The organism is Thermophilibacter sp. ET337, from assembly GCF_024733715.1.
Classification (GTDB): domain Bacteria; phylum Actinomycetota; class Coriobacteriia; order Coriobacteriales; family Atopobiaceae; genus Thermophilibacter.
The window spans coordinates 223587-338929 of the sequence record NZ_JANRHO010000001.1; the positions used below are offsets into that span (position 1 = coordinate 223587).

At 69.3% G+C, this 115343-nt stretch carries 94 protein-coding genes and 5 tRNA genes (2 of these 99 cut by a window edge); 74 read left to right on the forward strand and 25 right to left on the reverse strand.

What is annotated here, in order from left to right:
• From NW198_RS01045 to NW198_RS01060, 4 genes are all read left to right on the forward strand, one after another.
• Positions 1–196, forward strand: the 3' end of a protein-coding gene (locus NW198_RS01045; protein WP_258339664.1) for an ABC transporter substrate-binding protein. Its footprint begins 1091 nt before the window's first position; 196 of the gene's 1287 nt are visible here — the last part of the coding sequence; its start codon lies beyond the left edge, outside the window; it ends in the stop codon at positions 194–196.
• A 12-nt stretch (positions 197–208) separates the two neighbouring features.
• On the forward strand, positions 209–1078 hold the full coding sequence (locus NW198_RS01050) for a carbohydrate ABC transporter permease (RefSeq protein ID WP_258339665.1): 870 nt from the start codon (positions 209–211) through the stop codon (positions 1076–1078).
• A complete protein-coding gene (locus tag NW198_RS01055; protein ID WP_087313439.1) occupies positions 1078–1935 on the forward strand; it encodes a carbohydrate ABC transporter permease in 858 nt (285 codons plus the stop codon). Before NW198_RS01050 ends, NW198_RS01055 begins: the two co-directional genes overlap by 1 nt.
• Before the next feature lie 145 nt (positions 1936–2080).
• The gene (locus tag NW198_RS01060; RefSeq protein ID WP_258339666.1) at positions 2081–4273 is read left to right on the forward strand and encodes an alpha-galactosidase; all 2193 of its coding nucleotides are present in this window, start codon (positions 2081–2083) and stop codon (positions 4271–4273) included.
• Between the two features lie 128 nt (positions 4274–4401).
• Here the strand turns inward: NW198_RS01060 and NW198_RS01065 are convergent, their stop codons facing one another.
• The 4 genes from NW198_RS01065 to NW198_RS01080 are packed head-to-tail and all read right to left on the reverse strand — an operon-like array spanning position 4402 to position 11077.
• Positions 4402–6093: a glycoside hydrolase family 13 protein gene (locus tag NW198_RS01065; RefSeq protein WP_258339667.1), complete on the reverse strand. Its 1692-nt coding sequence runs from the start codon at positions 6091–6093 to the stop codon at positions 4402–4404.
• Between the two features lie 60 nt (positions 6094–6153).
• Positions 6154–8418: a glycogen/starch/alpha-glucan phosphorylase gene (locus tag NW198_RS01070; RefSeq protein ID WP_258339668.1), complete on the reverse strand. Its 2265-nt coding sequence runs from the start codon at positions 8416–8418 to the stop codon at positions 6154–6156.
• Positions 8419–8449: 31 nt separating this feature from the next.
• The gene (malQ, locus tag NW198_RS01075; RefSeq protein ID WP_258339669.1) at positions 8450–10030 is read right to left on the reverse strand and encodes a 4-alpha-glucanotransferase; all 1581 of its coding nucleotides are present in this window, start codon (positions 10028–10030) and stop codon (positions 8450–8452) included.
• Positions 10031–10072: 42 nt separating this feature from the next.
• Entirely contained in the window at positions 10073–11077 is a 1005-nt protein-coding gene (locus NW198_RS01080; protein WP_258339670.1) for a LacI family DNA-binding transcriptional regulator, read from the reverse strand.
• Between the two features lie 533 nt (positions 11078–11610).
• On the opposite strand from NW198_RS01080, the gene NW198_RS01085 reads away from it, so the two are divergent.
• Together NW198_RS01085 and NW198_RS01090 are read left to right on the forward strand one after the other, a co-directional pair.
• The gene (locus tag NW198_RS01085) at positions 11611–12885 is read left to right on the forward strand and encodes an ammonium transporter (protein ID WP_258339672.1); all 1275 of its coding nucleotides are present in this window, start codon (positions 11611–11613) and stop codon (positions 12883–12885) included.
• Positions 12886–12920: 35 nt separating this feature from the next.
• Positions 12921–13259, forward strand: coding sequence for a P-II family nitrogen regulator (locus tag NW198_RS01090; RefSeq protein WP_087313426.1), 339 nt, complete (start codon positions 12921–12923; stop codon positions 13257–13259).
• A gap of 214 nt (positions 13260–13473) precedes the next feature.
• Here NW198_RS01090 and NW198_RS01095 read toward each other — a convergent pair whose 3' ends face one another.
• Both NW198_RS01095 and NW198_RS01100 read right to left on the reverse strand, forming a co-directional pair.
• Positions 13474–14115 carry a metallophosphoesterase family protein gene (locus tag NW198_RS01095; RefSeq protein WP_087313424.1) on the reverse strand — a complete coding sequence of 214 codons (642 nt, stop codon included), beginning with the start codon at positions 14113–14115 and terminating at the stop codon, positions 13474–13476.
• Positions 14116–14127: 12 nt separating this feature from the next.
• A complete protein-coding gene (locus NW198_RS01100) occupies positions 14128–16089 on the reverse strand; it encodes a BMP family ABC transporter substrate-binding protein (protein WP_087313422.1) in 1962 nt (653 codons plus the stop codon).
• Between the two features lie 367 nt (positions 16090–16456).
• Between NW198_RS01100 and gltB the strand changes: the two genes are divergently transcribed.
• Genes gltB through NW198_RS01115 form a run of 3 tightly spaced genes read left to right on the forward strand, consistent with a single transcriptional unit; the run spans position 16457 to position 22783 of the window.
• Positions 16457–21118, forward strand: coding sequence for a glutamate synthase large subunit (gene gltB / locus NW198_RS01105; protein WP_258339673.1), 4662 nt, complete (start codon positions 16457–16459; stop codon positions 21116–21118).
• 1 nt (position 21119) lies between these two features.
• Complete coding sequence (locus NW198_RS01110) at positions 21120–22586, forward strand: glutamate synthase subunit beta (RefSeq protein WP_258339674.1); 1467 nt, start codon at positions 21120–21122, stop codon at positions 22584–22586.
• 2 nt (positions 22587–22588) lie between these two features.
• Positions 22589–22783 (forward strand): hypothetical protein, encoded by a 195-nt coding sequence (locus NW198_RS01115; RefSeq protein WP_258339675.1) that lies wholly within the window; start codon positions 22589–22591, stop codon positions 22781–22783.
• Between the two features lie 31 nt (positions 22784–22814).
• On the opposite strand, the gene NW198_RS01120 is transcribed toward NW198_RS01115, so the two are convergent.
• Complete coding sequence (locus NW198_RS01120) at positions 22815–23747, reverse strand: zinc dependent phospholipase C family protein (protein WP_258339676.1); 933 nt, start codon at positions 23745–23747, stop codon at positions 22815–22817.
• Positions 23748–23948: 201 nt separating this feature from the next.
• Between NW198_RS01120 and NW198_RS01125 the strand changes: the two genes are divergently transcribed.
• The 3 genes from NW198_RS01125 (at position 23949) to NW198_RS01135 (ending at position 28000) form a co-directional block, all read left to right on the forward strand.
• Positions 23949–25088 carry an ABC transporter substrate-binding protein gene (locus NW198_RS01125; RefSeq protein ID WP_087313400.1) on the forward strand — a complete coding sequence of 380 codons (1140 nt, stop codon included), beginning with the start codon at positions 23949–23951 and terminating at the stop codon, positions 25086–25088.
• A 122-nt stretch (positions 25089–25210) separates the two neighbouring features.
• A complete protein-coding gene (locus NW198_RS01130) occupies positions 25211–26920 on the forward strand; it encodes an iron ABC transporter permease (RefSeq protein ID WP_258339677.1) in 1710 nt (569 codons plus the stop codon).
• Between the two features lie 3 nt (positions 26921–26923).
• Positions 26924–28000, forward strand: coding sequence for an ABC transporter ATP-binding protein (locus NW198_RS01135; RefSeq protein WP_258339678.1), 1077 nt, complete (start codon positions 26924–26926; stop codon positions 27998–28000).
• Between the two features lie 204 nt (positions 28001–28204).
• Here the strand turns inward: NW198_RS01135 and rnhA are convergent, their stop codons facing one another.
• On the reverse strand, positions 28205–28741 hold the full coding sequence (gene rnhA, locus NW198_RS01140) for a ribonuclease HI (protein ID WP_258339679.1): 537 nt from the start codon (positions 28739–28741) through the stop codon (positions 28205–28207).
• Positions 28741–31428 (reverse strand): DNA polymerase I, encoded by a 2688-nt coding sequence (gene polA, locus NW198_RS01145; RefSeq protein ID WP_258339680.1) that lies wholly within the window; start codon positions 31426–31428, stop codon positions 28741–28743. Before polA ends, rnhA begins: the two co-directional genes overlap by 1 nt.
• A 216-nt stretch (positions 31429–31644) precedes the next feature.
• Here polA and NW198_RS01150 point away from each other — a divergent pair, with 216 nt between their 5' ends.
• Positions 31645–33735 carry a glutamine synthetase III gene (locus NW198_RS01150; RefSeq protein ID WP_258339682.1) on the forward strand — a complete coding sequence of 697 codons (2091 nt, stop codon included), beginning with the start codon at positions 31645–31647 and terminating at the stop codon, positions 33733–33735.
• Between the two features lie 167 nt (positions 33736–33902).
• Here NW198_RS01150 and NW198_RS01155 read toward each other — a convergent pair whose 3' ends face one another.
• Positions 33903–34640 carry an HAD family hydrolase gene (locus NW198_RS01155; RefSeq protein WP_258339683.1) on the reverse strand — a complete coding sequence of 246 codons (738 nt, stop codon included), beginning with the start codon at positions 34638–34640 and terminating at the stop codon, positions 33903–33905.
• Positions 34641–34880: 240 nt separating this feature from the next.
• On the opposite strand from NW198_RS01155, the gene rpsA reads away from it, so the two are divergent.
• The 8 genes from rpsA (at position 34881) to NW198_RS01195 (ending at position 41832) form a co-directional block, all read left to right on the forward strand.
• Positions 34881–36092 (forward strand): 30S ribosomal protein S1, encoded by a 1212-nt coding sequence (gene rpsA / locus NW198_RS01160; RefSeq protein ID WP_087313387.1) that lies wholly within the window; start codon positions 34881–34883, stop codon positions 36090–36092.
• 174 nt (positions 36093–36266) lie between these two features.
• Positions 36267–37322: a M20/M25/M40 family metallo-hydrolase gene (locus tag NW198_RS01165; protein ID WP_258339684.1), complete on the forward strand. Its 1056-nt coding sequence runs from the start codon at positions 36267–36269 to the stop codon at positions 37320–37322.
• 98 nt (positions 37323–37420) lie between these two features.
• Positions 37421–37831: a hypothetical protein gene (locus NW198_RS01170; protein WP_258339686.1), complete on the forward strand. Its 411-nt coding sequence runs from the start codon at positions 37421–37423 to the stop codon at positions 37829–37831.
• A 99-nt stretch (positions 37832–37930) separates the two neighbouring features.
• Positions 37931–38986 carry an ABC transporter substrate-binding protein gene (locus NW198_RS01175; RefSeq protein WP_258339687.1) on the forward strand — a complete coding sequence of 352 codons (1056 nt, stop codon included), beginning with the start codon at positions 37931–37933 and terminating at the stop codon, positions 38984–38986.
• 3 nt (positions 38987–38989) lie between these two features.
• Entirely contained in the window at positions 38990–39781 is a 792-nt protein-coding gene (locus NW198_RS01180) for an ABC transporter permease (protein ID WP_258339688.1), read from the forward strand.
• On the forward strand, positions 39778–40401 hold the full coding sequence (locus tag NW198_RS01185) for an ATP-binding cassette domain-containing protein (protein ID WP_258339689.1): 624 nt from the start codon (positions 39778–39780) through the stop codon (positions 40399–40401). Before NW198_RS01180 ends, NW198_RS01185 begins: the two co-directional genes overlap by 4 nt.
• 167 nt (positions 40402–40568) lie before the next feature.
• Positions 40569–41243: a dephospho-CoA kinase gene (gene coaE / locus NW198_RS01190; RefSeq protein WP_258339690.1), complete on the forward strand. Its 675-nt coding sequence runs from the start codon at positions 40569–40571 to the stop codon at positions 41241–41243.
• Positions 41230–41832 carry a lytic transglycosylase domain-containing protein gene (locus NW198_RS01195; RefSeq protein ID WP_258339691.1) on the forward strand — a complete coding sequence of 201 codons (603 nt, stop codon included), beginning with the start codon at positions 41230–41232 and terminating at the stop codon, positions 41830–41832. The genes coaE and NW198_RS01195 overlap by 14 nt, the downstream gene beginning before the upstream one ends.
• Before the next feature lie 10 nt (positions 41833–41842).
• Here NW198_RS01195 and NW198_RS01200 read toward each other — a convergent pair whose 3' ends face one another.
• The 3 genes from NW198_RS01200 to NW198_RS01210 all read right to left on the reverse strand — a co-directional run bounded on the left by NW198_RS01200 (position 41843) and on the right by NW198_RS01210 (position 44786).
• Positions 41843–42109: a type II toxin-antitoxin system RelE/ParE family toxin gene (locus NW198_RS01200; RefSeq protein ID WP_258339693.1), complete on the reverse strand. Its 267-nt coding sequence runs from the start codon at positions 42107–42109 to the stop codon at positions 41843–41845.
• Positions 42106–42321: a type II toxin-antitoxin system RelB family antitoxin gene (gene relB / locus NW198_RS01205; protein ID WP_258339694.1), complete on the reverse strand. Its 216-nt coding sequence runs from the start codon at positions 42319–42321 to the stop codon at positions 42106–42108. The genes NW198_RS01200 and relB overlap by 4 nt, the downstream gene beginning before the upstream one ends.
• Before the next feature lie 107 nt (positions 42322–42428).
• Entirely contained in the window at positions 42429–44786 is a 2358-nt protein-coding gene (locus NW198_RS01210) for a tetratricopeptide repeat protein (protein ID WP_258339695.1), read from the reverse strand.
• Between the two features lie 131 nt (positions 44787–44917).
• On the opposite strand from NW198_RS01210, the gene uvrB reads away from it, so the two are divergent.
• The 3 genes from uvrB to NW198_RS01225 are packed head-to-tail and all read left to right on the forward strand — an operon-like array spanning position 44918 to position 48659.
• Positions 44918–47158 carry an excinuclease ABC subunit UvrB gene (gene uvrB / locus NW198_RS01215; RefSeq protein ID WP_258339696.1) on the forward strand — a complete coding sequence of 747 codons (2241 nt, stop codon included), beginning with the start codon at positions 44918–44920 and terminating at the stop codon, positions 47156–47158.
• Positions 47159–47167: 9 nt separating this feature from the next.
• Positions 47168–48373 (forward strand): DUF2974 domain-containing protein, encoded by a 1206-nt coding sequence (locus tag NW198_RS01220; RefSeq protein ID WP_258339697.1) that lies wholly within the window; start codon positions 47168–47170, stop codon positions 48371–48373.
• 1 nt (position 48374) lies between these two features.
• On the forward strand, positions 48375–48659 hold the full coding sequence (locus tag NW198_RS01225) for a PTS sugar transporter subunit IIB (RefSeq protein WP_087313363.1): 285 nt from the start codon (positions 48375–48377) through the stop codon (positions 48657–48659).
• Positions 48660–48830: 171 nt separating this feature from the next.
• On the opposite strand, the gene NW198_RS01230 is transcribed toward NW198_RS01225, so the two are convergent.
• The 3 genes from NW198_RS01230 to NW198_RS01240 are packed head-to-tail and all read right to left on the reverse strand — an operon-like array spanning position 48831 to position 52644.
• Positions 48831–50495, reverse strand: a complete 1665-nt coding sequence (locus NW198_RS01230) for an NAD(P)/FAD-dependent oxidoreductase (protein ID WP_258339698.1) — start codon at positions 50493–50495, stop codon at positions 48831–48833.
• A gap of 48 nt (positions 50496–50543) precedes the next feature.
• A complete protein-coding gene (locus tag NW198_RS01235; protein ID WP_258339699.1) occupies positions 50544–51767 on the reverse strand; it encodes an FAD-dependent oxidoreductase in 1224 nt (407 codons plus the stop codon).
• Between the two features lies 1 nt (position 51768).
• Positions 51769–52644, reverse strand: a complete 876-nt coding sequence (locus NW198_RS01240) for an Mrp/NBP35 family ATP-binding protein (RefSeq protein ID WP_258339700.1) — start codon at positions 52642–52644, stop codon at positions 51769–51771.
• 132 nt (positions 52645–52776) lie between these two features.
• On the opposite strand from NW198_RS01240, the gene NW198_RS01245 reads away from it, so the two are divergent.
• From NW198_RS01245 to ybaK, 4 genes are all read left to right on the forward strand, one after another.
• Entirely contained in the window at positions 52777–53235 is a 459-nt protein-coding gene (locus NW198_RS01245) for a YhcH/YjgK/YiaL family protein (protein WP_087313355.1), read from the forward strand.
• A complete protein-coding gene (locus tag NW198_RS01250) occupies positions 53228–54319 on the forward strand; it encodes an MBL fold metallo-hydrolase (protein ID WP_258339701.1) in 1092 nt (363 codons plus the stop codon). Before NW198_RS01245 ends, NW198_RS01250 begins: the two co-directional genes overlap by 8 nt.
• A 295-nt stretch (positions 54320–54614) precedes the next feature.
• On the forward strand, positions 54615–57488 hold the full coding sequence (gene uvrA / locus NW198_RS01255) for an excinuclease ABC subunit UvrA (protein ID WP_258339702.1): 2874 nt from the start codon (positions 54615–54617) through the stop codon (positions 57486–57488).
• Between the two features lie 4 nt (positions 57489–57492).
• Positions 57493–57990, forward strand: coding sequence for a Cys-tRNA(Pro) deacylase (gene ybaK, locus NW198_RS01260; RefSeq protein WP_087313348.1), 498 nt, complete (start codon positions 57493–57495; stop codon positions 57988–57990).
• Between the two features lie 41 nt (positions 57991–58031).
• Here the strand turns inward: ybaK and NW198_RS01265 are convergent, their stop codons facing one another.
• On the reverse strand, positions 58032–58298 hold the full coding sequence (locus NW198_RS01265; RefSeq protein WP_087313346.1) for a ribbon-helix-helix protein, CopG family: 267 nt from the start codon (positions 58296–58298) through the stop codon (positions 58032–58034).
• Positions 58295–58567 carry a hypothetical protein gene (locus NW198_RS01270; RefSeq protein WP_258339703.1) on the reverse strand — a complete coding sequence of 91 codons (273 nt, stop codon included), beginning with the start codon at positions 58565–58567 and terminating at the stop codon, positions 58295–58297. The genes NW198_RS01265 and NW198_RS01270 overlap by 4 nt, the downstream gene beginning before the upstream one ends.
• A 154-nt stretch (positions 58568–58721) precedes the next feature.
• On the opposite strand from NW198_RS01270, the gene murJ reads away from it, so the two are divergent.
• Positions 58722–60389 carry a murein biosynthesis integral membrane protein MurJ gene (gene murJ / locus NW198_RS01275; RefSeq protein ID WP_258339704.1) on the forward strand — a complete coding sequence of 556 codons (1668 nt, stop codon included), beginning with the start codon at positions 58722–58724 and terminating at the stop codon, positions 60387–60389.
• 59 nt (positions 60390–60448) lie between these two features.
• Here murJ and NW198_RS01280 read toward each other — a convergent pair whose 3' ends face one another.
• Positions 60449–60877: a hypothetical protein gene (locus tag NW198_RS01280; protein ID WP_258339706.1), complete on the reverse strand. Its 429-nt coding sequence runs from the start codon at positions 60875–60877 to the stop codon at positions 60449–60451.
• Positions 60878–61549: 672 nt separating this feature from the next.
• On the opposite strand from NW198_RS01280, the gene hisG reads away from it, so the two are divergent.
• The 8 genes from hisG to hisF all read left to right on the forward strand — a co-directional run bounded on the left by hisG (position 61550) and on the right by hisF (position 69875).
• Positions 61550–63220, forward strand: coding sequence for an ATP phosphoribosyltransferase (gene hisG, locus NW198_RS01285; protein ID WP_258339707.1), 1671 nt, complete (start codon positions 61550–61552; stop codon positions 63218–63220).
• Positions 63217–64614, forward strand: coding sequence for a histidinol dehydrogenase (gene hisD, locus NW198_RS01290; protein ID WP_258339708.1), 1398 nt, complete (start codon positions 63217–63219; stop codon positions 64612–64614). Before hisG ends, hisD begins: the two co-directional genes overlap by 4 nt.
• 1 nt (position 64615) lies before the next feature.
• Positions 64616–65707 (forward strand): histidinol-phosphate transaminase, encoded by a 1092-nt coding sequence (hisC, locus tag NW198_RS01295; protein WP_258339709.1) that lies wholly within the window; start codon positions 64616–64618, stop codon positions 65705–65707.
• Positions 65704–66291, forward strand: coding sequence for an imidazoleglycerol-phosphate dehydratase HisB (gene hisB, locus NW198_RS01300; RefSeq protein WP_258339710.1), 588 nt, complete (start codon positions 65704–65706; stop codon positions 66289–66291). The genes hisC and hisB overlap by 4 nt, the downstream gene beginning before the upstream one ends.
• Entirely contained in the window at positions 66291–66953 is a 663-nt protein-coding gene (gene hisH / locus NW198_RS01305) for an imidazole glycerol phosphate synthase subunit HisH (protein ID WP_258339711.1), read from the forward strand. Before hisB ends, hisH begins: the two co-directional genes overlap by 1 nt.
• The gene (locus NW198_RS01310) at positions 66950–67687 is read left to right on the forward strand and encodes a 1-(5-phosphoribosyl)-5-[(5-phosphoribosylamino)methylideneamino] imidazole-4-carboxamide isomerase (protein ID WP_258339712.1); all 738 of its coding nucleotides are present in this window, start codon (positions 66950–66952) and stop codon (positions 67685–67687) included. Before hisH ends, NW198_RS01310 begins: the two co-directional genes overlap by 4 nt.
• 2 nt (positions 67688–67689) lie before the next feature.
• Complete coding sequence (locus tag NW198_RS01315; RefSeq protein WP_258339713.1) at positions 67690–68877, forward strand: aldo/keto reductase; 1188 nt, start codon at positions 67690–67692, stop codon at positions 68875–68877.
• A gap of 230 nt (positions 68878–69107) precedes the next feature.
• A complete protein-coding gene (gene hisF / locus NW198_RS01320) occupies positions 69108–69875 on the forward strand; it encodes an imidazole glycerol phosphate synthase subunit HisF (RefSeq protein WP_258339714.1) in 768 nt (255 codons plus the stop codon).
• Between the two features lie 156 nt (positions 69876–70031).
• On the opposite strand, the gene NW198_RS01325 is transcribed toward hisF, so the two are convergent.
• A complete protein-coding gene (locus NW198_RS01325; RefSeq protein ID WP_258339715.1) occupies positions 70032–71603 on the reverse strand; it encodes an FAD-binding protein in 1572 nt (523 codons plus the stop codon).
• Between the two features lie 119 nt (positions 71604–71722).
• Between NW198_RS01325 and hisI the strand changes: the two genes are divergently transcribed.
• The 20 genes from hisI (at position 71723) to secG (ending at position 93161) form a co-directional block, all read left to right on the forward strand.
• The gene (gene hisI, locus NW198_RS01330) at positions 71723–72073 is read left to right on the forward strand and encodes a phosphoribosyl-AMP cyclohydrolase (RefSeq protein ID WP_258339834.1); all 351 of its coding nucleotides are present in this window, start codon (positions 71723–71725) and stop codon (positions 72071–72073) included.
• Between the two features lie 10 nt (positions 72074–72083).
• Positions 72084–72401 (forward strand): phosphoribosyl-ATP diphosphatase, encoded by a 318-nt coding sequence (gene hisE / locus NW198_RS01335; protein WP_087313327.1) that lies wholly within the window; start codon positions 72084–72086, stop codon positions 72399–72401.
• A 17-nt stretch (positions 72402–72418) separates the two neighbouring features.
• Positions 72419–73687, forward strand: a complete 1269-nt coding sequence (locus tag NW198_RS01340) for a hypothetical protein (RefSeq protein WP_258339716.1) — start codon at positions 72419–72421, stop codon at positions 73685–73687.
• Entirely contained in the window at positions 73684–75609 is a 1926-nt protein-coding gene (gene uvrC, locus NW198_RS01345) for an excinuclease ABC subunit UvrC (RefSeq protein ID WP_258339717.1), read from the forward strand. Before NW198_RS01340 ends, uvrC begins: the two co-directional genes overlap by 4 nt.
• A gap of 285 nt (positions 75610–75894) precedes the next feature.
• Positions 75895–77505, forward strand: coding sequence for an ABC transporter substrate-binding protein (locus tag NW198_RS01350; RefSeq protein ID WP_258339718.1), 1611 nt, complete (start codon positions 75895–75897; stop codon positions 77503–77505).
• 121 nt (positions 77506–77626) lie between these two features.
• Positions 77627–78592, forward strand: a complete 966-nt coding sequence (locus NW198_RS01355; protein ID WP_258339719.1) for an ABC transporter permease — start codon at positions 77627–77629, stop codon at positions 78590–78592.
• A 5-nt stretch (positions 78593–78597) separates the two neighbouring features.
• Complete coding sequence (locus tag NW198_RS01360) at positions 78598–80619, forward strand: dipeptide/oligopeptide/nickel ABC transporter permease/ATP-binding protein (protein WP_258339720.1); 2022 nt, start codon at positions 78598–78600, stop codon at positions 80617–80619.
• A complete protein-coding gene (locus NW198_RS01365) occupies positions 80620–81444 on the forward strand; it encodes an ABC transporter ATP-binding protein (protein ID WP_258339721.1) in 825 nt (274 codons plus the stop codon). It begins immediately after the preceding gene.
• A gap of 153 nt (positions 81445–81597) precedes the next feature.
• Positions 81598–82518: a dihydrodipicolinate synthase family protein gene (locus tag NW198_RS01370; protein WP_258339722.1), complete on the forward strand. Its 921-nt coding sequence runs from the start codon at positions 81598–81600 to the stop codon at positions 82516–82518.
• A 10-nt stretch (positions 82519–82528) separates the two neighbouring features.
• Complete coding sequence (locus NW198_RS01375) at positions 82529–83494, forward strand: ROK family protein (RefSeq protein ID WP_258339723.1); 966 nt, start codon at positions 82529–82531, stop codon at positions 83492–83494.
• Positions 83495–83621: 127 nt separating this feature from the next.
• Complete coding sequence (locus NW198_RS01380) at positions 83622–84308, forward strand: N-acetylmannosamine-6-phosphate 2-epimerase (RefSeq protein ID WP_258339724.1); 687 nt, start codon at positions 83622–83624, stop codon at positions 84306–84308.
• A gap of 549 nt (positions 84309–84857) precedes the next feature.
• Positions 84858–85940 (forward strand): Gfo/Idh/MocA family protein, encoded by a 1083-nt coding sequence (locus tag NW198_RS01385; RefSeq protein ID WP_258339725.1) that lies wholly within the window; start codon positions 84858–84860, stop codon positions 85938–85940.
• 5 nt (positions 85941–85945) lie between these two features.
• Positions 85946–86695, forward strand: coding sequence for a DeoR/GlpR family DNA-binding transcription regulator (locus NW198_RS01390; RefSeq protein WP_258339726.1), 750 nt, complete (start codon positions 85946–85948; stop codon positions 86693–86695).
• A complete protein-coding gene (pfkB, locus tag NW198_RS01395; protein WP_258339727.1) occupies positions 86692–87594 on the forward strand; it encodes a 1-phosphofructokinase in 903 nt (300 codons plus the stop codon). Before NW198_RS01390 ends, pfkB begins: the two co-directional genes overlap by 4 nt.
• A gap of 48 nt (positions 87595–87642) precedes the next feature.
• On the forward strand, positions 87643–88569 hold the full coding sequence (gene rapZ, locus NW198_RS01400; RefSeq protein WP_087313303.1) for an RNase adapter RapZ: 927 nt from the start codon (positions 87643–87645) through the stop codon (positions 88567–88569).
• Position 88570: 1 nt separating this feature from the next.
• The gene (whiA, locus tag NW198_RS01405; RefSeq protein ID WP_258339728.1) at positions 88571–89578 is read left to right on the forward strand and encodes a DNA-binding protein WhiA; all 1008 of its coding nucleotides are present in this window, start codon (positions 88571–88573) and stop codon (positions 89576–89578) included.
• 149 nt (positions 89579–89727) lie between these two features.
• A complete protein-coding gene (gene gap / locus NW198_RS01410) occupies positions 89728–90753 on the forward strand; it encodes a type I glyceraldehyde-3-phosphate dehydrogenase (protein WP_087313300.1) in 1026 nt (341 codons plus the stop codon).
• Positions 90754–90847: 94 nt separating this feature from the next.
• Positions 90848–92038 carry a phosphoglycerate kinase gene (locus tag NW198_RS01415; RefSeq protein ID WP_087313298.1) on the forward strand — a complete coding sequence of 397 codons (1191 nt, stop codon included), beginning with the start codon at positions 90848–90850 and terminating at the stop codon, positions 92036–92038.
• On the forward strand, positions 92031–92798 hold the full coding sequence (gene tpiA / locus NW198_RS01420; protein WP_258339729.1) for a triose-phosphate isomerase: 768 nt from the start codon (positions 92031–92033) through the stop codon (positions 92796–92798). Before NW198_RS01415 ends, tpiA begins: the two co-directional genes overlap by 8 nt.
• Positions 92799–92909: 111 nt before the next feature.
• Positions 92910–93161 carry a preprotein translocase subunit SecG gene (gene secG / locus NW198_RS01425; RefSeq protein WP_087313295.1) on the forward strand — a complete coding sequence of 84 codons (252 nt, stop codon included), beginning with the start codon at positions 92910–92912 and terminating at the stop codon, positions 93159–93161.
• Here the strand turns inward: secG and NW198_RS01430 are convergent.
• Positions 93158–94138 carry an IS481 family transposase gene (locus tag NW198_RS01430; RefSeq protein ID WP_258339730.1) on the reverse strand — a complete coding sequence of 327 codons (981 nt, stop codon included), beginning with the start codon at positions 94136–94138 and terminating at the stop codon, positions 93158–93160. The two genes, secG and NW198_RS01430, sit on opposite strands and share 4 nt — an antisense overlap.
• 254 nt (positions 94139–94392) lie before the next feature.
• On the opposite strand from NW198_RS01430, the gene NW198_RS01435 reads away from it, so the two are divergent.
• From NW198_RS01435 to NW198_RS01490, 12 genes are all read left to right on the forward strand, one after another.
• A tRNA-Leu gene (locus tag NW198_RS01435) sits at positions 94393–94483 on the forward strand.
• A gap of 57 nt (positions 94484–94540) precedes the next feature.
• On the forward strand, positions 94541–96835 hold the full coding sequence (locus tag NW198_RS01440; RefSeq protein WP_258339731.1) for a GAF domain-containing SpoIIE family protein phosphatase: 2295 nt from the start codon (positions 94541–94543) through the stop codon (positions 96833–96835).
• 48 nt (positions 96836–96883) lie between these two features.
• Complete coding sequence (locus NW198_RS01445; protein WP_258339732.1) at positions 96884–97654, forward strand: anti-sigma factor antagonist; 771 nt, start codon at positions 96884–96886, stop codon at positions 97652–97654.
• An 81-nt stretch (positions 97655–97735) separates the two neighbouring features.
• A tRNA-Gly gene (locus NW198_RS01450) sits at positions 97736–97811 on the forward strand.
• Positions 97812–97849: 38 nt separating this feature from the next.
• Positions 97850–97923, forward strand: a tRNA-Cys gene (locus tag NW198_RS01455).
• Between the two features lie 130 nt (positions 97924–98053).
• Positions 98054–98129 (forward strand) — tRNA-Gly (locus NW198_RS01460).
• Between the two features lie 87 nt (positions 98130–98216).
• Positions 98217–99188 carry a putative ABC transporter permease gene (locus NW198_RS01465; protein ID WP_258339733.1) on the forward strand — a complete coding sequence of 324 codons (972 nt, stop codon included), beginning with the start codon at positions 98217–98219 and terminating at the stop codon, positions 99186–99188.
• 2 nt (positions 99189–99190) lie between these two features.
• The gene (locus NW198_RS01470; RefSeq protein WP_258339734.1) at positions 99191–100474 is read left to right on the forward strand and encodes a cysteine desulfurase family protein; all 1284 of its coding nucleotides are present in this window, start codon (positions 99191–99193) and stop codon (positions 100472–100474) included.
• A complete protein-coding gene (gene mnmA, locus NW198_RS01475) occupies positions 100471–101550 on the forward strand; it encodes a tRNA 2-thiouridine(34) synthase MnmA (RefSeq protein WP_258339735.1) in 1080 nt (359 codons plus the stop codon). Before NW198_RS01470 ends, mnmA begins: the two co-directional genes overlap by 4 nt.
• Positions 101551–101604: 54 nt before the next feature.
• Complete coding sequence (locus NW198_RS01480; protein ID WP_258339736.1) at positions 101605–102084, forward strand: YbaK/EbsC family protein; 480 nt, start codon at positions 101605–101607, stop codon at positions 102082–102084.
• Positions 102085–102183: 99 nt separating this feature from the next.
• Entirely contained in the window at positions 102184–103581 is a 1398-nt protein-coding gene (locus NW198_RS01485; protein ID WP_258339737.1) for a lysylphosphatidylglycerol synthase transmembrane domain-containing protein, read from the forward strand.
• 114 nt (positions 103582–103695) lie between these two features.
• Positions 103696–103770, forward strand: a tRNA-Val gene (locus NW198_RS01490).
• Between the two features lie 89 nt (positions 103771–103859).
• Here NW198_RS01490 and NW198_RS01495 read toward each other — a convergent pair.
• The 3 genes from NW198_RS01495 to NW198_RS01505 are packed head-to-tail and all read right to left on the reverse strand — an operon-like array spanning position 103860 to position 110324.
• On the reverse strand, positions 103860–106019 hold the full coding sequence (locus NW198_RS01495) for an LTA synthase family protein (protein ID WP_258339738.1): 2160 nt from the start codon (positions 106017–106019) through the stop codon (positions 103860–103862).
• Positions 106020–106043: 24 nt separating this feature from the next.
• Complete coding sequence (locus tag NW198_RS01500; RefSeq protein WP_258339739.1) at positions 106044–108170, reverse strand: LTA synthase family protein; 2127 nt, start codon at positions 108168–108170, stop codon at positions 106044–106046.
• A gap of 30 nt (positions 108171–108200) precedes the next feature.
• Positions 108201–110324, reverse strand: a complete 2124-nt coding sequence (locus tag NW198_RS01505; protein ID WP_258339740.1) for an LTA synthase family protein — start codon at positions 110322–110324, stop codon at positions 108201–108203.
• A 208-nt stretch (positions 110325–110532) separates the two neighbouring features.
• On the opposite strand from NW198_RS01505, the gene NW198_RS01510 reads away from it, so the two are divergent.
• From NW198_RS01510 to NW198_RS01530, 5 genes are all read left to right on the forward strand, one after another.
• Positions 110533–111054 (forward strand): nitroreductase, encoded by a 522-nt coding sequence (locus tag NW198_RS01510; protein ID WP_087313279.1) that lies wholly within the window; start codon positions 110533–110535, stop codon positions 111052–111054.
• A gap of 115 nt (positions 111055–111169) precedes the next feature.
• The gene (locus NW198_RS01515) at positions 111170–112135 is read left to right on the forward strand and encodes a 3'-5' exonuclease (RefSeq protein ID WP_258339741.1); all 966 of its coding nucleotides are present in this window, start codon (positions 111170–111172) and stop codon (positions 112133–112135) included.
• Positions 112136–112158: 23 nt separating this feature from the next.
• Positions 112159–112533: a holo-ACP synthase gene (gene acpS, locus NW198_RS01520; RefSeq protein ID WP_087313275.1), complete on the forward strand. Its 375-nt coding sequence runs from the start codon at positions 112159–112161 to the stop codon at positions 112531–112533.
• Between the two features lie 191 nt (positions 112534–112724).
• Entirely contained in the window at positions 112725–113234 is a 510-nt protein-coding gene (locus tag NW198_RS01525) for a hypothetical protein (protein WP_087313273.1), read from the forward strand.
• A gap of 113 nt (positions 113235–113347) precedes the next feature.
• Positions 113348–114199: an MBL fold metallo-hydrolase gene (locus NW198_RS01530; protein ID WP_258339742.1), complete on the forward strand. Its 852-nt coding sequence runs from the start codon at positions 113348–113350 to the stop codon at positions 114197–114199.
• Positions 114200–114242: 43 nt separating this feature from the next.
• Here NW198_RS01530 and NW198_RS01535 read toward each other — a convergent pair whose 3' ends face one another.
• Positions 114243–115343, reverse strand: the 3' portion of a protein-coding gene (locus NW198_RS01535) for an MFS transporter (RefSeq protein ID WP_258339743.1). 174 nt of this gene lie beyond the right edge of the window; 1101 of the gene's 1275 nt are visible here — the last part of the coding sequence; the start codon falls outside the window, past its right edge; it ends in the stop codon at positions 114243–114245.

Consider the following 115343-nt stretch of genomic DNA (forward strand, 5'->3'; position numbering starts at 1 on the left):
CTTCCTGGACGAGGGCAAGGTCATCGACTACCCCGACCACTCCTACCCCTCGGGCATGGCGTGCGACGCCCAGCTCCAGGCCTTCCTTCTCGACAAGGACGTCGACGCGTTCCTCGCCAACTGGGACAACCTCTGGCAGCGCTACAACAAGACCGTCATCCGCAAGTACGCCGAGTACATGGCCAACCAGGGATAAGGAGGGAAGCACATGGCAAGCATCGCCGCATCAAAGGCGGGATCTGACAGGAACCGCACCTTCCTCGCAATCCTGATCCCGGTTCTGATCCTGTTCATCGCGTTCAACACCGTCCCGCTGCTCACGGGCTTCTTCTACAGCTTCACGGACTCCAAGGGCTACGGCGCCTTCGAGATCGTGGGCCTGCAGAACTACATCGACCTGTTCCAAGATGCGCGCGTGGGCAACTCGTACCTGTTCACGTTCAAGATCTCCGTCGTCTCGACGATCCTCGTCAACGTGATCTCGCTCATGCTGGCCATCGGCCTGTCGAGCAAGATCAAGTTCAAGAGCGCCCTGCGCGGCATCTACTTCGTGCCCCGCATCCTCGGCGGCCTCGTCGTCGGCTACGTGTTCTCCTACTTCTTCACCTACATCGTCCCGGCCATCACGGGCACGACCTCGATGCTCGCGAGCAAGGAGTGGGCGTGGGTGGCCATCGTCGTGGTCCTGGTGTGGCAGGCCTGCGCGCAGACCACGATCATCTACATCACCGGCCTCTCCTCGGTTCCCGAGGACGTCTACGAGGCGGGCGCCCTCGACGGCGCCACGGGCTGGGACAAGTTCCGCTACCTCACGTTCCCGCTCATCATGCCGTCCATCACCACGAACATGGTCCTCGTGATGAAGGACATGCTCATGACCTTCGACCAGATCGTGGCCATGACCTCCGGCGGCCCGGCGCAGTCCACCGAGTCCATCTCGTACCTCATCTACCAGAACGGCCTCAACAACAGCCAGTTTGGCTTCCAGTGCGCCAACGCCGTGATCTTCTTCATCGTCATCGCCGTGATCTCAATCGCCCAGACCAAGTTCCTGAACAGTAAGGAGGAGCAGCTCTAATGGCTAACAACACTGTTCCTGCCAAGGTCAAGGAGCGGGTCAACTGGCCCATCACCATCCTGCTCATCGTCGGCCTCATCACCATCATCTTCCCGCTCTACATGGCCGTGGTCATCGCCTTCAAGGACCCCTCCGAGATGACCAACGACATCGCGGGCATCCTGTCGCTGCCGTCCTCGTGGTCGCTCGACAACTTCATCGAGGCCATCCAGGTCACGGACTTCTTCAACTCGTTCATGAACTCGCTCATCATCACCGTGGCGGCCGTCGTGATCTCGGTCCTGGTCCACAGCCTCGCCGCCTATGCGATCGGGCGCAACATGGACCGCAAGAAGCTCTTCAAGGCGTCCTACTACTTCATCGTGGCCGGCATGTACGTGCCCTTCGCCATCCTGATGATGCCGCTCGTCAAGCAGACCGCCATCCTGCACCTGGACAACATGGTTGGCGTCATGGTCCTCTACGTCGTGTTCTACATGCCCATGAACATGATGCTCTACACCGGCTACCTGAGGAACATCCCCACCGCCCTCGAGGAGGCGGCCCGCGTCGACGGCGCCAGCACCTGGACCACCTACTGGAAGGTCATCTTCCCGCTCATGAAGCCCATGCACGCCACCGTCGCCGTCATCACCGGTCTGGCCGTGTGGAACGACGTCATGACCCCGCTGGTCATCATGGGCGGCTCCGGCGTCAACACCCTGCCGCTCGCGCAGATGAACTTCCAGACCGCCTTTGCCACGAACTACAACCTCGCCTTCGCCTCCTACCTGCTCGCCATGCTCCCGATGATCATCTTCTACATCGTGGCGCAGAAGCAGATCATCGGCGGCGTCACCAACGGTGCCGTGAAGTAGTTCCGAGCGCACCGCACGCCCACACGCTTTCCCCCTGGCGCCCGGAATCCATCCATTTTGTGGTGGGTTCCGGGCGTCCCCCCGCAGGTCACAGATGCGCTACACTCTGCCCGGCCATCACCGCGCAAAGAGAAATCGAGGAGCCATGTCACTGAAGTTCGACGCCTCTGCACGCACCTTCTCCATCCACACCGTGGGCTCCACCTATCAGATGAAGGTCGACGAACACGGCTACCTTCTTCACCTCTACTACGGCGCACGCGCCGAGGGCGACCTCTCCTACCTCGTCACCTACGCCGACCGCAGCGGCATGTGCGGCTGCCCGCACGACGTCGCGGACCGCACCTACTCGCTCGACGTCCTGCCCCAGGAGTACGCCTTCCAGGGCACCGGCGACATGCGAAGCCCCCTGCTCATGGTCCGTGGCGCCGACGGCACCTTCGGCTGCGACCTGCGCTACGTCTGCCACGAGATCCGCCCCGGCAAGTACGGCCTGCCGGGCCTTCCCGCCGCCTACGCAGATGGCGAGGCCGACGGCGCCGAGACCCTCTCGATCACCCTCGCGGACCAGCGCCTGGGCCTCGAGGTCGAGCTGCTCTACGGCGTGCTGCCCCAGATCGACGTCATCACGCGCGCGGCGGTGATCCGCAACAACGGCACGGGCCGCGTCACCGTGGAGAAGGCCCAGACCGCCTGCCTCGACTTCGTCTCCGGCGACTTCGACGTCATCACCTTCGACGGGCGCCACGCCATGGAGCGCCGTCCTTCTCGCCGCCCGGTGACCAACGGCTCCTTTAGCGTGGGCAGCCGCCGTGGCATGTCCTCCAACCAGTACAACCCCGTCATGATCCTCTGCGACCACGACGCCACCGAGACCGCGGGCCGCTGCTGGTCCATGAGCTTCGTCTACAGCGGCAGCTTCCTCGCCGAGGTCGAGCGCGACCAGTACGAGCAGACCCGCATGCAGATGGGCCTGGCCTCCGACCTCTTCTCCTACCCGCTCGAGCCGGGCGAGAAGATCGTGGCGCCGGAGGTCCTCATGACCTACTCCGGTGCGGGCCTCGAGAGAATCTCCCACAACCTGCATCGCTGCATCCGCCGTCACGTGTGCCGCGGGCCCTGGCGCGACAGCCCGCGCCCCGTGCTCATCAACTCCTGGGAGGCCTGCTACTTCGACTTCACGGGCGACAAGCTCGTGGAGCTCGCCAAGAAGGCGGCCGAGCTGGGCCTCGACATGCTCGTCATGGACGACGGCTGGTTCGGCGCGCGCAACGACGACCACCGCGGCCTGGGCGACTGGCACCCCAACATGGCCAAGCTCGGCGGCACCGTGGCGGACCTCGCGCGCCGCGTGAACGAGGTGGGCCTGGGGTTTGGCATCTGGGTCGAGCCCGAGATGGTCAACGAGGATTCCGACCTGTTCCGCGCGCACCCCGACTGGGCGCTCTCCGTCCCCGGCAAGGACCCGGTGCTCGGCCGCGACCAGCTGGTGCTCGACCTCTCGCGGCCCGAGGTGCGCGACAACCTCTTCGAGCAGCTCTGCGCCGTGCTCGACCAGGGCGGGATCGACTACGTCAAGTGGGACTACAACCGCTCGATCGTGGACGTGCACTCCCGCGCGGCGAGCGACCAGGGCAAGGTCCTCTACGACTACATGCTCGGCCTCTACGACCTGCTCGAGCGCATCGTGAGCCGCTACCCAGACCTGCTGATCGAGGGCTGCTCCGCCGGCGGCGGCCGCTTTGACGCCGGCATGCTCCACTACACGCCCCAGATCTGGACCTCGGACAACACCGACGCGCGCAACCGCATGGAGATCCAGTACGGCACCTCCTTCGGCTACCCCTGCTCCGCGGTGGGCGCCCACGTCTCCGCCTGCCCCAACGAGATCACGGGCCGCACCATCCCGCTCGGCGCGCGCGGCACCGTGGCCATGGCCGGCGGCGCCTTTGGCTACGAGCTCGACCTCATGGAGCTGAACGACCGCGCGTGCGAGATCATCCGCACGCAGGTCAAGACCTACCGCCAGATCGAGCACCTCGTGCGCGAGGGCCTGCTCTACCGCCTCTCCGACCCCAAGGACGCCGACGTGGCCTCCTGGGAGTTCGTCTCCGAGGACGGCCGCGAGGCGCTCGTGTGCGCCGTCGTGACGCGCGTTGACGGCTACGGCAAGGCCAACTACGTCGTGCCGCGCGGCCTCACGCCCGGCGCGCGCTACCGCATGGTGAGCAACGGGACCGTGTACTCCGCGGACGCCCTGATGGACATGGGCCTGCCGCTCACGGTGCCCGCCGGCCCGTACGAGAACTTCATGTACCGCCTCGAGCGGGTGGACTAGGCGCGCATACGCGTGTTGCCGCCCCGAGGTTTCTCTGCGAGAAGTGCGCTTCGCGGAACTTCTCTCCGAGAAACCTCGGGGCGGCGCGTCTTTGCCCGTTGTCGGGTGACCAGGTTCTGGTTGAGGGGTTAGCGGATTACCCAGGCGGTGGTGTCGGTGGGGAGCTTGCCGTCATTGAGTGGTGCGCTGGCGAGAAGGACCTCGCCGGCGGGGAGCTTCACGGGCTCTGGGCCAAAGTTGGTCACGCTCGTGAGGGCGCGGCCGTCGGCGGTGGGGCGGGTGTAGGCGATGACCTGGTCGTCGTAGCCGTCCGCCCACGAAAGCGACGTGTCGCCGGTGGCCGTGAGGAGCTCGGCGCGCGCGGAGAGGGCGCGGCGGTAGAACTTGAGCATGGAGTCCTTCTCGGTCTCCTCGATGTCTACCGCGTGCTGGGCGAACCACGCGGGCTGCGGCAGGTGCGCGGGCTTATGATCGGCCGGAGCGGAGAAGCCGAAGTCGCCGGTCTCGTCGACGGCCCTCCAGGGCAGCGGCACGCGGCAGCCGTCGCGGCCCTTGATGGCGTCGCCGTGGCTCGTCATGGTGGCCTCGGGGTCCTCGAGCGCGTCCCAGGGGATGTCGGCCACCTCAAAGAGGCCCAGCTCCTCGCCCTGGTAGAGGTAGACCGAGCCGGGCAGGCCCAGCTCCATGAGCAGCGCGGCGCGGGCGCGTCGGGTGCCGAGCTCGCGGTCCTCGTAGTAGGTCGTGCCGTCGCGGAGCAGCCAGTCGTTCACGAGCTGGTGGTGCGTCGCGGAGCGGACCTGCGGCAGGCCGTAGCGCGTGGGGTGGCGCGCCATGTCGTGGTTGGAGAGGACCCAGGTGGTGGTGGAGCCGGAGCGCTCGGCGGCGTCGAGGCCCTCCTCGATGGCGCGGCGCAGCTCGTCGGCGAACCACCCCGCCTTGGAGAGCTCGAAGTTGAAGACCTGGCCCAGCTCGTCGGTGGAGGCGTACATCCACTGGTGCTCCGGCACGACCCACGCCTCCGCCACGGCAAAGCGCGCGGGCTCGTACTCGTTGAAGACCTGGCGCCACTCGCGGTAGATCTCGTGGACCTCGGGGCGGTCCCACAGGGGGTTCTCGTCGCCGGGCTCGCCCTCGTCGAGGTTGTCGGGCCACTCGTCGAGCGGCCGGCTGTCGAGGTCCTTGGCCAGGGCGTGCGCCACGTCGATGCGGAAGCCGTCCGCGCCGCGGTCGCTCCAGAAGCGCAGGGTCTTCTTGAAGTCCTCGCGCACCTCGGGGTTCTTCCAGTTGAGGTCGGCCTGCTCCACGGCAAACAGGTGCAGGTACCACTCGCCGTCGCCCACCGGCTCCCAGCCGGGGCCGCCGAAGGTTGACTTCCAGCCGTTGGGGGGCAGCTCGCCGTTCTCGCCGCGGCCGGGGCGGAAGATGTAGCGGTCGCGCTCCGGGGAGCCGGGGCCGGCGGCGAGCGCGGCCTTGAACCACTCGTGCTCGGTGGAGGTGTGATTGGGGACGATGTCCACGATCACCTTGATGCCCGCGGCGTGTGCGGCGGCGGCCATCTCGTCGAAGTCCTCGAGCGTGCCCAGGCGCGGGTCGACGTTGCGATAGTCCGCCACGTCGTAGCCGCCGTCGACGAGCGGGGAGGGGTAGAACGGGGAGAGCCAGATCGCGTCGATGCCCAGGGCGCGCAGGTAGTCCATGTGGGCGGTGATGCCTCGGATGTCGCCGAGGCCGTCGCCGTTTGCGTCATAGAAGCTGCGCGGGTACACCTGGTACACCACCGCCTGCTTCCACCACTCCTCGTTACCGTTGATGAGCGTCATGCGTTCTCCTTTCCTGGTTCAAAGTGATCCAAAAGGGGACAGTCTCCTTTTGGATCATGTTTACGAGAGGTGCCAGATGTCGCGGTCGTACTCGCGGATGGTGCGGTCGGACGAGAAGAACCCGGACTTGGCCACGTTCACGAGGGTCTTCTCGCCCCACGCGGCGCGGTCCTCGTAGTCGGCGAGGCAGCGCTCCTTCACCGCAACGTAGTCGCGCGCGTCGAGCAGCGCCATGAAGTAGTCCTTGGCAATAAAGTCCCGGTAGACGCGGGTGATGCAGCCTGCGTCGCCGCGCGCGAGCAGCTCGGGCGAGCAGATGAAGTCGAGCACCTCCGCGAGCTCGCCGTCAGAGCCCCAGAGATCCCACGGCCGGTAGTCGCCGCGGTCGTAGAGGCCGATGACCTCGTCGGAGGAGCGGCCGAAGAGATAGATGTTCTCCCTGCCCACGAGCTCCGCGATCTCCACGTTGGCGCCGTCGAGGGTCCCCAGCGTCACCGCGCCGTTTGCCATGAACTTCATGTTGGAGGTGCCGCTCGCCTCCTTGGACGCGAGCGAGATCTGCTCGGAGACGTCAGCGGCGGGGATGAGGTGCTCGGCCGCCGTTACGTTGTAGTTCTCCACGAAGACGAGACGCAGCCACGGCGCGACCTCAGGGTCCTCCGCGATGAGACGACCAAGGGCCAGGAGCAGGGCGATCGTGTCCTTGGCCAGGGTGTATGCCGGCGCCGCCTTGGCGCCGAAGACCATGGTGAGCGGCCTGTTGGGAACGTTTCCACGCTTGATCTGAAGATACTTCCAGATGGCGTAGAGGGCGTTCATCTGCTGGCGCTTGTACTGGTGCATGCGCTTGACCTGGATGTCGAAGATCGAGTGCGGGTCCACCTCGATGTTCTTCTCGGCGCGCAGCCACGCCGCCAGGCGCCCCTTGTTGCCCTCCTTGACCCCCAGGAGCCGCTGGACGAAGCCGGCGTCACCGCTCAGGGCGAGAAGGTCCTCCAGCTTGGAGGCGTCGCGGACCCACCCGTCGCCGATGGCGTCGGTCACCAGGGCGGCCAGTGCCGGGTTGCAATCCATGAGCCAGCGGCGGAAGGTGATGCCGTTGGTCTTGTTTGAGAACTTATCGGGGTAGAGCTCGGCGAAGGGGCGCATCTCGGACTCCACGAGGATCTGCGTGTGGAGCGCGGCCACCCCGTTCACGGCGTGGCTGAAGTGCACGTCTATGGCGGCCATGTGCACGACGTCGTCACTGTCGATTACCGCGACGGCCGGGTCCTCGGAGCGCGTGCGGGCGAGCGCGTCGAGCTTGCGAATGACGGGCACGATGCCGGGCGCCACCTGCTCGATGTAGCCCATCGGCCAGGTCTCGAGCGCCTCGGCGAGGATGGTGTGGTTGGTGTAGCCGCAGGTGCGCTCCACGATGTCGGCGGCGTCCTCGAACGCGATGCCGCGCTCCACGAGCAGGCGCACCAGCTCGGGGATGACCATCGAGGGATGGGTGTCGTTGATGTGCACGGCAACGTGGCGGTCGAGCTCCTCGGGCGCGTATCCGCGACCCTCGAGCTCAGCGAGGGTGAGCTGCGCCCCGGCGGAGACCATGAAGTACTGCTGGTAGACGCGCAGGAGGCGGCCGGCCTCGTCGGAGTCGTCAGGGTAGAGGAAGCTCGTGAGGCCATGTTGGACGTCGCCCTTGTCAAAGGCGATGCCGCTCTCGGGGGCCGGCGAGGGCTCCTCCACGTCAAAGAGGTGCAGCCGGTTGACCACGCCGTTCTCGTAGCCCGGCACCTCGATGTCGTACATCCGTGCCGTGAGTGGGCCAAAGCCAAAGGGGACCGAGAAGGACGTGCCCGTGTCGATCAGCCAGGACTCGGGCTCGATCCAGGGGTTGGGCTCCTCGCGCTGAACGCCCTCGGAGAGGTCCTGCCGAAAGAGGCCGTAGTGGTAGTTGAGGCCCACGCCGTCGCCGGGCAGCCCGAGCGAGGCGATGGAGTCAAGGAAGCACGCGGCGAGCCTCCCGAGGCCGCCGTTGCCGAGCGAGGGCTCGGGCTCGCAGTCCTCCACGGCGGAAAGCGTGGTGCCGTGGGCGGAGAGGATACGCTCGACCTCATCTGCCAGGCCGAGGTTCACCAGGTTGGCGCGCAGAAGGCGCCCCACCAGGAACTCGGCGGAGAAGTAGTAGAGCTTGCGGTCGCCCGTAGCAGGGGGCATCCCCGTCTGGAGGTCGCGCACCGTGCGCAGCAGGGCGCAGAAGATCTGCGCGTTCGTGGCGTCGTCGAGCGTGGCGCCCATCTCAGCGAGTGCCCGGCCCAGGTTCTTCTCGATATCCATCGGTATTCTCCTTCCCGTTCTCGCGTCGTCTCTATATGTGGAAACGGAACTGTCCAGTTCTCATGATCCCGGCACCGCCGACGGGGGCGGCGTCCCTGCGCGCGTAGTCGTCGGGGACGACCTTGATCGGCGGCAGTCGGTGGTAGAGCTCCATCTGCCGGCGCACGCGGTCGGCGAGCTCGCGGCTCGCAAATCCCGGGCGCGCCCGCCAGACCCAGTTGCCCCCGAGCGTGGACGGCGTGTTGACGCGCGCGTCGCTGCCCAGTCCCAGCAGGTCCTGCATCTGCACCACGGCGGTGTCGGCGGGGCTCGCCCAGATGGCGCGCATCATGCCCCAGCCCTCGCCCTCGGCCGGGTCGAGGTGCAGGTACTCGCGGGCGAGGGCGACGTCACCCTCCGGCGCCGTCTCGAGCCAGCCGAGCGCGGTGTCGTTGTCGTGCGTGCCCACGTAGGCGATGCAGTTGGCGGGATATGAGAAGGGCAGGTACGCGGCGCCCGTGCCATCACGCGTGTCGAAGGCGAACTCGAGGACCTTCATTCCGGGAAAACCCGATTCCTCGAGCAGGCGGCGCACCGAGTCGGTGAGGTAGCCGAGGTCCTCCGCCACGATGTCGCAGCGGCCGAGCCGCTGCTCCAGCACGCGGAAGAGGTCGATGCCGGGGCCGTTGCGCCACCGACCGCCCGCCGCCGTCACGGCGCCCGCGGGGATGGCGAAGTAGGAGTCGAAGCCGCGGAAGTGGTCGATGCGCAGGACGTCGTAGAGCCGCAGCTGGAAGGCGACGCGCTGACACCACCACTCGTAGCCGTCCGCCTTCATGCGGTCCCAGGCAAAAAGCGGGTTGCCCCAGATCTGGCCGATATCGGAGAAGCCGTCGGGCGGCACGCCGGCGATCTCGCGGGGCCTGAGGTCGGCGTCGAGCTGGAACTGCTCAGGATGGCTCCAGACGTCCGCGCTGTCCAGAGCCACGTAGAAGGGGAGGTCGCCCATGATGCGCACGCCCGCGGCCCGCGCGTAGTCGTGCAGGCGCTCCCATTGCGAGAAGAACAGGCACTGGACGCCCTGCCAGAAGGCGACGTCCTCGGCGAGCTTCTCGTGCGCCCGGGAGAGCGCGTCGGCGCGGCACAGGCGCACCCCGTCCGGCCAGGTGTGCCAGGGCGTGCCGTGGTGGAGGTCCTTGAGGGCCATGAAGAGGGCATAGTCGTCGAGCCAGGTCGCCTCGCGCTCGCAGAAGCGGGCGAGTTCGTCCGGGCGCGTCTTCTGGAGGCGCTCCACGGCGCGGCGCAGCACGTCGAAGCGACCGCGGTAGAGGGCTCCGTAGTCGACGCGCTCGGGATCTGACCCCCAGTCCACGCCCGCGTACTCGCCGCGCTCGAGCAGGCCCTCGGCCGCGAGGTCGTCAAGGTCGATGAGGTAGGGGTTGCCGGCGTAGGTCGAGAAGGACTGGTAGGGCGAGTCCCCGTAGCCGGTGGGCACGATGGGGAGCACCTGCCAGATCGACACGCCGGCGCGTGCCAGGAAGTCGACGAACGCGCGCGCCTCGCCTCCGAGCGTGCCCACCCCCCAGGGGGAGGGGAGCGAGGTGATGGGCATGAGGATGCCCGAGGTTCTCATGCGTCCTCCTTTCGCGGCGGGACGTCCCGCCGCCATCGCGGGTCAGAGGGAGCGGACGCTCTCTCGCTCGACGAGCTCGAAGTCCACGAGCTCGTGGGTTGCCGGGGAGCCGTCGCGCAGGGCGCCCAGGAGGAGCTTTGCGGCACGCTCGGCGAGGCGTGCGGCGTCCTGGCGGATCGTCGTGATGCGGGGGACGGCGTACTGGGAGAAGGCGGTGTCGTCAAAGCCGACGAGCGAGACGTCGCCGGGCACGCTGAGCCCCCGGTCGACGATGGCGCGCAGCGCGCCGAAGGCGACGACGTCTCCGAGCGCGAAGACGGCGGTGAGGTCGCCCGTGCGCTCGAGGAGCCTGCGTGTGGCCTCGTAGCCGCCGATCTCGATGAAGTCACAGGGCTCGTAGTCGCGCTCGTAGTCGAGCTCGATGCCGTGCTCGCGCAGAGCCTGCTCGGCGCCGCGCAGGCGCAGCTCGCCGATCTGCCCGCTCGCACGGTTGCCGCCGACGATGCCGATGCGCCGGTGCCCGCGCTCCAGCAGGTGCCCCACGGCGCTTCTCGCTGCGGCGACGTTGTCGATGGTGACGCTCGAGAGGTTGGCAAAGCCGAGCTGGCTCGCGTCCGCGGTCACCAGGACGGCCGGAGTCTCGATCTCGTGGAAGGACGCGCGGAAGCTCTCGAGCTCGCCGCCGAGGAAGACCATCCCCTTGGGGTGGCGCGCCTGCTGGTAGTCGACGGCGGCGCGGACCTCGTCGACGTCTCCGTTGAGGTAGGTGACGACGAGCTCCTCGTCCTCGCGCGCGAGCGCGGCCTGCAGGGGCCCGAGGATGTCGTCGAACATGCGGTTTCCGACGCCCATCACAAAGACGGCCACGGGCGTCTGGGAGCGCATCTTGAGGTAGCGCGCGTTGGAGTTGGGCTCGTAGCCGAGCTCGGCCATGACGGCGAGGATGCGCTCGCGGGCGCGGTCGCTCACGTTGGGCTGGTCGTTGATGACGCGCGAGACCGTGCCCACGCCGTAGCCCGACTTCGCTGCGATGTCGCGGATGTCCATGGCCTCGTCCTTCTCGCCTTCATGGAAACGTTTCCAATTACTGTTGGCAGACTTATACCACGGCATGGGGCGCGCGGGGGCGAGAAGTACGAATTGCCGCCCGCCGCCACAATCCGACCGCTCGCCGCGTCTGTCAATTGGGGCTGTCAATTGGGGACGTGTTATTTTGTGCAGACGATTTGGGACAGGTTATGCGCACGAAATAACACGTCCCCAATTGACAGACGCACCCTGCCGTGAGGGTATGTACACCTTCCTGGCCCGGCCGTTCTTCTCGGCAACGCTCTGACCTGCGATTTTACAGCCCGCATTCGATGGTGAGGTGTACATACCCTCAAGGGCTGGTGTGCACACCCTGGCGACAAGCCCGTCTGTTGCCCGCGGGTTTCCGCCGCGTGGCGGCGCGTTGCGGGCCTGCGTCCAACGTTACGGTCCATGCGCCGGCTCGTTAACTCCCGTTCGCCGCCCGTCTCCAGCAACCTGAAGCCTGCCACCATCGCCCCGTCACGTCCGCACGACAGGGGGAGGGAACCATGTACGACAGCGGATCTACCGCCTTCATGCTCGTCTGCACCATGCTCGTACTGCTCATGACGCCGGGGCTCGCGTTTTTCTACGGCGGCCTGGCCCGGCGCAAGAACGTCGTCAACACGATGCTCATGTGCTTTGCCGTCATCGGCATCGTGGGGCTCACGTGGGTCGTCGCCGGCTGGTCGTTTGCCTACGGCGGCGACGGCTCGCTCTCGTGGTTTGGCGGCTTCGACCAGCTGGGGCTTGTCGGCCTGGTCTCCGGCATGCTGTCCGAGGCCGCGAGCGTGCCCGCCGACGCCGTCTATCCGAGCCTCGTCGACGTGTGCTTCCAGATGGCCTTCGCCATGATCACCGCCGCCATCGTCACCGGCTCGGTCGCCGGCCGCATGCGCTTTGGCGCGGTGCTCGCCTTCGTCGGCGCGTGGTCGCTCGTGGTGTACGCGCCGCTCGCGCACATGGTCTGGGGCGGCGAGGGGTCGCTGATCGGCGACGTCATCGGCGCGCTCGACTTTGCCGGTGGCGACGTGGTCCACATCAGCTCCGGCGTCACGGGTCTGATCTTGTGCGTCGCCCTCGGCGGCCGCAAGGGCTTTGGCCTCAAGAGCTATCGCCCGCACAACGTGCCCTTCGTCGCGCTGGGCGCGGGGCTTCTGTGGCTCGGCTGGTTTGGCTTCAACGGCGGATCGGAGTTCGCCGCCGACGAGGTGGCGGCCCTGGCCGTCCTCAACACGGTGGTCTCCAGCGCGGCCGGCTTGGCGTCCTGGCTCGTGGTGGAGCGCGTCGCCTCCGGCACGCCCTCGCTCGTGGGGGCCTGCACGGGCCTGGTCGCGGGCCTCGTCGTGGTGACGCCGGCGGCGGGCTTTGTGGAGCCGTGGGCCGCGGTGCTCATGGGCCTTCTCGTCTCGCCCGTCTGTTACCTCGCGATCTCCAGGCTCAAGGCGCGCTTTGGCTATGACGACGCGCTCGACGCGTTTGGCTGCCACGGCGTGGGCGGCCTGCTCGGCGGCGTGCTGACCGGTCTCTTCTGCGTTCCGGAGCTCTCCTGGACCGGCGTGGGAGGTCTGCTCTACACCGGCAGCCCCGACCTTCTCGTGAGCCAGGTGCTCGGCATCCTGGTTACGCTCGCGATCGTCGTGGTGCTTGACCTGCTGCTCGTCGCCGCGGTGCGCGCCGCGTTTGGCGGTCTGCGCGTGAGCGAGCGCGACGAGGCGCTGGGCCTGGACGTCTCGGCCCACGGCGAGAGCGCCTATCCGGCCTTCACCGGCCTCGACTCCTGATCGACCCGACCACGTCAACCGCCCGAGGAGGCACCATGAAAAAGATCACCGCGATCGTTCGGCCCGAGAAGCTCGAGGAGCTCAAGGACGCGCTCAACGAGAAGGGCGTCCACGGCATGACCGTCTACGAGTGCATGGGGTGCGGCAGCCAGCACGGCTGGACCGAGTACTACCGCGGAAAACCCGTCATGCTCAACATGATCCCCAAGGTCAAAATTGAGCTCGTCGTCAACAACGCGCAGGTTGACGGGTTGATCGACCTGCTCTGCGAGGTCGCGCGCACCGGCGAGGTGGGAGATGGCAAGATCTTCGTCTACCCCGTGGAGGAGTGCGTGCGCATTCGCACCGGCGAGCGCGGCGTCAAGGCCGTGTGACGGCGTCGGGCGGCCAGGGAGGGGCCGCCCTTCTCGCCCGCCTTCTCGCCTGGCTCCCGAGGGTATATACGCCCGCCCCCGAGGGTATGTACACCCAGCCGTCGAGTGCAGGCCGCAAAACCGCAGGTCAAAGCACTGCCGAGAAGAACGCGCCGCCTGGGTGGTGTACATACCCTCATGGCTGGGTGTACATACCCTCACGGGGCGCCTGCCGCTAGACGCTCTCCACGGGGAAGAGGCCGCCGTGGCCGCCGATGACGCCATCCGGGACGTCGAGCACGTAGGAGCCGCAGCAGTTGACGATCGTGGTGCCGCAGGGGTGCTCGCGGACGCGCTCGATGCGGCCGTACTCCATGTGGACGTGACCGTGCAGCAGGTAGCGCGGGCGCGTGCGCTCGAGCAGGGTCCCAAACGCCTCGAAGCCGCGGTGCGGCAGGTCGTCGAGGTCGCCGTAGCCGCGCGCCGGGGCGTGGGTCACCAGCAGGTCCACGCCCCCCGTCGCGCTGGCGAGAAGCGCCATCCGCGCCGCGCGCCGCGCCATCTCGGCCTCGGTGTAGCCGTGCACCTCGGGGTTGTAGCGGATCGAGCCGCCGAGCCCCATGACGCGCAGCCCGCCGACGTCGACCACGCGCCCGTCCACGGACACGCAGCCCTCGGGCGCGTGGGCGTCGTAGGCAGTGTCGTGGTTGCCCGGCACGTAGAGCAGCGGCACGTTGGCGAGCGTCACGATGTGCTCGAGGTAGACCGCCGGCAGGTCGCCGCAGGACACGACGAGGTCGACGCCGGCCACGCGCTCGGCGTCCCAGCGCTCGTAGAGCCAGCCCTCCTCCACGTCCGCGATGGCGAGGATCCTCATGCCCGCCGCCCCCTAGCGCGCCGTGTCCTTGAGCAGCACCGTCGAGGGGTCCACGGGGATCACGCCCGCGACCTCCACTTCGACGAGGCCGTCGCGGTCGAGCTCGCGCTGCTCGGGCAGCCGTCCCGCCACGTTCTCGTTGAGCCAGCGCATGCGAACGATCTGCTCGCTCGTGAGCCGTCCCGCCTCCGGGCCCTGCACCACGTCGCCGCCCTGCGCGCGGAGCTCCCCGGTGAAGGGGTGCACGCGCCCGGAGAGCACCGACTGGCGCAGCACGTCCACGAGCATGCGCTGGCCGCGCGGCAGCTCGTCTGCGAGCCGCACGTCGAGCACGCCGGCGGACATGCCCCACCAGTAGTTGAGCGACTGCCCCTGGATCTTCTCGCCCTCCTTCTTCCACGTGTCGTTTCTGATGGAGCGGACGAGCATCTCGTAGTAGCGGCCCCACTTCCACACCGGTTCGGCGAGGTGGGTCTCGGCGCCGTTCTCCTCCACGCGGTAGAGGCCCCAGGACTCCTTGGGCGCGAGCGGGTTGGCGTAGTCGCGCCCGGAGATGATGTGGACGCCCTCCTCGCGCAGCTCGCGGCGCCAGTCGTAGTCCTTGGCCGAGAACCACTTGAGGTAGACGGTCGCGTAGGGGTCCACCATCTGGGCGCCGATGGCGAAGGCGTTGATCTCCGCCACGGTCGAGAAGACCGGGGACTCCGCCACGTATCCCACCTTGTGGTGGCCCGCCAGGCTCGCGGCGAGCGCGCCGAGCAGGAACTTTGCCTCGTACATGCGCCCGTAGAAGCCGCGCACCGCGCTGTGCGAGAGGCTCACGGAGCAGTTGAGGTAGGCCGGGCCCGGGTGCTCGGCGGCGGCGCGCAGCGCCTGGCGCATCTGCGTGGGGGCGCAGGAGACGATGAGGTCCGCCTTGTGCTCGATCGCCTCCTCGACGGCCTGGTCGAAGGCGGCGTCGGAGCTGCGGTCGGTGAAGGCGTGGGTGGCGACGGTCCCGCCGAGGCGCTCCTCGAGCTTGATGCGCCCGCGCTCGTGCAGGCTGATCCAGCCCGAGGAGAGCGGGTTGCGGTCGTAGATGAATGCCACGCGGAAGGGCTTGGCGAGCACGGCCTTCTTGGCGAGGTTCTTGAGCTTGGGAAGCGGCGCAGTGCGGTCCGCGCTCGGGTCCTCGAGGTAGGCGCGGGCGCCCTCGCCCTGGGCCACCACGAACTCGTCCCAGATCTTGCTCACCTGGGCGTCGACGTCGCGCGGGGACAGGCCGCGCACATGCTCGAAGCCAAAGATGCTCACGTAGTAGGCGAGGGCGTCGCCCACCTGCAGGTCGAGCGCGTCGCCGCCGTGGGCGTGGAAGGAGGCGGCAAAGCCGTCGAAAAGCGCCCTCAGGTCGCGCACCACGTCATCGGGCCAGGGGGTCTCGAGGTCCTGGCCGAGCAGGGCCGCCAGGTGCGCGTAGAAGCCCTCCTCGGACGAGGTGATGCCGTAGATGGGGCACACGCGGTAGAAGCGCGTGAACTCGTGGTAGACGCGCAGGCCCTTCTCGTCGGAGGGCATGGGCGTCACGCGGGTGATGTTTGCCAGGATCGTGGGCATGCCCAGGTAGCGCGAGACCGAGACGCGCTTGTTGCCCTCCTGGACGTAGAAGCGCTGGAGGTACTCGTAGACCACGATCGGGTCGCGCAGGCCCTCGGCGCGCTGGGAGTCGATGAGGTCGCTCCACTTGGAGGCAAACTCCGAGCCCGGCTCGGCGATGGGGTAAAACCCGCTCGAGAACATGTTCTGGCGGCCGCGAGTCTTGGTCCCGGCGATCAGCGCGAGGTCGATCTCGGCGAGGCCCACGGGCACCTCGCCCTGATAGCCCTGGTTCTTGAGGATGTCGTCGAGGGCGGGCGGATAGGGGTAGCGGCCGTCCGAGACGTCTCGCTCGACCTGCTTGAGGCCGAGCTTGCGGGCCTTGGCGTAGTCCTCGAGCATGCGGGCTCCCTCCTGCGCGAGACCGTTCCCATACATGGTAGCGAATCGCGCGGGGAGACGGGACGCAACATGCCCGTGCGCAAGAAATCCGCTCGCCGGGCGAGAAGAACCGTCCGGTTGCCGCACGTCCCCGCGGCAGGTGCGGCTTCCGGACGCTTCTCGGGCCGGAAGCGACCGGACGCCGCACGTTCTTATCGGCCGCCGCGCTCTTCTCGCCCCAAGGTTTCTCGCCCGTTTCCGGTCCGCGTCCCGCGGATGGCAAACAAACGACGCGCGGGTGGCGAGCTCGTAGCGAGTTCGTCTCGGTTTTCTCCCCGGCCGCGGCGGCGCCCTAGACTCGCCATGGAAGCCAGAAGAGGGGAGCCCCATGAGCGAGAAGAACCACGAGCCCGGCCTCTATCGCCCGGAGTACGAGCACGACGCCTGCGGCATCGGCGCGATCGCGCACCTGCGCGGCGTCCGCAGCCACCAGACGCTCGACGACGCGCTCTCGGTTCTCGTGAACCTCGAGCACCGCGGCGGCACGGGCCTGGAGCGCAACACCGGCGACGGCGCGGGCGTGCTCTTTCAGGTTCCGCACCGCTTCTTCCGCAAGGAGGCGCAGAAGGAGGGCCAGCTCCTGCCCGACGAGGGGGACTACGGCGTGGCCATGCTCTTCCTCCCGCACGACGACCCGGAGGGCGTGGCCGCGGCGCGTCAGGTCTTTGAGCGCGGGTGCGCCGAGTGCGGCGTGCCGCTCATGTTCTGGCGCGCGGTGCCGGTGGACCCGCACGACCTGGGCTCCACGGCGCGCGCCTGCATGCCCACGATCTACCAGGCGTTCCTTCGCCGCCCCGAGGACGTCCCCCGCGGTCAGGACTTCGAGCGGCGCCTCTACGTGACCCGCCGCGCCATCGAGCGCGCCGCCGACGCAAGCCCCGCGCTCGCCGGCAAGATCTTCTACGTGTGCAGCATGTCCAGCCGCACGATCGTCTACAAGGGCATGCTCGTGGCCACCCAGATGCGCCGCTTCTACCTGGACCTGGGCGACGCCGCGGTCGAGACGGCGCTCGCCCTCGTGCACTCGCGCTACTCCACCAACACCACGCCCTCCTGGGAGCGCGCCCACCCCAACCGCTACCTCATCCACAACGGCGAGATCAACACCTTGCGCGGCAACGTGAGCTGGGTCCGCGCTCGCGAGCCCGAGCTCTACTCGCCGGTGCTGGGCGCCGACCTCGAGCGCGTGCTGCCCATCATCAACCGCGAGGGGTCGGACTCCGCGATCCTCGACAACGTTCTGGAGTTTCTCGTCATGAACGGGCGCGCGCTCGACCGCGCCGTGACGCTCATGATGCCGGAGCCCTGGGACAACAACCCCGCGCTCTCCGACCGCCGTCGCGCCTACGACGCCTACCAGTCCATGCTCATGGAACCCTGGGACGGGCCAGCGGCGATCGTCTTCACCGACGGGCGCACGGTGGGCGCCGCGCTCGACCGCAACGGCCTGCGCCCGGCGCGCTACTACGTGACGCGCGACGATCGCCTGATCCTTGCCTCCGAGGTGGGCACGATCGACATCGACCCCGTAAACGTCCTCTCCACGGGATGCCTCGGCCCGGGCGAGATGCTCGAGGTCGACCCCGTCCAGGGTCGCGTGATCGGCAACGACGAGATCCGCGACCGCCTGGCCGCCGAGAAGCCCTACCGCTCCTGGCTCGACCAGGAGACCGTTGACCTCGCCGATCTGCCCGCGCCTGCGCGGTTGACAATAGATCCTGACGCTATTGTCAACTCGGCTGCAGAACTCGCGGCGGACCTTGGCGAGGCCGGGCGCTCCGGTGACGAGCTCCCCCTCACGCAGCGCATGGCCCGTCTCGGCTGGCACTACGACGACGTCGACGAGGTCGTGCGCCCCATGGCCGAGAAGGCCTCGGTGCCGCTGGCCTCGATGGGCGTGGACGCGCCCCTCGCGTGCCTCTCGACCAAGGCGCGCTCGTTCTTCGACTACTTCAACCAGCTCTTCGCCCAGGTGACCAACCCGCCGATCGACGCGCTGCGCGAGAGCATGGTCACGAGCACCACGCTCTACCTCGGCAACCACGGCAACCTCCTCGAGGACTGTCGCGACGTCTGCCGTCTCGTGCGCCTGCCCGGCCCCATCCTCTCGGACGAGGACTTCGAGCGCGTGTGCGCCATCGACCTCGTGGGCTTTAAGGTCGCGCGCGTCCGCGCCGCCTACCCGCGCTCCGGCGGCGACGGCGCCCTCGAGCGCGCTCTCGACGAGCTTGCCGAGGAGGCCGAGAAGAGCGTGCGCTCCGGCGCCAACATCCTCATCGTCTCGGACCGCGCGAGAGACGGCGAGGTCAGCGTGCCGTCGCTGCTCGCGCTCGGGTGCGTGCACAACCACCTCATCCGCTGCGGCCTGCGCACCCGCGCCGACCTCGTGGTGGAGACCGGCGACGCGCTCAGCGCGCACGACTTCGCGTGCCTCGTGTCCTTCTCGGCCTCCGCGGTCCACCCCTACCTGGCCCACGACTGCGTCCGGGACCTCTGCGCCCGCGGCGAGCTCGCCCTGCCCGCGAAGGAGGCGCTCGCCAACTACGACCGCGCGGTCACGGCGGGCATCGTCTCGATCATGTCCAAGATGGGCATCTCCACGATGCAGGGCTACCACTCCGCGCAGATCTTTGAGGCCCTGGGCCTCTCCGAGGAGCTGGTCGAGAAGTACCTCACGTTTACGGCCACGCGCGTGGGCGGCCTCACGGTCGCCGACCTCCAGCGCGAGCTCGACGCGCGCTACGACGCCGCGGCGGCCCTGGAGGCAAGCCCCGCGCCCGAGCAGCTCCCTACGCTCGGCCTCACCAAGTGGCGCGCCCACGACGGCGAGGAGCACCTCATCGACCCCCAAGCCATCTACCTGTTGCAGCGTGCCTGCCGCGAGGGGGACTACGACCTCTTCAAGGAGTTCTCCGCGTGGGTGCACCGGTCCGGTCGCGCCGTCACCCTGCGCGACCTCATGGACTTCTCGCCCGCCGGGCAGCCCGTGCCGCTCGAGGAGGTCGAGCCCGTCGAGCAGATCGTGCGGCGCTTCAACACCGGGGCCATGAGCTACGGCTCCATATCCCGCGAGCAGCACGAGTGCCTGGCCATCGCGATGAACCGCCTGCACGGGCGCTCCAACACCGGCGAGGGCGGCGAGGACCCGGCGCGCGAGATGGCGCTCCCAAACGGCGACTCCGCCCGCTCGGCCATCAAGCAGGTGGCCTCGGGTCGCTTTGGCGTCACGAGCCGCTACCTGGTCTCGGCCGACGAGATCCAGATCAAGATGGCGCAGGGGGCCAAGCCCGGCGAGGGCGGCCACCTGCCCGGCCGCAAGGTCTACCCCTGGATCGCGGAGGTGCGCCAGTCCACGCCGGGCGTGGGGCTGATCTCGCCGCCGCCGCACCACGACATCTACTCGATCGAGGACCTTGCGGAGCTCATCTTTGACCTCAAGAACGCCAACCCCGAGGCGCGCGTCTCGGTGAAGCTCTGCGCGCTCGCCGGGGTGGGCACCATCGCCACGGGCGTCGCCAAGGGCGGGGCCGACAAGATCTTGATCTCCGGGCACAACGGCGGGACGGGGGCCGCCCCGCGCGACTCCATCTACCACGCCGGCATCCCCTTCGAGATCGGCCTGGCCGAGACCCAACAGACGCTGCTTCGAAACGGCCTGCGCTCGCGCGTGGTCCTGGAGACCGACGGCAAGCTCATGAGCGGGCGCGACGTGGCCATGGCGGCGCTTCTGGGCGCCGAGGAGTTTGGCTTCGCCACGATGCCGCTCATCGCCTGCGGCTGCCTGATGCAGCGCGACTGTCAGCGCGACACCTGCCCGGCGGGCATCGCCACCCAGGACTGCCGCCTGCGCGCTCGCTTCTCGGGCAGGCCCGAGCACGTGGTCAACTACATGACGTTCGTGGCAGAGGAGCTGCGCGAGATCATGGCCGGGCTCGGCTTTCGCACCGTGGACGAGATGGTGGGGCGCGCGGACTGCCTGCGCCAGGTCCCCGTGGAGGGCGAGAAGAACTGGAAGGCCAACCTCCTGGACCTCTCCGACCTCCTCGCCTGCGCGAGGCCCGAGTTCGGGCAGGGCATCCCCGGCGCCGCGAGCCCGCGCTTCCTGCCCGAGATGGCCGCCGACCTGAGGATCGGGCGCACGCTCGACGCCACGCTGCTCGTGCCCTACACCGCCTCGGCCCGCGAGCACCTCGAGCCGGTGCGCCTGCGCGCGGACATCGACAACGTCAACCGCTGCGTGGGCACGCTGCTGGGAAGCCGCGTGACGGCGGCGCACCCCGAGGGCCTGCCCGAGGGCTCGGTCACGGTGGACTGCGAGGGCTCGGCGGGCCAGAGCTTCGGGGCGTTTCTGCCCGCGGGCGTCACACTCAACGTCTCCGGCGACGCCAACGACTACTTTGGCAAGGGGCTCTCGGGAGGCGTGCTCTCGGTGCGGCCCCCCGAGAAGGCGACGTACAAGTTCGACGAGAACGTCATCGTGGGCAACGTGGCCTTCTACGGCGCCACGGGCGGCCGCGGCTTTGTGAACGGTCGCGCCGGCCAACGCTTCTGCGTGCGCAACTCCGGCGCGACGGTGGTCGTGGAGGGCGTGGGCGCGCACGGCTGCGAGTACATGACCGGCGGGCGTGTGGTGGTCCTCGGCGAGGTGGGCCCCAACTTCGCGGCCGGCATGTCGGGCGGGCTGGCCTTTGTCTACGACCGCCTGGGGACGCTCGCCGCGCGCTGCAACACGGAGCTCGTGGACCTTCTCGCCCCGTCCGCAGACGAGCTCGCCGCCGTGCGCACCCTCGTGGAGGAGCACGTGCGACGCACCCAGAGCCCGCGCGGCATCAAGATGCTCTACCAGTGGGCGGACGCGAGCGCGCGCTTCGTGAAGGTGGCGCCGCGCGACTACGAGCGCGTCCTGGCCTACGTGGCGCAGGCCGAGGCTGCCGGGCGCGACCGCGGCGAGGCGCTGACGTACGCGTTCGACAAGATGAGGGAGGCATAGTATGGGAAGGCCCGGGGCATATCTGAGCGTGGGGCGTCGCGCCCACGAGCTGCGACCGGTTTTAGAGCGCACCCGCGACTACGACGAGCTCTACGAGCAGCTCTCGCCTGAGCTGCAGCGGGAGCAGGCGAGCCGCTGCATGATGTGCGGCGTGGCCTTCTGCCAGGCCGGAACGGGCTTTGGCGGGGCGCGGCCGAGCGGGTGCCCGCTGCACAACCTCATCCCCGAATGGAACGACCTCGTCTGGCGGGGCCTCTGGCGCGAGGCGGCGGAGCGGCTCGCGCTCACCTCGCCGCTGCCCGAGTTCACGAGCCGCGTGTGCCCGGCGCTGTGCGAGGCTGCCTGCAACCTGGGCTGCCATGACGAGCCCGAGACCATCCACGACAACGAGCGGGCGATCTCGGACTGGGAGTGGGCCCACGGCGGTCCGCGACGGTTCGCCCCGGCGGCCGAGGGCGCGCCCCGCGTTGCCGTGGTGGGCTCGGGCCCGGCGGGGCTCGCGGCGGCCTGGGAGCTCGCCCGCCGCGGCGCGCACGTGAGCGTCGTGGAGCGCGCCGACCGCGCGGGGGGCCTGCTCACGTACGGCATCCCCAACATGAAGCTTCCCAAGGACGTGGTCGCCCGACGCGTGCGCCTCATGGAGGAGCTGGGCGTGGAGTTTGTTCTCGGCACGGACGCGGCCGAGAGGGACGTGGCGTCGGGGCTGCTGGCGGGCTTCGACGCCGTGGTCGTGGCCGTGGGGGCGCGCGTGCCGCGCGGCCTCTCCGCGGCCGGCTTTGAGGAGGGGCTCGCGGCGGGCGGGGTGGTCTTTGCCGTGGACTACCTCGAGGCGTCCACGCGCGCGCTGCTCGACGGCGGCGAGCCCGCCGTGAGCGCGGCGGGCCTGGACGTGGTGGTGATCGGCGGGGGAGACACGGGCAACGACTGCCTGGGCACCGCGGTGCGCCAGGGAGCGCGGTCCGTGGCGCAGCTCGAGTTCCTGCCGCGCCCGGCGGACCCGGGCGAGCCGGGCGCCGTGCGCTGGCCGGAGTGGCCCTCCACGCTCAAGACCGACTACGGCCAGGCAGAGGCCATCGCGCTCATGGGCGGGGAGTGCCGCTCCTGGGCGGTCGACACGCGCGAGGTCCTTCTCGGCGCGGACGGGGCGGTGCGGGGCCTTGCGGTGGCGGACCTCGACTGGTCCGACGGCAGGCCGGAGCCGGTCGCGGGGAGCGTGCGGGAGCTGCCGGCGCAGCTCGTGCTCGTGGCGTGCGGATTCACGGGCCCGGAGCGGGCGGTGCTGGAGGCGCTCGGCGTGGCTGCGGGCGCGCGCGGGCTTCCGGCGTGCGAGCCCGGGTCTCACCGCGCGGCGGGGACGGACGCCGTCTATGTGGCGGGCGACGCGCGCACGGGGTCGTCGCTCGTGGTGAGCGCGATCGCCGACGCGATGGCGTGCGCGGGCGAGGTCGCCGCCGGGCTGGGGCTCTAGCCATGTGCCGCGAGGGGGGCATCGTCTGGATGGTCAAGGGCGAGGAGCGACCCTTCGAGCCGCTTGAGGACGTGCGGCGCCCCTGGCTCGAGGAGTCGGTGAGCTGGGGCGCGCCGGAGGGCGCCGAGCGCGACAAGGGCGACAAGGGCGACGAGGACGACGAGAGCGACGAGGCCCCGACCCTCGTGTGGCTGTGAGCTCCGGGCGCGCCGAGCTCCCGCCGGCGGCCTATGCGTCCGCGCCCGGGCGCCCGGCGTAGTCCCTGCCCGCCACGAGGCGGCGCAGCTCGGCCTCGTCCCCGCGCACGAAGGCCTCGGCGAGCGCCGGGTAGGCGAGGCGCGCCTCGTCGAAGAGGTCGGCGAAGCTCTCGTGGCGCACGCGGCCGTCGAAGGGGTCGCGCCAGGGCCGGCAGTCGAGGTTGGCGGCGGGGCACTCGTTGTCGCGGAGCACGAGGTGGGCGCAGGCCCGAACGCGCGCACTGCCAAACAGGGCGCGCTCGGCGGCGCCGGCGAGGCGTGCCCCGAGGGAGCCCGCCGGGTCGATCAGACGATAGAGGCGCTCGTAGTCGCGCACGCAGGAGGCGTACTCGCGCGGTCCCAGCGTCACGTCAAAGACGGAGAGGGCAAGCTGGGAGAGCAGCGCGCCCCCCACCCGCTCGATGCGCTCGGTGCGCATGAGGTTGGCGGCGGCGGGGCGCTCCTCGACGGTGGCGTCGCGCTTCTCCCAGAGGATCCAGGTGTCGATGTCCGACTCGATCAGGGCGTGCACCGCGCCGGAGCGGGCCTCGAGGTCATGGTCGGCCGCGCAGAGCGCCCGCTGCTGCGAGACCACGAAGGGGTGCGCCGCGCGGTCGAGGGCGTAGTGGCCAAGAAGGCCCAGCGCGAAGGCGCGGCCGGCGCGCATGTCGGTCTGCGGCAGGTGCCCCACTCCGTCGCGCAGCGCCATGAAGGCGCGCGTGACGCTGCCGCCCTGGATCTTGCGGCCGAGCTCATGGCAGCGCGAGGCGTGAGAGGGGAGCGTCGAGAAGCGCGCGAAGAGCGGGTCGGGCCCCTGGTTGCCCAGCAGGAAGGCGAGCAGCTCCTCCTCGCCGGCGAGCAGCCCCTCCGGCAGGGACGGCGCGATGTCCTCGCCGAAGATATGGTGCGTGATGATCGCGGGCATGCTCGCTCCTTTCTCGCATCCGTCTAGAGTACCGCATCGCGGGCGTCGTGCGGCTCGGCGTCGGCTCGCTTAAACGCTGCCGTACCGTTAAGCGCCGCTCGGCGGAAAGCCCTGTGTAAGCAAACCGTAAGGTGGCTATAAAAAGTAACGGGTGTTACCCCTTCAGGCACATAAGGGAAGCATAAAGGGAAAGGACCAGCCATGACCAACATCTCGCGCAGGAACTTCCTGGCCGGCGCCGCCGGCGCCACCGTCCTCGGCCTCGCCGCCTGCAACGGCAGCGACGGCGGCGACCAGCCCGCCGAGGGCCAGGTCGCCGAGAACAGCGTCGGCGCCTCCGAGGACCTCATCAAGGCCGCCCAGGAGGAGGGCAAGCTCGTGGTCTACGGCTCCTGCGAGGAGGACTACCTCGCCGCCGCCTGCACCCACTTCGAGGAGGTCTTTGGCATCGACGTCCAGTACCAGCGCCTCTCCACGGGCGAGGTTCAGGCCAAGGTCGAGGAGGAGAACGGCAACCCCACCGGCGACGTCTGGTTCGGCGGCACCACCGACCCGTACAACGTCGTGACCGCCGAGGGCCTGCTCGAGCCCTACGAGGCTGCCAACGCGAGCCACATCACCGACCCCAAGTACCAGGACGCCGACGGGAACTGGTACGGCATCTACACCGGCCTTCTCGGCATCATGTACAACAAGGACGAGGTCGAGCGCCTCGGCGTCACCCCGCCGGCCGACTTCGCCGACCTCATCGACCCGCAGTACCAGGGCCTCATCTGGTCCTCCAACTACAACACGGCCGGCACCGCCAAGCTCATCATCAACACGATGATCCAGAAGTACGGCCACGACGAGGGCATCCAGTTCCTCGTCGACCTCGACAAGAACGTCCAGGTCTACACCAAGTCCGGCTCCGGTCCGTCCAAGAACATCGGCACCGGCGAGTGCACGATTGGCCTGGGCTTCCTGCACGACGGCATCTTCCAGATCGTTGACAACGGCTACGAGAACATCGAGCTCGTCGTTCCGTCCTCCGGCACCTCCTGCGAGGTCGGCGCCACGGCCATCTTCAAGGGAGCCAAGCACCCCAATGCCGCCAAGCTCTGGATCGAGTACGCCCTCTCGCCCGAGTGCGTCGAGCTCGCTGCCCAGAACGGCTCCTACCAGTTCCTGGTCATCGACAACGCCGAGCAGCCCGCGATTGCCACCGAGTTCGGCCTCGACCCGAACAACACGATGGACTACGACTTCGAGGACGCCAAGGCCAACACCGACACCTACGTCGCTGAGGTCATGGAGGCCCTCGGCGGTGGCGACGACCGCTTCGAGACCGAGGACGCATAAAGCCCCGGACCTGCTTTCTTATCGCCCGCCACGGCGGGACACGCGTGATCTGAGCCGCGCCGGGCGGATCTTCATCCGCCCGGCGCCCCTCCATGTAAGACGACCTATGAGAAGGGGTGGCTATGGCTAGAACCCAGAGCGCTGAGCTTGACCGCAAGAAGCTCCTGGCCGATCCCATCATGATCACCACGATCGTGGTGCTCATCGCGTTTCTGACGCTGTTCATCCTGTACCCGCTCGCGATCTTGCTGGTGGACAGCTTCATCACCGAGCGCGGGCCGAGTCTGGAGGTCTTCCAGCGCATCTTCGAGATGCACACCTTCACGACGGCCATCACCAACACGCTCGCCGTCGGCCTGCTCGTGAGCGTGGCGTCGGCGCTCGTGGGACTGCTCTTCGCCTACGTCGAGGTCTACGTGAAGCTGCGCACGCGCTTCCTCTCGGGCCTCTTCAAGGTGGTCTCGATGCTGCCGGTGGTCTCGCCGCCGTTTGTGCTCTCGCTCTCGGTGATCATGCTCTTTGGCAAGGCTGGCATCATCACTCGCTACCTGCTCGGTATCTACGACAACTCGGTCTACGGCTTCTGGGGCATCTTCGTGGTCCAGACGCTCACGTTCTTCCCCGTGTGCTACATGATGCTGCGCGGCCTGCTCAAGAACATCGACCCGTCGCTCGAGGAGGCGGCCCGCGACATGGGCGCCTCCCGCTGGAAGGTCTTCACGTCCGTCACGCTGCCGCTCGTGCTGCCGGGCCTGGGCAACGCGTTTCTCGTCACCTTCATCGAGTCGATCGCCGACTTTGCCAACCCCATGATCATCGGCGGCTCCTACGACACGCTGGCCACCACGATCTACCTGCAGATCACGGGCGCCTACGACAAGGAGGGCGCCGCCGCGATGGCCGTGGTGCTGCTGTGCATCACGCTGCTCATGTTCATCGTGCAGAAGTACGTGCTCGAGGCCAAGAGCACGGCCACGCTCACCGGCAAGGCCTCCCGCGCCCGCATGCTCATCACCGACCGCTCCGTGACGCTGCCGCTCACCATCCTGTGCGGCGCGGTGGCCCTCTTCGTCGTGATCATGTACATCTGCGTGCCGTTCGGCGCCCTGTTCAAGACCTGGGGCTACGACTTCTCGCTCACGCCCAAGTGGTTCATCCAGGTCTTCGAGCGCTACCACGGCCTCGAGGCGTTCCGCGACTCCTTCGTGCTGTCGCTCATAGCCGCGCCGCTCACGGCCCTGCTCTCGATGATCATCTCCTACCTCGTGGTCAAGCGGAACTTCCGCACCAAGGGCTTCATCGAGTTCGTCTCTATGCTCGCGATGGCCGTGCCCGGCACGGTCCTGGGCGTCGGCTTCATCCGCGGCTTCTCCGCGGGCGTCTTCCGCACCGGCTTTCTCCAGGGGCTCTACGGCTCGGCGGCCATCCTGGTCATCGTCTTCATCGTGCGCTCGCTGCCCACGGGCACGCGCTCGGGCATCTCGGCGCTGCGCCAGATCGACAAGTCCATCGAGGAGAGCGCCTACGACATGGGCGCGGACAGCTTCACGGTCTTCCGCACGGTGACGCTGCCGCTCATCAAGGACTCGTTCCTCTCTGGCCTCGTGACGGCGTTCGTCCGCTCCATCACGGCCATCTCCGCGATCATCCTGCTCGTGACCCCGCAGTTCTTCCTCATCACGGTGCAGATCAACGAGTTTGCCGAGAAGGGCTCCTACGGCATCGCGTGCGCGTTCGCCACGATCTTGATCGCCATCACCTACGGCTCGGTTCTGCTCATGAACCTCGCCATCAAGCACTTTGGCACCAGCAAGTACACCGAGGAGGCATAACGTATGGCCAAGGAGAAGAAGGGCGTGCGCCTGGAGCACGTCTCCAAGATCTACCAGGACCCCAAGACCAAGAAGGACTTCTACGCGGTCCACGACGCCAACATCGAGATCGCGCCCGGCGAGTTCGTGACGCTGCTCGGCCCCTCGGGCTGCGGCAAGACCACGATCCTGCGCATGATCGCCGGCTTCGAGAGCCCCGACGAGGGAGAGATCTACCTCGGCGGCGAGCCCATCAACGAGCTCACGCCCAACAAGCGCGACACCGCGATGGTCTTCCAGAGCTACGCGCTGCTGCCGCACTACAACATCTTTGACAACGTGGCCTACGGCCTCAAGCTCCGCAAGCTGCCCAAGGAGGAGATTGCCGAGAAGGTCCACGCGATCCTCAAGCTCGTGGGCCTCGAGGGCATGGAGGACCGCATGACCAACCAGCTCTCGGGCGGACAGCAGCAGCGCGTGGCGCTCGCCCGCGCGCTGGTCATCGAGCCGGGCGTGCTGCTCTTCGACGAGCCGCTCTCCAACCTCGACGCCAAGCTCCGCGTTGACATGCGTAACGAGATCCGCCGCATCCAGCAGGCTGCCGGCATCACGGCCATCTACGTCACGCACGACCAGTCCGAGGCCATGGCGCTCTCCGACAACATCATCATCATGAAGAAGGGCGTCATCGACCAGGTGGGCGACCCGCACACGGTCTACTACCACCCGGTGGACGAGTTCGTGGCCGACTTCATCGGCGAGTCCAACTTCCTGCGCGGCAAGCTCAGCGAGAAGGACGGCGAGTCCGGCGTGGCGATGATCGAGGGGCACCCGGTAGAGGTTGCGAGCGTGGGGCACCTCTCTCAGGGCAGCGACGCCGTGCTCGTGCTGCGTCCCGAGGCGGCCAAGCTCGCCGACGAGGGCGTGCTCCCGTGCAAGGTGACGCTCTCGCGCTTCATGGGCAACTACCAGAACTACCAGGTCATGGTCGGCGACACGCTGGTCAAGATCACCGACTTCAACCCCAAGAACCACAAGATCTACGAGGTCGGCGACGAGGCGTTCGTGGCGTTCACGCCTGAGGACGTGCACGTGCTCTAGCGCGCGTCCTTCTCGTCCGCTCGTGTCCTTGGAGTTTGGACTTTTGTACGGCCATCCCGCCCCGCTCGTTAGTCGAGAAGGGCGGGATGGCCTATCTAGCTGCCCATATATGAAACAAAACGATAGCGCGCGAGGAAGTGGCCGTACAAAAGTCGGAGTTCGGCTGGGCGGGGGGCGCAGGCGAGAAGGACCTTGGCCCGCACCTTAGCCCTCGAAGCCGACGTCCTCCTGTAGGTCATGCCCGTCCGCGGCGGCCGTGGCCAGGGCGTCGCAGCGCTCGTTCTCGGGATGCCCCGCGTGTCCCTTGACCCAGACCCACGTGACGTCGTGCGGCGCGGCGGCGGCGATCAGGCGCTGCCAGAGGTCGACGTTTTTCACGGGCTGCTTGCTCGCAGTCTTCCAGCCGCGCTTCTGCCACCCCGCGATCCAGCGCTGGTTGAAGGCGTTGCAGACGTACTGCGAGTCCGTCGTCATCGTGACCGCGCAGGGGCGGCGCAGCGCCTCGAGCGCGGCGATCGCGCCCATGAGCTCCATGCGGTTGTTGGTCGTGCGCCGGTAGCCGCCGGAGAGCTCGCGCTCGTGCGTGACGCCGTCCGGACCGGTGTAGCGCAGGACCGTCCCAAAGCCGCCCGGGCCCGGGTTGCCGCGCGAGGAGCCGTCCGACCACGCCTCAACCCGCGGGACAGAAACCTCCGGGGTAACTGTCCCGCGGGTCTCGCAGAACTCGTTCCAGCTCGCCACTACTTGGCCTCCGCCCAGTTGTGGCCGTAGGAGACCTCGGCCAGAAGCGGCACGCGCAGCGTGACCACGCCCTCCATGGTCTTGCGCACGAGCTCGCTCACGGCCTCGACCTCCGCCTCGGGGACCTCGAGGTCCAGCTCGTCGTGGATCTGCAGCACGAGCTTGGCCGCCAGGCCCTCCTCGTGCAGGCGATCGGCCACGCGAACCATCGCGATCTTGATGATGTCGGCGGCGGTGCCCTGCATCGGGTGGTTCATCGCCGTGCGCTCGCCAAAGGCGACGAGCTGGCGGTTCTTCTGCCTGAACTCCTTGATGTGGCGCTTGCGCCCGTAGAGCGTCTCGGCGTAGCCGAGCTCGTGGGCGCGGCGCACCGCGTCGTCGAGGAAGGCGCGCACGCCGGGGTAGGCCTCGAAGTAGCGGTCGATCATCTCCTGCGCCTCGGCGCGGCCGATCTTGAGCGAGCTCGCGAGGCCAAAGGCCTGCTGGCCGTAGACGATGCCAAAGTTCACGGCCTTGGCGCGGCTGCGCAGCTGCGGCGTGACCTCCTCCACGGGCACGCCAAAGACGCGCGCGGCGGTGGCGGCGTGGAAGTCCGCGCCCTCGCAGAAGGCCGCGATCAGGTGCTCGTCCCCGGAGAGGTGGGCGAGCAGGCGCAGCTCGATCTGGGAGTAGTCGCAGGCGAGAAAGACGGACCCCTCGGGCACGGTGAAGGCCTGGCGCACGCGGTGGCCCAGCTCCGAGCGGGTGGGGATGTTCTGCAGGTTGGGGTCGGAGCTCGAGAGGCGACCCGTAGCCGTCACCGTCTGGTTGAGGGTGGTGTGGATACGCCCGTCGCCGGCAACGAGCGCGGGCAGGGCGTCGAGATAGGTGCTCTTGATCTTGGCGCGCTCGCGGTACTCGAGGACCTCGGCCACGATCGCGTGGTGCGCGGCGAGGTCGCCCAGCACCTTGGCGTTGGTGGAGTAGAAGCCGCGCTTGGTGCGCTTGAGTCCGTAGGTGGGAAGCCCCAGCACGTCAAAGAGGACGTGGCTGAGCTGCTGCGGGGAGTCGATGTTGAAGCTCTCGCCCGCCTCGGCGTGGATCTTGTCGACCATGTCGTCGATCTCGGCGCCGAGCTCGGCGGACTGGGCGGCCAGGACCTCGGTGTCCACGCCAAGGCCCAGGCGCTCCATCTCGGCGAGCACCGGCAGCAGCGGCATCTCCATCTCGTCGAACAGGCACGCGGAGCCGTCCTTCTCAAGACGATCGCGCAGGACGGCGACCAGGCGCTGGGCGCCTGCCGCCTCGAGCGCCGCGGCGGGGAGCGCCTCGGTGGGCTCGGGCAGGCCGCCCTCGAGGTAGGCCTCGGCGAGCTCGGGCACCGCAAAGCCGCCGCGCTCGGAGTCGAGCAAGTAGGCGGCAACGCCCACGTCAAAGATGCGCGCGGGGTCCGCCTCGCGCGGGGCGAGCGCCTCGGGGCGGGAGGAGTCGGCGGGGGAGAGGACGTGCAGCAGCGCCTTGACGTCGCCCGCGGCCAGGTGCCCCTCTCGGAAGAGGCGTGCGAGCGCCGCGTCGGCCTCGTCGCCCTCGAGCCGGCAGATCTTGTCGTCCGTGGCGGCCCAGAGCACGTGGGAGAGGCCAAAGAGTGCGCCCTCTGCGCGGTCGTCGTCGAGCGCCGCGCCGATCCAGCCGCCGGCGGCGATGGCCTCGTCGAGCGCCGTCGCCGCCTCGTCGCCGACGAGCGGGGCGGGAAGCTCGATCGCGGGAGCCGCGGGCGCCCCGCTCTTCTCGCCCAGCACGGCGCGCGCGACGGCCACGGCGTCGTCTCCGGCGAGCCGCACGAGGCGCGAGGTCATACCCGTGAAGCCGAGCGCCGAGAAGGCGCGCGCGACCTCGGCGGGGTCGAAGGTGGGGAAGCGCGCGTCGGAGAGGTCCAGCTCTATGGGGGCGTCCGTGCGGATCGTGGCCACGCGGCGGCTCACGAGCGCGTCGTCGATGTGGGCGCGCAGGTTCTCGCCCATCTTGCCCTTGACCTCGTCGGCGTGGGCGATGACCTCGTCGAGGCTGCCGTACTCCACGATGAGCGCGGCCGCCTTCTTGGGGCCGATGCCGGGAACGCCGGGGATGTTGTCGGAGGTGTCGCCCTTGAGGCCGTAGAAGTCCGGCACGAGCTCGGGCGTGATGCCGTGATAGAGGTCCTCCACGGTGGCGGGGTCCATGATCTCGACGTCCGTGACGCCCTTCTTGGTGGAGACGATCTTCACGCGGTCGGTCGTGAGCTGGTACATGTCGCGGTCGCCGGTGAAGAGCAGCATCGTGTAGCCCGCCGCCTCGCCGCGGCGCGCCAGCGTTCCCAGGATGTCGTCGCCCTCCCAGCCCTCGAGCTCGGCCACGGGCACGTCGAGGGCGGCGAGCAGCTCCTTGACCATGGGGAACTGCTCGTGCAGGGCCGGGTCCATCGGCGGGCGCTGGGCCTTGTAGGAGGGAAGCATCTCCATGCGCACCCGCGGCTTGCCCTTGTCAAAGGCGCAGATCACGCCGTCGGGGCGGAAGGTGTCCACGAGCTTGATGAACATGTTGAAGAAGCCGAAGAGCGCGTTGGTGGAGCGGCCGTCCGGAGCGTTCATGGGCTGGCGGATCGCGTGGAACGCACGGTGCATGAGGGAGTTTCCGTCGATGACGGCGATGGTGCGCGTGGTCTCGTCCATGGGGTTCCTCTCGTCTGTGTGCTCGCCCCATTGTAGGCGAGAAGGACCTGCGGGGCGCGGGGCCGCCCGCGGCGCGAGGTCCTTCTCGCCACAAAACGGCTCCACGACGGCAACGCAAACGCACCGCGAGCTTCACGCGGAGGCAACGGACGTGAAATAATGGCCTCTTAGAGTATTCCGCCGTAAGCCACACGCCAACGACGAGAAGGGGCGCACATGGGCAAGGACAAGGTCTCGCAGGAGTACGGTAGCCTGCTGTTCACGGACGCCGTGATGCAGGAGCGGCTGCCCAAGCCTACGTACAAGGAGCTTCGCCAGGTCATCGACGACGGCGCGCCGCTCGACCTCGACATCGCCAACGAGGTCGCGCACGCGATGAAGGAGTGGGCGCTCGAGAAGGGCGCCACGCACTTCGCGCACTGGTTCCAGCCGCTCACGGGCATCACGTCCGAGAAGCACGACGGCTTCCTCACGCCGATCGACGACGGCACGGTGCTCATGTCCTTCTCGGGCAAGGAGCTCGTCCAGGGTGAGCCCGACGCCTCGAGCTTCCCGAGCGGCGGCCTGCGCGCCACCTTCGAGGCCCGCGGCTACACCGCCTGGGACCCCACGAGCCCGGCCTTCATCAAGGACGAGGTCCTCTGCATCCCCACGGCCTTCGTCTCCTACACCGGCGAGGCGCTCGACAAGAAGACGCCGCTGCTGCGCTCGCAGGTGGCGCTCGAGACGCAGGCAAAGCGCGTGCTCGCGCTCTTTGGCCGCGAGCCCAAGCGCGTCTTCACCACCATCGGCCCCGAGCAGGAGTACTTCCTCGTGCGCGAGGAGGACTACGAGAAGCGTCCCGACCTCATCTACTGCGGCCGCACCCTTTTTGGCTGCGAGCCGGTCAAGGGCCAGGAGCTCGAGGAGCACTACTTCGGCGCCATCCGCCCGACGGTCAACGAGTTCATGAAGGAGGTCGACGACGAGCTCTGGAAGCTTGGCATCCCCGTCAAGACCAAGCACAACGAGGTCGCGCCCGCCCAGCACGAGCTCGCGCCGATCTTCGAGCAGGGCTCCCTTGCCATCGACGACAACCTCCTCACGATGGAGAAGCTCAAGCTCATGGCCACCCACCACGGCCTGGCCTGCCTCGAGCACGAGAAGCCTTTCGAGTACGTGAACGGCTCCGGTAAGCACAACAACTGGTCCATCTGCGCCGACGGCAAGAACCTGCTGGAGCCGGGCGCGGTGCCCTCCGAGAACCTGCAGTTCCTCGTGTTCCTGGCCGCGCTCGTCGCCGCCGTCGACGAGCATGCCGACCTGCTGCGCGCCTCCGTGGCCTCCGCGGGCAACGACCACCGCCTCGGCGCCAACGAGGCGCCCCCGGCGATCATCTCGGTCTTCCTGGGCGACCAGCTCCACGCCATCGTCGAGGCCCTCATCAACAAGGAGGAGCCCGAGGTCCACGAGGCCGAGCGCATGGACCTGGGCGTGCCCGCCCTGCCCGACCTCCTGCGCGACTCCACGGACAGAAACCGCACCTCGCCCTTCGCCTTCACGGGCAACAAGTTCGAGTTCCGTATGTGCGGCAGCCAGCAGAACCTTGCCGACCCCAACGTGGTCCTCAACACCGCGGTGGCCGAGCAGTGCGACCGCTTTGCCACCAAGCTCGAGGGCAAGACGGGCGACGAGTTCACCAACCTCGCCCTGCGCTGGGTGCGCCACACCCTGCGCGACCACCAGCGCGTGCTCTTCGAGGGCAACGGCTACTCCGAGGAGTGGGAGGCCGAGGCCGCCCGGCGCGGCCTGCCCAACCTCAAGACCACGCCGGACGCGCTGCCGTGCATGGTCAAGCCCGAGAATGTGGCGTTCTACGGCAAGTACAACGTTCTCAACGAGGCCGAGATCCACGCGCGCTATGTCTCCAAGGCCGAGCAGTACGCCAAGCTCCTCAACATCGAGGCCAACACCATGGTCTACATGGCTACCAACCTCTACCTGCCAGCGCTCTCCGAGTTCTCGGGCGACCTGGCCTCCACGGTGGCGACCAAGGCCGAGATCGGCATCGAGAGCCCGGTGGAGAAGGAGCTCGTGCGCACGCTGACCGACGGCATCTCGGCCATCCACGAGGCGGCCATCGACCTCGAGGCCAACAACGCCGCCGCGCACGCGGTCGAGGACCCGCAGGAGCAGTGCGACGCGTATCGCGACACGGTCCTGCCCTCGATGGAGCACCTGCGTGCCTGCGTCGACGCGATGGAGAAGGTCTGCGGCGCCGAGTACTGGCCCGTTCCCACCTATAACGAGATGCTGTTCTGGGTATAGCGTCCGCGCGCGACCCCGTGTGAGACACGTGCGGCTTCCGGACGATTCTTAAGCTGAGAACGTCCGGGGGCCGCACGTTTCCGTGGGAGGTGCGGATTCCGGACGCCTTGGCGAGAAGAACCGTCCGGGGGCCGCACGTTCTTATCGGCTGGCGCGTTCTTCTCGCCCTACGCGTCCTGCTCGTTGAGGCGCGCCACGACCTGGGGAAGCTCTCGGGCGAAGCGCTCCATCGGCCCGCGCCACACGGCGCCCCGCGGCCGCCCGTGGCCCACGTAGGCGGTGCGCAGGCCGCAGTCGGGCCGGACGATGTCGCGACGGGCGTCGTTGCCCACCATCAGGCACTCCTCGAGGCGCACGCCCAGCTGGTTGGCGAACTCCTGGTAGTAGCGGACGCTCGGCTTGCAGCGCGTGGAGTTGGAGTAGGTCGAGATGAGCGCGAAGTCGTCCTCGCTCACGCCCGCCCAGCCCATGCGGGCGCGGTCGCAGGCGAGCGAGAACGTGGGGTTGGTCGCGAGCGCGCAGGTGAGGCCGGTCGCATGCACGGCGTCCACGGCCTCGCGCGCGCCCGCCACGGGGCGCGCGGAGACGATGCCGCCGGCAAAGCCGGGCACGACCTCCCGCTCGTAGAAGTCGATCAGGTCGGCGATCGCGGGGTCGTCGAGCGGGATGCCGCAGGCGTCGAGGAAGGTCTGGACGTAGACCTGCTCGTTGGTGAGCGAGTCGGCGCGGTCCTGTGCGTCCATGGCGAGAAACCCGCGCATGAAGGGGACCGCGAGCGCGGCGGGGCTCGTGCGGGCGGCCTGGCCGAGCAGCCGCGCGGCGCCCGAGACGTAGCGGGCGATGAACGCCGTGAGGTTCAGGCGCAGCAGCGTGTCGTCCAGGTCAAAGAGGACCGCCTTGATCACGGGCCACTCCCTTCGCGCGGCGAAAACGTTCCTTCCGAAGAAATAATAAATACCCAGCCGCGGCGCTTGAAATACACACGCGAAAAACGCTACTCTATCCTCCGTGTGGGCACAGGGCCCGCACAACCGTATCTGTCGGCCCCCGAGAGCATGTAAGTTTCCACGTAGACGCCACGATTCTAGGCACTGCAGGCAGCGACCATGACGACCGGGGCCCCGTTGTTCGAAAGGGGTCCACCTTTGAGTGAGATTCAGAACTCGTCCATCTTTGCGCTGGATGACATCTCCGACGAGGAGATGAACAACCTCATCGACGGCACCGTGACCGACTTCGACGAGGGCGATCTCGTCACCGGCACCGTCGTGAAGCTCGAGCGCGACGAGGTCCTGCTTGACATCGGCTACAAGTCCGAGGGCGTCATCCCGTCCCGCGAGCTCTCCATCCGCAAGGACGTCAACCCGGCCGACGTCGTCGCCCTGGGCGACGAGATCGAGGCGCTCGTCCTTCAGAAGGAGGACAAGGAGGGCCGTCTCGTCCTCTCCAAGAAGCGCGCCGAGTACGAGCGTGCCTGGAACGCCGTCGAGGAGAAGTTCAACTCCGGCGAGACCGTCGAGGGCGAGGTCATCGAGGTCGTCAAGGGCGGCCTGATTCTCGACATCGGCCTGCGCGGCTTCCTGCCCGCCTCCCTCGTCGACCTCCGTCGCGTCAAGGACCTCAACGCCTACCTCGGCACCCGCATCGAGGCCCGCGTCATCGAGATGGACCGCAACCGCAACAACGTCGTCCTCTCCCGCCGCGTCGTCCTCGAGGAGGCCCGCAAGGCCGAGCGCCAGGAGATCCTCTCCAAGCTGCAGGTCGGCATGCGCCTCAAGGGCACCGTCTCCTCGATCGTCGACTTCGGCGCCTTCGTCGACCTCGGCGGCATCGACGGCCTCGTGCACATCTCCGAGCTCTCCTGGAACCACGTCAACCACCCCTCCGAGGTCGTCAAGGTCGGCCAGGAGGTCGAGGTCCAGGTGCTCGACGTCGACCTCAACCGCGAGCGCATCTCCCTCGGTCTCAAGCAGACCACCGAGGATCCCTGGCGCTCCCTCGTCAAGAAGTATCCCGTCGACGCCATCGTCGAGGGCACCGTCACCAAGCTCGTCACCTTTGGCGCCTTCGTCGACCTCGGCGACGGCGTGGAGGGCCTCGTGCACATCTCCGAGATGGCCAAGCAGCACGTCGACCAGCCGTCTCAGGTCTGCGCCGTGGGCGACACCGTCCAGGTGAAGGTCATGGAGATCGACCTCGACCGTCGTCGCATCTCCCTGTCCATGAAGGCCGCCGCCGAGACCCTCGGCACCGAGGTCGAGGTCAAGCCGCTCCCCGAGAGCGAGAAGCCGGCCGAGGAGCCCGAGGTCGAGGCTGAGGCCGAGGTCGAGACCGAGGCTGAGGCCACCGAGGAGTAAATCCTCCGCCTCATCCGATCTTCTGAGGGGGTCGTCCTTCGGGGCGGCCCCTTCTTGTACCCGGCAGGGAGGCCGAGAAGGTCCGGCGCTCAGACAGTCCTCGCCGCGCGTTGCGCGGCTGCGGAACTCGCGGCGGACCTTCTCGGCCTCCCCTTGAGCCTGAGAGGGGTTCCCATGACCTACGACATCGACAAGGACTATCTGCTCGACACCCTGCGCGCGTGCGTGGAGGTGGAGAGCCCCGTCGGCTACTATCCCGAGATCCACGCCTGGCTGCGCGAGGAGCTCGCCGAGATGGGCTACGAGATGACCGTGGACAACAACGCCACGGCCTACGTGCGCGTTCCGGGCAGAAGCGCCGAGAAGGTCGTGTGCCTGGGGGCTCACCTCGACACGATCGGCCTCGTCGTGCGCGGCCTCAACGCCGACGGCACCCTGCGCGTCCGCCAGCTCGGCGGCATCAACTATCACAGCATCGAGGGCGAGACGTGCCTGGTGCACTGCCGCGACGGGCGCACGGTGGCCGGTCAGGTCATCTGCGACCATCACTCCGTCCACGTGTGGGGAGAGGCAAAGACCGACGAGCGCACCGAGGACACCATGTCCGTGAGTCTCGTGGCCGACGTGAGCTGTCCCGAGGACGCCCGGGCGCTCGGCGTCACCGAGGGCGCCGTCGTGGGGATCGACCCGCACTTCGAGCGCTTCGACAACGGTTACGTGATCAGCCGCCACATCGACGACAAGGCGGCCGTCGCCGTCCTTCTCGACGTGCTTCGCTGGCTGGCGCAGACGGGGGAGCGCCCCGCGTACGACACGCTCTTCGCCTTCCCGATCTACGAGGAGATCGGCCGCGGCGGCTCCTGGGTGCCCGACGAGGTCAGCGAGTACGTGGCGGTGGACATCACGCTCATCGGCCCGGACTACGAGCGCTCCGACGAGCACTCCGTGGGCGTGATCTGCTCCGACGCCAAGGGCCCCTACGACTGGGCGCTCACCAACACGCTGATCGCCTGCGCCGAGGGCGCGTGCACGCCGGGCCGCTGGAACACGCAGGTGTGCTTCCACTACTCCACCGACGCCAACGCCGCCGCCCTGCACGGCAACGACCTCGCCGCCGGCGCCTTTGGCATGGCCTGTCTGAACACGCACGGCCGCGAGCGCTGCCACGTCGACGCGCTCGTGGAGACCGAGCGCCTCGCGCGCGCCTACGTCATGGGCGAGGGTCGCTAGGAAGAGGGCGCGTCCTTCTCGCCCGCGTGCATACGTGACGAGGCAAACGGGTATGACTTCAGAGTTCAACGAGCTGAGAAAGGCAAGAAGGGGAGAGCATGGCATCGGGTGATTGGCAGCGCAGGCTGGGGGAGTGGCTTCAGGGGCGACAGGGGCCGGACGACCTCGCGGTCTTCTCGACGAACCTCGCGATCGTCATCGTGATCGTGAACCTCTTTGCGCGCGTGAGCTGGCTCGGCTGGGTCGCGCTCGTGCTCATCGCCTACTCGATGTTCCGCATCCAGTCCAAGAACCTTGGCCGCCGCGCCCGCGAGAACGAGGCCTTCCTCAAGGCGCTCGGCCCGACGCGCCCGTGGGTCCAGAACCCCCGCGCCGCCTGGACGGAGCTGCGCACCTACAAGCACGTGAAGTGCTCCTCCTGCAAGCAGCGGGTGCGCGTGCCACGCGGCAAGGGCAAGCTCCGGGTCACCTGCCCGCGATGCAAGGCCAAGTTCGAGGTCAGGTCGTAGCCGCGCGCCTTCGGGACCGCTCACAGAATGACCGGCCAGAGAAGAACCTCCCAGTGCTACCGTTGTTTCGTTATGACAACGTGCCCGGGAGGTTTTCTCATGCTTGATAGAAGGAAGTTCCTGCAGGTCGCAAGTGCCGGAACCGCGACGTTTGCGCTCGCCGCCTGCAACGGCGCGACCGAGCCCGCCGCCGAGGGCGAGCAGCCCGCCGAGGACGAGCCCGCCGCCGAGGACGAGCAGCCCGCAGAGCCCGTCGCCGTGCGCGCCGTCGCCCTCAAGGGCCCCACCGCCATGGGCCTCGTGCGCTTCATGAGCGAGGTCGACAACGGCAACCTCGCCGACAACGACTACTCCTTCCAGATCGTGGCCTCCCCGGACGAGGTTACGCCGCTCATCGCCAAGGGCGAGGTGGACATTGCCGCGGTTCCCGCAAACCTCGCCTCGGTCCTCTACAACAAGACCGAGAAGGGCGTGCGCGCCATCGCAATCAACACCCTCGGCGTGCTCTATATCTGCGAGCTCGGCGACACCGTCCAGAGCGTGGCCGACCTCAAGGGCAAGACGATCTACGCCTCCGGCAAGGGCTCCACGCCCGAGTACGGCCTGCAGTACGTGCTCGAGAAGAACGGCCTCACGGTGGGCGAGGACGTGCAGATCGAGTGGAAGAGCGAGCACGCCGAGTGCGTTCAGGCGCTCGCGACGTCCTCCGGGCCGGCCGTGGCTATGCTGCCCCAGCCGTTCGTGACCACCGCGCAGGCGCAAAACGACCAGATCCGCGTGGCGCTCGACCTCACCGAGGAGTGGGACGCCGTCCAGAACGGCGACGAGCAGAGCTCCATGATCACCGGCGTCGCCATCGTGCGCGCCGCCTTCGCCGACGAGAGCCCCGCGGCCGTCGACGCCTTCCTCGACCACTATGCCGACTCCGTCGACTTCGTGAACGACGACGTCGAGGCCGCGGCCAAGCTCGTGGGCGACTACGACATCGTTCCCGCGCAGGTGGCGCAAAAGGCCATCCCCGAGTGCAACATCGTCTGCATCACCGGCGACGAGATGGCCGAGAAGCTCGCGGGCTACCTCGACGTCCTGGCCGAGCAGAACCCCGAGGCCGTGGGCGGCTCCGTTCCGGGCGACGACTTCTACTACGGCGCGTAGCCCTTGCGGGGCGGCCTCGACAACGGCATGCGGGAGGGCGGGCGCCTGAGGACCTGGGGCGTCCGCCTGCTCGTCGCGGCGTTTTGGCTCGCGGTCTGGCAGCTCGTGGCGTACGCCGTCGACTCGCGCATCATCCTCGTGGGACCGCTCGAGGTGCTCGCGCGCCTCGTCGAGCTCGCGGGGACCGGCGAGTTCTGGGCGTCCGTCGCGACCTCGCTCGCCCGCATCGGCGCGGGCTTTCTCGGCGGCGCCGTGAGCGGCGTGGTCCTCGCGGCCGCAGCGAGCCGACTCGCGGCCGTGCGAGAGCTGCTCGCCCCGGTAATGGGGGCGCTCAAGGCGGTGCCGGTGGCGTCGTTTGTGATCTTGGTGCTGCTGTGGGTGTCCTCCCGCGACCTCTCCGTGGTCATCGCCTGGATCATGGCGCTGCCGATCGTCTACACCAACGTCTGTGAGGGTATCTCCCAGACCGACCCCGCCCTGCTCGAGATGGCCGAGGTCTTTGGTCTGCGCGGGCTCGACCGGGTTCGCCTCGTCTACCTCTCTCAGGTCCTTCCGTACTTTCGCGCCGCCGTGTCGCTCGCGCTGGGGCTCTCATGGAAGGCGGGCATCGCCGCCGAGGTGATCGGCCTTCCCGACCTCACGATCGGCGAGCACCTCTATGACGCCAAGGTCTATCTCGACACCCCCGACCTCTTCGCGTGGACGGTCGCGATCGTCGTGGTGTCGGTCGCCCTCTCCGCGGTGGTGGGCAAGGGGCTCGACGCCGCCCTGCGCCGTTGGGAGGCGAGGCCATGAGAGCCGCCGTCTTCGAGCTGCGCGCGGTCGAGAAGCGCTATGGCGCGCTTGCGGTCCTCGCGGGCGCCACGGCGCGCTTCGAGGCCTGCCGCGCCCACGTTCTCATGGGGCCCTCCGGTGCGGGCAAGACCACGCTGCTGCACCTGCTGGCGGGCCTCGAGAGTCCGGACGCGGGCGAGGTCGTGCGCCCTGCCGGCGTCCGCCTGGGCATGACCTTCCAGGAGGACCGCCTGCTCGACAACCTCACCGCCACGGCCAACATCCGTCTGCCGCACGCCCGTCTGCGCGGGGCGGAGCGAGAGGCCTTTCTCGCCCGTGAGCGCGCCGCCCTCGCCGCGGTGGGGCTTCCCGTGGACGCCCGTCCCGTGCGCGAGCTCTCCGGCGGCCAGCGCCGTCGCGTGGCCATCCTGCGCTGCGCGCTCGCAGACGCTGACGCCCTGCTCTTCGACGAGCCCCTCAAGGGCATGGACGAGAAGACCGTGGCGCGGGTGATGGACTGCGTGGTGCCGCTGTTTTCTGGCAAGACCGTCTTCTGGGTCACCCACGACGAGCGCGAGAATGGCCTCCTGCCCGACCCCGTCCCCTGGACGGTCCGTGACGGTGGCGTGTTCAAACTTTAAGGGCTCCATCCGACCTGCGGCGGGGGCGCGCCCTCTGCGAGGGGGCGGGTCAACATACCTCAGATGCGAGTTTTTGCGCAGCAAACTGTTTGAGCAGATGAGGTATGTTGACCCGCCCTACCCCGCATGTGCGATGATAGGAACTTACATCAGAGGGAGGAGACTTCATGCACGTTATCTATCTGGCGGGCGGGATCGCGTCCGGAAAGTCGACCGTCGCGCGCGTCTTCGAGGAGCTCGGCGCCGTGAGGATCGACCTCGACGACCTCTCGCGCGAGGCGCTCGCGCCCGGGTCGCCGATTCTGCCGCAGATCAAGGAGGCGTTCGGCGACGACGTCATCAACCCGGTGGGCGGCATCAAGCGCGAGCTGCTCGCCGAGCGCGCCTTCGCCACGACCGAGCGCACGGTCACGCTCGAGGAGATCGAGCTGCCGCTGATCGACGAGCTGCTGCGCGCCCGCGTGGCCGAGCTCGCCGAGCAGGAGCGCGCCGAGCGGGAGAAGGACCCCGCGGCCGCCGAGAAGGTCGTGGTCGTCGAGGTGCCGCTGCTCGACCGCATGCGCGGCTCGTTTGACATGGCAGACGAGATCGTGGGCGTCGTGTGCCCCACGCCGGCGCGGCGCGCCCGTGCGGCGCAGCGCGGCATGGACCCGCGCGACTTCGACCGTCGCCTCTATCAGCAGCCCTCCGAGGCCTACATCAAGGCGCACAGCAGCTTCGTCTTCAACAACATCCACACCGCCGACGTCTTCGACCGGGAGATTCGCGACTGGTGGCACGAGCGCGAGACGCAGGGCTGGGACAACGTGCCCAAGAAGGGCCGCGCGGGTGCCCAGGCATAGCCGGCCCGAGCGACTCGCTCGCTGGTATCGCGTCATACCGCTCGTCCTTCTCGGCCTGACGCTCGTCTTCTCGGCAGGGCTGGCGGCCGCTCCGCTCGAGTGGGTGCGGTCGGTCGCGTACCCGGTGAGCCACGCGCAGACGATCGAGGACGCCGCCGCGCGCCACGGGGTGGACCCGCTGCTCGCCTGCGCGGTGATCAAGTGCGAGTCGGGCTGGGACGAGGACGCCGTCTCGTACGCCGGCGCCGTGGGCCTTATGCAGGTCATGCCGGCGACCGCCGAGAGTCTGAACGGCCTCGGGCTGGTGAGCGCGGACCAATACGACCCCGCCGCGCTCGTGGACCCCACCGTGAACATCGAGTACGGCTGCGCCTACCTCGGTTACCTGCAGACACACCTCTCGAGCCTCGACGAGGTGATCGCCGCCTACAATGCCGGCATCGGCGCCGTGCAGGGTTGGCTCGCGGACGGGGGGTCACTGCCCGAGCAGATCGAGTACGCCGAGACGCGCGCCTACCTCGAGCGCGTGCGCGAGGCGTACGAGGGCTATCAGAGAAGCTACCCGGAAGGGATCACCTCCGCCGAGTAGAAGGCCTGTGCTATTTGTAGACTTCGCGTCGATGGCCGACCTTGATCGCCTCGATGACGAGGCGGCCGTCGCCGAGTCGGCACAGGAGCCGGTAGTCTCCTACCCGATAGCGCCAGAGCCCGGACTTGACGCCGACGAGGGACTTGCCCTGCGCCCTTGCGTCTGCGCAGCCCTCCAGGCTCTTCTCGACCCAGGCGATCAGCATCCTGCGCACGAACGGGTCCAGCTTCTTGAGCTGTCGGAGCGCGCCGGAGGTGAACTCGACCCTCCAGCTCATAGGCCGAGCTCGCCCTTCACCTCATCGAGCGTGTACCTCACGCCATCGTCCTCGGCAATCGCCCTCTCGAGCTCCTGGACGTCAAGGAAGTCCTCGATGCGCTCCATGATCGACTCTCGCGCAAACTCCGAGAACGTCTTGCCCTCGAATGCGGCAAACCTCTTCGCGACCTCGGCCTCGCCGTCGCTCATGCGTATCGTCAGTGTGGCCATGGGCCCTCCCTCTCTGGTGAATACATTGTATTCTATACCCGAGGACGGCACGCGGTAACGCGACGCGGCCAAGAGGGAGAAGAACGCGGTCGGAAGCGCGGCGTCGCCTACGGTCTTACGAGAGAGCGGTAGACGTCGAGCAGCGCGTCGTCGCGCCCAAGCTCGAGATACGCGCCCATGAGCGGGCGCGCGACCGAGAAGAGCCCGGCGTCGACGCAGGCTCCGACGGCGTCGCCCGTCCGCGACCTCAGCGCGCCGAGGTCTCCCGGCGGGATCTCTCCGGCCTCGAGCACGTCGAGCACCTCGGGCTCCTCGAGGGGGCGCAGGCCCTCGCCCCCGGCCTCGAGAAGGTCGGAGAGCTCGCTTCTCGCCTGGTCGGCGATGTCCTCGTGCAGCATGATGGCTCGCTGGTAGCAGGCGACGGCGAGGTCGCTCCTGCCGAGCTTCCACTCCATGAAGGCGAGCCGATAGAAGCAGATCGCCATCTCGCGCACGGTGGGGCAGGTCTCGATCGTGCGCTTGAGGAGGTCGGCCGCCTCGAAGATCCTCGACGCCTCCTCGAGGCAGCGCACCTTGGAGAGCGCCGCGTCCGGCGTCGCCGGGGCCACGCGCATGAGCTCGTCGGCGTGCGCGAGGGCCTCGGGGATGCGCCCGAGCATCGTGAGCGCTCGCGACGCATAGGAGTGGGCGGCGTAGTACTCGTCGGGGACGAGCCGCACGCGTCGCCCGTCATCATCGGTGAGGTTGTACGCAACGCGCTCGGGCACGGAGTTGAAGTAGCGGTAGACGCAGTCCTGGTCGTCGAGGTAGAGGCCGGTCTCGACGATGGGGGAGAGCACGGCCTCGAGCGAGCCCACGAGGGCGTCGAGCTGCTCGGGCGTGGGGTCGGCCTCGAGGGTCGCGCGCCCGGCGCGCGTCGCCGAGCCGAGCGTCCCGCCGTCCACGAAGAGCTCCGCCAGCGCGCGCTGGTCCGTGACGTCGACCGTGCCGTCCACGAGCGCCTTGCTCACGTGCTCGCACGCCTCGGCGACGGTGAGGTCGTCCGTGGCGCCCCTCAACGCAATGAGCTGGGACACCGCCTCCTGGGTGGTGGTACCGAGCCTGCCCGCCAGGTCGTTCCACGCGCCGGCGCGCCCCGCCTTCTCCATGATGCCGAGGTCGCAGACGCGCGCGGCTCCGCAGGACCGTCGCAGGGCGTCGGCGCAGGGCGCGCTGTCGAGCTCCACCGGGAGCCATCGCGTCGCGGGGCAAAGCTCCGCCCCGTCGAGCTCGGCGAAGGGCTCGACGGGCGCGAACCAGCCCTCGTCGTCGAGGGCGTAACGCAGGGCGGGGTCCTCGGGCAGGCCCACGTCGACCGCCTTGGGCGAGCGGGCCGCCGCGCGCAGGCGCTCGAGGGCGTCCTTCGTGAGGTCTGCCGCGAGCAGCACGTCCTTCTCGCCATGCTCGTGGCAGTTGACGACCACGCGCCTCACGCCCTCCGCGGCGGCGAAGGCGCGCCGCGCGAGCAGCAGGGCGAGCCGCAGCGCGTAGGCGCGCGCCCACGCCTGCGGGCTGCGGACGCCCGCGAAGGCCAGGCACGCCGGGCGCGGGACCGTCACGTCGATGCCAAGAAGGCCGCGCTCGAGGTTGACCTGGAAGTCGAACTCGATCCGGAAGGGGGCGGGGAGGTTCTCGACGGAGTCCGCGAAGCGCAGCCGGCAGGACCACTCGCCTCCCGCCTCCGCCCGGTCGAGAAGGTCTGTGACCAGAGGACGCTCGCAGGACCGGGGCGTCAGGTCGCAGACGCCCGAGAGGACCTGCGTGAGCCTCCAGATGGGGGAGGCCTTCTCCGGCCAGCTGCCGCTCATGAGGTCGTCGTTGACGTTGAGCACCGCCTCGAGCGTGGTCAGGCGGTCGTAGGCCTCCTCGGGGAGGGGCTCCTCGGTCCGCAGCGTGAGCCACCAGCGCCCGTTTCTCCTGAGCTTGATCGCGCCGACGGGGGCGGGGGCGTCCCACTCGAGCAGGCCCGCTCGCCGAAGCAGCGAGGGCAGCATGCCGTAGCTTGACGGGTCTGCGTGATGCACGAGGTCCTGCAGGGCGAGCAGCACGTCGCCGGCGTGCGCGAGCATGCCGTCGAGATTTGCCTCCCCGCCGCGCCGGGGCCGGGCGGGGGCGGTCCCCTCGGGCGTGGCGTCAGGCCCCTCAGGCGCTTCGGCGTGCCCCGCGGCCTGAGAGGGCGCGGGCGCGCTCATCCACGGCTCGTCCGCAAAGTCCTTCTCGGTACGCCCCCTGCGGCGCTCCATGCCCTGGTAGACGAGAAGCGCGAGCACGGCGACGACCACCGCTCCCAGACGTCCCGCGATCTTGGTGTCGTTGGGACCCTCTTGGGCAAGCAGCAGGCACGCGATGACAACGAGGATGGCGACGAGCACTATGACGAGCGCCCGCATGACGCCGCGGCTCCTGCCGTCCCCTGTGTTGCCCATCGGTCTCATGCGCCTCCTCTCGACGAGGTCCATTCTACCCGCTGGAGTGTCTGGCGAGAAGTCAAAATCAGAACATCTGTACTATTTCTGTCGAATGGGGTACACTATCGGAACCGAGGGAGGAGGCGCGGATGGAGCGCAGGACGGCAGAGAAGAACGAGCGCTTTGGCGGCGAGCTCGTGCGCTTTGGGCGCGAGTCGGGCGGGGAGCCGCTCAAGGTGGTCTCCCCCTATGAGCCTGCGGGCGACCAGCCCCAGGCAATCGAGAAGCTGGCCGACGGCGTGGAGCGGGGGCTCCGCTACCAGACGCTGCTGGGCGTCACCGGCTCGGGCAAGACCTTCACCATGGCCAAGACCATCGAGAAGCTTGGTCGGCCCACCCTCATCATGGAGCCCAACAAGACGCTCGCCGCCCAGGTGGCGAGCGAGATGCGCGAGCTCTTCCCCAACAACGCCGTGGTCTACTTCGTCAGCTACTACGACTACTACCAGCCCGAGGCCTACGTCCCCCAGACGGACACCTACATCGAGAAGGACGCCTCCATCAACGAGGAGGTGGAGAAGCTGCGCCACCAGGCCACCTCGAGCCTGCTCTCGAGGCGCGACGTCATCGTGGTGGCGTCGGTCTCCTGCATCTACGGCATCGGCAGCCCGGAGGACTATGCGGGCCTCGCGCCCAACGTGAGCAAGGACGAGCCGCTCGAGCGCGACGAGCTCATCCACAGCCTCATCGACATCCAGTACGACCGCAACGACTACGACCTCTCGCGCGGCACGTTCCGCGTGCGGGGGGACACCGTGGACGTCTTCCCGCCCTACGCGGAAAACCCGCTCAGGATCTCTTTTTTCGGCGACGAGGTGGAGCTCATCGCCGAGGTGGACAATCTCTCGGGCGAGATCGTGCGCGAGTTCGACGCCATCCCCATCTGGCCGGCGTCCCACTACGTGACCGAGCACCCCAAGGTCACCCACGCCCTCGAGACCATAAGCGAGGAGCTCGAGGCCCGCGTGGCGGAGCTCAAGGCCGCCGACATGCTCCTCGAGGCCCAGCGTCTCGCGCAGCGCACGAGCTATGACCTCGAGATGCTCGAGACCATGGGCTACTGCAACGGCATCGAGAACTACTCGCGCCACCTGGACGGCCGCAAGGCCGGCGAGCCGCCCTACACGCTCATCGACTACTTCCCCAAGGACATGCTCTGCATCATCGACGAGTCCCACGTCACCGTGCCTCAGATCCGCGGCATGTACGAGGGGGACCGCTCGCGCAAGGTCACGCTCGTGGACCATGGCTTCCGCCTGCCCTCGGCGCTGGACAACCGGCCGCTGCGCTTCGATGAGTTCGAGGAGCGCGTTCCGCAGTTCATCTACGTCTCGGCCACGCCCGGAGACTACGAGGAGTCGGTCACCCAGCAGGAGGTCGAGCAGATCATCCGTCCCACGGGCCTGCTCGACCCCAAGGTGGACGTGCGTCCCGTGCGCGGCCAGATCGACGACCTCATCGCCGAGATCAAGGACCGTGTGGCGCGCAAGGAGCGCGTGCTCGTGACCACGCTCACCAAGCGCATGGCCGAGGACCTCACCGACCACCTGCTCGACGAGGGCGTGCGGGTGAACTACATGCACTCCGACACCGCCACGCTCGATCGCGTGGACATCATCCGCGACCTGCGCGTGGGCAAGATCGACGTGCTCGTGGGCATCAACCTTTTGCGCGAGGGCCTCGACATACCGGAGGTCTCGCTGGTCGCCATCCTTGACGCGGACAAGGAGGGGTTCCTGCGCAACCGGCGCTCGCTGATCCAGACCATGGGCCGCGCGGCGAGAAACGCTCAGGGCGAGGTCATCATGTACGCGGACGCCATCACGGACTCCATGCGCGAGGCCATCGGCGAGACGGCGCGGCGCCGGCAGATCCAGGAGGCGTTCAACGCCGAGCACGGCATCGTGCCGCGCACCGTCAAGAAGTCGATCACGGACGTCTCGTCGTTCATCTCGGAGGCCGAGGCCACGCTCGAGGGCAAGACGCGCGACCGTCACGGCACCGGCAGCCACGGCGCCTTCGAGACGCTCGCGGGGGAGGCGTCGCCGACGGCCGACGTCGAGGCCACGTCCGACGCGCTCGCGGAGGAGCTCGCGGGGCTCTCGGAGTCCGAGCTCGCCGACGTCCTCGACGCCCTGGAGGAGGAGATGGCAGTGGCCTCGGAGGCCATGGACTTCGAGACGGCCGCCCGCATCCGCGACCAGATCGTCGCCATCCGCACGCGCGCGGAGGGCAGCTCCGCCGACGCCGTCATCGCCCGGCTAAAGTCCGGAGCGCGCAAGGGCTCGGCCCACGCCACCCGTCGCCGCTACCGACCGCACAAGAAGTAGGGGTCTGCCATGTCGCAACTGTTCGACCCGGCCGAGAAGAGCCTCTTCGGGTACCTCTCCCGCGCCTTCGACACCTTTGACGAGCGGCCGCTCGCCGACGTGGACAGCCTCGTTCTGGCGTGTCTGTCGTACTTCCGCTATCAGGGCGACGCCGTGCGGTCGCGCGAGGGCTCGCCCGTGCGGGAGCTCTTCCGCGCCGAGTGGGTCGAGGCCATGACGCGGGGGCTCTGGAACCCCGAGGGGCTCGCGCGGCTGCTCGCACTCGTGGCGGCGAGCCCGCGCTTTCGCGACCTTCGCGTGAGCGACTACGTAGACGACTTCGACGAGGCGGCCGAGAAGCAGTTCTCGGCCTGCGTGCTGCGCCTGCCGGGCGGCGGGGCGTACGTGTCGTTTCGCGGGACGGACAACACCCTCGTGGGCTGGAAGGAAGACTTCAACATGGCCTTCGAGACCGGCGTGCCGTCCCAGTACGCCGCGATCGACTATCTCGAGCGCGTGGCGCCCACGATCGAGGGGCCCCTCTACCTGGGCGGGCACTCCAAGGGCGGAAACCTCGCCGTCTGCGCCCTGGCACGCTGCTCGGCGGGGGTCGCCGCGCGCGTCGGCCGGGCCTTCTCGCACGACGGGCCGGGCTTTACCGAGGAGGCGCTCGCCGACGAGCTCTGGCAGGAGCGCTCAGCCCTGGTGTCAAAGACGGTCCCGCGCTCCTCGGTCATCGGCATGCTCTTCGAGCGCCAGGAGGACTATGCCGTCGTCGACTCCTCCACGATGGGCCTCACCCAGCACGACCCCTTCTCCTGGGTCGTGGAGGGGACGGACTTCGTGCGCCAGGAGGGACTCGGCCGCGGGGCGAGCTTCGTCGACAAGGGCCTCAACGAGTGGATCGCCAGCATGACGCGCGCGGAGCGCGAGGGCTTCGTGGAGGCGCTCTTCTCGGTGCTCGACGCGGCAGGCGAGGACACCTTCGCCGAGCTCAGCGGCAACTGGCAGGCGTCGGTGCCGGCGATGCTCAGGCGCCTCGGCGAGCTCGAGCCCGAGCGGCGCGGTCACATCACGCGGGCGCTCGCCCTTCTCGCCCAGGCGTTTGTCCCCGACTTCGAGCTGCCGCAGATGCCCCAGATGCCCGACTTCGAGCTGCCCCAGTTCCCCGACCTGGCGGAGCTTCTGCCGGGTAAAATGGGTGGGCAGGGCACTGACCGGACAGAGGAGGGCTGAGATGGCGGCAAAGATCGTGGTGGCGTGCGGATCCGGCGTGGCGACGTCCGAGATGGTCGCCGCCAGGCTGCGCAGGCTGCTCTCCGAGAGGGGCGCCGAGGCCGAGGTCGTGGCGGTTGACGTGGCTCACGTCGACGATGCCCTCGAGGGCGCCGCGGCCTTCGTCCCCGTGGTGAGGCCCGAGCGCGACTACGACGTCCCCACCGTGAGCGGCGTCGCCTTCCTCACGGGCATGAACCAGGACAAGGAGCTCGACCGTCTGCTCGAGTTCCTCGGCGAACGCTAAATATGAGCAACTGTCCCATTTCACATAGAGAGTAAGCCGCCCCCGAAGGACACGCCCCTCTCGAGAAGACCGTGGCGGCTCGTCCGTTACGCGAGGCCCGCTGGCCCGGGGCTCTTCTCGCGCGATTTCTGTGCAGCAGTGAGCGGCGAGAAGAACCCCGGGCCAGCGGGCCTACCGCCGCGCGTATGCCGCCACGATCTTCTCGGCGGCGAGGATGCCGTCGGTGGCGGCGCTCATGATGCCGCCCGCGTAGCCCGCGCCCTCGCCCACGGGCCAGAGGCCGCGGACACCCACGCTCTGCCCGTCGTTGCCGCGGGTCACGCGCACCGGCGAGCTCGAGCGCGTCTCCACGCCCGTGAGCACCGCGTCCGCAGCGTCAAAGCCGCGGAGCTTGCGGCCGAGCACGGGAATCGCCGCGCGCAGCGTCTCCGTCACGTAGTCCGGCAGGCAGAGCGCCACGTCGCCCCACGCCACGCCGCGCGGGTAGGTGGGCGCCACGCGCCCGCCGGCGCTCGAGGGCGCGCCGGTGAGGAAGTCTCCCACGAGTTGGGCCGGCGCCACGTACGCGCCGCCGCCCGCCGCGAAGGCCGCCCGCTCGCAGCTCCGCTGCAGCTCCACGCCCGCGAGCACGTCGTCGCCGGGCAGGTCCTCGGGGAAGACGTTGGCGAGCAGCCCCGAGTTGGCGTTTTGGCCCGCGCGGTCCGAGAGGCTCATGCCGTTGGTGCAGACGCCGCCCGGCTCGCTCGCGGCGGAGACCACGTAGCCGCCGGGGCACATGCAAAACGAGAAGGCGCTCCGCCCGGAGGGCAGGTGGCAGGAGAGGCTGTAGGGCGCGGCGCCGAGCGTGGGGTGGCCCGCCGCGTCCCCGTAGAGCGCGCGGTCGATCTGTGCCTGCAGGTGCTCGATGCGCACGCCCATCGCAAAGGTCTTGCGCTCCATGGGCACGCCGCGCTCGCGCAGGAGCTCGAAGACGTCGCGCGCGGAGTGCCCGCAGCACAGGACCACGCAGTCCGCGGCCACGCGCTCCTCGAAGACGCCTCCGTCGTCGCGCGTGGCCGCAAGGGTCACGCCGCGAACCGCGCCGTCGCTCACGTCGAGGTCGGTCATGCGGCAGCGACAGCGGACCTCGCCGCCCGCCTCCTCGATCTGCCGCACGATGTCGGTCACCACGCGCGGCAGCACGTCGCTTCCCACGTGGGGCTTGGCGTCCCAGAGGATCTCGCGCTGCGCGCCTGCGGCGACGAAGGTCTCGAGGATGAGGCGATGGGCCGGGCTCTTGGTGCCCGTCTGGAGCTTGCCGTCAGAGAAGGTCCCCGCGCCGCCGACGCCAAACTGGATGTTGCTCTCGGGGTCGAGCGCGCCCGTCTCGTTGTGCCTGTTCACGACCTCGCCGCGGCGGGCGGCGTTGTCCCCGCGCTCCACGAGCAGGGGCTCGAGGCCGGCGCGTGCGAGCGAGAGCGCGCAGAACAGGCCCGCGCACCCGGCGCCCACGACGACCGGGCGCGGTGCGTCGCGACGCTCGACGCGCTCCGGGAAGCCGAAGGGGCGCTCGTCCACGACGCGCACGTTCTTGTTTGCCCGCTTCTTGGCGAGGCGGGCGAGAAGGGCCTGCTCGGCGCCCGGTCCGCCCGCGAGCTCGACGCGCAGCGTGAAGGTGAGGTGCACGTCCCCGCGCTTGCGGGCATCGATCGAGCGGCGCCTGCGCTCGACGGACCCGAGGTCCTTCTCGCCCACGCGCAGCTTGCGCGCGACGGCCCTGCGGCATGCGGCGAGCTCTCGCGCGTCGGTGCCGTCGAGCGTGGAGAGGGGTATGCGGATCCCGGAGACCTCGAGCATGGGCGTCCTTTCACGCGTAGGTTGTCATGCCTATTGTCCCACGTCCCGTCAGGCGCGGCTCCCGGCGGACTCCGCGGCGGCGCGCCCGGCGACGAGGCCGCTCTTCCACGCCCAGGCGAGGTTGTACCCGCCGCACGCGCCGTCGACGTTCAGCGCCTCGCCGCAGGCGAAGAGGCCCGACGCCTCGCGCGCCTCGAGCGTCTCCGGGCGGAACTGCGAGCACAAAAGCCCGCCGCGCGTCACCTGCGCACGCTCTGGCTCGGCGGGACCCTGCACAACAAAGCGCAGGTCAAAGGCCTTCTCGAGCGCATCAGGCCCAAGGGCTGCCGCAATCACGGGATCGAGCACGCCCGCGCAGCTGCCCGCCGCGCGCCCGAGGCCGCGCGCGAGCTCGCGGTCGAGCCCGCCGGTGAGGTCGAGCGCGACCACGTCCCCGGGAAGCACGACTCGCGAGAGGTCAAACACCGCGATGCCCGAGAGCCCGTAGCTGCGGAAGAGCACCTCGCCGGTCTCGCGGGCCACCTCGGCGCCGTCCCGGACCAGACGCGCGACCACGTGCGCGCGGCGCCCGTCGAGCCCCTCGAGCGCCACGCCCGCGGGCGCCGAGCAGGCGAGCGAGCAGAGCACGGGCTCGTACGGCGCGCACGCAAGACCGATCGAGCGCGTGACCCCCTCGCCGCCGCCCGCCGCCAGGACGAGCGAGGTTCGCATAAGTCCCGTTTTTGACCTCGAATCGGGCTCAAAAAGGGGCGACGTGCGAACCTCACGGCGAGACATCGAGACGTCCACGACCTCGCGCGCCGGCGCCAGCACCACGCCGGCCCGGCGGGCCCGCGAGAGCAGCACCTCGCGCACGGAGGACGCCTGCCGCGAGAGCGGGTAGAGCCGCCCGCCCTCCTCCTCGGCCCAGGCGAGCCCGCACTCCTCGAAGAACGCGAGCACGTCGTCGCCAAAGCGCGGGCCGCAGGTCGTCGCCACGAACGAGGGGTCGTTGTAGCGCTCCCACGCGGGCGCGGGCCCGCACAGCGCGGCGTTCATGAAGTTGCAGCGGCCGTTGCCCGTGGCCAGGATGGAGCGCCCGCACGCGAGCGCGCGCTCCAGAACCACCACGCTCGCCCCGGCCTCGGCGGCCGCGATCGCGGCGGCGAGACCCGCGGCCCCGCCGCCGACCACGGCGACGTCGCAGCGCTCGGGGACGCGCACCGCCGCCGCTGCGGCGAGCGCCTCCTCGCGCGCCTGCGACCTCGAGGTCCTTCTCTGCCCGCGCGCCAAGCTACGCGTCCTGGCCGCGCAGCGCGTCCACGAACTCCGCCGTGCGGACCACCGTGTCGACGGCCTCGGAGAGCGTGCCCGCGGGCAGCTCGTCCTCGAAGGTGCCGGCGTCGCACGCCGCGGCGATCTTGGGGTCGATGGGCAGCTGGCCCAGCGCCTCGATCTCGAAGGCCTCGGCGGTCTGCTGCAGGCGGCTCGGCCCGAAGGGGTAGATCTTCTCGCCGCACTGCGGGCACTCGACGTAGGCCATGTTCTCCACGATGCCCAGCACGGGCACCTGCATCATGTTGGCCATGTTCACGGCCTTGCCCACGACCATCTGCACGAGGTCCTGCGGCGAGCTCACGATCACGATGCCGTCGACCGGCAGGGACTGGAAGACGGTGAGCGGCACGTCGCCGGTCCCCGGGGGCATGTCCACGAGCAGGTAGTCGAGCTCGCCCCAGGCGCAGTCCTCCCAGAACTGCTTGATGGCGCCGGCGACCACGGGCCCGCGCCAGATGACGGGGTCGGTCTCGTTCTCCAGGACGAGGTTGGCGCTCATGACCTTGATGCCGCTCTTGGTGAGCACGGGGACGATGAGCTCGTCCACGCCGCGGGCGCGCGCTCCGGCGAGGCCCATCATGCGGGGGATCGAGGGGCCGGTGACGTCCGCGTCGAGGATGCCGACCTTGGCGCCGCGGCGGGCGAGCTCGACGGCCAGCGCGCCGCACACGAGCGACTTGCCCACGCCGCCCTTGCCCGAGACCACGCCGATGACGTGGCGGACGTTCGAGTAGTCGTTCTGGGGGAACTGCTCCGGGCCCTGGGGCTGCCTGCTGCCGTGCAGCACCTCGTCGACCTCCTGGCGGAGCTTCTCCTGATCGCTTGCTTCCATGCTGTTCCTCTCTCCTGCGCCGTACGCCGGCGCCTGTGCGCAACGTCTCGATTCTACCCAAGCGCGGGCCCGGCTATGGCCCATACTGTTGCAAACGGCGCGCAGGGCGCCGCAACGAGAGGGGAGTCAGCCATGATCTTCACGTCGCTCGCCAGCGCCGCCGCAAACGACCTGTCCCAGGAGCGCTACCAGAGGGCCCTGGAGTTCCTCGCGCGCCCGGACCTCGCCGAGCTGGAGCCCGGCCGCCACGACGTCATGGGCGACGAGGTCTTTGCCAACGTCCAGGAGATCACCACCGTCCCCGCGGGCGAGAAGAACTACGAGGCGCACCGTCGCTACGCCGACATCCACTACGTCATCAGCGGCACCGAGCTCCTGGGCGTGGCCCCGGTCGCGGAGTGCGCGCCGGTCGGCGAGTTCTCCGAGGCGGACGACTTTGGCCTCTACACCCCCGGCGACCGCGAGGGCTGGGTGACCCTGCGCGAGGGCGAGTTCGTGGTCACGCCCCCCTGCGACGCCCACAAGCCGGGCTGCTGCCCGGGCGAGCCCGCGCCGCTCAAGAAGATCTGCGTGAAGGTGCTCGTTGACTAGCGCCGACGCGCCGCTCGCCGTCGGCGACGACTGGGGCCAGGGCTGCGGGGCCAACTGCTTCACGCTCGACGAGGACGGCTTCACCTGCCGGCGCGTGCTCGACGTCCCGGAGGTCTGGCGCGTCGAGCTGCTCATGCACGACACCTTCCTGCCCTCGGTCAACGCCTTCGTGGTGCTGGACGGCGGCGAGGCGCTCGTGGTGGACGCCGGGACGCCCGACCCGCTCAACGACACGCGCCTCATGCGCGCGCTGCTGGGGCTGGGCGTGGACCCGGCGGAGACGCCCACGACGCTCTTCTGCACGCACGCCCATATCGACCACGTGGGGCTCGCGCGCGAGCTCGCCGAGGCCGGCGCGCGCGTGCTCGTCCCGGAGGGGGTCCTCGCGGACATGCGCCGCTTCGCCGTGCCCGCGTGGCGCGACGGGATGGCGGCCCGCATGTGCGCGGAGGGCGCCTCCGACGCGGAGGCCGCCGAGCTCGCGGACGTCATCTGGGACCACGTGGTCAACTTCGAGAACGAGAAGATCGCGTTTGGCACGGTGGCGCCCGGCGAGGCGGTGCGGCTCGGGCGATGGGCCTTCGAGGTCGTGTCGGCGCCCGGGCACACGGTCGGGCAGTGCGTGCTCTGGGAGCCGGAGACGCGCACGGCGTTTCTCGGCGACGCGGTCCTGTTTCTGTGCTCGACCTGCATCGGCTTCTGGGACGAGGGCGAGGACCCGATCGGCGAGCAGCTTCGCACCCTGCGAGCGCTCGCCGACCGCGGCATCGAGCACGCTTACATGGGCCACGGCCTGCAGGAGGGGAGCGTCGCCGAGCGCTGCCTCGCAAACGCGGGCCATCACGAGCGGCGCAGCGCCCGCGCGCTGGCGGCGATCGAGGAGCGCCCGGGAAGCACGGGCTACGAGCTCGTGCCGGCTATGGGCTGGCGCGCGCCCTTCGACCGCTGGGCCGAGACCCCGGCCCTGACGCGGTGGTTCCTCGTGTCCGAGAGCATCGCGCATCTCGACCACCTCGTGGCCACGGGCGCCGTCCGCCGCGAGCCCGACGCCGCCGGCGTGAGCCGCTACTTCGCTGCGGAGTAAGCCTACCGGGGGCCTGCCGGTGTTCCTTCAGGAAGTGCGCTGAGCGAAACCTCCCTACGGAACAAGAGCGCCCCCGGCAACCAATTCTCCGCAGCGAGCAGCGACGACGGAAGAGGTCCGGCTCGTGGCGCCCGGCGTGCCACCTCGGCGTCGCGGTTTACCTAAAGGTGGGCTGCGATGGGCTGGGGGCATTCCGTAGGGAGGTTTCGCGCAGCGCACCTCCCGGAGGAATGCCCCCAGCCCCCCACGGGCTACAATCGAAGGTCGGTCAACCGGCACATTCGAGGAGGGTCCCATGGCCCAGGACGCAATCGTCATCCGCGGCGCGCGCGAGCACAACCTCGCGGACGTGGACGTTGACATACCGCGCGACAAGCTCGTCGTGATCACGGGCCTCTCGGGCTCGGGCAAGTCGAGCCTCGCCTTCGACACCATCTACGCCGAGGGCCAGCGCCGCTACGTCGAGTCCCTCTCCAGCTACGCCCGGCAGTTCCTCGGCCAGATGGACAAGCCGGACCTCGACTCCATCGACGGCCTCTCGCCGGCGGTCTCCATCGACCAGAAGACCACGTCGAGAAACCCGCGCTCCACGGTGGGCACCGTGACGGAGATCTACGACTACCTGCGCCTGCTGTTCGCCCGCGTGGGCACCCCGCACTGCCCCGAGTGCGGCCGCGTCATCGAGCGCCAGACCACCGACCAGGTGGCCGACAAGGTCCTTGAGCGCGCCCAGGGCCGCCGCGCCCTGGTGCTGGCACCGGTCGTCCTCGACCGCAAGGGCGAGTACACCAAGCTCTTCGAGGACCTGCGCCGCGAGGGCTTCTCGCGCGTGCGCATCGACGGCGAGGTCCGCGAGCTCGGAGACGAGGAGATTCGCCTCGAGAAGAAGAACCGCCACAACGTGGAGGTCGTGGTCGACCGCATCGTCGTGCGCGAGGGGAGCCTCGGCCGCATCGCGGAGGCCGTCGAGCAGGCCACCCGCCTCGCCCAGGGCAAGGTGGGCTTCTACCTCATGCCCGACCGCGACGACCCGGAGCGCTTTCCCGGCGAGCTGCTCAGCTACTCGCTCGCGCTGGCCTGCCCCGAGCACGGCCACTCGATGGACGACCTCCAGCCGCGCGACTTCTCCTTCAACGCCCCCTACGGCGCCTGCCCGGACTGCGACGGCCTGGGATTTCGCAAGGTCGTGGATGCCGAGGCCCTGATCGAGGACCCTTCGCTCTCGGTGGCGGACGGCGTCTTCGGCAGCCTCTTCGGCCACTCCAACTACTACCCGCAGATCCTCTCGGCCGTGTGCCGCCACCTCGGCGCCTCGGACGAGACCCCGTGGCGCGAGCTTCCCAAGAAGGTCCAGGCGGCCCTGCTCGACGGCCTCGGCTCCACCAAGATCCGCGTGGACTACCACACGCGCGACGGCCGCGACACCCACTGGTTCACCACCTATCCCGGCGTGCGCTCGATCCTCTTCGACAAGTACCAGGAGACCACGTCGGAGACCATGCGCACGCATCTCGAGAAGTACATCCGCGAGGTGCCCTGCACCACCTGCAACGGTGCGCGCCTCAAGCCCGAGATCCTCGCCGTCACGGTGGGCGAGAAGAACATCTGGCAGGTCTGCGAGCTCTCCTGCCGCGACTGCCTGGCGTTCTTCGAGGCCCTGGAGCTCACGGAGCGCCAGCGCTTCATCGCCGGCGCCGTGGTCAAGGAGATCCTCGCCCGCCTGCGCTTTCTGGTGAACGTGGGCCTGGACTACCTCACGCTCTCCCGCGCCGCCGCCACGCTCTCCGGCGGCGAGGCCCAGCGCATCCGCCTGGCCACGCAGATCGGCGCCGGCCTCATGGGCGTGCTCTACATCCTGGACGAGCCCTCGATCGGATTGCACCAGCGCGACAACAACCGCCTGATCGAGACCTTGAAGCGCCTGCGCGACCAGGGCAACACCGTCATCGTGGTCGAGCACGACGAGGACACCATCCGCGCGGCCGACTACGTGATCGACATGGGCCCGGGCGCCGGCGAGCTGGGCGGCAAGGTGGTGGCCGCCGGTACGCCGGATGAGATCGCCGCCTGCCCGGACTCCGTCACGGGCGCCTACCTCACCGGCGCGCGCGAGATCCGCCTGCCCGAGAGGCGCCGCAACCCGCGCAAGGGCGCGATCAAGGTCACCGGCGCCCGCGCCAACAACCTGAGAAACGTTACCGCCAAGGTGGAGCTCGGCACGCTCACGGTGGTCACCGGCGTCTCGGGCTCGGGCAAGAGCTCACTGGTCACCGACACCCTCGCGCCCGCCCTCACCAACGCCGTCCACCGCTCCAAGCGCCCCGTGGGCCCCTACAAGAGGCTCGAGGGCGTGGAGCTCGTCGACAAGGTCATCGACATCGACCAGTCGCCGATTGGGCGCACCCCGCGCTCCAACCCTGCCACCTACATCGGGCTCTGGGATGACCTGCGCGCCCTGTTTGCCTCCCTGCCCGAAAGCCGCGCGCGCGGCTACAGCCCCGGGCGCTTCTCGTTCAACGTGCCGGGCGGGCGCTGCGAGGCCTGCAAGGGCGACGGCCAGATCAAGATTGAGATGAACTTCCTGCCGGACGTCTACGTGCCCTGCGAGGTCTGCCACGGCAAGCGCTACAACCGCGAGACCCTCGAGGTGCTCTATCACGGCAAGTCCATCTCGGACGTGCTCGACATGACGGTGCACGAGGCACTGGCGTTCTTCTCCAACATCCCGCGCATCAAGAACAAGCTCCAGACCCTCTTTGACGTGGGCCTGGGCTACATTCACCTGGGCCAGCCTGCCACCACGCTCTCCGGCGGCGAGGCCCAGCGCGTCAAGCTCGCCAAGGAGCTGCACCGCCAGCAGACCGGCAAGACCTTCTACATCCTCGACGAGCCCACCACGGGCCTGCACTTCGAGGACGTGCGCCAGCTCGTGGAGGTGCTCGAGAAGCTCGTGGACGCCGGCAACACGGTGCTCGTGATCGAGCACAACCTCGACGTCATCAAGATGGCCGACCGCGTGCTCGACATGGGCCCGGAGGGCGGCGACGGCGGCGGCACGGTGGTTGCATACGGCACGCCCGAGCAGGTCGCGGAGGTCCCGGAGAGCTACACCGGGCAGTTCCTGCGGCAGATTCTCGCGCGCGACCGGGCGCGTCACGCGGGGGAGTAGCGCGATGGCGCGGCGCGAGAAGCTCCAGAAGACCAACGCCATGCGCGAGCTCGAGGCTGCCGGCGTGCCCTTTGAGTACGAGACCTACGAGGTGGACGAGACGGACACCTCGAGCGAGCTGGGCCTGCACATCGCGCAGCGCCTGGGGGAGGACCCCGCCGCGAGCTTCAAGACGCTCGTCTGCGTGGCGCCGTCGGGCGGCCACGTGGTCTGCTGCATCCCCGTGGCCGACGAGCTCGACCTCAAGAAGGCGGCCGCGGCGGCGGGCGAGAAGAGCCTCTCGCTGATGCACGTGCGCGACCTCGAGCCGGTCACGGGATACGTGCGCGGCGGCTGCTCGCCGGTGGGCATGAAGAGGCGCTTCCCCACGCTCATCGACGAGACGGCGCAGCTCTTCGACAAGATCCACGTCTCCGGCGGCCGGCGCGGGCTCTCGCTCGTGCTGGCGCCGGACGACCTCGCGCTCTTCTGCGACGCCGTCCTCGCCGACCTCGTCCGCTGACGATCCGGCACCAGGGGGCCTGCCGCGGCGAGTCGTCTGCCTCACGCCTCGGAGACGTCGCGCTCAATGAGCTGGCGGATGCGCTGGGAACGCGTCTGCCCATGGGCTGAGGCCTTTCGGTCGAATGCGTCGACGAGTGACTCGGGGACCTTCGCCCCAATGAGCTTGAGCTGCTCGAGGCTGATCCGCGGACGCCCCACAAGGACGCGACGGACCCGGCCGGGCAGCTCGCCGCGCTCGAAGTGCTCGGCGAGCTCGTCGAGGGTCTCCTCGCTCAGCTCGATGCCGTCTTTGGTGATGTAGCTCATCGCTGCGACCCCCTCAGCTCCTTCAGCATCCTCTTCGAGGGCGGCGTCATGGCGTGATAGATCAGCGTCGTGCCGTCTTTGAGCATGACTGCCACCATTTCGATCACCCTTCCATGTCCGTCTGCTCCCAGGGCTACGAGCGTCGCGCAGGGAAGGCCGCCCTCGATGCGCTCTTGAACAAGAGAGGCGTTTGACCATGCTCGTCGCACGTCTCGCTCTGAGGGCTCGGGATGTCTTTGCGAGACACGTTCATGAACCGCGGCACTCATGTCTGCTCCCCCATATTGTATAACAAAACAATTCAACACAAACTGTCTCTCCCTGTGGTGATACGGCGCGGAATCGCGAGCGTCGCGCGTCCTTCTCGCCGGACGGTGAGAGAATCAAAAAGTTGTCTGCCAGCGATGTGAGGGAGGGCGCGAAGTGGGCGCAACGTCCGGCTACCAGCCAAGGCACCTGAGGCAGGGGAGCGGGGCCCCCGCGGCACCCAAGACGGCGGAGCGCGCCGAGGCGAGCACCCAGGAGCAGGTCGGCCGCAGCGCAGCGCTCATGAGCGCGCTGGTGGTCGTGAGCCGGCTCACCGGCTTCATGCGCACCTGGGGCCAGGCGTACGCCATCGGCGTCACCGTGATGGCGAGCTGCTACTCCATCGCCAACAACCTGCCGAACCAGCTCTACGAGCTCGTGGCGGCCGGCATGCTCACCACCGCCTTCCTGCCCGTCTACATGACGGTCAAGAAGCGCGCGGGGACGGAGGGGGCGAGCGCCTACACCTCCAACCTCGTCTCGATCGTGCTCGTCGCCATGGGCGCGGTCGCCGTGCTGGGATTTGTCTTCGCTGCGCAGATGGTCTACACGCAGTCCTTCTCGGCCACCGACGAGTTCGACTTCGACCTCACGGTGTACTTCTTCCGGTTCTTTGTCATCGAGGTCGTGCTCTACGCGCTCTCCTCGATCTTCTCGGGCGTGCTCAACGCCGAGCGCGACTACTTCTGGGGCCAGGCCGCGCCGATCTTCAACAACTTCGTGACCACGGCCTCCTTCCTCATCTACGCCGCGCTCGCCGAGACGAGCCCCGAGCTCGCGCTGCTCGTCCTGGCGCTCGGCAACCCGCTGGGCGTGGCGGTGCAGGTCGTCCTGCAGATCCCGCCGATGCTGCGCCACGGGATCCGCCTGCGCTTTGGCATCGACCTCCACGACCCGCTGCTCAAGGAGACCCTGCGGATCGGCGTGCCGTCGCTCGCCGTGGTGGTGGCGTCGTTCGTGACCACGTCGGTGCAGTCCTCCTCGGCGCTCTCGGTGGTGCCGACGGGCGCCTCGATCACCTATTACTCGCGCCTGTGGTACACGCTGCCCTACTCCATCCTCACGGTGCCCATCACCACGGCCATGTTCACCGAGCTCTCGGACAGCTGGGCCAAGGGGGACCGCGCGTCCTTCACGCGCGGGATCGTCTCGGGGTCGGGCCAGATCCTGTTCTTCTCGGTGCCCTTCATGCTCTACCTCATCGTGTTCTCCGTCCCCCTCATCTCGATCCTGGCCGCCGGCAGCTTCACGCCCGACGCGCTCGCCATGACGGCCTCCTACCTCTGCGCCTACGCGATCTCGCTGCCGGCCTACGCCGTCTACATGTACCTGCAGAAGGTCGCCTCCGCCATGCGCCGGATGGTCCTGTGCGCGGTGGCCAACGCGATCGCCGCCGTGGTGCAGGTCGTGGCCCTGCTCGCGCTCACGCCGGTCTTTGGCCTCGACTTCGTGGCGTTCTCGTCGACGCTGTTCTTCGTGACGCTGTGCGTCGTGATGCTTGCGAGCCTGCGGCGCACCCTCGGCCCCATCGGCCTGGGGGGCGTGCTCGCCTCGGCCCTGCGCGCGGTCGCGCTTGGCCTTGCGGGCGCCGTCGTGGGTGCCGTGCTCCTGCGCCTGCTCAACTCGGCCCTCGGCGACTGCACGGGCACCATGCTCCGCTCCCTCGGCTACTGCGTCGCGGCGGGCGTGCCGGCGCTGATCGTGACCTACGGCGCGGCGCTCGCGCTCAAGGTCCCCGAGGCGGCCATGATCGGTCGCCTCGCCGGCCGGCTGCTGCGCCGCTAGCGCGGGTGCGGGCGGCGAGTCGCCGCCGCCCGCCGGGAGGCCCTTGCGCCTGAGGCGCGCTATCCGCCCACGATCACCTGGTCGCAGCGCCCGATGACGAGGTGCGTCGCCGTGCCCTGCCAGGGCGTCCAGGGGGAGACGCCGAGCGACTCGTCGAGCAGGTCGTCGAGGAACTCGGGCAGCCCGTCCTCGTCGAGCCCCTCCTCGTCGCCGAGGAAGTTGCTCACGAAGCGGCGCTCCTCGTCGGTGACCTCCCGCTCGAGCCCCCGCTCGTCGCGCTCCCTCGTGACGTCCGCGTGCCGCTCGTACTCGCGCTCGATCGAGCGGGTCGCCACGATGCGGCGCATCTCGCGCACGAAGCCCGCGTCGTCCACCTGGTCGGGCCTCATGACCACGACGATGGTGTCGGGCGGATAGTCCCTCTCGTCGTCTCTCGCCTCTCGCTCGAACCTCACGGCGACGCGCGCGTCCGGCCAGTGCAGTGCCATGTCCTCTCCTCTCCTCGGCTGTGGACGCCGAGCGTAGCAGGGAGGGGCTGCCGCCCGTCTGCCTCCGAGCTTGCTGGGAGCTTCGCCCGCTGGCCGGGGGCCCTGTGCGGTGCTCGCGCGGCTCGGCGCGCTCGGCGGGCGGTCGCGTCGGGGCCGCGGGCGGCGCCTTGGGGCGCGCGGCGCCGCGGAGCGTGCCGAGATTGGGGGCCGTCGCGCGATTCGCGGCCCTTTTCGTCTCTGCGCGAGCGGCGATTGACCTGTGACGCTTACGAAACCCCGCCCGTCGCAGCTCTGGCCGTGGATGTGCTTACTAAACCCCGACCGTCGCAGCATCTGCCGGCTGCGCGCTTACGAAACCCGGCTCGTCGCATGCAGCGGGCCTTCACAGGGCCCTTCTCGGCCCGATTGGCTGCGATGTGCGGCGATCCGTAAGCACGCTCAGCGCCGAACGCGCGACGATCCGCGAATAGTAAGCAAGAAGAGCCCTCGCCCTGCGATGACCGTCGATCAGTAAGCAAGAGGGCCCCGTCGGGCGACGGCCCGCGATCGTTAAGCGAGCCCCGCCCCGCCCGCCGTGTTTCGCGCGGGAAAACACTCCGGCCAACCCACTTTACTGTGCTAAAGTAGCCCTGCCCCACACGGCAGACGTCACGGCGAGAAGAGAGGACCCCCGTGATCGCAGCAACTCCCCGCGGCTTCCGCGACATCCTTCCCCGCGAGGCGCTCGCCCGCGAGCGCATCTCCGGCATCGTGCGCAACACCTTTGCCATGCATGGCTACCTTCCCGTCGAGACCCCGCTGCTCGAGGACCGCTCCGCCCTCGAGCGCGGCGCCCGCGTGCGCGACTCGGCCTTCCAGCTCTTCGACGAGGACGGCACGCTGCTCATGCTCCGCCCCGACCTCACCCTGCCCGTCGCCCGCCTCGTCGCCGGCCGCGTGGACGCCGGCCAGCTCCCGGCGCGCTTTCGCTACAACGCGCCGGTGGTGCGCGAGGAGCCGAGCCTGCGCGGCCAGCCCCGCCAGTTCACGCAGCTCGGCGTCGAGCTCGTCTGCGAGGACGGCGCCGCCGCCGAGGTCGAGGTCGTGCGGCTGCTCGCCGAGGCGCTCGGCGCGCTCGAGGTGCCGGACTGGCGCGTGGTCTTTGGCTCGGTGGTGCCGCTCACGGCGCTGCTCGACGCCTGCGCGCCCACGCCGGAGTTTCGCGAGGAGGTGCTCGCCCTCGTCCATGACTCGGACCTCGTGACCCTCGGCGAGCTCATTGACGCCACGCCGGACCTTCCGCCCGCGGCCGCCCGCGCCCTGCACGAGGTCGTGCGCATGGGCGGCGGCCCCGAGGTCATCGAGCGGCTCGACGTCCTTCTCGCCGACGCGGGCGTGCCCGTTGAGTCCCGCGGCACCGCCGAGCTCTCGGCCCTCGCCTCCAAGCTCGCCGACCTCTTCTCGGCCGGGCGCCTCTCCTTCGACTTCTCGATCATCAACTCCTTCGACTACTACACCGGCATCATCTTCAAGGGCTACGCCGAGGGCATCGCCGCGAGCCTCGCCTCGGGCGGGCGCTACGACGCGGTGCTCGCCAACCTCGGCCGTCCGGGCCTTGCGGCCTGCGGCTTTGCCCTCTCGCTCGAGCGCCTCCAGGAGGTCCTCGGCGAGCCGGGCGAGTCGGGCGTGGTGACGCCGGGCGTCAACGTGGCGGCCCGTCCCATCCGCATCGCCGTGCCCAAGGGGTCGCTCTTCAAGGAGACCGTCGCCGCCCTCGCCGCGGCGGGCCTGCCCACCGCCGAGCTCGCGGACCCCGGGCGCAAGCTCGTCATCCGCGAGGGCGACGTCGAGTACGTGATCGTGCGCGCCCAGGACGCGCCGGCCTTCGTGGGCCGGGGAGGCGCCGACTGCGGCGTCTGCGGCAAGGACTCGCTCATCGAGGCGGGGCTCGACCTGCTCCAGCTCGTGGACCTGCGCTACGGCGGCTGCCGCTTCGTGGTGGCGGAGCCGCGCGACAAGGCCGGCGAGGCGGCGCGCAACTACGCCTGGCGCGGCGCCGTCCGCGTGGCGACCAAGTACCCGCGCATCACGCAGCGCTACTACGATTCCATCGGGCAGCAGGTCGACATCGTGACGCTGCACGGCAACATCGAGCTCGGCCCGATCGTGGGCATGGCCGACCGCATCGTGGACATCACGGCGACGGGCACCACGCTCGCCGAGAACGACCTCGTGATCGTCGACGAGGTCATGGAGTGCACCGCGCGCTTCTTCGCCGGGCCCGCCGCCTATCGCTGCGACCGAAGGATCCGCGACCTCGCCGCGCGTCTCGCCGAGGTCGCGAGGAAGGGGAGTGAGTCATGAGGACCGTCGTGCTCGAGGGGGGACGCCGCCTCACGCAGGCCGACCTCAACCGCGCGGGCGCCCTGCCCGCCGAGGTCATGGAGGCGGCCGAGAAGATCGTGGCGGACGTGCGCGCCCGCGGCGACGTGGCGGTGCGCGAGCTCTGCGTGCGCTTCGACGGCGCCTGCCCGGACGCCTTCCGCGTGCCCGACGAGGCGCTCGCCGCCGCGCTCGAGGCCGTTCCGCAGGAGTTTCTCGCCGCCCTCACCCAGGCGCGCGACCAGATTCGCGACTTCCACGAGCGCGAGCGCGAGCAGTCCTGGTTCACGGCGCGCGCCGACGGCACGATCCTCGGCGTGCAGGTGACGCCCGTGGCCTCGGCCGCCGTCTACGTGCCGGGCGGCCGCGCGCAGTACCCCTCGACCGTCCTCATGGACACCATCCCCGCCAAGGTCGCGGGCGTGCCACGCGTGGTGATGGTGACCCCGCCGCAGGCGGGCGGCGGCCTCAACCCCTACACGCTCGCCGCCGCCGCGCTCGCGGGCGTGGACGAGGTCTACGCCGTGGGAGGAGCCCAGGCCGTGGCCGCCGTGGCGTACGGCACCGAGTCCATCCCGGCGGTCGACAAGATCGTGGGTCCCGGCAACGCCTACGTGGCCGCCGCCAAGCGCCTCGTCTCCGGGGACGTGGGCATCGACATGGTGGCCGGCCCCTCCGAGGTGTGCGTGCTCGCCGACGCCACGGCCGACCCCGTGGTGGTGGCCGCCGACCTCATGGCCCAGGCCGAGCACGACCCGATGGCGAGCTGCTACCTCGTGACCTGCGACCCGGAGCTGCCCGACCGCGTGCTCGCCGCCGCCGAGCGCCTCGTCGCCCAGAGCCCGCGCGAGGAGATCACCCGCGCCTCGCTCGACGACCGCGGCGTGATCGTGGTGGCCGAGAGCCTGGAGGCGGCCGTCGACGCCGTCAACGTGGTGGCTCCCGAGCACCTCGAGCTGCACTGCGAGGATGCCATGGCGCTTCTCGGCCGCGTGCGCAACGCCGGCGCGATCTTCGTGGGCGCCTGGAGCTCCGAGCCCCTGGGCGACTACGTGGCCGGCCCCAACCACACGCTGCCCACCGGCGGCACCGCGCGCTTCTCCAACCCCCTGGGCGTCTATGACTTCCAGAAGCGCTCGAGCGTGATCTGCTACACGCCCGAGGGCCTGCTCGCCGATGCCCCCGCGGCGCAGACGCTCGCGCAGTCCGAGGGGCTCTGGGCGCACGCCCTCTCCGTGGGCCTGCGCCGGCGCCTCGCCGAGGGCGCCTCGTTTGACGTGGACGACGTCCACCGTGTCGCCTGGCCCTCCGACCTCGCCGCCCCCGCCGGTTCTGTTAATTGGGGACAGTCCCCAACCTGCAGGTCGGAGGTGTGAGATGGCCGAGAAGAACCTCGACCTCGCCGCCCGCCTGCGGCCCGCGCTCGCCGGCTTCGAGCCGTACGACCCGGCCTTCTCGCCCTGCCGCGTGAACCTCTCGGCCAACGAGAACACCCACGCGCTGCCGGAGGAGGTCCGCGCCGCGATCGACGCCGCCCTTCTCGCCACGCCGCTCAACCGCTACCCGGACCCCATGGCAAACGAGCTGCGCGACGCGATCGCCGAGCGCCACGGGGTCGCCCGCGGGAGCGTCTGCGTGGGCAACGGCGGCGACGAGCTGCTCTTCAACCTGCTCTTCGCCTTTGGCGGGCCGGGGCGGACGCTCGTCACGTGCCCGCCGGACTTCTCGGAGTACGCCAACTTCGCCGCGATGTGCGAGACCGCGGTCGAGCGCGTTTGGCGCGACGCGGAGGACTTCTCGGTGGACGCCGACGCGCTCGTGGCCGCCGCGGCAGGCGCCGACCTGGTGTTTGTGACCTCGCCCAACAACCCCACGGGCGACCTGCTCGACCCGGCCGTCGTGCGCCGCCTGCTCGACGAGACCGACGCCCTGGTCATGGTCGACGAGGCCTACGTCGAGTTTGCCCCCGAGGGCTCGAGCGTCGTGGGGTGGGTCGCCTCCGAGCCCCGCCTCATGGTGCTGCGGACCCTCTCCAAGGCCTTTGGCCTGGCGGGCGCGCGCGTGGGTTATCTCGTGGCGGACCCGGCGGTCGTGGACGTCCTCGGGGCCGTGCGTCAGATATACTCCGTTGACGTGCTCGCCCAGGCGGCGGGCCTCGCGGCGCTGCGCTGCCGGGAGGCGCTCGCCGGGACGGTCGCCGACATCGTGGCCGAGCGCGAGCGGCTGGCCGCGGGGCTTTCGGAGCTTCCCGGCGTCCGGACGTGGCCCTCGTCTGCCAACTTCGTGCTCGTGTGCGTGCCGCGCGCCGCCGAGGTGCGCCGGCGCCTGCGCGACGAGCACTCCGTCCTGGTGCGCGACTTCAGCGCCGCGCCGGGGCTCGAGGGATGTCTCAGGCTCTCCGTGGGCACGCGCGAGGAGAACGACGCTCTTCTCGACGCGCTCGCGACGCTTGTGAGGGAGGAATCATGACAAGGACCGCCAAGGCCGTCCGCGCCACCGCCGAGACCGACATCGGGCTGTCCGTCGACCTCGACGGGACCGGCGTCGCCGACGTCGAGACCGGCGTGGGATTTTTCGACCACATGCTCACCGCGCTCGCGCGCCACTCGCTCGTCGACCTCACCGTCCGCGTGAAGGGCGACCTCGAGGTCGACGACCACCACACCGTCGAGGACACCGGCATCGTGCTCGGCCAGGCCCTGCGCGAGGCGCTGGGCGACAAGCGCGGCATCCGCCGCTTTGGCTCGGTCATGGTGCCGCTCGACGAGGCGCTCGTCATGGCGGCCGTGGACGTCTCCGGCCGCGGCGAGCTCTACTGGGACGTGCCCATCGGGCCCGCCAAGGTGGGGACCTTCGACACCGAGCTCGGCCGCGAGTTCTTCGCGGGCCTCGCGCGCGAGGCGGGCGTCACGCTCCACCTGCGCCTGGTCTGCGGGTCCAACGCCCACCACATCCTCGAGGCCACGTTCAAGGCCGCGGCGCGGGCGCTGCGCGAGGCCGTCGAGCCCGACCCGCGCGTCGACGGCGTGCCGTCCACCAAGGGGAGCCTGTGATGGCGCCCGCCGGCGGCGCCCGCCCGATCGTCATCGTGGACTATCACAAGGGCAACCTGAGCTCGGTCGAGCGCGGGCTTGCGGAGGCGGGCGGCAGCGCCGTGGTCTCCGACGACCCCGCCGTCATCAGGACCGCGTCCGGCGTGGTGCTGCCAGGCGTGGGCAGCTTCGGCGACGCCATGGCCTACCTGCGCGCGTCTGGCGAGGCCGAGGCCGTCCTCGACGCGCTCGGCCGCGGCGTGCCGTTCCTCGGCATCTGCCTGGGCCTGCAGCTGCTCTTCGAGCGCGGCAACGAGACGGACGACGGCTCGTGGACGGGCGGCCTGGGCGTGATCGCCGGCTCGGCCACGCGCCTGGAGTCGTCGCGCCTCAAGGTCCCGCACGTGGGCTGGGACCAGGTCCACCTGACCGAGCACGGCCGCGGGTGCCCGCTCTTCTCGGCCGTGCCCGAGGGGGCAAACGTCTACTTCACGCACTCCTTCGCGCTCGCCGACGACGTCCCGGGCGACGTGGTGGCGGCGCGCACGCACTACGTGCGCAGCTTCGCGAGCGCCGTCTGGGCGGACAACGTCTTTGGCGTGCAGTTCCACCCCGAGAAGAGCTCGGCGGTGGGCCGCGCGATCCTCGAGGGTTTCGTCGGCGTGGTCGGGGGTGGCGCATGATCCTGTTTCCCGCGATCGATTTGGTGGGCGGCAAGGTCGTGCGCCTGGCGCGCGGCGAGCGCGCCCACATGGACGTCTACTCGAGCGACCCCGCCGCGGTGGCCGAGAGGTTCCGCGACGCCGGGGCGCGCTGGGTGCACGTGGTCGACCTCTCCGCCACGCTCGAGGAGGACGCCGCGGCCCGCGCGGCCAACGACGCCGCGATCCGCGCTATCTGTGCCGTGCCCGGCATCTCGGTGGACGCCGGCGGAGGCGTGCGCGACCTCGCCGCCGTGGAGCGGCTGGCGGGGCTCGGCGTGCGACGGATTGCCATCGGCACCGCGCTGGTGCGCGACCCGGCCTTCGCCGCGGAGGCAGCGCGGCGCTTCGGCGAGCTCGTGGTGGCCGACGTGGCCGCCCGCGGGGGAGAGGTGCGCGTGAACGGCTGGCGCGAGGGCGCGGCGCTCTCCGCAGACGAGCTCGTGGCGCGCCTCGCCGAGCTGGGGTATCGCCACCTCGTCTTCACCGACGTCGCGCGCGACGGCATGCGCTGCGGCGTGGACGCCGAGGCGTACCGCCACGTGGCCGAGGTCGCGGGCTTTCCCGTGGTCGCCTCGGGCGGCATCGCGGGCCTGGACGACCTGCGGGCGCTGGCGGCGCTCGGGCCGGGCGTGATCGAGGGCGCCATCACCGGGCGCGCCCTCTACGAGGGGTCCTTCTCGCTCGAGGACGCGCTCGCGGCCTGCGCGGGGTAGCCATGCAGCACCGCACCAACCCGCGCAACGGGGACAGCATATCGGCGCTCGGCCTCGGGTGCATGCGCCTTCCGGGCCCTCCCGGCCGCCCCGATCCCGAGCGCGCCCGCGCCATCATCGCCTGTGCCGTCGAGCGCGGCATCAACTACCTGGACACCGCCTACCTCTACCCGGGCAACGAGGCCTGCGTGGGCGCCGCCCTCGACGAGCTTGGCCTGCGCGACCGCGTGCTTCTCGCCACCAAGCTGCCGCACGGCTCCGTGCGCGCGACCGCCGACCTCGACCGCATCTTCGACGAACAGCTCCGCCGCCTGCGCACGGACCGCGTGGACTACTACCTGATCCACAACGTCACGAGCCCCGCGCAGTGGGAGCGCCTGCGCGACCTGGGCATCGAGGACTGGGTGGCCCGCCAGCGCGCCGCCGGCCGCATCCGCCAGACCGGCTTCTCCTATCACGGCAGCGCGGGTGACTTTCCCGTCCTGCTGGACGCCTACGACTGGGACTTCTGCCAGATCCAGTACAACTACGCGGGCGAGCAGTACCAGGCGGGCACCGCGGGCCTGCACGCCGCCGCTGCGCGCGGTCTCGCCGTCTTTGTCATGGAACCCCTGCTGGGCGGGCGCCTCGCCGACAAGCTGCCCGACCGCGCGCGGCGCATCCTCGACGCCGCGGCCGCGCCCGGCCTGGAGACGCCCGCCGCCTGGGGCCTCTCCTGGGTGTGGGACCACCCCGAGGTGACGATGCTGCTCTCCGGCATGGCCGCGCCCGAGCAGGTCGAGGAGAACGCCGCCGTGGCGTGCCGCGCCCTGCCGGGTTCGCTCACGCCCGCGCAGCACGAGGTCATCGCCCGCGTGGTCGAGGAGTTCGCCCGAACCAACCGCGTCCCCTGCACGGGGTGCAACTACTGCATGCCGTGCCCGCAGGGCATCAACATCCCCGGGTGCTTCTCGGCCTACAACGCGAGCTTCGCGCACGGGTGGTTCACGGGGCTCTCGCAGTACTTCACCGCGAGCGCGGTGCGCACGAGCGCGCCCAAGCTCGTGAGCAACTGCGTCCGCTGCGGCGCGTGCGCGCGCCACTGCCCCCAGGGGATCGACATCCCCGCGCGCCTGGTCGACGTCGGGCGGCGCTTCCAGCCCGGTCCGGTGGGCTGGGCGCTGCGCGCGTGGTCGCGCCGCGGTCGTTAGCCTCGCCGGGGGACGACAGCCCCCGCCATCCCGTGTAAACACCTCGGGGCGAGAAGAGCCTCCAGCCCCAGGGACCCCCGAAGTCCAACTATGATTGCAACGTCCTCCGTTCGCCCGGGGGTCCGCCGTCCTTCTCGGCAGGGCGAATCGCGCAGCGAGCGAACGCAGTGAGCGCTGGGCCCTGCGAGAAGGACGGCGGACCCGGGCCCCGGCAACCGAAAGGACCACCCATGCTGACAAAGCGAGTCATCCCCTGCCTGGACGTCAAGGACGGACGCGTGGTGAAGGGCGTCAACTTCGTGGGCCTGCGCGACGCGGGCGACCCCGTGGAGCTCGCGCGCCGCTACGACGCCGAGGGCGCCGACGAGGTGGTCTTCCTCGACATCACCGCGACCTCTGACGACCGCGCCACCAAGATCGGCCTGGCCAGCCGCGCCTCGGCCGAGCTGCGCATCCCCTACACGGTGGGAGGGGGCTTTCGCGACGTGGCCTCCTGCCGCGAGATGATCGCCGCCGGCGCGGACAAGGTCTCGCTCAACTCCGCCGCCGTCAAGGACCCGAGCCTCATCACCGCGGCGGCCACGGCCTTTGGCTCGCAGGCCGTCATCTGTGCGATCGACGCCAAGCGCGTGGGAGCGGCGGACAAGTGGGAGGTCTATCTCGCGGGAGGGCGCGTCGCCACGGGCATCGACGCCGTCGCCTGGGCGGAGGAGGCCGCGCGTCGCGGCGCCGGGGAGATCCTGCTCACGAGCATGGACCGCGACGGCACCAAGGACGGCTTTGACCTCGCGCTCACCCGCGCGGTGGCGCGCGCCGTGCCGATCCCGGTGATCGCGTCGGGCGGCGTCGGCACGCTCGAGCACTTTGCCGAGGGCATCATCGAGGGCGAGGCCGACGCCGTGCTCGCTGCGAGCGTCTTCCACTTTGGCACGTTCACCATCCGCCAGGTCAAGGAGTACATGGCCAGCCAGGGCATCCCCGTCCGCCTGGACTTCTAGGGCCCGCCCCGCGTTGTAGGCAGTTTTTGGAAGGGGCTCCGAGTAGCCCCTTTTGAACAAGCCGTCTACCTGCGCCTTTTCGCGTGAAATGCGCCCGATACTGGGGGGCCATCGAAAAAACTGCCTACAACGGCGCCCCTCGTCGGGTCCCGGCCCTTAGCCGAGCGGCTCCGCCACGGGCAGGCCGTCGGCGTCGAGCGTGACGACGAGCGGGCGGGCCTGGTCAGGGTCCTCTTCGGGGAAGTCCGCGCGGTGGTGGGCGCCGCGGCTCTCCGTCCGCGCGAGCATGGCGGTCACGAGGGCGTGGGCCGAGAGGGCGGCGTTGGCAAGGCGCCGGGACCCGGTCCGCGCGCTGTCCCTGTCCAGCTCGTCGAGCAGGCGGACCATCGCCTGCAGTCCCTCCGCGGTGCGCCCGAGCAGGCAGCGCTCGTCCATGGCATGCCGCAGCGCGAGAAGCCCCTCCCGCTCCGGGACGCCGAGAGGGGACCGTGCCTTCACGGCGTGGGCGGCGGCGTTGGGTGCGGCGACGCGGGTCGCGGCGGCATCGCCGGCGGCGGCTCGCCCGGCGGCGTGGCCGAAGACCAGGCCGTTTGCGCTCGAGAGGCCGCCGATCCGGTCGGCTCCGTGCATGCCGCCCGTGGCCTCGCCGCAGGCGAAGAGGCCCGGGACGCCGGTCGCGCCCCGCTCGTCCACGAGGATGCCGCCGTTGGAGGCGTGCGCGTACGGGGCGATCCGCAGGTCCCCGTCCGGGCGGCGCCCGAAGGCGCCCTCGAACCAGTCGAAGTAGGTCTGCATGAACTCCGGCAGCTTCTCCGGCAGGTCGTAGGTCACGGCCGCCCCGCGCGCCCCTGCCGCCGCGACCGCGAAGTCCACGACGCGGTCGGGCAGGCTCGCGGTGAAGGGCCCGTGCCCGCCGCGCGCGTCGAGCAGCCCCGCGGCGCCTGGCGCGTCGAGCCCCTCGACGCGCGCGTAGCGGAAGGTCCGCTCGTTGAAGACCACGCCGCGGACCGGCTCCACGAGGCCGGGCATGATCTGGATGAACTCGACGTTCACCAGGCGAGCCCCGTGGCGCAGCGCCACCGCGGCGGCGGTGCCGGTGACGTCGGGCATCGTGAGCGTGCGCGAGAAGAGCCCGCCGAAGCCGCCCGTCGCCAGGACCACGGCGCCGGCACCCACGACGCGCTCCGCCCCCGACCGCACGTCGAAGAGCACGGCGCCGCACACGCGCCCGTCCATCTCGACGAGGGCGAGCAGCTCGTGGAAGGGGAGCGCCGTGACGCCCGCCGCCCGAAGCGCAGCCTCGGTCGCGGCTCGGTACGACGCTCGGCCGAGGCCGTGCCAGCTGCGGCATCGACGGTCGAAGCAGGGGATGAAGTCGCGCTCCTCGGGGCGCTCCGCCCGCTGAAGCTCGACGCCGCGCTCCTCGAGCCGCCCCACGGCCGCGGCGACGCCGCGCACGAGCGCGGACGCGAGCCCCGGCAGCGCCATGCCGCGCCCCACCTCGAGGATCGTCTCGACGAAGTCCGCCTCGTCCTTATCGTCCGCCGGCCCCACCAGGCCGAGCCCCCACGTGCCGGGAAAGAAGCTCGACCCGGAGAACGTGTCTGCCGCGCTCGCGAGCGCCACGCGCGCGCCGGCCTCGGCGGCGGCGAGCGCGGCCTCGCACCCCGCGATGCCGGCGCCCACCACGAGCACGTCGAACGACTCGGTTTCCGTCGCGTGAGCCATCGCAACCCCTTCGCTGCCGTGTAGTAAAGTGATGGGGCAGCAAGGACCGAGGAGGACCCGTGTCACAGACGCCCCAGCAGGAGCCACAGTATACCTACGCCGGCGAGCGGCTCGAGCCCGTGACGCTCGCCGACGCGGTCGTGCGCTTCGACGAGCGAGGCCTCGTGCCCGCCGTCGTGCAGCAGGCCAGCACCGGCGAGGTGCTCATGGTCGCGTGGATGAGCGAGGAGTCGCTTCGCCTCACCCTCGAGACCGGCACCACCTGGTTCTGGAGCCGCAGCCGGCGTGAGCTCTGGAACAAGGGCGCCACCAGCGGCAACGTCCAGCGGGTGCGCCGCGTGCTCGTGGACTGCGACGCCGACACGCTGCTCGTCGAGGTCGACTCGCCGGGCCCGGCCTGCCACACCGGCCACCGCAGCTGCTTCTACCGCGAGCTCGCCGCCGCGCCGGCGGAGGGCGACGACCGCTAGGGGGATACCAATGGGGGAGAGAACCGCCAACGTGCACGACGGCGATATCGGCGAGACGCTCACCGGGCTCGCCGCCGTCATCCACGCCCGCCGCGACGCCTCGCCGGAGACGTCCTATACCGCCCGCCTGCTGCAGGGGCCTGAGGACACCCTCCTCAAGAAGGTCACCGAGGAGGCCACCGAGGTCGCGCTCGCCTGCAAGGACCGCGACCACGACCACATCCGCTACGAGGCCGCCGACCTCGTCTACCACCTGCTCGTCACCCTCGAGCGCCACGGCGTCACCGTCGCGGAGCTCGCCGGCGAGCTCGACGCCCGCCACCGCTAGGCCCAGATAGGAACAACATGGCAACCAGACCAGAGCACGTCGCCGAGAAGGACCTCGCCTCGACCATCCAGCCCGTCATCCTCGGCGCGGACTACTCCGCCTACGCCTACGTCCGCGCCTTCCGCGAGGCGTACGGCGCACGGGCGATCATCTACGGCAGCTCCGACATCAAGTCCATCTCGCGCACGCGCTTCGCGGAGTACCGCGTCGTCGAGGGCTTCGACGAGCCCGAGGTCCTTCTCGCCACGCTCGCCGAGCTGGGGGAGGAGCTCTGCGCCGCCGGGCGCGTGCCGTTCCTCGTGACCTGCGGGGACTTCTACGCGCGCATCGTCTCGCAGCACAAGTCCGAGCTCGAGCGCTGGTTCTACACGCCCGTCGTGGACTTTGACGTGCTGGACTTCGTCACGCAGAAGGAGAACTTCTACCGCGTGTGCGAGGAGGTGGGCGTGCCCTACCCCAAGACGCGCCTGCTCGACTGCGCCGACCCCGCCGCCCAGGCGGACGACTCCGGCTTCGCCTACCCGCTCGTGGCCAAGCCGTCCAACTCGGCCGCCTATCACTACGCGGAGTTCCCCGGCAAGCAGAAGATCTTCATCGTGGAGACGCCCGAGGAGCTGCGCCGCATCTTCGACGAGCTCAAGCGCTCCTGCTACGACGAGAGCCTCATCATCCAGGAGTTCATCCCCGGCGGGGACTCCCACATGTACGCCATCTACCTCTACGCGGACGCCAACTCGGACGTGGTCTTCTCGATCTGCGGCCACGTGGGGCTGGAGGACCATCACCCCGGCGCCATCGGCAACGCGGTGGCCATCGTCCCGGAGCGCAACGCCGAGGTGGAGGCCGCCGCGGCCCGCTTCGTCAAGCGCGTGGGCTACCACGGCATGGGGACCTTCGACGCCAAGTGGGACGCGCGCACCGGCGAGTTCAAGTTCCTCGAGATGAACGCCCGTCCCGGGCGGAGCTCGTGGTTCGTTTTGCTCGCGGGCGTCAACTTTGCGCGCATCCAGGTGGAAGACGTCGTGCTCGGCCGCACGCCCGCGCCCGTCGCGCCCCGCGAGGACTGGGCCTACGTGGCCGTCCCGCGCAAGGTGATCGAGCGCTGCATGCCGGCCGGCCCCCTCAAGGACCGCGTCCTTGCCGCCTACCGCGACAAGACGGCGAGCTTCGCGCTCCACTGGCGCGGCGGGCACGACTCGCTCGCCCAGCGCCTCTGGGCCTACGTCAACTACTTCCACCAGGTCCAGAAGTTCGAGAAGTACCTCCCGCACGGGGACGTCTCGTGAGCGAGGCCCCGGACAGCCCCGCCGGCGGCGCCCGCGTGGAGCCGACCCTTTCCGAGCAGGTCGCGCGGGTCCCCACCGAGCCCGGCTGCTACCTCTGGAAGGACGGCCGCGGCGAGGTCGTCTACGTGGGCAAGGCCAAGAACCTGCGCGCCCGCATGCGCCAGTACGTGACCCTGCAGGACGAGCGCGAGAAGATCCCGCTCATGATGCAGGTCGTGAGGTCCTTCGACTACGTGGTGGTGGGCTCCGAGCACGAGGCGCTCGTCCTGGAGCGCAACCTCATCGCGCAGTACCACCCCTACTTCAACGTGGACTACAAGGACGACAAGTCCTACCCGTTCATCGCCATCACCGAGTCCGACGTCTTCCCCGCGATCAAGTACACGCGCGAGAAGCACCGCAAGGGCACGCGCTACTTTGGCCCCTACACCGACGCCCGCGCCGCCCGAGAGACCATTGACACCCTGCGCAAGGTGGTGCCCATATGCCTTGCCACCTGCGCGGAGTGGAAGCGTGCCAAGCGCCTGCTCGAGCGTGACCCCGACCAGGCTTCCGTCGCCAACCTCATGCTCGCCGAGAAGTGCCGCCCGTGCTTCGACTACCACGTGGGGCGCGGCCCGGGCGTGTGCGCCGGCATGATCGACACCGTGGAGTACGCGCGCCACGTGAGCCAGGTCGAGCGGTTCCTCCGCGGCAACCGCTCGGAGATCGTGGGAGAGCTCACCGAGCAGATGCGCACGGCGGCGGCCGACCTCGACTTCGAGCGCGCCGGCCGCATCAAGGCGCGCCTCGACAACCTCGACGCGCTCGACGACCGCCAGCAGGTGGTCTTCCCCTCGAGCGTGAGCCTCGACCTCTTTGGCTTCTACCGCGAGGAGACCATCAGCTGCGCCTGCGTCTTCGTGGTGCGCGAGGGCCGGACGGTGCGCTCGGCCGAGTTCATCCTCGACAAGGGCCTCGACGTCTCCGAGGAGGAGCTCGTGGGGGGCTTCGTCAAGCGCTACTACGACGAGACGGCCGACGTCCCCTCCGAGGTCGACCTTCCCTGCGAGCTCGGCGACGCCGAGGTCGTCTCCCAGTGGCTCGCCGAGAAGGGCGGGCGCTCCGTGCGCCTGCACCGCCCGCTACGCGGCGAGAAGCGCCGCCTGCTCGACATGGCCTCGGAGAACGCCCGGCACGCGCTCATGCGCTACATGGTGCGCACGGGATATGCCGACGAGCGCACCAACCAGGCCCTGCTGCAGCTCGAGAGCGCGCTGGCCCTCGACGCGCCGCCCATGCGCATTGAGTGCTTCGACATCTCCACGCTGCACGGGCACTTCACCGTGGCCTCGATGGTGGTCTTCACCAACGGCCGGCCCGACAAGGCGCAGTACCGCCGCTTCAAGATCCAGACGCCGCTCACCGAGGCCAACGACTTCGTCTCGATGTCCGAGGTGCTGGGGCGGCGCTACGCCCCGGAGCGCATGGCCGACGAGCGCTTTGGCAGCCGTCCCGACCTGCTCGTGGTCGACGGCGGCAAGCCGCAGCTCACTGCCGCGATGGCCCAGCTCGAGAGCCTGGGGCTCGACATCCCGGTCTGCGGCCTGGCCAAGTCCGACGAGGAGCTCTTCGTGCCGTGGGACGAGACGCCGGTGGTGCTGCCGAGCGGCTCGCCCTCGCTCTACCTCATCAAGCAGGTGCGCGACGAGTCCCACCGCTTCGCGATCACCTTCCACCGGGAGCTGCGCGACAAGGCGATGACCACGTCGGTTCTCGACGACGTGCCCGGGGTGGGCCCCAAGCGCAAGCGCGCCCTCATGCGCCGCTTTGGCTCGCTCAAGCGCCTGCGCGCCGCGAGCGAGGAGGAGATCGCCGCGACGCAGGGCATACCAGCCGAGGTGGCCCGAGCCGTCTATCAGGCCCTTCAGGAACTTACATAGATACCAGTTCCTGAAAAATCGAGAAGAACTAGAACTGAGAACGATTCCATATACCTCAGATTATCTGGGCTTCTTTGAATGGGAGCAGGATATTGCGGTGAGGAAAGAGAATATAACCACCATACCAGATTTACAGGCTGATTACATATGCCCAACCGTTTGGGGGTACTAATCCGTCCGTTAGTCGGTTCTATGAGTGATGTTGCGCAGGGGGTCGCGCACAATAGAACGACAAGGGACGACCGCCGCCACGAGGCGGTCGCAGGAGGAGAAAAGGAAGACACCATGAAGAAGCTCATGAACAGCGCCGTGTCTCGTCGTGCGTTCCTTGGTGGGACCGCCGCGGCGTCCGCGCTCGCGCTCGCCGCGTGCAACAACGGCGACGCGCCCGCCGACTCCACCGGCGACGAGGGCGGCGAGACCACCTCTGGCGGCGGCACCATCACCGCCGGCTCCGCCTACGCCCCGTCCGAGTACAACCCGACGAAGACCTCCTCGGCCTTCTGCCTGGGCTCCAACTGGCACGTCCTCGAGGGCCTCTACGGCACCGACCCGCACGACTACTCCACCTTCCCCGAGCTCGCCACCGGCGACCCGGAGCAGGTCGACGAGACCACCTTCACCGTCACCATCCGCGAGGGTGCCGCGTTCTCCAACGGCAACGCCGTGACCGCCGCCGACGTCGTCGAGGCCTTCGACCGCACCAAGGCCGACGCCACCTACGGCGCGTTCCTCGCCCCGATCGACTCCCTCGAGGCCACCGACGACACCACCGTCACCGTGAAGACCGCCATCGCCAACTTCTCGCTCCTCAAGGAGCGCCTGGCGCTCGTCCGCGTCTTCCCCGCGGGCACCTCTGACGACGAGCTCTCCCAGCAGCCCGTCGGCTCCGGCCCCTGGATGTACGACGCCATCACGGACAACACCGTCGACCTCGTCCCCAACCCCAACTACAACGGCTCCTTCCCGGCCGAGGACGCCGGCCTGCACTACGACATCCTCGTCGACTCCACCGCCCGCATGACCGCCCAGCAGCAGGGCACCACGCTCGTCATGGAGTCCGTCACCGCCGACGCCATCGACCTCATCGAGTCCGCCGGCTGCAAGGTTGACCAGGTCCAGGGCTTCGGCACCCGCTTCATCATGTTCAACACCACCAAGGCGCCGTGGGACAACAAGGTCGCCCGCCAGGCCGTGATGTACGCGATCAACACCGACAAGATGATCGACAACATCTTCAACGGCCTCGCCGCCACCGCGTCCTCCTACATCCCCAAGGACTTCCCCAACTTCCAGGAGGCCGCGACGGTCTACACCTACGACCAGGAGAAGGCCAAGAGCCTGCTCGACGAGGCCGGCGTGACCCCGGGCGCCCTCAAGATCCGCTGCACGGACAACACCCAGGCCTCCGGCATGGCCACCTCGGCCAAGCAGGACCTCGACGCCCTCGGCTTCACCTGCGAGATCGCCGAGGAGACCTCCGCTGCCACCTACGCGGCCATCGACGGCGGCACGGACGACTTCGACATCCTGATCGCCCCGGGCGACCCGTCCTGCTGGGGCGCCGACCCCGACCTGCTCCTCAACTGGTGGTACGGTGACAACGTCTGGCAGCAGACCCGCACCGGCTGGGGCGGCTCCGACGAGTTCAAGCAGATCCGCGAGCTCATGACCGCCGCTCTCGGCCAGTCCGGCGACGAGCAGCAGGCCACCTGGAAGCAGGTCTACGACCTCATCGCCGACAACGCGGTTCTCTACCCGCTGATCCACGTCCAGACCGTGACCGCCTCCTGGGCTGACGCCGCCGCCTCCCCGACCAAGACCGCCATCGAGGGCTTCGCGGGCATCGGCACCACGGGCATGAACTTCATCGGCTGCAAGACGGTCTCCGCGTAGCCTCGAGCAACGTTTCCGTTCCCCACTGAAAGGCTGGGGATCAACAAGGACGTTCGAGGGGCCCGGGCTTAGGTTCGCTCGGGCCCCTCTCTGTACTGCAGGCATTGAGAGAGGAGAGGGTATGAACAACCTTCTGCGCCTCATCGGCCGGCGCATCATCGCGCTGCCGATCATGGCCCTGGGCGTCACCCTGCTCGTGTTCTTCCTCATGTCCTTCACCGACCCCTCCATCCCCGCGCGCACCGTCCTCGGTGAGGGCGCGTCGCCCGAGGCGGTCGCGGAGTACATGGACGAGCACGGCATGAACGACCCGTGGCCGGTTCGCTACGTCGACTACATCGGCGGCCTCGTCCAGGGCGACCTGGGCACCTACGGCAGCCGCCAGACACCCGTCGCCACCGCCATCGCCTCGGCCCTGCCGATCACGATGCAGCTCACCTTCTTCGGCCTTCTGATCGCCGCGGTCTTCTCGTTCACGCTCGGCGTCATATCGGCGCTCTACCGTGACAAGTGGCCCGACCAGATAATCCGAGTGATATCGATCGCAGGCATCGCGACGCCGTCCTTCTGGCTGGCGGTCCTGCTCATCCTTCTGGTGACCATGGCCGGGCTCACGCGCGTCTTCCCGTCCTCCGGCGCGCTCCCCGACATCTTCACCAACCCCGGCGGCTACTTCGGCCGCATGATCATGCCCGCCATCGCCCTGGCCTTCCCGGTCATCGGCCAGATGACGCGCATCGTGCGCACCGCCATGGTCGAGGAGCTCGACAAGGACTACGTGCAGACGGCTCGCGGCTCGGGCATCCCCGAGAACGTCGTCATCGCCAAGAACGTTCTGCGCAACGCCCTCATCACGCCCGTCACCACCCTCGGCCTCAAGATCGGCTACCTCATGGGCGGCGCGGTCGTCATCGAGGTCATCTTTGCCCTCCCGGGCATGGGCACCCTCATCCAGCAGGGCATCACCGGCGGCGAGATCATGCTCGTCCAGGGCGTCGTCGTGGTCGTGGCTCTGGCCTTCGTCATCATCAACATCGTGGTTGACATGCTCTACCTGCTGATCAACCCGCGCATTAGGACGGTGTAGGCCCCATGACTAAGATCAGAGAGAACAAGACCGCCCAGCTCGAGAAGGCCGCGTCCAGGGGCGCCAAGTTCCACGGCCTCAAGAACATGAGCGTCCCGAGCAAGATCTCGCTCGTCCTTCTCGTCCTCGTGGCGCTCTCCGCCATCCTGGCACCGGTCATCGCCCCGCACGACCCGCTCGAGATCACCAAGGCCTACCAGCCGCCCGACGGGACCTACCTCTTCGGCACGGACAACGCCGGCCGCGACATCCTCTCCCGCATGCTCTACGGCGGTCAGTACTCGCTCGTGATCGGCTTCGGCGCCACTGCGTTCGCGCTCGTCCTCGGCTCCATCATCGGCGCCGTCGCGGCCGTCGCGCGCAAGGCCGTCTCCGAGGTCATCATGCGCGTCCTCGACGTCATCATGTCCATCCCGGGCATCGCCCTCGCGGCCATCCTGGTGCTCATCCTGGGCAACTCCGTCCCGGCCATCATCTTCTCGATCGGCTTCATGTACACGCCGCAGATCGCGCGCATCGTCCGCGCCAACGTGGTGTCCGAGTACGGCGAGGACTACGTCCGCGCGGTCATCGTCTCCGGCGCCCGCGCCCCGTGGATCCTCATGAAGCACGTCCTGCGCAACTGCATCGCGCCGATCATGGTCTTCACGGTGACCCTCGTCGCCGACGCCATCATCTTCGAGGCGTCCCTGACCTTCATCGGCGCCGGCATCGCCGAGCCCACCCCCACGTGGGGCAACATCCTGTCCTCCGCGCGTGACGGCGTCCTGCTCGGCCGCTGGTGGCAGGCCCTGTTCCCGGGCATCGCGATCATGGTCACCTGCCTTGCCCTCAACATCCTGTCCGAGGGCCTGACCGACGCCATGGCCGCCGCCCCGTCCGCGCCCGTCTCCAACGAGAACGCCGACAGCCGTCGCGAGGCCGACCTCCTCGTCGCCGACCCCGTCCGCGCCTACAAGGAACAGGCCGACTCCCTCGCCCGTCGCCTCGGGGCCCTTCGCGAGGTGGAGCTCGCCCGCACCGACCGCCGCGTGCCCGACTACTCGGTCGAGCCGATCCTCCAGGTCAAGAACCTCTCGATCGGCTTCCCGCGCCACGGCGACGTCCACGTGGTCGACAACGTCTCCTTCGACGTCCGTCCCGGCCAGTGCATGGCGCTCGTCGGCGAGTCCGGCTGCGGCAAGTCCATCACCACCAAGACCATCATGAACCTGCTGCCCGACAGCGCCCGCATCGAGGGCCAGGTCCTCTACAAGGGCCAGGACCTGCTCAAGCTCTCCAAGGAGGAGCACCGCAAGCTGCTGGGCCACGAGCTCGCGATGGTCTACCAGGACTCCCTGTCCTCGCTCAACCCCTCCATGCTCATCTCCGCGCAGATGAAGCAGCTCACGAGCCGCGGCGGCACCCGCAGCGCCGAGGAGCTCCTCGAGCTCGTCGGCCTCGACCCCAAGCGCACGCTCGAGTCCTACCCGCACGAGCTCTCCGGCGGCCAGTGCCAGCGCGTCATCATCGCCATGGCGCTCACGCGCAACCCGTCGCTGGTGATCTGCGACGAGCCCACCACGGCCCTTGACGTGACGGTCCAGAAGCAGGTCATCAAGCTCCTGAACGACCTTCAGAAGCAGCTCGGCTTCGCGATGATCTTCGTGTCCCACGACCTGGCGCTCGTCGCCGAGGTCGCCTCCGAGATCACCGTCATGTACGCCGGCCAGGTCATCGAGTCCGCCCCCACCAAGGAGCTGCTCACCAACCCGATCCACGAGTATACCCAGGGCCTGCTCGGCGCCGTCCTCTCCATCGAGGCGCACGACGGCAGCCGTCTGCACCAGGTCCCCGGCTCCGTCCCGAGCCCCGCGGACTTCCCCAAGGGCGACCGCTTCGCCCCGCGCTCGAGCCACCCGACGGTGGGACTCGACGTCCATCCCATCCTCAAGCCCGTTCCCGGCGCCGAGCACCATCTCGTCTCGGAGATCCCCGACGAGGAGCTCGCCAAGAACGGTCTCGTTTCCCGTCTGGAGGTGAGGTAGATGGCGGAGAAGAACACCGAGCAGACGCCCATCATCTTCCTGGACAACATCTCGGTCACGTTCAAGTCCCGCACGGGCTCGCTGTTCCACCCCAACCTCGTTCACGCCGTCAACGGCCTGACGCTCAAGCTCATGCCCGGCGAGACGATCGGCATCGTCGGCGAGTCCGGCTGCGGCAAGTCCACCACGGCCAACGTCATGTGCGGCCTTCAGTCGCCGACCGACGGCCACGTCTACTTCAAGGGCGACGACGTCACCAAGCGCACCGCCGAGCTCCGCAAGAAGATCGGCCGCGTGGTCTCCGTCGTGTTCCAGAACCCGGCCACGGCCCTGAACCCGCGCATGTCCGTGCACGACCAGCTGCTCGACCCACTGATCGTCCACAAGGTCGGCACCGAGGACGAGCGCGAGGCCCGCGTCAACGAGCTGCTCGGCATCGTCGGCCTGCCGTCATCGGCGATGTACGCGCTGCCCGGCCAGCTCTCCGGCGGCCAGCGCCAGCGCGTCGCCATCGCGCGCGCCCTGTCGCTCCAGCCTGACGTCATCATCGCCGACGAGCCCACGTCGGCCCTCGACGTCTCCGTCCGCGCGCAGATCCTGAACCTGCTCACGGACCTCAAGAAGGAGCTCGGCCTCGCCATGGTCTTCATCAGCCACGACATCCAGACGGAGCGCTACATCTCCGACCGCATCGTCGTCATGAACCACGGCCAGATCATGGAGCAGGGCCCCGCGAAGCAGATCTTCGAGGACCCGCAGGACGCCTACACCAAGACGCTCCTCGGCGCGGCCCCCTCGCTGCTCCACCCCAACCTGGGCAAGTAGGTCACACCCGTTCGGATGCGGGCGCGCCTCCGGGCGCGCCCGCTTTTCGAAATCGGCCGGCGGCACGTTCTTCTCGCCCTCCGTGCCGTAGCATCTGAGTGCTCCATCCATCGCTCGGCGGTATCCCCCCGCCGCTCACGAGAAAGGATCAGCATGGCAGACTTCAAGATCAGAGGCGTCGTCCCGCCCGTCGTCGTCCCCGACACGCCCGACCACGAGCTCGACGTCCCGTCCTTCGAGCGCCTCATCAACTACATGATCGACGCCGGCGTCGACGGCCTGTTCTTCCTCGGCTCCTCCGGCGAGGTCGTCTTCTCCACCGACGAGCGTCGCCGTCAGATCATCACCGAGGCCATCCGCATCGTCGACCACCGCGTGCCCGTCCTGGTGGGCATCATCGACACCGAGACCGAGCGCGTGCTCGAGCACGGCAAGGTCGCCCAGGAGCTCGGCGCCGACGCGCTCGTCGCCACCGCCCCCTTCTACGCCCTCGGCGGCATGACCGAGGTCGAGGAGCACTTCCGCATCCTGCACGAGGAGCTCGACCTGCCGATCTTTGCCTACGACATCCCGGTCTGCGTCCACACCAAGCTCCCGTGGCCGCTGCTCGTCAAGCTCGGCCGCGAGGGCGTGCTCGCCGGCGTCAAGGACTCCTCCGGCGACGACATCTCCTTCCGCTACCTCTGCCAGGAGAACGAGAAGGCGGGGCATCCTCTGTCCCTGCTCACCGGCCACGAGATCGTGGTCGACGGCGCGTACCTCTCCGGCGCGGACGGCTCGGTCCCGGGCCTCGCCAACGTCGAGCCCGCCGGCTACGTCCGCATGTGGAAGGCCGCTGAGGCCGGTGACTGGGCCACCGTCAAGGCCGAGCAGGACCGCGTCAACGAGATCTCCCACATCTTCGACGTCACGACCGGCGTCCAGGGCTACGCGGGCGGCGTGGGCGCCTTCAAGACCGCCCTCATGCTGCTCGGCATCTTTGACTCCAACACCATGCCGCGCCCGGTCAAGGCCCTCGAGGGCGCCAACGTCGAGGCCATCAAGAAGGTCCTCGTCGACAACGGGCTTCTCTAGGGAGGTTCCCATGGCTGAGACCCAGACCATCGTCGCCGTCGACATCGGCGGCACCAAGATCGCGTGCGGGCTGGTGACCCTCGGCGGTGAGGCGCCGGTCATCGAGAAGGTCCAGAAGGTTCCCACCGAGGCCATGGAGGGCGGCGCCCATGTGCTCGCCACCGTGCTCGAGCAGGTCAAGGCCGCCATCGAGCGCGCGGACGAGAAGCCCGTGGGCGTGGGCATCTCCTCCGCAGGCGTGGTCAACCCCAGAAACGGCGACATCACCTTCGCCAACGAGCTCATGCCCGGCTGGGGCGGCACCCACCTGGGCGCCGAGGTCACCGCGGCAACGGGCCTGCCCTGCCGCGTCCTGAACGACGTCCACGCCCACGCCCTCGGCGAGGCCCGCTGGGGCGGCGGCCGCGACAAGAAGAGCTGTCTGGTTGCCGCCGTGGGCACCGGCATCGGCGGCGCCTTCGTCGAGTACGGCAAGATCATGCTCGGAGCGCACGACGAGGCCGGCCACATCGGCCACGTCTGCTGCCCCGCCGCCGCCGACGTGCCCTGCTCCTGCGGCGCGACCGGCCACCTCGAGCCCATCGCGGCAGGCCCCGGCATCATCCGCGAGTACGTGCGCCTGGGCGGGGACGAGACCCTGCCCGACGGCACGCCGATCGACGGCGCGGAGATCGACCGCCGCGCCGCCGTGGGCGACGCCAACGCCAAGGCGGCCGAGGCCCGTGCGGGCCGCGCCCTCGGCGAGGTGCTCGGCAGCATGTGCAACATGCTCGACCCGGACGTCGTGATCCTCTCGGGCTCCGTGGCCCAGTGCGGCCCGGACTGGTCCGACGCCTTGGCAGAGGCCTTCAAGGGCCAGGCCATGCCGCCCGTCGCCACCACGCCCATCGTGGGCGGCGAGCTCGGCGGCGACGCGCCGCTGATCGGCGCGGCCGAGAACTTCGTGGCCTCCGGCTACGCGGAGGTCTCCGACTAACACCCGGGGGATGTGACAATTAGGACAGGTTTAATTGTCACATCCCCCTCCAGGGGCCCGGAATCGAGCAGCGTTTGACGATGTGACAATGTAACCTGTCCTAATTGTCACATCCTAAGGAGGAACCATGCCCATCTCACCGCTCGTCCAGTCCCTCAAGGGCAAGCTCATCGTCTCCGTCCAGGCCTATCCCGGCGAGCCGCTGCGCCACCCCGAGACCATGGCCCAGATGGCCCGCGCCTGCGAGCTCGGCGGCGCCGCCGCCATCCGCTGCCAGGGCCTCTCCGACATCGCCGCCATCAAGGGTCGCGTCGAGATCCCCGTGATCGGCCTGTGGAAGGAGGGTCACGAGGGCGTCTACATCACCCCGACCCTGCGTCACGCGATGGCCTGCGTCAACGCCGGCGCCGACGTGGTGGCCCTCGACGCCACCGACCGCCCGCGCCCGGACGGGCGCACCTTCGAGGAGACCGTCAAGGCCATCCGCGAGCAGTCCGACGTCCTCATCATGGCCGACTGCATGACCATCGACGACATCCGCAACGCCGTCGCCTGCGGCTGCGACCTCGTCTCCACCACGCTTTCCCACAACAAGGCCGCCATCGACACCACGATGGACGACGGCCCCGACGTGCCGCTGCTCAAGCAGGCCACCTCGGAGTTCCCCGACTACCCGATCATCTGCGAGGGTCACGTCCACACGCCCGCCGACGGCAAGACCGCCATCGACGCCGGCGCCTGGGCCGTGGTCGTGGGCACGGGCATCACGCACCCCACCTCCCTCACCAAGTGGTTCAAGGCCGCGATCGAGTAGGGGAGTCCTTCTCGCCGGCGCGTGACCGGTTCGTGCCGATTCCGGACGGTTTTCAGCCTCAGACCGTCCGGAACCGGCACGTTTTCTTTGGGTTGAGAAGAGCGAGCGGCGTGTGGACGGTTTTGCCCTGTGAACCGTCCACACGCCGCATCCTTCCTCTCTGGGTGCGCGTTCCGGACGGTTCTTCTCGACAAACCGTCCGGACGCCGCACCCTCCTCAGGGACATGCGGATTCCGGACGCTTTCCCACCCAGAACCGTCCGGACGCCGCACCTACCCGAGGGACATGCGGGCTCCGGACGCTTTCCCACCCAGAACCGTCCGGACGCCGCACCCTCTCACAAACGTACTAGCGTCCGCTCAGCGTTCTTATCGACAAGGTCACGATCATAGCCGCATGAATCTGCGCGAACATGCGCAAAACTGCGCAGAAATGACCGCTTACGCGTGATATCCTACCGTTTTCCGTCATAATGCGCAAAGATGCGCAAACATGACTGAAGTTGCGCGAAAATGAAATCAGCCCAGAACCCCAGAGAGGGAGGACCCATGTCAGATACCGAGAAGAACGCCCCGCTCGACTCCGCCGCCGCGGCGGCCGCCGCCTTCGAGGCCATCGAGAACCGCCCGTTCCCCGACGACGTCTTCACCGCACCGCAGCTCCGCTGGGCGGTCATTGGCTGCGGCGTCATCGCCAACCAGATGGCGACCTCGCTTGCCCTCGCCGGGCGTCGCCTGCACGGCGTCGCCAACCGCACCCGCGAGAAGGCCGTCGCCTTTGCCGAGAAGCACCACGTCGAGAAGGCCTACGACTCCTTCGAGGAGCTCTACGCCGACCCCGAGGTCGACGCCGTCTACATCACCACCCCGCACAACACGCACATCACCTACCTGCGCGGAGCGCTCGCCGCGGGCAAGCACGTGCTCTGCGAGAAGTCCATCACCCTCAACTCCGAGGAGCTCGACGAGGCCCGCGCCCTCGCGGCCGCCGCGGGCGTCGTGCTGATGGACGCCACCACGATCCTGCACATGCCGCTCTACCGGGAGCTACGCCGTCGCGCGGACGCCGGCGAGTTCGGTCGCATGAACCTCGCGCAGGTCAACTTTGGCTCCTTTAAGGAGTACGGCGACCTCACCAACCGCTTCTACAACATCAACCTCGCCGGCGGCGCGATGCTCGACATCGGCGTCTATGCGCTCAGCATCATGCGCCTCTTCATGGAGAGCCAGCCCACCGAGGTGCTCTCGCTCGGCAACCTCTGCGAGACGGGCGTGGACGTGGCGGGCGGCATCGTCTGCCGCAACCAGGAGGGCCAGATCGGCGTGGTCTCGCTCACGCTCCACTCCAAGCAGCCCAAGCGCGCCGTGCTCAGCTTCGACAAGTGCTACGTCGAGATCATGGAGTACCCGCGCGCCGACACGGCAACGATCGTGTGGACCGAAGACGGCCGCCGCGAGACCGTGTCCGCCGGCGTCGAGGGCTACGCGCTCTGCTACGAGATGGCCGACCTCGAGCGCGCCGTCGCCGGCGACGCCCGGGCCGCGGGCCTGATCGACACCGCCGCCGACGTCATGCGCCTCATGACCGACGTGCGCCGCTCCTGGGGCGTCACCTACCCCGAGGAGGCGTGAGCCCCATGCTGACCGCAGAGCGCCACGCGCGCATCGTCGAGATGGTGCGCCTGCGCGGGACCGTCACCGTGCCGGAGCTCGCCGCCGCGCTCGAGACCTCCGAGTCCACCATCCGCCGCGACCTCGACAAGCTCGACCAGGCGCACCAGCTTGTCAAGGTCCACGGCGGCGCCACCACCCGCGAGTCGGCGCATCTCACGCGCGACCTCACATTGGGGGAGCGCCACGGCCTGCACGACGAGGAGAAGCGCGCCATCTGCGCGCACGCCGCCTCGCTCGTGGGACCCGACGATTTCGTCTACCTCGACGCCGGCTCCACCACGGAGATCCTGCTCGACCTGCTGCCGCCCACGCGCGCGGGCTACGTGACCGACTCGGTCTCCCACGCCATCCGCCTGGCGGCCCGCGGGCTCTCGGTGACGGTGCTCGGCGGCGAGCTCAAGAGCGCGACCGAGGCGCTCGTGGGTCCCGGCGCCCTCGACGCCCTCTCGCGCCTCCACTTCACGCTGGGGTTCTGGGGCTCCAACGGCATCACGCCGGAGGCGGGTCTCACCACGCCCGAGCCCAACGAGGCCATGGTCAAGCAGGCGTCGATGGCGCGCGCCACGCGGCGCTACGTGCTCGCCGACGCCTCCAAGCTCGGCCGCACGAGCCTCGTCACGTTCGCGGACTTCTGCGACGCCACGATCGTCACCTGCGGGGACGTCCCCGCCGAGTATCGGAGCTTCGACAACGTCATGGAGGTGTCGCTGTGATCTGCACCGTCACGTTCAACCCGTCGCTCGACTACATCGTCCGCGTGGACGACATGCGCCTGGGCGCGATCAACCGCACCGCCTACGAGCAGGTGCTCCCGGGCGGCAAGGGCGTGAACGTCTCCATCGTGCTCGGCAACCTCGGGCACAAGAGCCGCGCGCTCGGCTTCGTCGCGGGCTTCACGGGCGACGAGCTCTGCCGCCTCTGCGCTGAGGCGGGCGTCGACGCCGACTTCATCCGCGTCGAAGAGGGCATGACCCGCATCAACGTCAAGGTCAAGTCCACAGAGGAGACCGAGCTCAACGGCATGGGGCCCAGAGTCGCCGAGAAGGACCTCGAGGTTCTTCTCGCCAAGCTGGACGCGCTGGGCGACGGCGACACGCTCGTCATCTCCGGTTCCGTGCCGGCGACGCTCCCGCACGACCTGTACGAGCGCATCATGGCGCGCCTTGCCGGCCGCGGCGTCTGCGTCGCCGTGGACGCGGAGCGCGACCTGCTCACGCGGGTCCTGCCGTACCGCCCCTTCCTCGTGAAGCCCAACAACCACGAGCTCGGGGACATCTTTGGGGTCACGCTGCGCACGCGCGACGAGGTCGTGCCGTACGCCCGGAAGCTTCAGGAGCTGGGCGCCACCAACGTGCTCGTCTCGATGGCGGGGGAGGGCGGCGTGCTCGTGGACGAGACGGGCGCCGTGCACCAGAGCCCGGCGGCGCGCGGCACCGTGGTCAACTCCGTGGGCGCCGGGGACTCCTCCGTGGCGGGGTTCCTCGCGGGCCTCATGGAGACCGGCAGCTACGAGGACGCCTTCCGCATGGCTCTTGCCACCGGCTCTGCCAGCGCGTTTTCCGACCACCTGGCCACTCGGCCGGAGGTGGAGGCGCTGCTCGCTAGGTCGTAGCCGCCCGCCTGCCGTATACTGGCGAGAGGGACGTCGAGGGGAGAGACCATGCCAGACGCGAGCCAGCGGATGCGAGCGGCCGAGAGCGCGGCGCGCGTGCCGGACGTCGTGGTGATCACGGGCATGTCCGGCTCGGGGCGCACGCAGGCGCTGCACGTCTTCGAGGACATGGGCTACTTCTGCATCGACAACCTGCCGCCGCGGCTGCTTCTGCAGCTCGCCGAGCTCGTGGGCATCAACTCGGGCGTGGGCCGGCACCTCGCCGTGACCTGCGACCTGCGCTCCCAGGGCCTCTTCGACGAGTTCTCCGACTCGATCAAGCAGCTCCGCGAGCACGAGCTCACGGTCAGCGTGGTCTTTCTCGACACCACCGACGACGTCCTCATGCGCCGCTACGACGAGAACCGCCGCCGCCACCCGCTCGCCGCGCCGGGGGAGGGCGTCGCCACGGCCATCGAGCGCGAGCGCGCGCAGCTCGCAGGCATCCGCGACACCGCCGACCTCGTCATTGACACGAGCCGCCTGCGTACGAGCGCGCTGCGCACCCGCCTGCGCCGCGCCTTCTCGGAGCTCTCCGACCAGCAGCTCATGGAGGTCTCGGTCTTCTCCTTTGGCTTCAAGCACGGCATGCCCGTCGAGGCCGACCTCATGATCGACGTGCGCTTCCTGCCCAATCCCTTCTACGACCCGCAGATGCGCACGCTCACCGGCAACGACCGGCTGGTCGCCGACTTCGTCCTGCAAAACCCCACCACTGAGAGGTTCCTCGAGGCCTGGTACAGCCTGCTCGACGTCGCGATGCCGGGCTACGTCGCCGAGGGCAAGAGCCACCTCTCCATCGCGGTGGGGTGCACGGGCGGCCAGCACAGGAGCGTCGCCATCGCCTCGGCCACGGCCGCCTACCTCGAGAAGGGCGGCTACCACGTGAGCCTGTCGCACCGCGACCTTTCGCTCGCCAACGTGAGGACGAGCTAGCATGTCGTTTACCGCCGAGGTCAAAGACGAGCTCTCGCGCGTCGAGGCGCCCATGCCGGCATGCGAGCTCGCCCAGCTCTCCGCCCTCATCCGCGTGTGCGGCACGATGTCGTTTCGGGGCTCGGGGCGCTACTCGATCCGCATCGCCACGGAGACGGGCGCGGTGGCGCGCACGGTCATCAAGCTCACGCACAAGCTCTTCGACCTCGAGACCTCGCTCACCGTGCGCCGCTCGGTGCTGCACAAGACGCGCAACTACCTCATCGAGATGCCCGAGCAGGACGAGCTCGCGGCGGACCTCGTGCGCCTGGGCATCCTCGTGCCCGGGCGCGGGCTCGCCACCGGCGCGCCCGCCGCGCTGCTGGGCACCCGCCCGGCGCGCGAGGCCTTCGTGCGCGGCGCCTTCATGGCCGGCGGCTTCATCGCCGACCCGCGCGGGGACTTCCACCTGGAGATCGCGGTCACGGGTGAGGACTTCGCGCGCGACCTCGCGGCGCTGATCGACTCCTTCGGCGTCTCCGCGCGCGTGAACCGCCGGCGCGGCGCCTACGCGATCTATCTCAAGAGCTACGACGACGTCATCGCGCTCCTGCGGGCGATGGGCGCGCGGCGCATGGCGCGCGTCGTCGAGGTGGCCCGCGCGAAGAAGTCCGTCAAAAACGACGTCAACCGGCGCGTCAACGCGGAGATGGCCAACCAGGCCCGCTCGACGGGCGCTGCCGCCTCCCAGCTCGACCTCATCGAGCGCGCGGAGCGCAGCGTGGGGCTCGCCGCGCTGCCGCCCGCCCTGCGCTCCTTCTGTGCGGCGCGACGCGCCCACCCCGAGCTCTCGCTCGCCGCGCTGGGGGAGGAGCTCGACCCGCCGGCATCGAAGTCCGCGATGTATCACCGGGTGCTACGCCTCCAGGAGATCGTCGAGGAGGCGGAGGGGGAGGCGAGCAGAGCCGCCGCCTCGCCCGCAGACTCGCTCGGGTCCGGGAACAATCTCACGTCAGCCGGGCAAACCTGAGCGTCTGCGGCTCAAATTACCCCTTCGTTCAGTTTTGGGGATACGCGCCGGCGCGTGTGGGGTACACTATCGGGTGGCAAGGGCGTCATGCCCATGTGTGCTTTGGTCCGCCGGGGAGAAGCCCCGTCGGCCCCGTGAAAGGAGAAAGCATGGCAGTAAAGGTTGCTATCAACGGCTTTGGTCGCATCGGCCGTCTGGCTTTCCGTCAGATGTTCGGTCACGAGGGCTCCGAGATCGTCGCCATCAACGACCTCACCTCCCCCGACATGCTCGCGTACCTCCTGAAGTATGACACCACGCAGGGCAACTACGCTCGCGACCACAAGGTCGAGGCCGGCGAGGACTCCATCACCGTCGACGGCAAGAAGATCACCATCTACAAGGAGGCCGACGCCTCCAAGCTCCCCTGGGGCGAGCTCGGCGTTGACGTCGTCCTCGAGTGCACCGGCTTCTACACCTCCAAGGCCAAGGCTCAGGCTCACATCGACGCCGGCGCCAAGAAGGTCGTCATCTCCGCTCCCGCGGGCAACGACCTCCCCACGATCGTCTACAACGTCAACCACGAGCAGCTGACCGCCGATGACAACATCATCTCCGCGGCTTCCTGCACCACCAACTGCCTCGCCCCGATGGCCAAGGGTCTCAACGACTTCGCGCCGATCGTCTCCGGCATCATGACCACCATTCACGCCTACACCGGCGACCAGATGCCGCTCGACGGCCCGCAGCGCAAGGGCAACAAGCGTCGCTCCCGCGCCTGCGCTCAGAACATCGTCCCCAACTCCACGGGTGCCGCCAAGGCCATCGGCCTGGTTCTCCCGGAGCTTAACGGCAAGCTGATCGGTGCCGCCCAGCGCGTCCCGACGCCCACCGGCTCCATCACCAACCTCTACTGCGTCGTTGACAAGAAGGTCACCGTCGACGAGGTCAACGCTGCCATGAAGGCGTACGCCGAGAGCATCCCCGAGACCTTCGCCTACAACGAGGACGACATCGTTTCCTCCGACATCATCGGCGAGACCCACGGCTCGATCTTCGACGCCACTCAGACCATGGTCCAGGATCTCGGCAACGGCCAGAGCCTCGTTCAGGTCACCTCTTGGTACGACAACGAGAACTCCTACACCTCTCAGATGGTCCGCACCATCAAGTACTTCGAGAAGTTCGTCGCGTAGTTCTCGCTTCGCATCAGCTTCGCAGGGGTGCGGTCGCAGCTCACAGGGCCGCGGCCGCACCCCCTTTTCGTAAGAAAACGTCAAAGGAGTGAACATGGCCTTCACCAAGAAGACCGTCCGTGACGCCGACGTCGCGGGCAAGCGCGTCCTTATGCGCGTGGACTTCAACGTCCCCCTGAAGGACGGCGTCGTCACGGACGACACCCGCGTCCGCGCCGCCATCCCCACGATCGAGTACCTCAAGGACAAGGGTGCCAAGATCATCCTCATGAGCCACCTCGGTCGTCCCAAGGGCGACGGCCCCGAGCCCCAGTTCTCCCTCAAGCCGGCCGCCGACAAGCTCGCCGAGCTCACCGGCTATGACGTGAAGTTCGTCGACGACACCTATGGCGAGAAGGCCAAGGCCGCCGTCGACGCCCTCCAGGACGGCGAGATCCTCGTCCTCGAGAACGTCCGCTTCGACAAGCGCGAGAAGAAGAACGACCCCGAGATCGCCAAGATCCTCGCCTCCTACGGCGACATCTTCGTGCTCGACGCCTTCGGCACCGCGCACCGCGCCCAGGGCTCCGTCGTGGGTCCCGCCGCGTATCTCCCCGCCTACGCCGGCTTCCTGCTCGAGAAGGAGGTCGACACCCTGACCTCGATCTTCGCCGAGCCCGAGCGTCCCTTCGTCGCCATCGTCGGCGGTTCCAAGGTGTCCTCCAAGATCGGCGTCCTCGATCACCTGATCGACTCCGCTGACACCCTCATCATCGGCGGCGGCATGGCCTACACCTTCTTCCTCGCCCAGGGCATGTCCGTCGGCATGTCCCTCAAGGAGGAGGACTGGGTCGAGCGCGCCGGCGAGATGCTGAAGAAGGCCGAGGAGAAGGGCGTCAAGATCCTCCTCCCGATCGACAACCGCGTCGCCGACCACTTCGGCGAGGACGCCGTGCCGGAGGTCGTCGCCTCCGACGCCATCCCCGATGACCGCGAGGGCATGGACATCGGCCCCGAGACCGAGAAGCTCTACGCCGACGCCGTCAAGGCCGCCAAGACCGTCTTCTGGAACGGCCCGATGGGCGTCTTCGAGTTCGACAACTTCGCCCACGGCACCGAGGCCGTCGCCCGCGCCATCGCGGACTCCGACTGCACCTCGATCATCGGCGGCGGCGACTCCGTCGCGGCCATCAACAAGTTCGGCCTGGCCGACAAGATGAGCTGGATCTCCACCGGCGGTGGCGCTTCCATGGAGCTCGTCGAGGGCAAGGCCCTTCCTGGAGTGGAGGCGCTTCTCGATGCGTAAGAGGATGATCGCTGGCAACTGGAAGATGAACAAGACCTACAGCGAGGGCGTCGTCCTCGCCCAGGGCCTTGCCGATGAGCTCAAGGACGGCACCGGCGACGTCGACGTCGTCGTCTGCCCGCCCGCCGTCGACCTCAAGGGCGTCTCCGAGGTCATCGACCAGACCTCCGCGCCGTTTGCGCTCGGCGCCCAGAACGTCTACTGGGAGGAGTCCGGCGCCTACACCGGCGAGACCGCTCCCAACATGCTCGAGGCCGTGGGTGCCACCCACTGCATCATCGGCCACTCCGAGCGTCGCGACTACTTCGGCGAGACGGACGAGGACGTGAACAAGAAGGCCAAGGCCCTCATGGCTCACGGCATCGTGCCCATCTCCTGCTGCGGCGAGTCCCTCGAGATCCGCGAGGCCGGCAAGCATGTCGAGTTCGTCGTCGACCAGATCAAGAAGGACACCGAGGGCCTCGAGATCACCGACCCCTCCAAGTACGTGATCGCCTACGAGCCTATCTGGGCCATCGGCACCGGCAAGACCGCCACGGCCGACGACGCCCAGGAGGTCTGCGGCGCCATCCGTGCCACCCTCGTCGAGGTCTTCGGAGAGGAGATCGCCCAGGGCATCCGCGTGCTCTACGGCGGCTCCGCCAAGCCCGAGAACATCGCCGGCTTCCTGGAGAAGGAGGACGTCGACGGCGCGCTCGTCGGCGGCGCCTCCCTCAAGGCCGACAGCTTTGCCGCCATGGTGAAGAGCGCTATGGCCTAGTCTGTCGCCCTTCTCGGCAGATGTGAAGAAGGGGACCCGGGCGAGAGCTCGGGTCCCCTTGTGTTACCATAGCAAGCTGTTATGCATCTGTCCCCAGAAGGAGCTCATCCCGTGAACCCGCTCAACATCATCCTGACGGTCCTGCTGTTCCTGTCCGGCGCGCTCACCGTCATCCTCGTCCTCATGCACTCCGGCAAGGGCACCGGCGTCTCCGACATGATCGCCTCGTCCCTCTACAACTCCGGCACCGGCTCGGGCGTGCTCGAGAAGAACCTCAACCGCCTCACGGTGATCACCTCCACGGTCTTCATCGTCTGTGTGCTCGTGATGGCGCTGACCTTCCCCACGGGCACCCTCGGCTAGGTGTTGCGTGCCATGACGTTGTTTACGCCGACGATGCGCGACATTGGCGGCTGACCCCCGCACGCGCTGTGCGGACGTCCCCAATTGTAGTGCTCGATGAAGGCGGGCAGGGCCTCGGCCCTGCCCGCCTCGCTCTCCCACGCCCTCCCGTACTGCCACTCCTGCGCCAGCGTGCGGTTCATGCGCTCTACCTTGCCGTTCTGCCACGGGCTGTATGGCCTGGTGTATATGTGGCGGACGCCCTCGGACGCCAGGAGGGCGTTGAACTCGCCCGAGCGGTAGCCGGGGCCGTTGTCGGTCATCACGCGCTCGACCGCGACCCCGAGGCCCGCGAAGAACGCCAGGCAGCGGGACACGAACGCCGAGCACGTGGCCCTCCTCTCGTCCGGCAGCAGCTCCGCATAGGCGACCCTCGAGAAGTCGTCCACGGCGACGTGCAGGCACGACGCCCCCGCGCCGGAGTGCCCGCCGTAGGGGTCCCCGCCCCTGCCGAGGGCGCGCCAGCCGCCGCCGTCGGGGATCCGGGCGACCTTCTTCACGTCGACGTGCACGAGCTCGCCGGGGCGCGACCTCTCGTAGCGCGCGGGCGTGACGGGGCCCCTCCGGCGGACCTCGCCGGTCACGCGGTCGACGTCGGCCAGGCGCGGCAGCCCGGAGCGCGCCACGATCCTGGCGCAGGTGCGGGCCGGAACGCCCGTGGCGGCGGCGAGGGCGAGCGGGGCGAGCAGCATGGAGCGCCTCGCCTCGACGACCCTCGCCTCGGCCTCGGGCGACGTGGACCTCGCGAGCCTGAGCGGCCTGCTCGGGCGGTCGGACATGGGCTCGCCCCTGCGGGACCGGGCGAGCCACTTGCTCGCGGTCTGCCTGCTCACGCCCATCTGGCGGGCGGCGTCCGAGACGCGCATGCCGCCGGCGACCCGGCGGCACAGCAGCTCGCGGCCCCTCGGCGTGAGCCTTGCGTTAGGATGTTGGGACATGGGAGGCCCCCTCTGCCGTAAGCCTAGACAACTCACAGCATGCGGGAGGCCTCCCTATTTGTCACCCTCCGGATGTAAACAACGTATCGGCACTGAACAGCTAGGGAAGTCCCACAGGCGTTGCCGGCGGCCCCTCGGGGCCGCTTTATTTTTAACCGGGCAGTCACTGCGGCGGCTCCAAAGTTTTTGAAATTGGGACTTGCGCCGCGCCGCGCGGTAGTGCATACTACTCCTTGCGCGAAAGCGCAGTGCATGTCGGAGTGGCGGAATTGGCAGACGCGCTAGCTTGAGGTGCTAGTGACTGACTAAAAGGTCGTGCGGGTTCAAGTCCCGCCTCCGACACCACGAAAGAACGCGGGTCCCCTCGGGGACCCGCTTTTCGTATCTCGACAGGGGGCGCGCATGACGAGGTCGGCACTCAGCGTTCGCCGCGTCGAGGGCATCGGCGAGGGGAGCCTCGTCGGAACGCTCTCGCGGCTCCTTCAGCTCACCTGCGAGGCCGTCCTCGTCTTCGACGGGGCGGGCCGCGTCCTTCTCGTCAACGACGAGGCGGCGGAGCTCTTCGGCCCGGAGCGCGGCCAGGTGGGCGCGGACGTGCGGCTGCTCTTCCCCGCCTCCGACGAGCCCGACCCCCTCGTGGCCCCCTTCGACCCGGCGGACCTCACCTTTCCCCTGGACGGCTCGATGGCGCTCGTGGACTGCGCGGGCGCCTCGGGGCGCCTCGTCTCCGTGCGCGTGCGCTGCGACGCCGTGAACGCCCCCGGGGAGACCTACCTGCTCGTGGCCCTCGCCGCCGACGAGGACGCCCGCGCGGGGCGCGAGGGCGAGCGCGCCCTCGACGACCTGCGCCGCGCCAACCATCGCCTCTCCGGCACGCTCAAGATCGTGCTCGACACCATCGACTCCACCGACATCGCGGACCTGTTCGAGCGCGTGCTCGAGGAGCTCACGCAGACCATGGAGGCGGACGGCACGATCGTCTACCTCGCCGAGTCGGACGGCTTTCACCTGCGCGGCGTCTCGAGCGGGCTGGCGGGCGAGAAGATCGCGCGCTTCATGCCCTTTGGCCGCAGCGTCGAGCGGCTCGCCATCCGCGAGGGGAGGGCGGTTCGCCTGAGGGTGTGCCCGCCAACCGGGGACGCCCTGAGGCAGGGCAGGCTCACCACGCGCGAGGTCGTCAACGAGGACACGCACGAGGTGCTGCGCATGAAGAGCGCCCTGCTGCCGCCGTTCACGAGCTTCATCCCCGTGCCGGTGTGGTTTGGCGGGCAGGTCATCGCGATCATCGAGGTGGGCTGGAGGCGCCTGCGCCCTGTGGCCAAGGAGGACGCGCGCCTGCTCGACTCCGTGGCGCACTATCTCTCCGTGCAGCTCGCCGGCGCCTTCACCACCTTCCGGGCCCAGAGGGCGGACCGCCTCGCGGCGCTTGCCACGGACGTCCGCGAGGAGCTGCTCTCCTACGTCGGCGACGGGGACGAGGGCGCCGCCGCGCGCTTCTTCGACGTCCTCGCCGAGGTGGGAGACGAGCTCGAGGCGGCGGTCGTCCGCATGCGCGTGAACGCCTCGCAGCGCATCGTCGTGGCCGACCTGCCGCTCACGGGGACGCGGGAGCTGCCGCTGGACCTTGACGACTTCGTCGCCTCGTACCTGGTCGACGGCGTGGCGGTCGCGCCCATCGTGCCAGACTCGCCGTTGAACGCCTATCTGCGCGACCTCGGCGAGCCGTGTCTGGGCGCCGTCATCGACTTCGGCGCGCTCGAGGGCAACCGTCTCTGCGGCATGGCGCTGCGACCGGACGGCGCCGAGCCCTTCGACGAGCTGGAACTCGAGTTCCTGCGCGAGCTCGCCGTCGACGTGCGCGACATCGCCCGAGGCGCGGTAGCGCGCGAGCAGGAGAAGCGCATCTCCCAGGCGCTCCAGACGGGTATGAGAAACGAGCTCCAGAAGGTCGAGGGGCTCACCGCCCAGGCGGTCTACTCCTCGGCGACCAAGGCGGCCTCGGTGGGCGGGGACTTCTACGACCTCATCCGCTTGCCGGACCACCGCGCCTGCGTGATCATGGGGGACGTCTCGGGCAAGGGCGTCGAGGCCGCCTCGGTCTCCGCCGCGGTGAAGACGGCGCTGGGAGCCTATGCCTGGGAGGGCCTGGCGCCCGCGCGCATGGTGCGCTCGCTCAACGACTTCCTTCTGGGCTTCTCGCGCCTCGAGACGTTCGCGACGCTGTTCGTGGGCATCATCGACCTGGCGACGGGTACCATGCGCTACTGCTCGGCGGGCCATCCCCCGGCGCTGTTCATCCGCTCCGACGCCCAGGAGATCTCCATCCTGGACGTCCAGTCGGGCGTCGTGGGGGCCTTCCACGACATCTCCTACCAGGACGGCGTCGTGAGCTTTGACCCTGGCGACGTGCTCTTGCTCTACACCGACGGCACGACGGAGGCGCGCGACCCCTCGGGCGCCTTCTTCGGCGAGGAGGGGCTGCGCGACATGGTGATGCGCGAGTCCGCCGACGGCAAGCCCTTCGAGGGCTTCGTGGGACGGCTGCTCTCGACGCTCGACGACTTCACGGGCCACAGCCTCGAGGACGACGTCGCCATGGTGGCGCTGCGCTTCGACGGCCTTCCGGGAGGGGTCGGCGCGGGCCCGGGCGAGAAGGGCGCCGCGCATGCGGGGATGACGGCCTCGCGCGGCGATTGAGGCCGTCCCGGGCGTTAGAGCCCGCCCGGTTTGGGGAATAACATCACCATGCCTGACATGGTCAACATAGCCCTGGTGACGGTCGAGGGCGACCTCGACGTGCGGACGGTGCCCGCCCTGCGCAGACGCATCGACCGGCTGGTCTCGGGCGGCTGTCGGCGCATCTTCCTCAACATGGCGGGGGCGCGCTACGTCGACTCCGCGGGGATGGGCCTCATCCTGACCGAGCTGCGCCGCATGCGCGGCGCCGGCGGGCTGCTCTCGCTCATGAACGTCTCGCCCCAGGCCTATCAGGCGCTGCGCCGCATGAGGGTCTTCGACTACATGCCCGTCTCGCGAGCGGGGGAGCGGCGCGCCGTCGTCGCGCTCGACCCCTCGGTCCTGCCCGAGTGGCGCACGACGTTTCGCGTCGAGCCCGCCTCGCTGAGGGAGGCCCGCGAGCGCGTGGGCGAGCTGCTCTCCTCGCTTCCCTTCACCCCCGACGAGGTCTTCGACATGACACTCGCCTCCGGGGAGGCGCTGGGCAACGCGGTCGACCACACCTGCGGGGGCGGCGTGCTGGCCACGGTCGCCGCCTATCCCGACCGCGTCACCATCGACGTCGCCGACTGCGGCGAGGGCTTCGAGCTGCCCGACGACGAGGAGCCCCCCGAGGCGGGGCCCTTCTCGGAGCGGGGCAGGGGCATCCGCCTTATGCGACTGCTCGCCGACTCGGTGAGCATCGCCCACAAGAGCGCCGGCGAGGGCACGGTGGTGCGCCTCGTGAAGCTCTTCGACGACGCGTCGGCCGTTTCCGCAGATGCGGACCTGCGCGCATAGGGCCCTTCACATTTCCTCCATGACTGCCCAACATCGCGCTTGCGCGGAGCCACGGCGGACCGTATTATATTCCTCGCACTTGCGGGCTTAGCGCAGTTGGTAGCGCGCCACCTTGCCAAGGTGGAGGTCGCGGGTTCGAACCCCGTAGCCCGCTCCATGCGAGCTCAGGCCGGATACGTTCGGCCTTTTTCATACGGCGAAGTGGCCAAGTGGTAAGGCACGGGCCTGCAAAGCCCTGACCCCCGGTTCGAATCCGGGCTTCGCCTCCAAGACCTGACGGGCGCCCTCCGGGGCGCCCTTTTCGATGGCACGTCCTCCCGCGCGGGCCGTCACGTCCCGGGTGGGAGAAAAAAGCCCTTGCAATCGTGAGGGACCTCGCGTAGTATATCTCCTTGCGTCGCGGGCTTAGCGCAGTTGGTAGCGCGCCACCTTGCCAAGGTGGAGGTCGCGGGTTCGAACCCCGTAGCCCGCTCCATGAGAGCCCAGGGCCGGTCATTGACCGGCCCTTTTTGTTATCCTGAGGTCCGTTGGACCCGAGCGTTTGCCGGCAGCCTGGAGGCACATGTTTCTCTCGCTCATCTTCGTCGTCTTTCTCTTCGCGGTGATCCAGGGGTTCGTCCGCGTCGTGGTCTACTTCTGGGAGTGGCTCTCCCGGGGCGACCAGCTCGACGAGGACGACGTCGAGCGCGCCGAGGCGGCCCTGGAGGAGTCCGAGGACGCCCTCGAGCGCGAGCTCGCCCGGGCCGGCCGCGCCCGCGGGCTCTCCCGCCTGTTCGCCCGCTGGCGCGCCTCCGCCGCCGCGGTCGACGAGTACCTCGACCACCTTCACCTCGGCTGGTACCAGATCGTCATCATCTTCTTCCTGGGGTCCATGGCGGGCCTGCTCATCGAGGAGGTCTGGATGCTCGCCACGGCCGGCCTCACCGAAAACCGCGTGGGCCTGGTGTGGGGGCCCTTCTCGCCCCTCTACGGCCTGGGCGCGGTGCTGCTCACGCTGCTGAGCTTCTTTCTGCGCGGCCGCGGGGCGCGCGCCTGGCAGGTGTTTGTCGTCTCCGCTGTGGTGGGGGGCGTGCTCGAGCAGCTCACCGGCTGGTCCATGTCCACCTTCTTCGACGCGGAGTCGTGGACCTACCTGCACCTGCCCGACCACATCACCCAGTGGGTGGCGTGGCGGTTTTTGGCCTTCTGGGGGCTTCTCGGCCTCACGTGGAGCCGCGCCGTCATGCCGCGCCTGCTCTATCAGATTGGCATGCCCACCACGCGCCGCCAGGCCGTCTTCGTCACGCTCGTGGCGATCTACCTCGTGGCCGACGTCGTGATGACGCTCGTGTGCTTTGACCGCAAGGCGGAGCGCGACGCGGGCGTGCCCCCGGCCAACGCCTTCGAGCAGTGGGTCGACACCAACTATTCCGACGAGTTCATCGCCGGGCGCTTCGAGAACCTCAAGATCGGGGACGCCCGCGACAAGGTCGACGAGAACGGCGACATCATCCTCGACGAGGTCGGGGACGGGCCGAAGAAGGACGAGGTGTGAGCATGGCCGCGCCGAAGCGAGAGGTATACCTCGACTATGCCGCCGCAACGCCGGTGGACCCGGAGGTCGCCGCCGCGATGCTGCCCTATCTGACGGAGCGGTTCTGGAACCCCTCCGCGCCCTACGCGCGCGCCCGCGAGGCCCGCGACGACGTCGAGCGCGCCCGCGGCTCCATAGCCCGCCTCATCGGCGCCCGGCCTGACAACCTCGTCTTCACGGCCGGCGCGACGGAGGCCAACAACCTCGCCTTCGCCGCCGTCGAGGGCCACGTGGTCGTCGACGCGATCGAGCACGAGAGCGTGCTCGCCTGCGCGGGGACGCACGCCCGGCGCACGGTGCGCGTGGGCGCCGACGGCCTGGTGGACCCCTCCGCCGTTGCCCGCGCGATCCGGCCCGAGACCGAGCTCGTCTCGATCGAGCTCGCCAACGGCGAGATCGGCTGCGTCCAGCCCGTGCGCGAGGTCGCGCGCGTGGTCGCTGCCGAGCGGGCGCGTCGCCTCGAGGCGGGGGAGGGCGTGCCCATCTACCTGCACACGGACGCCTCCCAGGCTGCGGGCGCCCTCTCGGTGAACGTGAGCTCGCTGGGCGTGGACCTGCTCACGCTCTCCGCCGCCAAGATCTACGGCCCCAAGCAGGTGGGCCTGCTCTGGGCCTCCGACGACGTGCGGCTGCGCCCGCTCGTCTATGGCGGCGGGCAGGAGGGCGGCGTGCGCTCCGGCACGGAGAACGTCGCGGGCATCGTGGGGTTTGCCCGGGCGCTGGAGCTCGCCTGCGAGCGTCGTTCCGAGGAGACCCGCCGCCTCGCTGCGCTGCGCGAGCGCCTGCGCACCGGCATCCACGAGCGCGTGGGCTGGGCGGCGGTCTCGGGGCCGCGCAACCCCAAGCGCCGGCTGCCGGGCCTTCTGCACGTGTCGTTCGCGGGCATCGAGGCGCGGCGGCTCGTGATCGCGCTCGAGCGCGCGGGGGTCTCGGCGGGCACGGGCTCGGCCTGCGCGGCGAGCCGCATGCGCGTGAGCCACGTGCTCGAGGCCATCGGCATGCCGCGCCCGCTCGCCGAGGGGAGCCTGCGCCTCACGCTGGGGCGCCCCACGACCGAGCGGGACGTCGACTACGCCGCCGCGGCGATCGGGGAGGCCGTGCGCGCCGAGGCGGCGCGCCTCGGGCTCGACGACGCCGCCCAGACGTCCCGCGTGGCGGCGCTGCTGGAGGGGTGGCGCGGGGCGACCTCGCACGACGCCCAAAACGCGCCGGGCTTTGGCCCCCAAAACGGGCGGTGTGCGAGGTGACCCGGGGCACCCGTCGCGGCGCGCGCGTCTTCTGCGGCCTCTCGGGCGGGGTGGACTCCGCGCTCGCCTGCGCGCTGCTGATGGAGCAGGGCTATGACGTCACAGCCGTCTACATGCGCAACTGGTCGCGCGACCTGCCCGGCTTTCGCTGCCCGTGGGCGGACGACCTGGCCGACGCCGAGCGCGTGGCCGTGACGCTCGGGATCGACCTCGAGGTCTGGGACTGCGAGGCCGAGTACCAGGCGACGGTCGTGGACTACCTCGTGGACGCCTACGCGCACGGCCGCACGCCCAACCCCGACGTCATGTGCAACCAGACGATCAAGTTCGGGACCTTCCTCGACCGGGCCCTCGCCGAGGGGGCCGACTTCGTGGCGACGGGCCACTACGGCCGCGTGGCGCGCGCAAAGGACGGTCGCACGATCCTTCTGCGCGCCCTCGACGAGCACAAGGACCAGACCTACTTTTTGTGGCGCGTGGGCGAGGAGGCACTCTCCCGGGCGCTGCTGCCCGTGGGCGAGGTGGCGAACAAGGCCGAGGTCCGGCGCATGTGCGCCGAGCGGGGCCTTGGCGTGGAGGGCAAGCCGGACTCTGACGGCATCTGCTTCGTGGGGCCGGTCGGCATCCGAACCTTTCTGCTCGACGCCCTCGAGCGCCGCGCCGGCGACGTCGTGGAGTGGGAGACCGGGAGGGTGCTCGGCCGCCATGACGGGGCGTTTCTCTTCACGGTGGGGCAGCGCAAGGGGCTCGACCTCGGCGGCGGCCCCGCCCGCTACGTGGTGTCGACCGACGTGGACGCAAACGTCGTGTACGTCACGGCGGACCACGACAGCCCGGCGCTTCTCACGCGCGAGGTCTCGCTCGAGGACGCGCGCTGGATCTCCGGCGAGCTGCCGGAGCCGGGACGCTACCTCGTGAGGACCCGGCACACCGGCGAGCTGCGCGAGACTCACCTCGAGCTTGCCGAGGGCGGCCCCGTGTTGCGCTTTGACGAACCCGTCCGCCGCGTGGCCCCCGGGCAGTCTGCGGTGCTCTACGATGGCATTCGCTGCCTCGGCGGCGGCATCGTGCGGTGAGCGTGTCACATGTCCCCAAATGGGACATGTGACACATGCTCGGAGGGGGGAGCCATGTCCATAGAGCGCGCCCGCGCGCACCTCGCGCGGTTCGGCCTGGCCGAGAGGGTCCGCGAGTTCGACGTCTCGAGCGCCACGGTGGAGCTCGCCGCGGCGGCGGTGGGCGTGGAGCCCGCGCGCATTGCCAAGACGCTCAGCTTCATGGTCGGGGAGACGCCCACGCTCATCCTCTTCGCCGGCGACGCCCGCGTCAACAACCAGGCGTTCAAGGCGACCTTCCACACCAAGGCCAAGATGCTCACCGCCGAGCAGGCCGCGGAGCTCGTGGGACATGCCGTGGGCGGCGTCTGCCCCTTCGGCGTCAACGAGGGCGTGAACGTCTACCTCGACGAGTCCCTGCGCCGCTTCGAGACGGTCTGGCCCGCGGCGGGCAGCTCCAACTCCGCCGTCGAGCTCACCTGCGACGAGCTCGAGCTCGCCTCGGGAGCGCGCAGCTGGGTTGACGTGGGCAAGGGCTGGAGAGAGGGAGAATAGCCGGAGACTCGGCCCCGCCGCCGTCCCGCGGCACCCGGGGAGCCCCCGGGGCGCTACACTGGAGGGACGGTTCTTGTCGGCACGTCAACTGGAGCGCGCGTGACAGCAGGTCAGGAAGATCAGGACACCAAAGCTCAGGCCAAGGCGCCCAAGAAGGTCGCCCTGAAGGTCTCCGCCGTGCGCTCGGTCTCCGCCGAGGACAGCGCGGCGGACAAGAAGTCCATGGGACAGGTCCGCAAGACCGTCATCTTCCTAGGCTTCGTCGCCGTCGCCTATGCGCTCTACCTCGTCTTCACCGGTCAGGTCGACGAGTTCGTGTCGTCGCTCGCCGGCGTGGACATGAGCTGGATCGTGGCGGGCGTCATCTGCTTCCTGTTCTACTACGTCTTTGGCATCCTCGCCTACGTGCTCTCCGTCGCGGCCGACCCGGACTGCCCGGTGGGCATCCGCGACCTCATGAGCGTCGAGGCGTCGGGCGTCTTCTTCATGCGCCTCACGCCCAACAGCGCCGGCGCCCCTCCGGCCCAGATCTTCCGCCTCACACGCGCGGGCATGTCGGCCGGCGCGGCGAGCGCCCTCAACTTCACGCGCACCATCATCTACGAGACCGGCGAGGGCGTCTTCGCCGCGATCATGCTCGTCTTCTGCGGCAGCTACTTCTACGAGACCTTCGGCGACGTCACGCTGATAGGCCTTTTTCTCTTTGGCTTCAAGGTCGTGCAGGTGGCGGGGTTCGTGGCGCTGTGCCTGCTGCCCAAGCCGGTCATGGCCATCGGCAACTGGGCGTTGCGCTTCGCCAACCGCCGCAAGTGGCTCAAGGACGACAAGTACGAGAAGTACTATGACGTCGTCAACACCCAGGTCATGGAGTTCTCCCGCGCCTTCAAGCGCGCGGCGGCGAACGTGCCCGAGATGCTTGCCACGATGGGCGTGACGCTGCTGCAGCTGGGCTGCATGTACGCGCTGCCGTACTTCGTGCTGTGCTCCTTCGGCGAGCCGGCGGACTTCCTCGTGTGCCTGGCGAGCGGCTCCATGCTCGAGCTGCTCGTCAACGCGGTGCCGCTGCCGGGCGGCGCGGGCGGCGCCGAGGTGGGCTTTGCCTACCTCTTCCAGGACATGTACGGCGTGCACCTCACCGCGGGCTTTGTCATCTGGCGCGCGATCGAGTATCTGCTGCCCGTGATCATCGCCGCGCCGTGCATGGGACTGCGCTCCACGAGCGGCGAGTCCATCAACCGCCGCGCCAAGCGCGTCTGGAAGCGCGTGCGGGGCTTCGTGACCGGCAAGGGCTCGGGCGGCAAGAAGCGCGGGGCAGCGCGCGGCGGCGTCACCGTGAAGCCGGGCGCCAAGAAGAAGGCCGGGGCGGCGGGCGCCGGCAAGAGGCCCGCGGGCGCCTCGGACGTCGAGGCGCGGATCGCCGCCGGCAAGGCTGCCGCCGCCGCGAAGAAGGCCGCCGCCGAGGCCGACGAGGCGCCGGGTCCCGAGAAGGGGAAGTAGAGCGCCTCGCCCCGGGCTCCAGAAAAAAGTCCAAAATGGGGCTTGCGCTCTTGGGTCGATCCTTGCTAATATATCCCTCGCGCTGCGGTCCCCAACGCAGCGGGAACAATATAAGGGCGCTTAGCTCAGGGGGAGAGCGCTTCCCTGACACGGAAGAGGTCACAAGTTCAAATCTTGTAGCGCCCACCAAATTCTCGCAGCTCAGAGCATGTTCGCTCTGAGCTGTTTTCGTATACGCCAAGCCCGGGCTCAGCGTAGCCGTCCCGAGCCCGCCCGCGCTACTCGACCGCCCGGGCGAACTCGAGATAGGTGATGGTCGCGAGGTCCTCGTAGGCGCCCGCCGCGCGAGGGGACGCGGTCGCGTCGGCGACCCAGCCGCCGTCCGCGAGGAGCGCCCCGACGGTGCTTATCGCCGGCAGCTCGTCTCGTGCGACGAGCTGGACCTTCTGGAAGTCGGCGAGCGGCGCGCCGATGGCGTCGAGGACCATCGCGGCGAGGTAGGCGGGGCTCGCGTCGTCCCAGACGCCGGCGGCCTGTGCGCCGTCGTCCTCCGCAGCCGACGCGAGCGGGTAGTTCGCCCACACCGCGTAGGTGGACTGATGGGCCCTCAGCGCGTTCTCGAGACGGTCCGCCCCGGGATAGAGGGCGTCCACGAGCCTGGGCGTGATGTTGGGCTGGTGGTCGCCAAAGAAGACCAGGACCACCGGCTCGTCGAGCTCGGCGAGCTGCCCCACGAAGCGCTCGAGGTCGCGGTCGGTCGAGCTCACGCAGGCGAGGTACTCGTTGAGCGCGAAGACCTGGTTTGACGTGAGCCCCTCGACGGAGTAGCCGGGGCGCAGCGCCTCGTCGACGTTGGCCTGCAGGTAGCTGCCGTGGTTCTGGATCGTGAGGCAGAAGACGAACTGCGGGCCCTCGCCCTCCTCGAGCACCTCGAGCGTCCGGTCGAAGGCCGCGCCGTCGGCGATGGTGCCGTGGACCTGCCGCGCCCCCGCAAAGTCCTCGACGTCGATGAACTCGTCGAAGCCGAGCTCCTCGTAGACGCTTGCCCGGTTCCAGTTGGTCGCCTTGCCCGGATGGATGGCAGTCGTCTTATAGCCAAGAGACGCGAGCTGGCGGGGGAGGCTCGGGGCGTCGGAGAGGTCGTAGAGCGTGTAGGGGTAGCTGCCCCCGCCCACAAAGGCGAGGGATACCCCCGTGAGGAACTCGAACTCGGTGTTGCAGGTCCCGCCGCCCTGGACCGAGACCGCGAGGTCCCCGCGCAGCGCGGCGCCCGGCCAGCTGGCGTAGAACTCCGGCCCCTCGTAGCCCACGCCGAGCCCGTCCAGGAAGGAGAGATCGGCGAAGGACTCGTCCATGACGCAGACGATGCTCGGGCGCTCCTCGTTGAACTGACGCGTGGCGGCCTCGCGCCGACCGCCCTTCTCGGCGTCCTCGTCGTAGGCGGCGGCGTAGCGCGCCTCGAGCTCGGCGGCTTCGGCGTCGGAGTAGCCCTCGGGGCGGTCGATGGACAGGTCCTGCGCGACCTTCACGAAGGAGGGGAGAAACCCGTGCTCGCGGTAGGAGCCGACGGAGTCCCAGTAGTCGACCTCCACCCCGAGCGTCTTGCCCGGGTCGGCGGTCACGCCCGACCAAAGCAGGCTCGCGACCGCGAGCGCGGCGAGGGCGTTGCCCATGACGTTGCCAAAGGCGCCGTCGGGCGTGGAGGGGCGGGAGGGGGCGACAAACGCGCAGAGCCCCACGGCCACGAGCGCGCAGGCGAGGCCCAGGACGACGGAGCTGTCCACGGAGAAGGCGTAGCCGCCGCTGACCTCGGCGGCGGTCCCGAGGGCGAGAAGGTCGGCGGGCATGATCGAGGCGGACTTGAAGCGCGTGACAAAGAACTGCGCCAGGCCCACGAGCGAGAGCGCGACCACGCCCACGGCCATGCCCGCGCCCCGTCGCTGGCAGGAAAAGTAGAGGAAGGCGAGCGCCCCCAGGACGAGAAGGACCTCGAAGGTCGAGAAGGACGGGTCGATCTGGAGGAGGTCGGGGTTCCAGGGGAGCTCGAGCGAGAGCCACGCGAGCGCGCAGGACCCGAGCAGCGCGACGAGCGCGATGCCCGCGCGTATGGCCTCCCGGCGAGTCCGAGCGGGGCGGTCCGCCCCCGGGAGGGCGTCAAGGGCGTCGAGGGCCTGCCTGCGCAGCAGGGCGCAGGCGCCCTCGAGCAGCGCCGCGAGGCACAGCAGCGCGAGCGCGAGCGGGTCGGAGGCGCTCTCGTAGAGCCCGCCCCCGCACCAGGCCAGCACGGCGGAGAGCGCACTCACTGCCGGCAGGAGCCAGAGAAGGTCGGGCAGATGGGCGGGCCTCGCGCGTGCGAGCCTGCGCCGCGGCACGAGGACCGCGGCGGCGACGAGCGCGCTCAGTGCGAGCGCGGCGATCTGAGGGATGGGCTCGAGCATGGGCCTTGCGCACTCCCGCCTGACCTACTTGAGCTTGCTCGCGAACTCGAGGTACGCGACGTACGAGAGGTCGAGGTAGGAGGCGGGGAGGCTCGAGGCGTCCGTCCCGGCGGGCAGCGCGCTGCCGTCGGCGAGCCTGGTGGCGATGAGGCTGATCGAGGGCAGCTCCTCGCGTGCGACGAGCTGCGTCTTCTGGTAGTCGGTGAGCGGCACGCCGATCTTCTCGGCGAGCAGGGCGGCGAGGTAGCAGACGCTCGTGTCGCACTTCTCGCCGTTCGTCGAGCCGGCGACGTCGTAGTTCGCCCAGACGAGATACCGCGTCTCGTGGGTGCGCTGGCTGTGCTCGAGCGTCTGCTCGCCGGCGTAGATCGTGTTGTTGAGGATCGAGGAGAGCGCCGGCTGGTGGTCGCCGAAGAACAGGACCACCACGGGGCGGTCGAGCTGCTCGAGCTCCGCGAGGAACTCGTCGAGGGCGCGGTCGGACTCCTCGATGCAGGCAAGGTACTCCGAGACGCGCATGTTGTCGTAGGGGCTCAGGCCCTCGACGCTGTACTGCGGGACCTCCCCGAGGTTGCACTGGTCGTAGGGGGAGTGGTTCTGCATGGTCACGTCGAAGACGAACTGGGGCTTGTCGCTTTGCTCGAGCAGCTCGAGGACCTTGTCGTAGGTCTCGGCGTCCGAGACGCCGCTGTGGAACCACTCGGACCCCTCGAAGTCCTCGATCGAGAGGAACTCGTCGAACCCGAGCATGGAGTAGACGCGGTCGCGGTTCCAGTTGGTCGCGTAGTTGGGGTGCAGCGCCGTGGTCTTGTAGCCGAGCTCGGAGAACTGGCGGGCGAGGCTCGGGGCGCTCGAGAGGTCGTAGAGGGAGTAGGGGTACTTGCCGTCCCCCACGTAGGCCAGCGGCACGCCCGTGAGGAACTCGAACTCGGAGTTGCAGGTCCCGCCACCGAGCACGGAGACCGAGACGCCGCCACCCAAGATGGCGTCGTCGCGGGAGTTGAAGCGCTCCGGGCCGGCGTAGCCCCAGCTCTCGCCGTCAAAGACGGAGATGTCCGAGAAGGTCTCGTTCATGATGCAGATGACGGTGGGGCGCAGCTCCTCGAACTGCTCCTCGGCCGCGGTGCGTCCCGCCTCGGCGCCGGCGCCCTCGTCGTAGGCGGCGACGTAGGACGCCTCGGTCTCGGCCGCCGCGACGTCCGTGTAGCCCTCGGGCACCTCGATCGGGAGGTCCTGCGCCACGGCGACGAAGGTGGTGAGGAAGCCCTGGCGCTTGTAGTAGTCGAGCGAGTACCAGTACTCCATCCCCACGCCGAGGTCGTCGAAGTAGTTGGGGATTGTGACGCCGGCCCAGAGCGCGGTGAGGGCCGCGAGGGCGCACGCGAGGTTGACGACGGTCCTTCTCACCAGGCTCTGGCTCGTCTCGGCGCGCGTCGCGGCGACCAGCGAGCAGATTGCGGAGGCGATCACCACGCAGCATAGGCCCGTCAGGACCATGCCGTTGACCGAGTACACGTAGCTGCCGCTCACGGCCGCGGCCGTCTGCAGGACGAAGAGGTCGTTGGGCAGGATGGCCGAGGCCTTGAAGTTGGCGATGAAGTACTGCGCGAGGCCGATGACCCAGCAGAGGCCGACGCCCAGGGCAAGGCCCGCCCCGTGGCGCTGGAAGAGGAAGAACAGGACGAGCAGGGCGCCGAGGATGAGGCTCATCTCGATGGCGGCAAAGCCGAGGGCCACGGAGAGCGTCCCCACGTTGTAGGGCAGCTCCATGGCAAGAAACCCGAGCACGGTGCAGGCGAGCACGGCGACGAGGGCCATGAGGGCGCGCACGGGGCCGGCCGCCTCGGGGCTGCGCCGCCCCAGGGCGTCGACCCACTCCATGACGCGGCCGCGGGAGAGCGACACGGCGCCGGCGGCGAGCGACGCGGCGCTCAGGACGATCAGCCCTCGGGAGCTACCGAGGTAGAGCCCCGTCGCGCACCAGTAGCAGGCGGCGAGCAGCGCGGCGACGGGCACGACCAGCCACGCGATCGATCGAGCGAGCTGCTCTCCCAGGCGTCCCTCGCGCCCGCGGAGGCGTCGCGCGACGACGACGGCGCCCGCGACGAGCAGGGCGAGCGAGAAGAGCGGGATTGCGATCAGGGGGGTCATGGGGACCTCTTTCTCGCGCCGTGCGGCGCGCTACTCCAGGTTGCTTGCGAACTCGAGGTAGGTGATGCGCGCGAGGTCGTCATAGGCCTCGGGGAGCGCGTCGACGTCGTCGATGGGAATGAGCGAGCCGTCTGTCGTGTGGACGCCCACGGAGTGCAGGATGGGCATGGTCTCGGTGGCCACGAGCTGGGCCTTCTGGAAGTCGGTGAGCGGGGCGCCGATGGCCTCGGCCATCATCGCGCCGAGGGTCGAGACGCCGGCGTCCAGCGTCTGGGAGACCTGGTCGTTGCCGAGGACGTCGTAGTTCGCCCAGATGAGATAGGTCGTCTGGTAGGTCCGGGCGATATGCTCGGGCGACTCGGGGTCCTCGTCGGCGTAGATGAGGTCGTTGAGCTCCGAGGCGAAGGAGGGCTGGTGGTCGCCAAAGAAGACCACCACCACGGGGCGGTCGAGGTTCCAGAGCGTGGCGAGAAACTTCTGGAGGTCGCGGTCGGACTGCGCGATGCAGGAGAGGTACTCGTTGAGCTGCGCCTGGTAGGACTCGTCGAGGCCGTCGACGGGGCGGTCGACGTAGAGCTCCTCGGGGATGTCGTCGTTCTCGTAGCCGCCGTGGTTCTGCATGGTCACGTCGAAGATGAACTGCGGCTCGTCGCTGCTCCCCAGGATCTCGAGGATCTTGTCATAGGTGACGCCGTCGGTCACCCCGTTGTGCAGTGCGGGCTGGTGCGGGAAGTCCTCAAAGCTCAGGAAGCGGTCGAACCCGAGCTGCTCGTAGATCACGCTGCGGTTCCAGTTGTTGGGGTTGTTGGGGTGCATGGCGGTGGTCTCGTAGCCGAGCTCGGAGAACTGCTTGGCGAGGCTCGGGGACTCGCTGAGGTCGTAGAGCTGGTAGGGGTACTTGCCGTCGCCCACGTAGGGCACGGCCACGCCGGTGAGCAGCTCGAACTCGGAGTTGCAGGTGCCCGCGCCGAGCACCGAGGTCGCGGCAGAGCCGCGCATGAGGGCGGCCGAGACGTTGCTGTAGAAGCTCGGGCCCTCGTAGCCCCAGGCCTCGCCCTCGTAGATGGAGAGGTCGGAGAAGGCCTCGTCCATGATGCAGATCACCGAGGGCCTCACCTCGGAGAACTGCGCCTCGGCGGCCGTCCTCGCCTCGGAGGAGCCGCGGGCCTCGTCATAGGTCTGGGCGTATGACGCCTCGAGCTCGGCCGCGGAGGCGTCGTCGTAGCCCTCGGGGACCTCGATCCTCATGTTCTGGACGAGGGTGACGAAGGTGGTGAGCATGCCGCGGCGGCAGTAGTTGCTGAGGATGTTCCAGTAGTTCGGCTTCATGCCGAAGAGCTTCTCGTAGCTCGGCACCCCCATGCAGCCGCCCAGCGCCACGAGCGCCACGAGCGCGCCGGCGACGTGGGCGCGGACCAGGAAGGCGCGGGTCCTTCCCGGCCGGGGGCTCGGGGTCACGGACAGGGTCGCGACGGCGCAGGCGAGCATGACGCAGCAAAGCCCCAGAAGGACGGGGCCGTCGATCTCGTAGACGTAGCCGCCGCTGACCGTCGCCGCGGTGCCGAGGGCGAGCAGGTCGCTCGGCAGGATGGCGGTCCCCTTGAACTCCTTGACGAAGAACTGGGCGAGGCCGGCGACCCAAAGCGCCGTCACGCCGAGGGCGAGCCCCGCGCCGCTGCGCTGGAACAGCAGCAGCAAGAAGAGCAGGATGCCCGCGATCAGCGCGGTCTCGAGGAGCACGTAGAAGGGCTCGATCTCAAAGGCGAGGGCGACGAAGTTGTACGGGAGCTCGAGCGCGAGGTGGCCGAGGTAGGCGCAGACGAGCAGCGCCGCGGCCGAGAGCCCCAGGCGCGCGGCGCGGGGGTGGGGGGTGCCGTCGAGCAGGGCGAGCAGACGGTCGCGGAAGAGCGCCGCCGCGCCGGCGACGAGCGCCGCGGCGTCGAGGGCCAAAAGCTCGCCGACGCCGCCCCGATAGAGGCCGAGCAGGCACCAGACGGCGGCAAAGAGGAGCGCGAGGGCGGGGGCGGAAAGCCAGCACAGGCTCGCGCCGCGCGGCCGCCGCTCGTGCGCGGCCTCGTGGCGGACGAGGAAAAACGCGCCCCCGGCGAGCAGCGCGAGGGCGAGGAGCGGGCAGACGGCAAGAGATGCGGGCATGACGATCCTTCTCGAACATTGAGCTTACAAACGGCTTATGATACGGCATAGGTTTGAAGGCTCGATGGGCGAGCGTCTCGGGCGGGCTCTCTCCCGGCGGGGTCGTCCCCGCGAATGGGGTACCCCGAGGATGGGGCATAACCGAGATGACGGACAGCACGTGGGGCGGACACCCCGGAGATCTGTCCCATACGGAGAAGGGGGAGCCATGAACGAGGTCATCCAGGCCATGAAGGAGCGTCGCAGCGTCCGCGCCTACACCGACGAGGTGCCGTCCCGCGAGCTGATCGACCAGGTCGTCGAGGCGGGACTGTGGGCGGCGAGCGGCATGAACCGCCAGGGGCCCATCGTCGTCGCCGTCACCGATCGCGCGCTGCGCGACCGTCTCTCGGCCATGAACGCCGAGGTCATCGGCGACCCCAGCCGCGACCCGTTCTACGGCGCGCCGGTCGTGCTCGTGGTGCTCGCCCCGTGCGACCAGGCAAACCGCGTCTACGACGGCAGCCTCGTCATGGGCAACCTCATGCTCGCGGCGCACGCGCTCGGGCTCGGCAGCTGCTGGATCCATCGCGCCCGCGAGGAGTTCGACACGCCGGAGGGCAAGGCCATCCTCGCCGAGCTGGGCGTCGAGGGCGACTACGAGGGCATCGGCCACTGCATCTTGGGCTACCCGGCCGAGACGCCGGAGGCCAAGCCCAGAAACGACGGGCGCGTCTTCTTCGCCGAGTAGTGTGGAAACGGGACAGTCCCTTTTCCACGCCGGGGCGAGGCGCGCGACGTGCTAGCCTAGTGGGTCGTCGGGCATGCCCGGCGACCCCTTTTCACGTCGACGAGAGCGGGGACAGGTGGACCTCAGCCAAGCCATAGAGTGCGCGAGCGCCTTCGTCTTCCCGGGCTTTCTCACGGACGACGCCTCCCTCTCCGCGGAGCGCGCCCGAAACGAGGAGGCCCTGGGCGTCCTGCGCTCCGCGTGGGCCGAGGCGCCGGCGGGCCGCGAGCCGTTCTCGTATGACCTCGTGCGCTCGCTCGCCGACCGCAACCGCGACGTCTGCGACCGCTTTGGCATCGAGAAGCTGCGCGACGTCTCCGCATCGAGCCTCGCGCGCGGCCTCTCCAACGCCGATTTGATCCACGCCGTGGCGGTGCTGCAGCACCGGACCGACGCCAGGGTCACGGCACTCTCCGGCCCGGACGCGCGCGACCTCAACGTGGCCTGGGTGGACGCCCCGGTCTCCGGCATGGTCGTGGGCATCGACATCGAGACCACCGACCGCGACCCCGCGCGCGGCTACATCATCAACGTGGGCCTCGAGTTCATGACCGTGGGGCCGGACGCCAAGCCCCACGACCCGTTCTCCGGCTACTTCGGCCTGCCCGATATGTACGCCGAGAAGGGGGTGCCGCTGGCGGACATCCACAAGATCGAGTGGTCCGACCTCGAGGGGAGGCGCCCCTTTCGCGAGGACGCCCAGGTGCAGAGGGCGCTGCTCGCCGCGCTCACCGCCTACCCGTTCATGGCGCACAACGCCGCCTTCGAGGACTCCTGGTTCATGCTGCACATCGACGGCTACGCCGAGGCCCGCAAGGCGGGGCGCGTGGTGCCCATCGACACGCGCGACATCTGCCGTCGAGTGGACCCCGAGACGCGCACGCTGCCGCACGAGATGCGCCCCGCCTCGCTCGAGAGCTGGGCGCTGCGCCGCGGCACGCTCAAGCCCGGCGAGTCCGAGCGACACCTCGGCCTCGACGACGTGGAGCTCATGCTCGCCACCGTGCAGGCCGAGTTCTCCGCCCGCAACATGCTCGGGTGAAGCGAGCGTCGGGGAGGCCCAGCATGGTCAGGGGAATCGGCATAGACTCGGTCGACATCGAGGAGATGGCGCGGCTCGTCGCCGACGAGCGCGGCGCCTTCGCGCGGCGCACCTTCACCGAGGCCGAGCGCGCCCAGGCCTTCTCGCGCCACGACGCCGCCGCCTGCCTGGCAGGCAAGTTCGCCGTCAAGGAGGCCGTCTTCAAGGCCCTCGCGCGCCACACCGCGGAGGGCTTCGACTTTCGCCGCGTGGAGACCCTCGAGGACGAGAGCGGCTGCCCGCACGTCACGCTCGACGGGCCGCTCGCGCCGGTGCTCGCCGAGGCAGGCGTCTCTGAGCTGCTCGTCTCCATCACCAACGAGCGCGGCGTGGCGACGGCCGTCGTCCTCGCGCAGTAGCGCCCCCGCCGTTCCCTGTGCATCGGCACAACGAACGGCCGCTGTCCCGCCGCCTTTTGTGTTTTGCATCCATTGGGCGGCCGTCTCGCCCTCTCCATACTGTCTTCACGAAGGGTTACAGGCCCGGGCACGGGGTCCGGGCCCCGACGCGCATGCCGCGTCGGGCGGCTATCAACGGAGAGGTGACTGCCATGCCCATGAAGAACTCGACCAAGCTTGTGAAGGTCCTTCTGACCAACATCCCCATCGCCGTGTGCATCTCGCTCGTCGCGAGCTACATCGGCATCAGCTCCGCCGGCGTCCCCGAGGAGGCCTTCATGCCGGCCTTCCTGTCCACCGCCGCCATCAACATCGTCATGGCCTACGTCATCTCCTTCTTCATCGGCTGGTTCATCCCGGCCGAGAAGTGGGGCTTTGCCTTTGCCGGCGCCTTCGGCCTCAAGCCCACCGACGGCATCAAGTTTGGCCTGGTGCTCAACATCGTCGTGAACACCGTCTACGTCGTGGTGAACGCCGTCATCCTCACCTTCGTCAACGCCAACGTCATGCAGGGCATGCCCATCTCGATGTTCCCGATGGCGCTGCTCGGCAGCTTCTTCCAGTGCTGGATCGTGGGCTACGTCGTCTCCCTGCTGTGGGCCCAGCCGGCCGAGAAGATCGCCCGCAACCTCATGAACGACCCCGCGCCCGACATGCACTAAGCTCTTCTTGCCCCGCGCTGAACGCAACGGCCCGCCCGCGCCCCGCGCCGGCGGGTCTTTTCTCATGGGCCAAAGGCGCCTCGACCTTTGCCCGCCGTCCGAAGGGAGAAGCCGTGGACGGACTCATCACCTCAGAGCTGGTCGAGCCCGGGCTCTGGCGCCTCGCCGACCCGATGGGCTTTCTCGCGCACCTCGTGGTGGGGGAGCGGGAGGCGGCGCTCGTCGACACCATGCTCGGCCTCGGCGACGTGCGCTCCGTCGCCGAGGGGCTCGCGGGAGGCCGGACGCCTCGCGTCCTGCTCACCCATCGCCATCCCGACCACGTGGGCGGCGCGTATCGCTTCGACGAGGTCATGATGCCGGCGGAGGAGGACGGCCACTGGGACGAGACGGAGCGCTTCGCCGCGGAGCACCGCGCCGCCGGCGTCGCCGCCGACCCGCGCCTGGCCGACGCCCCGTGGGCGATCTCCGAGCGCGCCCGACCGCGCGTGACGCACGTGGCGGAGGGCGACGAGCTCGACCTGGGCGGGCTCACCCTGCGCTGCGTGGCGCTTCCGGGGCACACCACGGGCTCGATGGGATACCTCTGCCCGGAGCTCGGGGTGCTGCTCTCCGGAGACGCCGTGACGCCGATCATGTGCCTGTGCTTCGAGGAGTCTCAGCCCATCTCCGCGTGGCGCGCGACCCTCGACAAGATGGAGGGCCTGCCCTTCGAGCGCTTCTTCACGGGGCACCACCGCCACGCCTTCACCAAGGCGGACCTGCCGAGCTGGCGCGCCGCCGCCGACTTTGCCGAGCGGGACCGCGGCATTGCCTGGCACCACGCCGACGTCGCGGAGTGGGAGGGCACCTGTCACCTGTGCCCGTGTCCCACCGCCGACGTCGACAGCCCGGACTTCCGTGCGGTGATCACGCGCGGGCTGCCGGCGCCGCGCAGGCGCGGCACAAGAGCGCCCCGGGCGTGAGGGGGCGCCCGGGGCGGGAGAGGACGTGCGAGCTGCTCGGCGGTTACGCCACGTGCGGCCTCGCCTTGAGCGAGAAGAGCGCGAGCACGAGGCACACGGCCATGCAGCCGTAGCCGAGGACAAACATCAGCGGGTAGCCGCCCGCGGAGTCCACGACCAGGCCCCAGAGCACGGCGGCGACGGCGCTCATGAGCGAGCCCACCATCGAGACGCGCGAGTAGATGTTGGTGTAGTCGGCGCTGCCGAAGACGGTGCGCACGAGCAGCGGCGTCTGCACGGTGGTCATCGCGTAGACCACGCCAAAGAGGAAGGAGCCCACGAGCAGCAGCGCGAGCGCGCCCGGGAAGAGCCACATGAGCGTGACGCCGGCAACGCCCGCCCCGATGCCCAGCACCACGCCGGCGTGCACGGAGCGGTCGTTCACGGCGCCGAGCACGACCTTGCCCACGGCCTGGCCGCCCATCGCGGCGCTCGCCACGATGCCGGAGGCGGCGGCGATGGCGGGCATGGTGTCGGCGAAGGACTGGGCGTAGCCGGCAAGGAACTGGTAGATGGTCTGGTTGAGCGTGATCACGCCGCAGAAGGCAGCGAGGGCAAAGAACGCCGGCATGCGCATGGCGCGCTCCGCGGGCACGCCGGAGAGCTCGGCCTTCGCGCCGTCGCCCGCGGCCGCCTCGCCGGCGCCGTAGGGGGCAAGGCCCTTGTCCTCGGGCCGGCTGCGCACCACGAGCAGCGTGAACGGCAGCGTGCCCACCGCCACGATCGCGGCGAAGACCAGGTAGGCGGTGCGCCAGCCCTCGGCGCCGGAGTTGATCAGCGCCGTGCCCACGGGGTTGAAGACCACGCCGCCGATGCCGGTGAACGCCATGCACAGGCCCACGAAGAAGCCGACGCGCTTGACGCACCAGGCGTTCACGAGCGTGGGCACGGAGAGGTAGATCAGCGGGCACACGCCTACGCCCAGGACCGCACCGCAGACGTAGAACTGCCACATGGCCTGGCACTGGCTCATGCCCGCGAGGCCGAGGGCGCACAGCACCACGGCCGCGGAGAGCACCGCCCGCGCGTCGAGGCGCGAGAGGAGCTTGCCGGCCACGGGCAGGGTGAGCATCTGGGCGATGTTGAGCACCGAGAAGTACAGCGT

What these genes read in the sequence shown, in the direction of transcription:
- uvrB (WP_258339696.1), top strand. Translation starts at nt 44,918, where the DNA reads ATGGAGCGCAGGACGGCAGAGAAGAACGAGCGCTTTGGCGGCGAGCTC.
- NW198_RS01350 (WP_258339718.1), top strand. Translation starts at nt 75,895, where the DNA reads ATGAAGAAGCTCATGAACAGCGCCGTGTCTCGTCGTGCGTTCCTTGGT.
- NW198_RS01210 (WP_258339695.1), bottom strand. Translation starts at nt 44,786, where the DNA reads ATGGGCAACACAGGGGACGGCAGGAGCCGCGGCGTCATGCGGGCGCTC.
- hisE (WP_087313327.1), top strand. Translation starts at nt 72,084, where the DNA reads ATGGGGGAGAGAACCGCCAACGTGCACGACGGCGATATCGGCGAGACG.
- NW198_RS01220 (WP_258339697.1), top strand. Translation starts at nt 47,168, where the DNA reads ATGTCGCAACTGTTCGACCCGGCCGAGAAGAGCCTCTTCGGGTACCTC.
- NW198_RS01340 (WP_258339716.1), top strand. Translation starts at nt 72,419, where the DNA reads ATGGCAACCAGACCAGAGCACGTCGCCGAGAAGGACCTCGCCTCGACC.
- NW198_RS01500 (WP_258339739.1), bottom strand. Translation starts at nt 108,170, where the DNA reads ATGACCCCCCTGATCGCAATCCCGCTCTTCTCGCTCGCCCTGCTCGTC.
- NW198_RS01495 (WP_258339738.1), bottom strand. Translation starts at nt 106,019, where the DNA reads ATGCTCGAGCCCATCCCTCAGATCGCCGCGCTCGCACTGAGCGCGCTC.
- NW198_RS01365 (WP_258339721.1), top strand. Translation starts at nt 80,620, where the DNA reads ATGGCGGAGAAGAACACCGAGCAGACGCCCATCATCTTCCTGGACAAC.
- NW198_RS01200 (WP_258339693.1), bottom strand. Translation starts at nt 42,109, where the DNA reads ATGAGCTGGAGGGTCGAGTTCACCTCCGGCGCGCTCCGACAGCTCAAG.
- NW198_RS01095 (WP_087313424.1), bottom strand. Translation starts at nt 14,115, where the DNA reads ATGAGGATCCTCGCCATCGCGGACGTGGAGGAGGGCTGGCTCTACGAG.
- gltB (WP_258339673.1), top strand. Translation starts at nt 16,457, where the DNA reads ATGAGCGAGAAGAACCACGAGCCCGGCCTCTATCGCCCGGAGTACGAG.
- NW198_RS01440 (WP_258339731.1), top strand. Translation starts at nt 94,541, where the DNA reads ATGACGAGGTCGGCACTCAGCGTTCGCCGCGTCGAGGGCATCGGCGAG.
- hisB (WP_258339710.1), top strand. Translation starts at nt 65,704, where the DNA reads ATGACAAGGACCGCCAAGGCCGTCCGCGCCACCGCCGAGACCGACATC.
- whiA (WP_258339728.1), top strand. Translation starts at nt 88,571, where the DNA reads ATGTCGTTTACCGCCGAGGTCAAAGACGAGCTCTCGCGCGTCGAGGCG.
- NW198_RS01470 (WP_258339734.1), top strand. Translation starts at nt 99,191, where the DNA reads ATGGCCGCGCCGAAGCGAGAGGTATACCTCGACTATGCCGCCGCAACG.
- NW198_RS01480 (WP_258339736.1), top strand. Translation starts at nt 101,605, where the DNA reads ATGTCCATAGAGCGCGCCCGCGCGCACCTCGCGCGGTTCGGCCTGGCC.
- NW198_RS01280 (WP_258339706.1), bottom strand. Translation starts at nt 60,877, where the DNA reads ATGGCACTGCACTGGCCGGACGCGCGCGTCGCCGTGAGGTTCGAGCGA.
- NW198_RS01415 (WP_087313298.1), top strand. Translation starts at nt 90,848, where the DNA reads ATGGCCTTCACCAAGAAGACCGTCCGTGACGCCGACGTCGCGGGCAAG.
- NW198_RS01360 (WP_258339720.1), top strand. Translation starts at nt 78,598, where the DNA reads ATGACTAAGATCAGAGAGAACAAGACCGCCCAGCTCGAGAAGGCCGCG.
- NW198_RS01315 (WP_258339713.1), top strand. Translation starts at nt 67,690, where the DNA reads ATGCAGCACCGCACCAACCCGCGCAACGGGGACAGCATATCGGCGCTC.
- tpiA (WP_258339729.1), top strand. Translation starts at nt 92,031, where the DNA reads ATGCGTAAGAGGATGATCGCTGGCAACTGGAAGATGAACAAGACCTAC.
- NW198_RS01100 (WP_087313422.1), bottom strand. Translation starts at nt 16,089, where the DNA reads ATGCTCGAGGACTACGCCAAGGCCCGCAAGCTCGGCCTCAAGCAGGTC.
- coaE (WP_258339690.1), top strand. Translation starts at nt 40,569, where the DNA reads ATGCACGTTATCTATCTGGCGGGCGGGATCGCGTCCGGAAAGTCGACC.
- NW198_RS01390 (WP_258339726.1), top strand. Translation starts at nt 85,946, where the DNA reads ATGCTGACCGCAGAGCGCCACGCGCGCATCGTCGAGATGGTGCGCCTG.
- relB (WP_258339694.1), bottom strand. Translation starts at nt 42,321, where the DNA reads ATGGCCACACTGACGATACGCATGAGCGACGGCGAGGCCGAGGTCGCG.
- NW198_RS01325 (WP_258339715.1), bottom strand. Translation starts at nt 71,603, where the DNA reads ATGGCTCACGCGACGGAAACCGAGTCGTTCGACGTGCTCGTGGTGGGC.
- NW198_RS01465 (WP_258339733.1), top strand. Translation starts at nt 98,217, where the DNA reads ATGTTTCTCTCGCTCATCTTCGTCGTCTTTCTCTTCGCGGTGATCCAG.
- NW198_RS01505 (WP_258339740.1), bottom strand. Translation starts at nt 110,324, where the DNA reads ATGCCCGCATCTCTTGCCGTCTGCCCGCTCCTCGCCCTCGCGCTGCTC.
- NW198_RS01355 (WP_258339719.1), top strand. Translation starts at nt 77,627, where the DNA reads ATGAACAACCTTCTGCGCCTCATCGGCCGGCGCATCATCGCGCTGCCG.
- ybaK (WP_087313348.1), top strand. Translation starts at nt 57,493, where the DNA reads ATGGCGCGGCGCGAGAAGCTCCAGAAGACCAACGCCATGCGCGAGCTC.
- NW198_RS01055 (WP_087313439.1), top strand. Translation starts at nt 1,078, where the DNA reads ATGGCTAACAACACTGTTCCTGCCAAGGTCAAGGAGCGGGTCAACTGG.
- rapZ (WP_087313303.1), top strand. Translation starts at nt 87,643, where the DNA reads ATGCCAGACGCGAGCCAGCGGATGCGAGCGGCCGAGAGCGCGGCGCGC.
- NW198_RS01050 (WP_258339665.1), top strand. Translation starts at nt 209, where the DNA reads ATGGCAAGCATCGCCGCATCAAAGGCGGGATCTGACAGGAACCGCACC.
- NW198_RS01240 (WP_258339700.1), bottom strand. Translation starts at nt 52,644, where the DNA reads ATGGAAGCAAGCGATCAGGAGAAGCTCCGCCAGGAGGTCGACGAGGTG.
- malQ (WP_258339669.1), bottom strand. Translation starts at nt 10,030, where the DNA reads ATGAGAACCTCGGGCATCCTCATGCCCATCACCTCGCTCCCCTCCCCC.
- NW198_RS01375 (WP_258339723.1), top strand. Translation starts at nt 82,529, where the DNA reads ATGGCTGAGACCCAGACCATCGTCGCCGTCGACATCGGCGGCACCAAG.
- hisD (WP_258339708.1), top strand. Translation starts at nt 63,217, where the DNA reads ATGAGGACCGTCGTGCTCGAGGGGGGACGCCGCCTCACGCAGGCCGAC.
- NW198_RS01370 (WP_258339722.1), top strand. Translation starts at nt 81,598, where the DNA reads ATGGCAGACTTCAAGATCAGAGGCGTCGTCCCGCCCGTCGTCGTCCCC.
- NW198_RS01270 (WP_258339703.1), bottom strand. Translation starts at nt 58,567, where the DNA reads ATGAGTGCCGCGGTTCATGAACGTGTCTCGCAAAGACATCCCGAGCCC.
- polA (WP_258339680.1), bottom strand. Translation starts at nt 31,428, where the DNA reads ATGGACGAGACCACGCGCACCATCGCCGTCATCGACGGAAACTCCCTC.
- NW198_RS01060 (WP_258339666.1), top strand. Translation starts at nt 2,081, where the DNA reads ATGTCACTGAAGTTCGACGCCTCTGCACGCACCTTCTCCATCCACACC.
- hisC (WP_258339709.1), top strand. Translation starts at nt 64,616, where the DNA reads ATGGCCGAGAAGAACCTCGACCTCGCCGCCCGCCTGCGGCCCGCGCTC.
- NW198_RS01090 (WP_087313426.1), top strand. Translation starts at nt 12,921, where the DNA reads ATGAAAAAGATCACCGCGATCGTTCGGCCCGAGAAGCTCGAGGAGCTC.
- NW198_RS01130 (WP_258339677.1), top strand. Translation starts at nt 25,211, where the DNA reads ATGGCTAGAACCCAGAGCGCTGAGCTTGACCGCAAGAAGCTCCTGGCC.
- NW198_RS01135 (WP_258339678.1), top strand. Translation starts at nt 26,924, where the DNA reads ATGGCCAAGGAGAAGAAGGGCGTGCGCCTGGAGCACGTCTCCAAGATC.
- NW198_RS01185 (WP_258339689.1), top strand. Translation starts at nt 39,778, where the DNA reads ATGAGAGCCGCCGTCTTCGAGCTGCGCGCGGTCGAGAAGCGCTATGGC.
- NW198_RS01120 (WP_258339676.1), bottom strand. Translation starts at nt 23,747, where the DNA reads ATGCCCGCGATCATCACGCACCATATCTTCGGCGAGGACATCGCGCCG.
- NW198_RS01385 (WP_258339725.1), top strand. Translation starts at nt 84,858, where the DNA reads ATGTCAGATACCGAGAAGAACGCCCCGCTCGACTCCGCCGCCGCGGCG.
- NW198_RS01080 (WP_258339670.1), bottom strand. Translation starts at nt 11,077, where the DNA reads ATGGACATCCGCGACATCGCAGCGAAGTCGGGCTACGGCGTGGGCACG.
- NW198_RS01245 (WP_087313355.1), top strand. Translation starts at nt 52,777, where the DNA reads ATGATCTTCACGTCGCTCGCCAGCGCCGCCGCAAACGACCTGTCCCAG.
- hisF (WP_258339714.1), top strand. Translation starts at nt 69,108, where the DNA reads ATGCTGACAAAGCGAGTCATCCCCTGCCTGGACGTCAAGGACGGACGC.
- uvrA (WP_258339702.1), top strand. Translation starts at nt 54,615, where the DNA reads ATGGCCCAGGACGCAATCGTCATCCGCGGCGCGCGCGAGCACAACCTC.
- hisH (WP_258339711.1), top strand. Translation starts at nt 66,291, where the DNA reads ATGGCGCCCGCCGGCGGCGCCCGCCCGATCGTCATCGTGGACTATCAC.
- NW198_RS01150 (WP_258339682.1), top strand. Translation starts at nt 31,645, where the DNA reads ATGGGCAAGGACAAGGTCTCGCAGGAGTACGGTAGCCTGCTGTTCACG.
- NW198_RS01175 (WP_258339687.1), top strand. Translation starts at nt 37,931, where the DNA reads ATGCTTGATAGAAGGAAGTTCCTGCAGGTCGCAAGTGCCGGAACCGCG.
- NW198_RS01225 (WP_087313363.1), top strand. Translation starts at nt 48,375, where the DNA reads ATGGCGGCAAAGATCGTGGTGGCGTGCGGATCCGGCGTGGCGACGTCC.
- NW198_RS01265 (WP_087313346.1), bottom strand. Translation starts at nt 58,298, where the DNA reads ATGAGCTACATCACCAAAGACGGCATCGAGCTGAGCGAGGAGACCCTC.
- NW198_RS01065 (WP_258339667.1), bottom strand. Translation starts at nt 6,093, where the DNA reads ATGACGCTCATCAACGGTAACGAGGAGTGGTGGAAGCAGGCGGTGGTG.
- gap (WP_087313300.1), top strand. Translation starts at nt 89,728, where the DNA reads ATGGCAGTAAAGGTTGCTATCAACGGCTTTGGTCGCATCGGCCGTCTG.
- NW198_RS01170 (WP_258339686.1), top strand. Translation starts at nt 37,421, where the DNA reads ATGGCATCGGGTGATTGGCAGCGCAGGCTGGGGGAGTGGCTTCAGGGG.
- NW198_RS01085 (WP_258339672.1), top strand. Translation starts at nt 11,611, where the DNA reads ATGTACGACAGCGGATCTACCGCCTTCATGCTCGTCTGCACCATGCTC.
- NW198_RS01430 (WP_258339730.1), bottom strand. Translation starts at nt 94,138, where the DNA reads ATGTCCCAACATCCTAACGCAAGGCTCACGCCGAGGGGCCGCGAGCTG.
- NW198_RS01165 (WP_258339684.1), top strand. Translation starts at nt 36,267, where the DNA reads ATGACCTACGACATCGACAAGGACTATCTGCTCGACACCCTGCGCGCG.
- NW198_RS01445 (WP_258339732.1), top strand. Translation starts at nt 96,884, where the DNA reads ATGCCTGACATGGTCAACATAGCCCTGGTGACGGTCGAGGGCGACCTC.
- NW198_RS01070 (WP_258339668.1), bottom strand. Translation starts at nt 8,418, where the DNA reads ATGGATATCGAGAAGAACCTGGGCCGGGCACTCGCTGAGATGGGCGCC.
- NW198_RS01115 (WP_258339675.1), top strand. Translation starts at nt 22,589, where the DNA reads ATGTGCCGCGAGGGGGGCATCGTCTGGATGGTCAAGGGCGAGGAGCGA.
- NW198_RS01310 (WP_258339712.1), top strand. Translation starts at nt 66,950, where the DNA reads ATGATCCTGTTTCCCGCGATCGATTTGGTGGGCGGCAAGGTCGTGCGC.
- NW198_RS01110 (WP_258339674.1), top strand. Translation starts at nt 21,120, where the DNA reads ATGGGAAGGCCCGGGGCATATCTGAGCGTGGGGCGTCGCGCCCACGAG.
- NW198_RS01380 (WP_258339724.1), top strand. Translation starts at nt 83,622, where the DNA reads ATGCCCATCTCACCGCTCGTCCAGTCCCTCAAGGGCAAGCTCATCGTC.
- NW198_RS01510 (WP_087313279.1), top strand. Translation starts at nt 110,533, where the DNA reads ATGAACGAGGTCATCCAGGCCATGAAGGAGCGTCGCAGCGTCCGCGCC.
- acpS (WP_087313275.1), top strand. Translation starts at nt 112,159, where the DNA reads ATGGTCAGGGGAATCGGCATAGACTCGGTCGACATCGAGGAGATGGCG.
- NW198_RS01125 (WP_087313400.1), top strand. Translation starts at nt 23,949, where the DNA reads ATGACCAACATCTCGCGCAGGAACTTCCTGGCCGGCGCCGCCGGCGCC.
- NW198_RS01525 (WP_087313273.1), top strand. Translation starts at nt 112,725, where the DNA reads ATGCCCATGAAGAACTCGACCAAGCTTGTGAAGGTCCTTCTGACCAAC.
- NW198_RS01230 (WP_258339698.1), bottom strand. Translation starts at nt 50,495, where the DNA reads ATGCTCGAGGTCTCCGGGATCCGCATACCCCTCTCCACGCTCGACGGC.